At 63.3% G+C, this 113046-nt stretch carries 101 protein-coding genes; 67 read left to right on the top strand and 34 right to left on the bottom strand.

All coding sequences use genetic code 11. The annotated features are described in order from the left end of the window. Together NAO55_RS17030 and ccoN are read right to left on the bottom strand one after the other, a co-directional pair. Nucleotides 1-201: cbb3-type cytochrome c oxidase subunit II (locus tag NAO55_RS17030; protein ID WP_256070250.1), on the bottom strand; the 201-nt coding region annotated here is incomplete at its 3' end. Nucleotides 202-214: 13 nt separating this feature from the next. Continuing rightward, nucleotides 215-1639 carry a cytochrome-c oxidase, cbb3-type subunit I gene (gene ccoN, locus NAO55_RS17025; protein ID WP_102841305.1) on the bottom strand — a complete coding sequence of 475 codons (1425 nt, stop codon included), beginning with the start codon at nt 1637-1639 and terminating at the stop codon, nt 215-217. Between the two features lie 62 nt (nt 1640-1701). Here ccoN and NAO55_RS17020 point away from each other — a divergent pair, with 62 nt between their 5' ends. Continuing rightward, nucleotides 1702-2388 carry an alpha/beta family hydrolase gene (locus tag NAO55_RS17020; RefSeq protein WP_102841304.1) on the top strand — a complete coding sequence of 229 codons (687 nt, stop codon included), beginning with the start codon at nt 1702-1704 and terminating at the stop codon, nt 2386-2388. A gap of 50 nt (nt 2389-2438) precedes the next feature. Here the strand turns inward: NAO55_RS17020 and NAO55_RS17015 are convergent, their stop codons facing one another. Then, entirely contained in the window at nt 2439-4007 is a 1569-nt protein-coding gene (locus NAO55_RS17015; protein ID WP_063543393.1) for a methyl-accepting chemotaxis protein, read from the bottom strand. Nucleotides 4008-4365: 358 nt separating this feature from the next. Continuing rightward, entirely contained in the window at nt 4366-7041 is a 2676-nt protein-coding gene (gene acnA / locus NAO55_RS17010) for an aconitate hydratase AcnA (protein WP_102841303.1), read from the bottom strand. 174 nt (nt 7042-7215) lie between these two features. On the opposite strand from acnA, the gene rlmM reads away from it, so the two are divergent. Both rlmM and tusA read left to right on the top strand, forming a co-directional pair. Continuing rightward, a complete protein-coding gene (rlmM, locus tag NAO55_RS17005) occupies nt 7216-8265 on the top strand; it encodes a 23S rRNA (cytidine(2498)-2'-O)-methyltransferase RlmM (RefSeq protein WP_102841302.1) in 1050 nt (349 codons plus the stop codon). Between the two features lie 72 nt (nt 8266-8337). After that, nucleotides 8338-8589, top strand: coding sequence for a sulfurtransferase TusA (gene tusA, locus NAO55_RS17000; protein WP_063543387.1), 252 nt, complete (start codon nt 8338-8340; stop codon nt 8587-8589). 29 nt (nt 8590-8618) lie between these two features. Here the strand turns inward: tusA and NAO55_RS16995 are convergent, their stop codons facing one another. Genes NAO55_RS16995 through coxB form a run of 4 tightly spaced genes read right to left on the bottom strand, consistent with a single transcriptional unit; the run spans nt 8619 to nt 13238 of the window. Next, nucleotides 8619-9473, bottom strand: a complete 855-nt coding sequence (locus NAO55_RS16995) for a cytochrome c oxidase assembly protein (RefSeq protein ID WP_102841301.1) — start codon at nt 9471-9473, stop codon at nt 8619-8621. Then, nucleotides 9464-9823, bottom strand: a complete 360-nt coding sequence (locus NAO55_RS16990) for a hypothetical protein (RefSeq protein ID WP_102841300.1) — start codon at nt 9821-9823, stop codon at nt 9464-9466. Before NAO55_RS16990 ends, NAO55_RS16995 begins: the two co-directional genes overlap by 10 nt. Further along, nucleotides 9823-12351: a cytochrome c oxidase subunit I gene (ctaD, locus tag NAO55_RS16985; protein WP_102841299.1), complete on the bottom strand. Its 2529-nt coding sequence runs from the start codon at nt 12349-12351 to the stop codon at nt 9823-9825. Before ctaD ends, NAO55_RS16990 begins: the two co-directional genes overlap by 1 nt. Then, on the bottom strand, nt 12348-13238 hold the full coding sequence (gene coxB / locus NAO55_RS16980) for a cytochrome c oxidase subunit II (RefSeq protein WP_102841298.1): 891 nt from the start codon (nt 13236-13238) through the stop codon (nt 12348-12350). The genes ctaD and coxB overlap by 4 nt, the downstream gene beginning before the upstream one ends. Before the next feature lie 147 nt (nt 13239-13385). Here coxB and NAO55_RS16975 point away from each other — a divergent pair, with 147 nt between their 5' ends. Then, nucleotides 13386-13865, top strand: a complete 480-nt coding sequence (locus NAO55_RS16975; protein ID WP_095460030.1) for a DUF2231 domain-containing protein — start codon at nt 13386-13388, stop codon at nt 13863-13865. Nucleotides 13866-13967: 102 nt separating this feature from the next. Here the strand turns inward: NAO55_RS16975 and NAO55_RS16970 are convergent, their stop codons facing one another. Continuing rightward, nucleotides 13968-14381: a CopD family protein gene (locus NAO55_RS16970; RefSeq protein ID WP_102841297.1), complete on the bottom strand. Its 414-nt coding sequence runs from the start codon at nt 14379-14381 to the stop codon at nt 13968-13970. Between the two features lie 118 nt (nt 14382-14499). After that, nucleotides 14500-15351: an ion transporter gene (locus NAO55_RS16965; RefSeq protein ID WP_102841296.1), complete on the bottom strand. Its 852-nt coding sequence runs from the start codon at nt 15349-15351 to the stop codon at nt 14500-14502. Between the two features lie 189 nt (nt 15352-15540). Here NAO55_RS16965 and moaA point away from each other — a divergent pair, with 189 nt between their 5' ends. The 9 genes from moaA (at nt 15541) to NAO55_RS16920 (ending at nt 28708) form a co-directional block, all read left to right on the top strand. Then, entirely contained in the window at nt 15541-16536 is a 996-nt protein-coding gene (gene moaA / locus NAO55_RS16960; RefSeq protein WP_102841295.1) for a GTP 3',8-cyclase MoaA, read from the top strand. A gap of 234 nt (nt 16537-16770) precedes the next feature. After that, a complete protein-coding gene (gene smc, locus NAO55_RS16955; protein ID WP_102841294.1) occupies nt 16771-20259 on the top strand; it encodes a chromosome segregation protein SMC in 3489 nt (1162 codons plus the stop codon). Between the two features lie 182 nt (nt 20260-20441). Further along, the gene (gene zipA / locus NAO55_RS16950; protein WP_102841293.1) at nt 20442-21275 is read left to right on the top strand and encodes a cell division protein ZipA; all 834 of its coding nucleotides are present in this window, start codon (nt 20442-20444) and stop codon (nt 21273-21275) included. A 290-nt stretch (nt 21276-21565) separates the two neighbouring features. Then, complete coding sequence (gene ligA, locus NAO55_RS16945) at nt 21566-23932, top strand: NAD-dependent DNA ligase LigA (protein ID WP_102841292.1); 2367 nt, start codon at nt 21566-21568, stop codon at nt 23930-23932. Between the two features lie 403 nt (nt 23933-24335). Further along, nucleotides 24336-25919, top strand: coding sequence for a flagellin (locus NAO55_RS16940; RefSeq protein ID WP_102841291.1), 1584 nt, complete (start codon nt 24336-24338; stop codon nt 25917-25919). A 115-nt stretch (nt 25920-26034) separates the two neighbouring features. Beyond that, nucleotides 26035-26334, top strand: a complete 300-nt coding sequence (locus tag NAO55_RS16935; RefSeq protein ID WP_102841290.1) for a flagellar protein FlaG — start codon at nt 26035-26037, stop codon at nt 26332-26334. A gap of 65 nt (nt 26335-26399) precedes the next feature. Then, on the top strand, nt 26400-27857 hold the full coding sequence (gene fliD, locus NAO55_RS16930) for a flagellar filament capping protein FliD (protein WP_102841289.1): 1458 nt from the start codon (nt 26400-26402) through the stop codon (nt 27855-27857). 124 nt (nt 27858-27981) lie between these two features. Then, nucleotides 27982-28368: a flagellar export chaperone FliS gene (gene fliS / locus NAO55_RS16925; protein WP_102841288.1), complete on the top strand. Its 387-nt coding sequence runs from the start codon at nt 27982-27984 to the stop codon at nt 28366-28368. A 46-nt stretch (nt 28369-28414) separates the two neighbouring features. Next, a complete protein-coding gene (locus tag NAO55_RS16920) occupies nt 28415-28708 on the top strand; it encodes a flagellar protein FliT (RefSeq protein ID WP_102841287.1) in 294 nt (97 codons plus the stop codon). Between the two features lie 126 nt (nt 28709-28834). On the opposite strand, the gene ppnP is transcribed toward NAO55_RS16920, so the two are convergent. Both ppnP and NAO55_RS16910 read right to left on the bottom strand, forming a co-directional pair. Then, on the bottom strand, nt 28835-29116 hold the full coding sequence (gene ppnP / locus NAO55_RS16915; protein WP_102841286.1) for a pyrimidine/purine nucleoside phosphorylase: 282 nt from the start codon (nt 29114-29116) through the stop codon (nt 28835-28837). A gap of 77 nt (nt 29117-29193) precedes the next feature. Next, nucleotides 29194-29535 carry a DMT family protein gene (locus NAO55_RS16910; RefSeq protein WP_102841285.1) on the bottom strand — a complete coding sequence of 114 codons (342 nt, stop codon included), beginning with the start codon at nt 29533-29535 and terminating at the stop codon, nt 29194-29196. A gap of 129 nt (nt 29536-29664) precedes the next feature. Here NAO55_RS16910 and NAO55_RS16905 point away from each other — a divergent pair, with 129 nt between their 5' ends. Beyond that, the gene (locus NAO55_RS16905; protein WP_088137583.1) at nt 29665-29916 is read left to right on the top strand and encodes a YkgJ family cysteine cluster protein; all 252 of its coding nucleotides are present in this window, start codon (nt 29665-29667) and stop codon (nt 29914-29916) included. A gap of 120 nt (nt 29917-30036) precedes the next feature. On the opposite strand, the gene gltA is transcribed toward NAO55_RS16905, so the two are convergent. Further along, on the bottom strand, nt 30037-31308 hold the full coding sequence (gene gltA / locus NAO55_RS16900; RefSeq protein WP_003302389.1) for a citrate synthase: 1272 nt from the start codon (nt 31306-31308) through the stop codon (nt 30037-30039). Nucleotides 31309-31668: 360 nt separating this feature from the next. Here gltA and sdhC point away from each other — a divergent pair, with 360 nt between their 5' ends. From sdhC to htpG, 15 genes are all read left to right on the top strand, one after another. Further along, a complete protein-coding gene (gene sdhC / locus NAO55_RS16895; protein ID WP_003302391.1) occupies nt 31669-32043 on the top strand; it encodes a succinate dehydrogenase, cytochrome b556 subunit in 375 nt (124 codons plus the stop codon). Next, nucleotides 32037-32405, top strand: coding sequence for a succinate dehydrogenase, hydrophobic membrane anchor protein (sdhD, locus tag NAO55_RS16890; protein ID WP_011913018.1), 369 nt, complete (start codon nt 32037-32039; stop codon nt 32403-32405). The genes sdhC and sdhD overlap by 7 nt, the downstream gene beginning before the upstream one ends. Before the next feature lie 3 nt (nt 32406-32408). Beyond that, nucleotides 32409-34181 carry a succinate dehydrogenase flavoprotein subunit gene (sdhA, locus tag NAO55_RS16885; protein WP_102841284.1) on the top strand — a complete coding sequence of 591 codons (1773 nt, stop codon included), beginning with the start codon at nt 32409-32411 and terminating at the stop codon, nt 34179-34181. A gap of 10 nt (nt 34182-34191) precedes the next feature. After that, nucleotides 34192-34896 carry a succinate dehydrogenase iron-sulfur subunit gene (locus NAO55_RS16880; protein WP_013982597.1) on the top strand — a complete coding sequence of 235 codons (705 nt, stop codon included), beginning with the start codon at nt 34192-34194 and terminating at the stop codon, nt 34894-34896. A 292-nt stretch (nt 34897-35188) separates the two neighbouring features. Next, entirely contained in the window at nt 35189-38020 is a 2832-nt protein-coding gene (locus tag NAO55_RS16875) for a 2-oxoglutarate dehydrogenase E1 component (RefSeq protein WP_102841283.1), read from the top strand. Between the two features lie 71 nt (nt 38021-38091). Continuing rightward, nucleotides 38092-39324 (top strand): 2-oxoglutarate dehydrogenase complex dihydrolipoyllysine-residue succinyltransferase, encoded by a 1233-nt coding sequence (gene odhB / locus NAO55_RS16870; protein ID WP_102841282.1) that lies wholly within the window; start codon nt 38092-38094, stop codon nt 39322-39324. Between the two features lie 94 nt (nt 39325-39418). Then, nucleotides 39419-40855: a dihydrolipoyl dehydrogenase gene (gene lpdA, locus NAO55_RS16865; protein ID WP_102841281.1), complete on the top strand. Its 1437-nt coding sequence runs from the start codon at nt 39419-39421 to the stop codon at nt 40853-40855. A 193-nt stretch (nt 40856-41048) separates the two neighbouring features. Beyond that, nucleotides 41049-42215, top strand: a complete 1167-nt coding sequence (sucC, locus tag NAO55_RS16860) for an ADP-forming succinate--CoA ligase subunit beta (RefSeq protein WP_003294782.1) — start codon at nt 41049-41051, stop codon at nt 42213-42215. Then, entirely contained in the window at nt 42215-43099 is an 885-nt protein-coding gene (sucD, locus tag NAO55_RS16855; RefSeq protein ID WP_102841280.1) for a succinate--CoA ligase subunit alpha, read from the top strand. Before sucC ends, sucD begins: the two co-directional genes overlap by 1 nt. Nucleotides 43100-43486: 387 nt before the next feature. After that, nucleotides 43487-44809 carry a branched-chain amino acid transport system II carrier protein gene (gene brnQ, locus NAO55_RS16850; protein ID WP_102841279.1) on the top strand — a complete coding sequence of 441 codons (1323 nt, stop codon included), beginning with the start codon at nt 43487-43489 and terminating at the stop codon, nt 44807-44809. A 98-nt stretch (nt 44810-44907) separates the two neighbouring features. Beyond that, complete coding sequence (locus NAO55_RS16845; RefSeq protein WP_063543347.1) at nt 44908-45633, top strand: DUF599 domain-containing protein; 726 nt, start codon at nt 44908-44910, stop codon at nt 45631-45633. Between the two features lie 56 nt (nt 45634-45689). Further along, nucleotides 45690-46151: a PaaI family thioesterase gene (locus tag NAO55_RS16840; protein WP_102841278.1), complete on the top strand. Its 462-nt coding sequence runs from the start codon at nt 45690-45692 to the stop codon at nt 46149-46151. After that, the gene (locus NAO55_RS16835; protein ID WP_102841277.1) at nt 46148-46591 is read left to right on the top strand and encodes a PaaI family thioesterase; all 444 of its coding nucleotides are present in this window, start codon (nt 46148-46150) and stop codon (nt 46589-46591) included. The genes NAO55_RS16840 and NAO55_RS16835 overlap by 4 nt, the downstream gene beginning before the upstream one ends. Before the next feature lie 68 nt (nt 46592-46659). Then, nucleotides 46660-47898, top strand: a complete 1239-nt coding sequence (locus NAO55_RS16830) for an MFS transporter (RefSeq protein ID WP_102841276.1) — start codon at nt 46660-46662, stop codon at nt 47896-47898. A gap of 119 nt (nt 47899-48017) precedes the next feature. Next, nucleotides 48018-49937, top strand: a complete 1920-nt coding sequence (gene htpG, locus NAO55_RS16825) for a molecular chaperone HtpG (RefSeq protein ID WP_102841275.1) — start codon at nt 48018-48020, stop codon at nt 49935-49937. A 59-nt stretch (nt 49938-49996) separates the two neighbouring features. Here the strand turns inward: htpG and NAO55_RS16820 are convergent, their stop codons facing one another. Then, nucleotides 49997-50431, bottom strand: coding sequence for an OsmC family protein (locus NAO55_RS16820; protein WP_063543339.1), 435 nt, complete (start codon nt 50429-50431; stop codon nt 49997-49999). 219 nt (nt 50432-50650) lie between these two features. Here NAO55_RS16820 and NAO55_RS16815 point away from each other — a divergent pair, with 219 nt between their 5' ends. From NAO55_RS16815 to sstT, 5 genes are all read left to right on the top strand, one after another. Further along, nucleotides 50651-51655 (top strand): amidohydrolase family protein, encoded by a 1005-nt coding sequence (locus tag NAO55_RS16815; protein WP_102841447.1) that lies wholly within the window; start codon nt 50651-50653, stop codon nt 51653-51655. A 66-nt stretch (nt 51656-51721) separates the two neighbouring features. Further along, on the top strand, nt 51722-52195 hold the full coding sequence (locus NAO55_RS16810; RefSeq protein WP_102841274.1) for a DUF3859 domain-containing protein: 474 nt from the start codon (nt 51722-51724) through the stop codon (nt 52193-52195). 140 nt (nt 52196-52335) lie between these two features. Then, nucleotides 52336-52494 carry a hypothetical protein gene (locus tag NAO55_RS16805; protein WP_180981660.1) on the top strand — a complete coding sequence of 53 codons (159 nt, stop codon included), beginning with the start codon at nt 52336-52338 and terminating at the stop codon, nt 52492-52494. A gap of 176 nt (nt 52495-52670) precedes the next feature. After that, nucleotides 52671-54278 carry a methyl-accepting chemotaxis protein gene (locus tag NAO55_RS16800; protein ID WP_102841446.1) on the top strand — a complete coding sequence of 536 codons (1608 nt, stop codon included), beginning with the start codon at nt 52671-52673 and terminating at the stop codon, nt 54276-54278. Between the two features lie 177 nt (nt 54279-54455). After that, a complete protein-coding gene (gene sstT, locus NAO55_RS16795; protein ID WP_102841273.1) occupies nt 54456-55694 on the top strand; it encodes a serine/threonine transporter SstT in 1239 nt (412 codons plus the stop codon). A 67-nt stretch (nt 55695-55761) separates the two neighbouring features. Here the strand turns inward: sstT and fabB are convergent, their stop codons facing one another. After that, nucleotides 55762-56979, bottom strand: a complete 1218-nt coding sequence (gene fabB / locus NAO55_RS16790; RefSeq protein WP_011913036.1) for a beta-ketoacyl-ACP synthase I — start codon at nt 56977-56979, stop codon at nt 55762-55764. A gap of 11 nt (nt 56980-56990) precedes the next feature. Beyond that, nucleotides 56991-57506, bottom strand: a complete 516-nt coding sequence (gene fabA, locus NAO55_RS16785) for a 3-hydroxyacyl-[acyl-carrier-protein] dehydratase FabA (protein ID WP_003285418.1) — start codon at nt 57504-57506, stop codon at nt 56991-56993. Nucleotides 57507-57916: 410 nt separating this feature from the next. Between fabA and NAO55_RS16780 the strand changes: the two genes are divergently transcribed. The 8 genes from NAO55_RS16780 to NAO55_RS16745 all read left to right on the top strand — a co-directional run bounded on the left by NAO55_RS16780 (nt 57917) and on the right by NAO55_RS16745 (nt 64244). Then, nucleotides 57917-58939 (top strand): NAD(P)H-dependent glycerol-3-phosphate dehydrogenase, encoded by a 1023-nt coding sequence (locus NAO55_RS16780; protein ID WP_102841272.1) that lies wholly within the window; start codon nt 57917-57919, stop codon nt 58937-58939. Nucleotides 58940-58959: 20 nt separating this feature from the next. Further along, nucleotides 58960-59307, top strand: a complete 348-nt coding sequence (locus NAO55_RS16775) for a DUF4389 domain-containing protein (protein ID WP_102841271.1) — start codon at nt 58960-58962, stop codon at nt 59305-59307. Beyond that, on the top strand, nt 59304-59762 hold the full coding sequence (gene sixA, locus NAO55_RS16770; RefSeq protein ID WP_102841270.1) for a phosphohistidine phosphatase SixA: 459 nt from the start codon (nt 59304-59306) through the stop codon (nt 59760-59762). The genes NAO55_RS16775 and sixA overlap by 4 nt, the downstream gene beginning before the upstream one ends. A 70-nt stretch (nt 59763-59832) precedes the next feature. After that, on the top strand, nt 59833-60264 hold the full coding sequence (locus tag NAO55_RS16765) for a hotdog fold thioesterase (RefSeq protein WP_049339648.1): 432 nt from the start codon (nt 59833-59835) through the stop codon (nt 60262-60264). 131 nt (nt 60265-60395) lie between these two features. Further along, entirely contained in the window at nt 60396-61208 is an 813-nt protein-coding gene (locus NAO55_RS16760; RefSeq protein ID WP_063543681.1) for an alpha/beta fold hydrolase, read from the top strand. Continuing rightward, complete coding sequence (locus NAO55_RS16755) at nt 61205-62062, top strand: alpha/beta hydrolase (protein ID WP_102841269.1); 858 nt, start codon at nt 61205-61207, stop codon at nt 62060-62062. Before NAO55_RS16760 ends, NAO55_RS16755 begins: the two co-directional genes overlap by 4 nt. A gap of 196 nt (nt 62063-62258) precedes the next feature. After that, on the top strand, nt 62259-63062 hold the full coding sequence (locus tag NAO55_RS16750; protein WP_102841268.1) for a DUF4892 domain-containing protein: 804 nt from the start codon (nt 62259-62261) through the stop codon (nt 63060-63062). An 87-nt stretch (nt 63063-63149) separates the two neighbouring features. Further along, nucleotides 63150-64244: an AI-2E family transporter gene (locus NAO55_RS16745; protein WP_102841267.1), complete on the top strand. Its 1095-nt coding sequence runs from the start codon at nt 63150-63152 to the stop codon at nt 64242-64244. Nucleotides 64245-64257: 13 nt separating this feature from the next. Here the strand turns inward: NAO55_RS16745 and NAO55_RS16740 are convergent, their stop codons facing one another. Next, the gene (locus NAO55_RS16740) at nt 64258-65244 is read right to left on the bottom strand and encodes a patatin-like phospholipase family protein (protein ID WP_102841266.1); all 987 of its coding nucleotides are present in this window, start codon (nt 65242-65244) and stop codon (nt 64258-64260) included. A 121-nt stretch (nt 65245-65365) separates the two neighbouring features. Here NAO55_RS16740 and selD point away from each other — a divergent pair, with 121 nt between their 5' ends. The 7 genes from selD (at nt 65366) to NAO55_RS16705 (ending at nt 72916) form a co-directional block, all read left to right on the top strand. Then, nucleotides 65366-66400 carry a selenide, water dikinase SelD gene (gene selD / locus NAO55_RS16735; protein WP_102841265.1) on the top strand — a complete coding sequence of 345 codons (1035 nt, stop codon included), beginning with the start codon at nt 65366-65368 and terminating at the stop codon, nt 66398-66400. Further along, nucleotides 66400-67506 carry a tRNA 2-selenouridine(34) synthase MnmH gene (mnmH, locus tag NAO55_RS16730; protein WP_102841264.1) on the top strand — a complete coding sequence of 369 codons (1107 nt, stop codon included), beginning with the start codon at nt 66400-66402 and terminating at the stop codon, nt 67504-67506. Before selD ends, mnmH begins: the two co-directional genes overlap by 1 nt. 27 nt (nt 67507-67533) lie before the next feature. Continuing rightward, on the top strand, nt 67534-67812 hold the full coding sequence (locus tag NAO55_RS16725) for a hypothetical protein (RefSeq protein WP_011913049.1): 279 nt from the start codon (nt 67534-67536) through the stop codon (nt 67810-67812). A 271-nt stretch (nt 67813-68083) separates the two neighbouring features. Beyond that, nucleotides 68084-69001: an AAA family ATPase gene (locus NAO55_RS16720; protein ID WP_102841263.1), complete on the top strand. Its 918-nt coding sequence runs from the start codon at nt 68084-68086 to the stop codon at nt 68999-69001. Nucleotides 69002-69035: 34 nt separating this feature from the next. After that, the gene (locus tag NAO55_RS16715; RefSeq protein WP_102841262.1) at nt 69036-69998 is read left to right on the top strand and encodes a DUF58 domain-containing protein; all 963 of its coding nucleotides are present in this window, start codon (nt 69036-69038) and stop codon (nt 69996-69998) included. Further along, nucleotides 69995-71995, top strand: coding sequence for a transglutaminase TgpA family protein (locus NAO55_RS16710; protein WP_102841261.1), 2001 nt, complete (start codon nt 69995-69997; stop codon nt 71993-71995). The genes NAO55_RS16715 and NAO55_RS16710 overlap by 4 nt, the downstream gene beginning before the upstream one ends. Before the next feature lie 123 nt (nt 71996-72118). After that, on the top strand, nt 72119-72916 hold the full coding sequence (locus NAO55_RS16705) for an acyl-CoA thioesterase (protein ID WP_102841260.1): 798 nt from the start codon (nt 72119-72121) through the stop codon (nt 72914-72916). 60 nt (nt 72917-72976) lie between these two features. Here NAO55_RS16705 and NAO55_RS16700 read toward each other — a convergent pair whose 3' ends face one another. Both NAO55_RS16700 and NAO55_RS16695 read right to left on the bottom strand, forming a co-directional pair. Further along, a complete protein-coding gene (locus NAO55_RS16700; protein ID WP_232244547.1) occupies nt 72977-73114 on the bottom strand; it encodes a hypothetical protein in 138 nt (45 codons plus the stop codon). Then, nucleotides 73114-74169 carry a glutaredoxin family protein gene (locus NAO55_RS16695; protein ID WP_232244548.1) on the bottom strand — a complete coding sequence of 352 codons (1056 nt, stop codon included), beginning with the start codon at nt 74167-74169 and terminating at the stop codon, nt 73114-73116. Before NAO55_RS16695 ends, NAO55_RS16700 begins: the two co-directional genes overlap by 1 nt. A 162-nt stretch (nt 74170-74331) precedes the next feature. Between NAO55_RS16695 and NAO55_RS16690 the strand changes: the two genes are divergently transcribed. From NAO55_RS16690 to NAO55_RS16650, 9 genes are all read left to right on the top strand, one after another. Next, a complete protein-coding gene (locus tag NAO55_RS16690; RefSeq protein WP_102841259.1) occupies nt 74332-74787 on the top strand; it encodes a hypothetical protein in 456 nt (151 codons plus the stop codon). Between the two features lie 60 nt (nt 74788-74847). Beyond that, nucleotides 74848-75285 (top strand): YqaA family protein, encoded by a 438-nt coding sequence (locus tag NAO55_RS16685; RefSeq protein WP_102841258.1) that lies wholly within the window; start codon nt 74848-74850, stop codon nt 75283-75285. Between the two features lie 67 nt (nt 75286-75352). Then, on the top strand, nt 75353-76411 hold the full coding sequence (locus NAO55_RS16680; RefSeq protein WP_102841257.1) for an AraC family transcriptional regulator: 1059 nt from the start codon (nt 75353-75355) through the stop codon (nt 76409-76411). 242 nt (nt 76412-76653) lie between these two features. Continuing rightward, nucleotides 76654-77421, top strand: coding sequence for an SDR family NAD(P)-dependent oxidoreductase (locus NAO55_RS16675; RefSeq protein ID WP_102841256.1), 768 nt, complete (start codon nt 76654-76656; stop codon nt 77419-77421). 11 nt (nt 77422-77432) lie between these two features. Further along, a complete protein-coding gene (locus NAO55_RS16670; protein WP_102841255.1) occupies nt 77433-78617 on the top strand; it encodes an acetyl-CoA C-acyltransferase in 1185 nt (394 codons plus the stop codon). 10 nt (nt 78618-78627) lie between these two features. Continuing rightward, nucleotides 78628-79767 carry an acyl-CoA dehydrogenase gene (locus NAO55_RS16665; RefSeq protein ID WP_102841254.1) on the top strand — a complete coding sequence of 380 codons (1140 nt, stop codon included), beginning with the start codon at nt 78628-78630 and terminating at the stop codon, nt 79765-79767. A 127-nt stretch (nt 79768-79894) separates the two neighbouring features. Continuing rightward, entirely contained in the window at nt 79895-81514 is a 1620-nt protein-coding gene (locus tag NAO55_RS16660) for a long-chain fatty acid--CoA ligase (RefSeq protein WP_102841253.1), read from the top strand. A gap of 75 nt (nt 81515-81589) precedes the next feature. After that, a complete protein-coding gene (locus tag NAO55_RS16655; protein ID WP_102841252.1) occupies nt 81590-82672 on the top strand; it encodes a CaiB/BaiF CoA transferase family protein in 1083 nt (360 codons plus the stop codon). A gap of 345 nt (nt 82673-83017) precedes the next feature. After that, on the top strand, nt 83018-83236 hold the full coding sequence (locus NAO55_RS16650) for a hypothetical protein (RefSeq protein ID WP_019407593.1): 219 nt from the start codon (nt 83018-83020) through the stop codon (nt 83234-83236). Between the two features lie 867 nt (nt 83237-84103). On the opposite strand, the gene NAO55_RS16645 is transcribed toward NAO55_RS16650, so the two are convergent. The 5 genes from NAO55_RS16645 to NAO55_RS16625 are packed head-to-tail and all read right to left on the bottom strand — an operon-like array spanning nt 84104 to nt 89649. Next, the gene (locus NAO55_RS16645; protein ID WP_102841251.1) at nt 84104-85255 is read right to left on the bottom strand and encodes an acyl-CoA dehydrogenase family protein; all 1152 of its coding nucleotides are present in this window, start codon (nt 85253-85255) and stop codon (nt 84104-84106) included. A 37-nt stretch (nt 85256-85292) separates the two neighbouring features. Next, complete coding sequence (locus NAO55_RS16640) at nt 85293-86387, bottom strand: enoyl-CoA hydratase/isomerase family protein (RefSeq protein ID WP_102841250.1); 1095 nt, start codon at nt 86385-86387, stop codon at nt 85293-85295. A gap of 2 nt (nt 86388-86389) precedes the next feature. Next, a complete protein-coding gene (mmsB, locus tag NAO55_RS16635; protein ID WP_020306202.1) occupies nt 86390-87280 on the bottom strand; it encodes a 3-hydroxyisobutyrate dehydrogenase in 891 nt (296 codons plus the stop codon). 36 nt (nt 87281-87316) lie between these two features. Further along, on the bottom strand, nt 87317-88090 hold the full coding sequence (locus NAO55_RS16630) for an enoyl-CoA hydratase (RefSeq protein WP_102841249.1): 774 nt from the start codon (nt 88088-88090) through the stop codon (nt 87317-87319). Between the two features lie 47 nt (nt 88091-88137). Further along, nucleotides 88138-89649 carry a CoA-acylating methylmalonate-semialdehyde dehydrogenase gene (locus tag NAO55_RS16625; RefSeq protein WP_102841248.1) on the bottom strand — a complete coding sequence of 504 codons (1512 nt, stop codon included), beginning with the start codon at nt 89647-89649 and terminating at the stop codon, nt 88138-88140. Nucleotides 89650-89805: 156 nt separating this feature from the next. On the opposite strand from NAO55_RS16625, the gene NAO55_RS16620 reads away from it, so the two are divergent. After that, a complete protein-coding gene (locus tag NAO55_RS16620) occupies nt 89806-90696 on the top strand; it encodes a LysR family transcriptional regulator (protein ID WP_102841247.1) in 891 nt (296 codons plus the stop codon). Between the two features lie 121 nt (nt 90697-90817). Here NAO55_RS16620 and NAO55_RS16615 read toward each other — a convergent pair whose 3' ends face one another. From NAO55_RS16615 to NAO55_RS16600, 4 genes are all read right to left on the bottom strand, one after another. Then, nucleotides 90818-91171 (bottom strand): YgaP family membrane protein, encoded by a 354-nt coding sequence (locus tag NAO55_RS16615; RefSeq protein WP_102841246.1) that lies wholly within the window; start codon nt 91169-91171, stop codon nt 90818-90820. Nucleotides 91172-91237: 66 nt separating this feature from the next. After that, the gene (glgP, locus tag NAO55_RS16610; RefSeq protein ID WP_102841245.1) at nt 91238-93748 is read right to left on the bottom strand and encodes an alpha-glucan family phosphorylase; all 2511 of its coding nucleotides are present in this window, start codon (nt 93746-93748) and stop codon (nt 91238-91240) included. A gap of 70 nt (nt 93749-93818) precedes the next feature. Then, on the bottom strand, nt 93819-94916 hold the full coding sequence (locus NAO55_RS16605) for an endonuclease/exonuclease/phosphatase family protein (RefSeq protein WP_102841445.1): 1098 nt from the start codon (nt 94914-94916) through the stop codon (nt 93819-93821). 179 nt (nt 94917-95095) lie between these two features. Further along, nucleotides 95096-98215, bottom strand: a complete 3120-nt coding sequence (locus NAO55_RS16600) for a transglycosylase domain-containing protein (protein ID WP_232244549.1) — start codon at nt 98213-98215, stop codon at nt 95096-95098. Between the two features lie 193 nt (nt 98216-98408). Between NAO55_RS16600 and NAO55_RS16595 the strand changes: the two genes are divergently transcribed. The 3 genes from NAO55_RS16595 (at nt 98409) to NAO55_RS16585 (ending at nt 100330) form a co-directional block, all read left to right on the top strand. Further along, on the top strand, nt 98409-99209 hold the full coding sequence (locus NAO55_RS16595; RefSeq protein ID WP_102841244.1) for an AraC family transcriptional regulator: 801 nt from the start codon (nt 98409-98411) through the stop codon (nt 99207-99209). Between the two features lie 195 nt (nt 99210-99404). Continuing rightward, nucleotides 99405-100022 carry an AzlC family ABC transporter permease gene (locus tag NAO55_RS16590; protein WP_232244596.1) on the top strand — a complete coding sequence of 206 codons (618 nt, stop codon included), beginning with the start codon at nt 99405-99407 and terminating at the stop codon, nt 100020-100022. Beyond that, nucleotides 100019-100330 (top strand): hypothetical protein, encoded by a 312-nt coding sequence (locus tag NAO55_RS16585; protein ID WP_102841242.1) that lies wholly within the window; start codon nt 100019-100021, stop codon nt 100328-100330. Before NAO55_RS16590 ends, NAO55_RS16585 begins: the two co-directional genes overlap by 4 nt. A 5-nt stretch (nt 100331-100335) precedes the next feature. Here the strand turns inward: NAO55_RS16585 and NAO55_RS16580 are convergent, their stop codons facing one another. Continuing rightward, nucleotides 100336-101010: a TIGR04211 family SH3 domain-containing protein gene (locus tag NAO55_RS16580; RefSeq protein WP_102841241.1), complete on the bottom strand. Its 675-nt coding sequence runs from the start codon at nt 101008-101010 to the stop codon at nt 100336-100338. A 451-nt stretch (nt 101011-101461) separates the two neighbouring features. Here NAO55_RS16580 and NAO55_RS16575 point away from each other — a divergent pair, with 451 nt between their 5' ends. The 4 genes from NAO55_RS16575 to NAO55_RS16560 all read left to right on the top strand — a co-directional run bounded on the left by NAO55_RS16575 (nt 101462) and on the right by NAO55_RS16560 (nt 106529). Further along, the gene (locus NAO55_RS16575) at nt 101462-103867 is read left to right on the top strand and encodes a PAS domain-containing protein (protein WP_102841443.1); all 2406 of its coding nucleotides are present in this window, start codon (nt 101462-101464) and stop codon (nt 103865-103867) included. Nucleotides 103868-103998: 131 nt separating this feature from the next. Further along, the gene (locus tag NAO55_RS16570) at nt 103999-105327 is read left to right on the top strand and encodes a TrkH family potassium uptake protein (RefSeq protein ID WP_102841240.1); all 1329 of its coding nucleotides are present in this window, start codon (nt 103999-104001) and stop codon (nt 105325-105327) included. Continuing rightward, nucleotides 105317-106021, top strand: a complete 705-nt coding sequence (locus tag NAO55_RS16565; RefSeq protein WP_102841239.1) for a potassium channel family protein — start codon at nt 105317-105319, stop codon at nt 106019-106021. The genes NAO55_RS16570 and NAO55_RS16565 overlap by 11 nt, the downstream gene beginning before the upstream one ends. 118 nt (nt 106022-106139) lie before the next feature. Then, nucleotides 106140-106529 (top strand): GFA family protein, encoded by a 390-nt coding sequence (locus NAO55_RS16560; protein WP_102841238.1) that lies wholly within the window; start codon nt 106140-106142, stop codon nt 106527-106529. Nucleotides 106530-106532: 3 nt separating this feature from the next. Here the strand turns inward: NAO55_RS16560 and NAO55_RS16555 are convergent, their stop codons facing one another. The 5 genes from NAO55_RS16555 to NAO55_RS16535 form a co-directional block, all read right to left on the bottom strand. Then, on the bottom strand, nt 106533-108881 hold the full coding sequence (locus tag NAO55_RS16555) for an FdhF/YdeP family oxidoreductase (protein ID WP_102841237.1): 2349 nt from the start codon (nt 108879-108881) through the stop codon (nt 106533-106535). Then, nucleotides 108878-109681, bottom strand: coding sequence for a formate dehydrogenase accessory sulfurtransferase FdhD (gene fdhD, locus NAO55_RS16550; RefSeq protein WP_102841236.1), 804 nt, complete (start codon nt 109679-109681; stop codon nt 108878-108880). The genes NAO55_RS16555 and fdhD overlap by 4 nt, the downstream gene beginning before the upstream one ends. A gap of 101 nt (nt 109682-109782) precedes the next feature. Next, nucleotides 109783-110685, bottom strand: a complete 903-nt coding sequence (locus NAO55_RS16545; RefSeq protein WP_102841235.1) for a LysR family transcriptional regulator — start codon at nt 110683-110685, stop codon at nt 109783-109785. 45 nt (nt 110686-110730) lie between these two features. Continuing rightward, nucleotides 110731-111768 carry an AraC family transcriptional regulator gene (locus tag NAO55_RS16540; RefSeq protein ID WP_102841234.1) on the bottom strand — a complete coding sequence of 346 codons (1038 nt, stop codon included), beginning with the start codon at nt 111766-111768 and terminating at the stop codon, nt 110731-110733. A 7-nt stretch (nt 111769-111775) separates the two neighbouring features. Continuing rightward, nucleotides 111776-112690: a GGDEF domain-containing protein gene (locus NAO55_RS16535; RefSeq protein ID WP_102841233.1), complete on the bottom strand. Its 915-nt coding sequence runs from the start codon at nt 112688-112690 to the stop codon at nt 111776-111778. A gap of 28 nt (nt 112691-112718) precedes the next feature. On the opposite strand from NAO55_RS16535, the gene NAO55_RS16530 reads away from it, so the two are divergent. Beyond that, on the top strand, nt 112719-113046 hold a 328-nt coding region (locus NAO55_RS16530), incomplete at its 3' end, for a hypothetical protein (protein WP_256070246.1).

Genomic DNA, 113046 nt, shown 5'->3' with positions numbered 1-113046 from the left:
ACCGACGCAGCCTTCCTTGATGTAAATGTCACGGCCTTCCAGCTGCAGCGCGGTGTAGGGCTTCATGCCTTCGACCGGCTCGTTGACGGCGTCCTGGAAGAACAGCGGGACGATCTGGGTCAGGCCACCGATGCTCACCGCCAGGATCATGAACAGGGCCAGCAGGCCGACGTTCTTTTCTAGTTTCTCGTGCGATTTCATTTACCTAGGCTCCTCAGGCGATCTGCGCGGCAGCGTCGTACTCGGCGGGCTTGGCAGCCTGCACGGTGCGCCAGGTGTTGTAGGCCATCACCAGCATGCCGGCGAAGAAGATCGCACCACCGATCATCCGTACCACGAAACCGGGGTGACTGGCTTCCAGTGCTTCGACGAAGGAGTAGGTCAGCGTGCCGTCGTCGTTGATCGCGCGCCACATCAGGCCCTGGGCGATACCGTTGACCCACATCGAAGCGATGTAGAGCACGGTGCCGATGGTGGCCAACCAGAAGTGGGTGTTGATCAGGCCGACGCTGTGCATCTGGGCGCGACCGAACACTTTCGGGATCAGGTGGTACAGCGCGCCGATGGACACCATGGCAACCCAGCCGAGGGCGCCGGCGTGTACGTGGCCGATGGTCCAGTCGGTGTAGTGGGACAGGGCGTTGACGGTCTTGATCGCCATCATCGGGCCTTCGAAAGTGGACATGCCGTAGAAGGCCAACGAGACCACCAGAAAGCGCAGGATCGGGTCGCTACGCAGTTTGTGCCAGGCGCCCGACAGGGTCATCATGCCGTTGATCATGCCCCCCCAGCTCGGGGCGAGCAGGATCAGCGACATCACCATGCCCAGGCTCTGCGCCCAGTCCGGCAGGGCGGTGTAGTGCAGGTGGTGCGGGCCGGCCCAGATGTAGACGGTGATCAGTGCCCAGAAGTGGACGATCGACAGGCGATAGGAATAGACCGGACGTTCGGCCTGCTTCGGCACGAAGTAGTACATGATCCCGAGGAAGCCGGCGGTGAGGAAGAAGCCCACGGCGTTGTGGCCGTACCACCACTGCACCATCGCGTCGGTGGCGCCGGAGTACAGCGAGTACGACTTCATCGCGGTGACCGGGATTTCCAGGTTGTTGACGATGTGCAGGATCGCCACGGTCAGGATGAAGGCGCCGAAGAACCAGTTACCGACATAGATATGCTTGACCTTGCGCGTCGCCAGCGTGCCGAAGAAGACGATCGCATAGGCCACCCAGACGATGGTGATCAGGATGTCGATCGGCCACTCCAGTTCCGCGTACTCCTTGGAGCTGGTGAAGCCCAGCGGCAGGGAGATCGCGGCGAGCAGGATGACCAGCTGCCAGCCCCAGAAGGTGAACGCGGCCAGTTTCGGCGCGAACAGGGTGGTCTGGCAGGTGCGCTGGACCGAATAATAGGACGTCGCGAACAATGCACAGCCACCGAAGGCGAAGATCACCGCGTTGGTGTGCAATGGGCGCAGACGACCGAAACTGGTCCATGGGAGGTCGAAGTTCAGGAAAGGCCAGGCCAATTGTGCTGCGATGAAAACGCCGAGCCCCATCCCGACGATTCCCCACACCACCGTCATGATGGCGAATTGGCGGACCACCTTGTAGCTGTAGGCGGTACTGGTTGCTGTGTTCATGTATGGGCTTCCATCCACGGGTAATGAGCAGTTTTTTCTTTCTAATAGAAAGCGGGGCAAGGATGGGGAAAGGGCAATCTGCCGGTATTGACGCGGGTCAATACACACAAAGTGACAAAGGGTATCTCGTCAGGTGGAACCGGCCGCAGGATGACGCCTGGGCGAGCCTGATCCTGGCGCATGGCGCCGGGGCACCGATGGACAGTCCGTTCATGGAGGAAGTAGCCGTACGCCTTGCCGCACGCGGGGTTGCGGTATGCCGCTTCGAATTCGCCTATATGGCCGCGCGGCGCCTGGGTGCGAGCAAAAGACCACCCAGCCCGCAGGCGCAGCTGCTGGCTCAGTGGCGGGAGGTCCATGCCGAGGTGCGACAGCAGGCCACAGGACTGCTGGCCATCGGTGGCAAGTCCATGGGCGGGCGAATGGCCAGCCTGCTGGCCGACGAGCTGGGTGTCGACGGTCTGGTGTGTCTGGGCTATCCGTTTCACCCGGCCGGAAAGCCGGAGAAAACGCGCACCGCCCATCTGGAGAAATTGCTCACGCCTACGCTGATCGTACAGGGCGAGCGTGATGCGCTGGGTAACCGCGCGACAGTCGAGCAGTACCCGCTGTCAGCTGCCATCAGCTTGCACTGGCTGGCCGCCGCCGACCACGATCTCAAGCCGCTGAAGCGTTCCGGTCTGACGCATGATCAGCACATGAACGCCGCGGTCACGGCAGTGGCGACGTTTCTGCGAGCCTTGGCCTAGGCTTCAGGCCCGGTCGGCCGCCCAACTGGCTGACCGGGCGGGTTACCCGATCAGCGGTTGAAGCGCTCGACCAGCGAATACTGGCCCTCGGCCGTTGCGGTCAGCGCTTCGCTGAGCAATGCCGAGCTGCGCGCGTCGCCGGACGTCTGATCGGCCAGGCGGGCGATGGTGCTGACGTTCTGGCTGATCTCCTCGGCCACTGCGCTCTGCTCTTCGGTGGCGGAGGCGATCTGGGTGGTCATGTCGATGATGTTGCCCATCGCCTCGTTGATTCCACTCAGGGCCTGGTCTGCCTGGATCATCTGCTCGACGCCACGGGCCGCGTGCACACGGCCTTGCTCGGTCGTGGACACCGCATGCTGAGCTTGCGATTGCAGCTTCTCGATCAGCTGGTGGATTTCGCCGGTGGCTGCCGCGGTACGTTGCGCCAGCTGACGCACCTCATCGGCGACCACCGCGAAGCCGCGGCCGCTGTCACCGGCTCGTGCGGCCTCGATTGCAGCGTTGAGCGCCAGCAGGTTGGTCTGGTCGGCGATGCTCTTGATCACATCGACCACGCTGCCGATGGCCTCGCTGTCGCTTGCCAGCTGGTTGACCGACTCGCCGGCTTTGCTGACCGATTCCGATAGCTGCTGAATCGCCTTGCGGGTGTCGGCGGTGACTTCGCGCCCGTGAACGGTCAGCCGGCTGGCTTCACGCGTGGCGTCGGCTGCCAGCGCGACGTTGCTGGCCACTTCCTGCGTCGTTGCGGCCATCTCATTGATCGCCGTGGCCACCTGCTCGGTTTCCTGATGTTGCTGGGCCAAGCCGTTGGCGCAATTCTGCGCCAGGGTATCGGCCTGTTTGGCCTGTCCCTGCAGCTGCACCGCTGTGTCCTGCAGGCGGGTCAGGCAGGTCTTCAGGTGCGCCTGCTGGCTGAGCATCGCCATTTCCAGCTGGGCCTCGACGCCTCGGCTATCGGTGTACATGCAGGCGATAAGCGGGTCGCTGGTGGTCTCTTGGGCAAGCTGCATCAGGCGCCGCAGACCGCGCTGTTGCCAATGCAGCCCGGCAAGCCCGAGCGGAACGGACAGCAGCGCGGCCGCGACGAATCCCATCGCGTGATCGAAGGAAGCACCTACCAAAAAGCCGACCTGGCTGACGAGGATGAATGGCAGCCATTTCTTCAATACCGGAAGCCAACTATCGCGGCGGGGCACACCGCTCTTGCCCGCGTTCAGTCGGGCATATAGCGCTTCGGCCCGTTGGACCTGCTCGCGGCTCGGCTTGGTTCGCACCGATTCGTAGCCGGTTACCTGGCGTTGCTGATCCAGGATCGGCGTGACGTAGGCGTTGACCCAGTAGTGATCACCGGTCTTGCGCCGGTTTTTCACGATACCCATCCAAGGCTTGCCCTGCTTGAGGGTCACCCACATGTGTTCGAACACCGCGGGCGGCACATCGGGATGGCGCACCAGATTGTGTGGCGCTCGAATCAGCTCGTCGCGGCTGAAACCGCTGACTTCGGCGAAGATGTCATTGCAGTAGGTGATCTGGCCTTTCAGGTCGGTGGTCGAGATGAGGCGCTGCTGATCGGGGAAGGCATACTCACGCTGGGTTACGGGCTGGTTGTTACGCATCGACTTTCACGCCTGGCATAGAAGTGTTCTCGGAATGGCGCACCTGACCTTTATAGTTTTAATTCGGTCTCAGGCTGACCAATGGGTCGGCCGTAGCGTGGCGATCTTGAGGGAAAAAGCTGATTCGAGGATCAGCTTTGTCGATACAGGCGACTGACGGACGTCGGGGCTTAATCTTTCTGCAATGCTTTTCCGGCAATGTCGGTGCATGTCCGGACGCTGCGCTCGAGAAGGCAGCGGCGACCAGTTCAGGGAGCCGGACCCGTGCATGGAGGCCCAGGCGGCTGGAGATTCGATGCCAAGGGAGTGGCTGACGCCGGTGCGAAAGGACTTCGCACCGGCGTTTTTCTTTCTGCGCTCAGCTCCCGATCAGCTGGCGCAATACGTAGTGCAGGATGCCGCCGGCCTTGAAGTACTGGACCTCATTCAGCGTGTCGATGCGGCTCAGCACCTGGAACGAATCGCGCGAGCCGTCCTGCCGTTCCACGTCGACGGTGAGCAGCTGGCGTGGCTTGATGTCCGCGCCGAGCCCTCGGATCGACAACTTCTCCGTGCCGTTCAGACCCAGCGACTGACGCGTCTGCTCGCCGACGAACTGCAGCGCCAGCACGCCCATGCCGATGAGGTTGGACCGGTGGATGCGCTCGAAGCTCTCGGCGATGACCGCCTTCACGCCCAGCAGGTTGGTGCCCTTGGCGGCCCAGTCACGGCTGGAGCCGGTGCCATACTCCTTGCCGGCAATCACCACCAGCGGCACGCCTTCGGCCTGATAGCGCATGGCGGCGTCGTAGATCGACAGCTTTTCACCACTCGGCTGGTAGAGCGTGTTGCCGCCTTCCTCGCCGCCGAGCATCTCGTTCTTGATGCGGATGTTGGCAAAGGTGCCGCGCATCATGACTTCGTGGTTGCCGCGGCGCGAGCCGTAGGAGTTGAAGTCTTCCGGCGCCACCCCCAGCGATTGCAGGTACAGGCCGGCCGGCGAACTCGCCTTGATGTTGCCGGCGGGCGAGATGTGGTCGGTGGTGATGGAGTCGCCGAACACCGCCAGAACCCGGGCATTCTCGACGTCCGCCGGCGGCGCTGGTGGCTGGCCGATATCTTCGAAGTAGGGCGGGTTCTGCACGTAGCTGGAGCTGGCATTCCACTGATAAGTGTCGCCGGCGCTGACCGGAATCTTCTGCCAGTGCTCGTCACCGCTGAATACGTCGGCATAGCGGCTGCGGAACATCTCGCCGTCGATACGCGCCACGGCTTCGGCGATTTCGGCGCTGCTCGGCCAGATATCCTTCAGGTACACCGGCTGATTCTGGTCGTCGTAGCCCAGCGGCTCGCGATCCATGTTGATGCGCGTGGTGCCGGCCAGGGCGAAGGCGACCACCAGCGGTGGCGAGGCCAGCCAGTTGGCCTTGACCAGCGGGTGCACGCGGCCCTCGAAGTTGCGGTTGCCGGACAGCACCGACGATACGATCAGGTCGTTGTCGGTAATCGCCTGGCCGATGGCATCCGGCAACGGCCCGGAGTTGCCGATACAGGTGGTGCAGCCATAGCCCACCAGGTTGAAGCCGAGCTGGTCCAGATAGCGGGTCAGCCCGGCCCGCTCGAGGTAGTCGGTGACCACCTTGGAGCCTGGCGCTAGCGAGGACTTGACCCAGGGCTGACGCTTGAGCCCGCGCTCAACCGCCTTCTTGGCGACGAGGCCGGCGGCCATCAGTACATTGGGGTTAGAGGTATTGGTGCAGGAGGTGATTGCCGCGATGACCACCGCGCCGTGCTTGAGGTGGAAGTTCTCGCCCTTGACCTCCACCGAGGTGTCGGCCTGCTGCTTGCGTCCGCCGGTTTCCAGTAGCAGGTCGAAGTTGGCGCCGATATCGCCGAGCGTGACCCGGTCCTGCGGGCGCTTGGGCCCGGCTACGGACGGCTGCACCTGGGCCAGGTCCAGCTCCAGGGTAGCGGTGAACACAGGGTCCGGCGAATCGCTGTCACGCCACATGCCCTGAGCCTTGCTGTAGGCCTCGACCAGGGCAATGCGCTCCTCGTTGCGACCGGTCAGGCGCAGGTAGTCGATGGTGATCTGGTCGACCGGGAAGAAGCCGCAGGTGGCGCCGTACTCGGGCGCCATGTTGCCGATGGTGGCACGGTCGGCCAGCGGCAGGTGATCCAGCCCCGGGCCGTAGAACTCGACGAATTTGCCGACCACGCCGTGCTTGCGCAGCATCTGCGTCACGGTCAGCACCAGGTCGGTGGCGGTGACGCCCTCGTTGAGCTTGCCGCTGAGGCGGAAACCGATCACCTCAGGAATCAGCATCGACACCGGTTGGCCAAGCATCGCCGCTTCGGCCTCGATGCCACCCACGCCCCAGCCCAGCACGCCGAGGCCATTGATCATGGTGGTGTGCGAATCGGTGCCGACCAGGGTGTCGGGGTAGGCGACGGTCTCGCCGTTCTCTTCGCGGGTCCAGACCACCTGGCCGAGGTACTCCAGGTTGACCTGGTGGCAGATGCCGGTACCCGGCGGCACCACGCTGAAATTGTCGAAGGCCTGCTGGCCCCAGCGCAGGAACTCGTAGCGTTCGCCGTTGCGCTGCATCTCGATCTCGACGTTCTGTTCGAAGGCCTGGTCGCTGCCGAAGCGGTCGACCATCACCGAGTGGTCGATCACCAGGTCCACCGGCGACAGCGGGTTGATCTTCTGCGGATCGCCCCCAGCCTTGGCCACGGCATCGCGCATGGCGGCGAGGTCGACCACGGCCGGTACGCCGGTGAAGTCCTGCATCAGTACACGGGCGGGGCGGTACTGGATCTCCTGCTCGGAGCTCTGCGTCTGCAGCCATCGCGCCAGCGACTGGAGGTCCTCACCGCGTACCGTCTCGCCGTCTTCCCAGCGCAGCAGGTTTTCCAGCAGCACTTTCAGCGAGGTTGGCAGGCGGCTGATGTCGCCCAGCTGGGCGGCCGCTTCGGGGAGGCTGTAGTAGTGGTAGGTCTTGCCGGCAACCTCGAGGCTGCGGCGACATTTCAGGCTATCCAGGGAAGGCATTCCTCATCTCCTTGTGCCCACACGGTGAGGGGCTGGCTGATGAACGAGCTTTGAAACTAGCCCTTGGGCAGGTGTTTCGCTACTGCACTGGACCGGGCGATGCGGGCGAGGGTTCCCGCGGTCGGCTATGATGCGCGGCTTTGGTCCAGGCCATACCGCTGACAGGATTCGAACATGAACACATTGTTGCTGCATTGCCGTCCCGGTTTCGAGGGCGAGGTGTGTGCGGAAATCAGTGAGCACGCCGCCATCCTCGAAGTCGCAGGCTATGCCAAGGCGCGGCCCGACAGCGCCTGCGCCGAGTTCATCTGCAGCGAAGCCGGCGGTGCCGAGAAGCTGATGCGCCGGCTACGCTTCGCCGAGCTGATCTTTCCGCGGCAGTGGGCGCGTGGCGAGTACGTGCAACTGCCGGAAACCGACCGGATCAGCGTGCTGCTGGCGCATCTGGCGAGCTATCCGGTATGCAGCAGCCTATGGCTTGAAGTGCTGGATACCAACGATGGCAAGGAGCTCTCCAACTTCTGTCGCAAGTTCGAGGCGCCGCTGCGCAAGGCGCTGATCAAGGCCGGTCGCCTCGACGAGCAGGGCAAGGGGCCGCGCCTGCTGCTTACGTTCAAGAGCGGACGCGAGGTGTTCGCCGGCATCGCCGAGGCAAACAACAGCGCGCTGTGGCCGATGGGCATCCCGCGCCTGAAGTTTCCGCGCCAGGCACCCAGCCGCTCGACGCTCAAGCTGGAGGAGGCCTGGCACCATTTCATCCCGCGCGAGCAATGGGATACGCGGCTGGCGGCGGGCATGACGGGGGTCGATCTGGGCGCGGCGCCGGGCGGCTGGACCTGGCAGCTGGTCAACCGGCATATCAAGGTCAGCGCGGTGGACAACGGGCCGATGAACGCCGACCTGATGGATTCCGGGCTGGTGGAGCACTTTCGCGCTGATGGCTTCACCTTCCGCCCGAAAAGGCCGGTGGACTGGATGGTCTGCGACATCGTCGAGAAGCCGGCGCGCAATGCTGCGCTGCTGGAAACCTGGATCGGCGAGGGCCTGTGCCGCGAGGCGGTGGTGAACCTCAAGCTGCCGATGAAGCAGCGCTACGCCGAGGTCAAGCGCCTGCTCGAACGTATCGCCGTTGGATTGGCCGAACGTGGCGTCAAGGCCAGCATCGGCTGCAAGCAGCTGTATCACGACCGGGAAGAGGTGACCTGTCACCTGCGCCGCCTCTGATCGTCGATCACCTGCGGATGACCTGTCCGCGCGCTTGCGCCACAATGCACGCCTGTTTTCCGGAGCCCACTGATGAGCCAATCAGCTGAAATGACTGTCGACGCCGTTCTCGACGCCACCGGCCTGAACTGCCCTGAGCCGGTGATGATGCTGCATAACAAGGTGCGCGACCTGGCTGGCGGGGCGATGCTCAAGGTCATCGCCACCGATCCCTCGACCCAGCGCGACATTCCCAAGTTCTGCGTGTTCCTCGGCCATGATCTGGTCGAACAGCAGCAAGACGCAGGCACCTATCTCTACTGGATTCGCAAGAAAGTCGACTGACGTCGGCAGACGTGATGCCTGGCTGAGCCTTAGGTATCCGGGGCAGCGGCTCGCGTGTTCTGCCGCCGCCACATGCGGGTCAGCCAGCGCCAGGCGATCCAGCCGCCGCCGATCAGATAGATCAGCCCGCCCGGCACCCACATGATCAGACCGGCCAGCTGCTGATCTTCCACTGAGCGGCCTTCACCGTAGAACGACACGCTACCGAAGGTGAGCAGGGCGCCCAGCAGACCGGTGTGCATAAGCGTCAGCAGCACCGCCATCAGCGCCTGTGGCACCTGCTTCGGATTCGCGCGCAGCGCCGACCACCAGAACAGCCAGCCGGTGAACAGGAAGCATGCATGCTCGAAGGCGTGCCACCAGAGGTCGTCCAGCGCCAGCACATAGAGCTTCGGCGTGTGCCAGATCCAGATCACCGCGCCATGCAGCAGCGCCAGCAATGTGGGGTAGCGCCCGGCACGCAGGATGCCGGTCCACAGTGGCTGGGCGAAGCGCCCGGTGACCCCGCGCCACTGCGGCAACGGCCGCGCCAGCGCCCACAACGGGGCGATCACGATGATGAATAGCATGTGCTGGGTCATGTGCCAGGCGGTGCTGGTTTCCGCCCAGTCGTCGATGGGGCCGAACACCGAGAACACCACCAGCAGCATTGCCGCGTGAAAGCAGAGGGCTTCATGGCGCCGCGGCGGTACCTTGCGCCCACCGAGCAGGTACAGCAGCCAGGCCGCAGCCACCAGCAGGGCGGTCAGCAGCAGCGGCGCGCGGTCGAGCAGATGGGCGTCGAACAGGCCGTGGGCGAAAGCCGGCGTCGATACACTCAGGGCTGCCGGCAGCGCTAGCAGTCCCGGTGGTATCCGCCGTTTGGTTCGGGAGATCACAGGCATGGCGGTATCTGCAACAGCGGAATGCCGACGAACAGCGTGGCCTGGGCCGCGATGAAGTGAATCCCCGCAGCGATCTTGGTGACGAACTGCTGCCGTTCGTTCTGTTCCTCCGGTGCCCGCGACAGACGCCAGAAATAGCGCGCCATCCACAGCAGCAACGCAAGGGTCAGCAGGGTCAGGGCACCCAGGCTGCCGTTCAGCCAGTTCCATACGCCCTGGGCCGGGTCGGGCGGGCTGAGCTTGCAGATCACCGCCTGGCCGCCATACATGGCGACGAACCACAGGCTCCAGATGATCAGGCCGATCGGAATCTGGATCGGATGGTAGGGCGACGTCCGCGCATACCTCATCACGCACCTCCCCAGGTGGCCGGAAACAGCACGATGGCCGCATAGCTGACCCAGAGCACACCCAGGTTGTAGTACCAGAGCTGCTCGACCACGACGGGCTCGTATGGCGCCTTGTCGCCCACGTAACCGAGGGCTACGCGCCACGCCTGCAGACCGGTGAGCACCGCTGCCAGTGTGCAATGGATCAGGCTGTACGCGAGCATCACGAACACTACGGCATCATGCGCGGTTTCGGTCGGCGCCAGCCCGGCGCTCAACATCAGCCACAGCAGCATCGCCGACTGCGTCAATGCCAGCAGCCCCAGCCATGCCAGCTGCGACATCAAACTGCTGTGCGGGCCGGCCCGCAGGCGCTTGATCAGGCGGTGTAGCCAGAGCGTGCCGGCGCTCAGCAGCAGCGTGCTGGCCAGCATTAGCCAGCCGTTGAGCTGGCTCTCCGGCACCTGCCATTGTGGCGAAACGGTCCACAGGTAGAACCAGCCGAACAGCAGCGACAGATACAGCGCGCCGTTGGCCAGCAGGGTTACGCCCATGCCCCACAGGCCCGGCCCATCGAACGTGCGTGAATGCAGCGGCGGTTCGCCGGGCTGGGTATGGGCATCCGGCGCGGCCGCTGGATGCGCGCCGTTCTCCCAGGACCAGCGAAAGAGCACGACCAGCGTCGCCACGGTCGCACCCAGCGCGACCCAGTAGAACTTGTTCAGCAGGCTCAGGCAGAGCACCGCGAGGAACACCGATGCGATGAACGGCAGCCAGCTGTTGCCCGGCAGGTGGATGATCTCACGCACCTTGCCGGTCAGCGGGTCGCTGCCCCAGGTTTCCCGTCGGCCATGGTCAATCACGGTCAGTGCGTGCTCACCGCGGGCAACGCTGTCGGGCAGGTCCGGGTCTTTCCACAACGGATGGCGGTCGGTCACGTCCGGCAGGCTGACGAAGTTGTAGGCGCTCGGCGGCAGGCTGGTGGCCCACTCCAGGGTATCCGCGTTCCACGGGTTCTTCGGCGCCGGAACTCCGAAACGAAAGTGCAGGACGATATCCAGCAGGATGGTTGCCACGCCCACCGCCATGATGAAGCTGCCGACCGAGGACACCAGGTTGGGCATGTCCCAGCCGAGGCCGGTGTCATAGGTATAGACCCGTCTCGGCATGCCGATCAGGCCGGTCCAGTGCATGATCATGAAGGTGACGTTGAAGCCGATGAAGAACAGCCAGAAGCCCCAGCGGCCGAGCTTGGCCGAGGGCATGCGGCCGGAGAAGTGCGGCAGCCAGTAATACAGCCCGGCCATCAGCGGGAAGACCATGCCGCCCACCAGCACGTAGTGCATGTGCGCAACCACGAAATGGGTGTCGTGCACCTGCCAGTCGAACGGCACCAGTGCCAGCATCACGCCGGTCAGCCCGCCGGCGACGAAGACGATGAGAAAGCCCACCAGCCAGAGCATTGGCACCTTGTATACCGGCTTGCCGAGCCAGAGCGTCGCCAGCCAGGCGAAGATCTGCACGCCGGTGGGGATCGCCACCAGCATGCTCGCCGCCGAGAAGAACGCTGTGGCCAGCTGCGGAATGCCGACCGTGAACATGTGGTGCACCCACAGCCCGAAACTGATGAAGCCGGTGGTCAGCACGCCCAGCACCACCCAGCGGTAGCCCACCAGCGGACGCTGGCAGAACACCGGGATCAGCGTCGAGACGATTCCCGCGCCCGGCAGGAAGATGATGTACACCTCGGGGTGGCCGAACAGCCAGAACAGGTGCTGCCAGAGCACCGGGTCACCGCCCCGGGCGACATCGAAGAATGGCATACCGGCCGCGCGCTCCAGCTCCAGCAGGATCGAGCCGAGGATCAATGGCGGGAAGCCCACCACGATCATCATCGCCATCACCAGGATGTACCAGGCGTAGATCGGCATCTTGTGCAGCGCCATGCCGCTGGCCCGGGTGCGCAGGATCGACACCACCAGTTCGACCCCGGCGGAGACCGCGGAGATTTCGACGAAGGTGATACCCAGCAGCCAGAAATCCGAATTCACCCCCGGCGTGTGCGCCGAGCTGGACAGCGGCGTGTACATGAACCAGCCGGCCTTCGGCGCGATGTCGAGGAAGATGCTCGACAGCAGGATCAGCCCGCCGAACAGGTAGCAGTAATAGCCCAGCGCGGACAGCCGCGGGAATACCAGGTCGCGGGCGCCGATCATCTTCGGGATCAGGTAGACCGCCAGCCCTTCCATCATCGGCACGGCGAAGAGGAACATCATCACCGTGCCATGCATGGTGAAGACCTGGTTGTAGACGTCCGGCTCCATCAGCTCGTAGCCGGGCAGGGCGAGCTGGGTGCGGATCAGCATCGCCAGCAGGCCTCCGACGAGGAAGAAGAACGCTCCGGTGACCAGGAAGCGCAGTCCGATGCTGGTGTGGTTGACGATGGTCAGCGCACGCCAGCCGCGCGGGTTGCCCCAGACCTCGTTGAACTGGTCGTGCAGCTGGTCGGGGTCGGTGGCGGGGGCGCCAGTGTTACGGGTCGGGGTCATGGAGCGAGCGTCTCCAGCCAGTCGGCAAGCTGGCCGAGGGTTTCTTCGGGAATGTCGTCGTGGCGGGGCATGGCAATGCCGTGCTTGATGCTCTGATGATCGCTGAGCCAGCGGCGCAGGCCTTCGGCGTCGTTTGCAATCACCCCGGCACCCAGCGTCGGGCGGGTCGCCAGGTCGCTCAGATCCGGGGCGCGATTGCCGTCACTGACACCGGCGACGCGGTGGCACTGGCCGCAGCGCTCGTCGAACACCTGGCCGGCGGCGCCGCCCGGAGGCTGGTGCTCACGCCCGGTGCGGGCCTCGATCCAGCTGGCGAACGCATCGGCTTCCAGCGCTTCGACATGCAGGATCATGTGCGCGTGCTGGCTGCCGCAGAATTCAGAACACTGCCCGCGGAAGACGCCAGTCTGCGCCGCCTGCAGGCGCAAGGTGTTGGTTCGCCCGGGGACCATGTCCAGCTTGCCCCCCAGGCGCGGCACCCAGAATGAGTGGATCACGTCGGCGCTGGTGACCTCGACGTCGACGGGGCGGTCCACCGGCAGGATGAACTGGTTGGCCGTCACCACGCCGCTTTCCGGATAACGCACCTCCCACCACCACTGATGGCCGATCACCTGAACCCGCAGCGGCTGTTCGCCCTCGACCGGCAGCGGCAACATGCTGCGCCCGGTGGGAATGCCGAAGGCCAGCAGGGCGATGATGCTGACGGTGGGCAGAACGATACCGCCGCCGATGACCCAGCGCCGATTGATGCGCTTGGCCTCTTCGGCACTGTGGGTTTGCGGGCGGCGCAGCATGGCGTAGATCCACAGCACGCTTACGGCCAGCAGCACCACGACGGAGAAACCGAACATCGCCCACCAGACGTTCGCTACGTCGCGCGCCATCGGCCCGGCCGGTGAAAGCGCCGATTGCGGTCCGTCGCAAGCAGCGAGCAAAGGAACTGCCAGCGCCAGTGTGGTCCATTTGAAAGGGTTGCCGTCTCGCCTCGTCGCACGTACGGCTCGTTTCACTTCAATGCCTGGGAGGGCTGGATGGCCATAGAACGCGAGTCCATCAATAGCAACGCCGCCATTGGTGGCCATCCGCTGCACCCGATGATGATCCACTTTCCGGTCGCCGCGCTGATCGGGCTGGTGCCGGCCGACCTGGCCTACTTGTGGACACTCGACGAGTTCTGGTGGCGTGCAGGGTTGTGGCTGTCGGGCGTCGGCGCGATCGGCGGCTGGATCGCCAGCATTGCCGGCATCATCGACCTGGTTTCGGTCCAGCAGATCCGCCGCAAGGTCACCGCCTGGTGCCATGCGATCCTGGCGGTGATGATGCTCTCGTTGGCTTCGCTGAACTGGCTGCTGCGCTACCAGGGCATGGACCGCGGCGACGGCGACGCGATGTGGGGGCTGTATCTCTCGCTGCTCACGGCCGTGCTGATTTCCCTGGCCGCCTTCCTTGGCGGGCGGCTGGTCTACGAGCACGCGGTCGGTGTGGATCTGGATGGCGAGCAGGCGCCCTGAGCCGTCGCAACGACGTGCCGGAGACGGCCAGCTCGGGCAGGCGGGATGGGAATGGTCGAGGCGGGCCGGGCGATCGGTCATGCGAGGTGGTCATTCCTTGAGTCAGAAGGGTTTGGCCAGTACCAGCCACAGGGTCAGGGCAATCAGAACCGGCACCAGTACTCCCAGCGCCATGCATTGGTATGTGACGCCACGCTCCGGCTGGCGTTCGATACGCAGCACCAACACGCCGCACAGTGCGTGACAGAGCGCCATCCCCGTTACCGTCGTGAGTTTCAGGATCAGCCAGCCGGCCAGGGTGCCGTCGCGCAGGAACAGCGCCGTGCCGGAGCCGATGGCCAGCAGTGCGGCGGGGGTGCTGATGAGGGTAAAGACCATGCGGGTAAGATGGGCATGGTCGCGATAGAAGAGCTGGTCGCTGCGTTTGGTACCGGCGGCGATCAGAGCCGGCAGATACAGCAGCGAGCCGCACCAGCAGAGCAGAGCGGCGAAGTGCAGCAGTTTGAGCAAGGGCATGCCGGTCTCCATCCTGCCTGATGCGAATCTGAGGATGTGACAGCCCTGCTGGTGGGCAGTTCGGGTGTGATTAGCGAGGTGGCCGCCGCGCGCACGGGTGGGCGCGGGGTCGCTGCGCTCAGTCTGCCGTGTCCTGCTGCTTCGGCTCGAACAGTTGACTGCCGCAGCGGCTGCAGAACGCCGCATTGGGCTCGTGGGTGAGCTTGTCGCAGGTAGGGCAATTGTGGCGCAGGCTGTCCTGGCGCATGGCATTGGCCAGCTCGGCGGTGAAGATACCGGTCGGTACCGCGATGATCGAATAACCGGTGATCATCACCATCGTCGCCAGCGCCTTGCCCAACGGGGTATGCGGAACGATATCGCCGAAGCCGACAGTGGTCAGGGTGACCACAGCCCAGTAGATGCTTATCGGAATGCTGGTGAAGCCATTGCTTGGCCCTTCGATCACATACATCAGCGTGCCGTAGACGATGATCAGCGTGGTCACGCTGACGAGGAAAACGATGATCTTCTGCCGGCTGCCCTGCAGCGCCACGAGCAGAAAGTTGGCCTGGCTGAGGTAGGGGGTGAGCTTGAGCACGCGGAAGATCCGCAGCATGCGTATGACGCGAACTACCAGCAAATACTGGGCGTCGGGCAACAGCAGCGCAATGAAGGCCGGCAGCACCGAGAACAGGTCCACCATGCCGTAGAAGCTGAGGATGTACTTGCGGGGTTCGGGGTGAGTGTAGATGCGCAGCACGTACTCAACGGCGAAGATCGCCGTGAAGCCCCATTCCAAATTGGTCAGCAACTGGCCGTGCCGCTCGTTGAACGAGGCGATGCTGTCGAGCATCACTACCACCAGGCTGGCGAAGATGATCACCAGCAGCCAGGTGTCGAAGCGCTTGCCGGCCGGGGTGTTGGTGAAAAAGATGATGGTGTAAAGGCGCTCACGCCAGCTCATCGCTTTCAGGGAGTCGTTGTCCATTGGCCGTGGTCTCTCGCATGGGTGGCAGATTTCGCGGTCGCCTGCCAAAGCGGTCCATTAAAGCATTGCGTTGCGGCGACTGCATGTCGCGCGGTGGCGTTGCAGCTGCGCCATTGGTAACGTCGCTTTGCCTGAATCGTACTTAGCGCATAGTCTGACTACAGGCGCATCCAGCAGTTGGAGAGTTCCATGCCCGATTCCCAGTTGGTCGACCCATTCGGCCGGCGCATTACCTACCTGAGGTTGTCGGTAACCGACCGCTGCGATTTTCGCTGCACCTATTGCATGAGCGAGGACATGGTCTTCGCGCCCCGTGCGCAGATTCTCACGTTGGAAGAACTCTATGCGGTGGCCGACGCCTTTATCAGCCTGGGCGTCAAGCGCATTCGCGTGACCGGTGGCGAGCCGCTGGTGCGTAAGGGGCTGACCAGCTTGCTGGCGCGCCTGGGCGAGCGCAGCGAGCTGGAGGATCTGGCCATCACCACCAACGGCTCGCAGTTGCCAAGCCTGGCTGCATCGCTGCACGAAGCCGGCGTCAAGCGGCTCAATATCAGCCTCGATTCGCTCAAGCGCGAGCGTTTTGCCGAGCTGACCCGCCGTGACCGGCTCGATCAGGTGCTCGAAGGCATCGAGGCCGCGCGTAGCGCCGGCTTCAAGCGCATCAAGCTCAACAGCGTCGTGCAGAAGGGGCGCAACGACGACGAGATTCTCGATCTGGTGGAGTTCGCCATCGAGCGCGGGCTGGATATCAGCTTCATCGAGGAAATGCCACTGGGCAGTGTGTCCAGTCATCAGCGGCAGATCACCTTCTGCTCCAGCGACGAGGTGCGTGAACGCATCGAGGCGCGCCATACGCTGGTGCGCAGCAGCCATGCCACGGGTGGCCCCTCGCGTTACTGGCAGGTGGCCGGCAGCGAGACGCAGGTCGGCTTCATCTCCCCGCACAGCAACAACTTCTGCGGCAGCTGTAACCGCGTGCGCGTGACAGCCGAGGGCAAGCTCGTGCTGTGCCTTGGCCACGAGGGCGCGCTGGATCTGAAGAGCCTGATGCGCCGCTATCCGGGTGACAGCGAGCGCTTGCGCAATGCGCTGGTGGATGCCCTGCAGCTCAAGCCGGAAAAGCACCACTTCCGCACCGACGAGCAAGTCCAGGTGGTGCGTTTCATGAGCATGACCGGCGGCTGAGACCGTTTCGTCGTCCATTCACCGAATGGCGCTTCATTCCTGTGTTCCTCCTGTCGCCATAGAGCTCGGCGAGGTGCGCGGCTGTGTTTCTGTGCGCCGACGCGCTGCGAGACAGCCGGGGCGCCGTGATAAGCTTCGCGGCTTCTTGCCAGTAGCCCAATCGATGCCAGGAATCCCGATGCTCATGGCGACTCCGCTTGTTCGTTTTCCCGCTGATCGCCACGGATAGGCCGCATGCGACTGAAAAGCATCAAACTCGCCGGCTTCAAGTCCTTCGTCGATCCCACCACGGTCAGCTTCCCCAGCAACATGGCGGCGGTGGTCGGCCCGAACGGCTGCGGCAAATCCAACATCATCGACGCCGTGCGCTGGGTCATGGGCGAAAGCTCGGCGAAGAACCTGCGCGGCGAGTCGATGACCGACGTCATCTTCAATGGCTCCAACACCCGCAAGCCGGTGACCCAGGCGAGCATCGAGCTGATCTTCGACAATTCCGATGGCACGCTTACCGGCGAGTACGCCGCCTTTGCCGAAATCTCCATCCGCCGTCGCGTCACCCGTGACTCGCAGAACACCTACTTTCTCAACGGGGTGAAGTGTCGGCGCCGCGACATCACCGACATCTTCCTCGGCACCGGGCTCGGACCGCGCAGCTATTCGATCATCGAGCAGGGCATGATCTCCAAGCTGATCGAGGCCAAGCCGGAGGATCTGCGCAACTTCATCGAAGAGGCGGCCGGCATCTCCAAGTACAAGGAGCGCCGGCGCGAAACCGAGAATCGCATCCGCCGCACTCACGAGAACCTGGCGCGCCTGACCGACCTGCGCGAAGAGCTGGAACGCCAGCTCGAACGCCTGCACCGTCAGGCGCAGTCGGCGGAGAAGTATCAGGAATACAAGGCCGAAGAGCGCCAGCTCAAGGCGCAGCTGTCGGCACTTCGTTGGCAGGCCTTGAACGAGCAGGTGGGCCAGCGCGAGCAGGTCATCGGTGATCAGGAGGTCGCCTTCGAAGCGCTGGTGGCCGAACAGCGCAGCGCTGATGCGAGCATCGAGCGCCTGCGGGACGGTCACCATGAGCTGTCCGAACGGTTCAATCAGGTGCAGGGTCGCTTCTATTCGGTCGGCGGCGACATCGCGCGCGTCGAGCAGAGCATCCAGCATGGGCAGCAGCGCCTGCGACAGTTGCAGGACGATCTGCGTGAGGCGGAACAGGCGCGCCTTGAGACCGAGTCGCACCTAGGCCACGACCGCACGCTGCTGGCCACGCTCGGCGAGGAGCTGGCGATGCTCGAGCCGGAACAGGAGCTGTCCGGCGCCGCTGCCGAAGAGTCCGCCGCCCAGCTGGAAGAAGCCGAAGCCGCCATGCAGGCCTGGCAGGAACAGTGGGAGCGCTTCAACCAGCACAGCGCCGAGCCGCGCCGCGCCGCGGAAGTGCAGCAATCGCGCATCCAGCAGCTGGAGCAGAGCCTGGAACGCCTGGCCGAGCGTCAACGCCGTCTGGATGACGAGCGTGCGTTGCTGGCGGCCGACCCGGAAGATGTCGCGATCCTTGAATTGGATGAGCAGCTTGCGGCCAGTGAGCTCGAGCTCGAAGCATTCGCCGCGGCGGGCGAAGCGCTCAATGAACGTCTTGAACAGCTTCGTGAAGAGTTGCAGCTGGCGACCCGAACCCAGCAGCAGGCGCAAGGTGAACTGCAGCGCCTGAATGGGCGAATCGCGTCGCTGGAGGCGTTGCAGCAGGCGGCGATGGAGCCGGGCAAGGGCGTCGCTGAATGGTTGCGCGAACAGGGGCTGGAGCAGCGCCCACGCCTGGCCGATGGGCTGCGGGTCGAGCCAGGCTGGGAACTGGCCGTGGAAACCGTGTTGGGCGCGGATCTGCAGGCGGTGCTGCTGGATGATTTCGCCGAGGTCGAGCTTGCGGGCTTCCAGCAGGGCGAGCTAAATCTGGCCAACGCGTCGCGTGGCGGCGTCCGCTGCCCTGGCAGTCTGCTGGAACGGGTCGAATCGGCGCAGGATCTTTCGCCATGGCTGGGCCGCGTGCGGCCGGTCGAATCGCTGGAGCAGGCACTGGCCGCGCGCGCGTCGCTGGCGGAGGGCGAGAGTGTGGTCAGCCGCGATGGCTATTGGGTCGGCCGGCATTTTCTGCGTGTGCGTCGCGCGAGCGAGGCGGAGTCCGGCGTACTGGCGCGCGGTCAGGAGCTGCAGCGCTTGCTGGCCGAGCGTGACGAGCGCGAAGCGAGCCTGGCGACGATGGAGGACCGCATCGCCGTGCTGGGCGGCGAGCAGTCCCGTCTGGAAGGCGAGCGCGAACAGCAGCGTCGTCAGCAACAGGAAGAAGCACGCAAGCATGGCGACCTCAAGGCCAAGCTGTCGGCCGGCCAGGCACGCCTGGAACAGCTGGCGCTGCGCCGTCGTCGGCTGGACGAGGAGCTGGCCGAGCAGCAGGAGCAGCGCGAGATCGAGACCGAACAGCTGGGCGAAGCGCGCCTGCAGCTGCAGGAAGCGCTGGAAGCGATGGCGCAGGATACCGAGCAGCGCGAGACGCTGCTGGCCAGCCGCGACGGCATCCGTGAGCGGCTCGATCGTATTCGCCAGGAGGCGCGGCAGCATAAGGATCATGCCCATCAGCTGGCGTTGCGGGTCGGTTCGCTCAGGGCGCAGCACGAGTCGACTCGCCAGGCTCTGGAGCGGTTGGAACAGCAGTTCGAGCGCGCCATCGAGCGCCGCGAGCAGCTGACGCTGAACCTGGAGGAGGGTGAGGCACCGCTGGAAGAGCTGCGCATGAAGCTCGAAGAGCTGCTGGAGCGGCGCATGGGCGTCGAGGACGAGCTCAAGGATGCGCGTCTGGCGCTGGAAGACGCCGATCGCGAACTGCGCGATGCGGAGAAACGCCGTACCCAGGCCGAACAACAGGCGCAGCTGCTTCGGGGGCAACTGGAGCAACAGCGCCTGGGCTGGCAAGAACTGAGCGTCCGGCGCAAGGCGCTGCAGGATCAGCTGCACGAGGACGGCTACGACCTGCATGGCGTGCTCGCCACGCTTCCCGGCGAAGCCAGCGAGCAGGCCTGGGAAGCGGAGTTGGAGCGATTGGCTCAGCGTATCCAGCGTCTGGGGCCGATCAACCTGGCGGCGATCGACGAATACCAGCAGCAGTCCGAACGCAAGCGCTATCTCGATGCGCAGAACGACGACCTCGTCGAAGCGCTGGACACGCTGGAAAACGTCATCCGCAAGATCGACCGTGAAACCCGCAACCGCTTCAAGGAAACCTTCGACCAGATCAACAGTGGCCTGCAGGCGCTCTTTCCGAAAGTGTTCGGCGGCGGCAATGCTTATCTGGAACTTACCGGAGAAGATTTACTCGATACCGGGGTGGCGATCATGGCGCGTCCGCCCGGAAAGAAGAACAGCACCATTCACCTGCTTTCCGGTGGCGAAAAGGCATTGACTGCGCTGGCGCTGGTATTTGCGATCTTCCAGCTAAACCCGGCGCCGTTCTGCATGCTGGATGAAGTCGATGCGCCACTGGACGACGCCAACGTCGGCCGTTATGCACGACTGGTCAAGGAAATGTCGGAGAAAGTGCAGTTCATCTACATCACCCACAACAAGATCGCCATGGAAATGGCCGATCAGCTCATGGGTGTGACGATGCATGAAGCGGGTTGTTCACGGTTGGTAGCAGTCGATGTCGAACAGGCTGTGGCACTGGCCGAAGCATGAGGATTAAGCCGCGCATTTGAGCGTTTTTGATACTGAAGAGCCCATAAAAAGAGAACTACCGCACGGTGCAAATCTACCGTTCGTCGTGCTAGCTTAGGGCACAATTTTCACGATGCGCTGAGAGCAGTCCCAGGTGACCGCTTGTTGCGTCTTTATCATCGAATTCAGAGGTTAATGCATTAATGGATATCGGTCTGCGCGAGTGGCTGATCGTCATCGGCATCATCGTCATTGCCGGCATTTTGTTCGACGGCTGGCGTCGCATGCGCGGTGGCAAGGGCAAGCTGAAATTCAAGCTGGACCGCAGCCTTTCCAACCTTCCTGATGTCGATGATTCCACCGAGCTGTTAGGGCCGGCTCGCGTGGTGGATCGTGAGCATGAGCCTTCGCTGGACGAAGCCGACATGCCGCCGGTGAGCGCCCGCCAGTCTGGTCGCGACGCGGGCAAGAAGCGCCGGCATAGCGAGCCTTACCAGGGCGATCTGCAACTGAGCACTGACGAGCCTGTGCCGACCCTGCTGGATCCGGTCGTCGGCGACGCGGACGATGCCGAGGCGCAGCCGGCGAAAGAGCAGGCACCGGTGGAAGAAGTGCTGGTCATCAACGTCATTTGCCGCGATCCGCACGGCTTCCGTGGCCCGGCATTGCTGCAGAACATCCTGGAAAGCGGTCTGCGCTTCGGTGAGATGGACATCTTCCACCGCCACGAAAGCATGGCCGGGAATGGTGAGGTGCTGTTCTCCATGGCCAATGCGGTCAAGCCCGGTACCTTCGATCTGGACGATATCGATCACTTCACCACGCCGGCCGTGAGCTTCTTCCTTGGTCTGCCGGGGCCGCGTCATCCCAAGCAGGCCTTCGATGTCATGGTCGCCGCGGCGCGCAAGCTGTCCCAGGAGCTCAACGGCGAGCTGAAGGACGACCAGCGCAGCGTGCTGACCGCCCAGACCATCGAACACTACCGCCAGCGCATCGTCGAGTTCGAACGCCGACAGATGACCATCAAGCAACGCTGATAATTCACCGCGCCGGGCCCTCGCGCCCGGTGCTGCGTTTGATTGGGCAGGCTCGCTTTCACTGGCCTGCCGCTTCGCTCTGCAGACTGTCGTAGGGTGGGCTTCAGCCCACCGGCACTTCGCTTCAGCGCATCGTCACGCAACGCTGCCTGCCCAGTCCGACCCCAGCCAACAGAACCCGCAGACCTGCCTTCGGACTCGCATTCGGCTAGAATCCGACGCCTTCCATATCAACCAAGGCGCGCTGATGCGGTCTGAATCAGCACAGCCCCAGTCACGGCTCCGTCCCTATGCCTTCCGCCCAAACCGCCGCCGAGCGCATCGCCGAACTGCGCAGCGAAATTGACGCCCACAACTACCGCTACTACGTGCTCGACGAACCCAGCGTTCCCGATGCCGAGTACGACCGTCTGTTCAATGAGCTCAAGGCGCTCGAGGCGGAGCACCCGGAGCTGGTGACACCCGAGTCGCCAACCCAGAGGGTCGGTGGCGCGGCGCTGGCGGCGTTCGGTCAGGTGCGCCACGAAGTGCCGATGCTGAGTCTGGGCAATGCCTTCGAGGAGCAGGATCTGCTCGATTTCGACCGCCGCGTGCGCGAAGGGCTGGATCTGCCGGCGGGCGACCTGTTCGGCGATGACGCTGTGGTCGAGTACAGCTGCGAACCCAAACTGGATGGTCTGGCGGTCAGCCTGCTTTATGAGAACGGTCATCTGGTGCGCGGCGCCACCCGGGGCGATGGCAGCACGGGTGAGGACATCAGCGCCAACGTGCGCACCGTACGCAACATTCCATTGAAGCTGCATGGCAGTGGCTGGCCTGCGGTACTCGAGGTGCGCGGCGAGATCTACATGCCGAAGGCCGGCTTCGAAGCGCTCAACGCGCGACAGCTGGAAAGCGGCGGCAAACCCTTCGCCAATCCTCGCAACGCCGCTGCTGGAAGCCTGCGTCAGTTGGATTCGAAGATCACTGCCAGCCGTCCGCTCGAACTGTGTGCCTACGGCGTCGGCCGCAGCGACGGCGAACTGCCTGACACGCACATCGGTATTCTCCAGGCCTTGAAAGGTTGGGGTCTGCCCATCAGCCGTGAGCTGAAACTGGCCAAGGGCGTTGCCGAGTGCCGCGCCTATTACGACGCCATCGGTGAAAAGCGCGACGCGCTGCCTTACGAAATCGACGGTGTGGTGTTCAAGGTCAACGCAGTCGCGCAGCAGCGTGAGCTGGGCTTCCGTGCGCGCGAGCCGCGCTGGGCCATCGCCCACAAATTTCCCGCGCGGGAGGAAATCACCGAACTGCTCGATGTGGAATTCCAGGTCGGCCGTACCGGCGCGATCACCCCGGTCGCCCGGTTGAAGCCGGTGCAGGTGGCGGGCGTTACGGTTTCCAACGCGACGCTGCACAACATGGACGAAGTGGCGCGCCTGGGCGTGATGATCGGCGATACGGTGATCGTGCGCCGCGCCGGTGATGTCATTCCGCAGATTCTCGGCGTAATCGCCGAGCGTCGCCCGACCGATGCCCGCGCCGTGCATGTGCCGGAGCAGTGCCCGGTGTGCGGCTCTGCCGTGGAGCGTACCCAGCTGATCAAGCGCAGCAAGGGCCGTGAATCGGTGAGCGAAGGCTCGATCTACCGTTGCGTCGGTCGTCTGGCCTGCCAGGCGCAGCTTAAGCAGGCGATCATCCATTTCGTATCGCGCCGAGCGATGGATATCGACGGCCTGGGTGACAAGATCGTCGAGCAGCTGGTCGACAGGGGGTTGGTCAAATCGCCGGCGGATCTCTACTGCCTGACCCATGATCAGGTCATCGACCTGGAAGGTTTCGCCGAAATATCCACGCGTAACCTGATCAACGCAATCGATGCCAGCCGCAAACCGAGTCTCGCAAGGTTCGTCTACGCCCTCGGCATCCCAGACGTCGGTGAGGAAACCGCCAAGTTGCTTGCGCGGGCGCTGGGCTCTCTGGATCGAATCGGCCGCGCGCTGCCCGACGTGCTCGTCTACCTGCCCGACGTTGGGCTGGAAGTCGCTCATGAAATCCATAGCTTCTTCGAGGACGAACATAACCGCACGGTCATCGCGCTGCTGCGCGAACGCGGCGTGGAACCACAGGGGGAGGGCGACGTACATCCCGAATTCGCCGCATGCGCGACGCTGGCTGACCTGCTCGACCGGCTCAACATCCCCTATATCGCCCGCACCGGTGCGCAGCGTCTGGCAGAGCGTTTCGGCAGCCTGGACGCGATCATCGCCGCCGACTGGCTCGATCTGCGCCAGGTTGAACGGCTTAACGAAAAGGCTGCGCGCTCACTGCGCGACTATTTCGACAAACCTGGTAACGCCGAGCGCGCCCGTGCTATCGAAGCCCAGCTGCGGGATTTCGGTATGCACTGGGAGAGCGAGCGGAAAGCCGCCGAAGGCCTGCCGCTGGCCGGGCAGACCTGGGTACTGACCGGCACGCTGGAAACCATGAGTCGTGATGAAGGCAAGGCGCGGCTGGAGGCTTTGGGGGCAAAGGTCGCCGGGTCCGTATCCGCCAAAACCAACTGCGTAGTAGCGGGCCCAGGCGCGGGCTCGAAGCTCACCAAAGCCAACGAGCTCGGCGTGACGGTGCTCGACGAAGCGCAATTCCTCGAACGTCTCGCACAGCTTGGTTCATAGCACGTCAGCAACGCCTCATCCCAGCGAGCTTCGCTGTCATACCCGCTCCCCAAATGTTTCCACCGAATCTGTGGGGGCGGCCTTGGCCGGGACGCGCCAGCAAAGCTCACCAGCAGTGAGTGAGCTCCCTTTGACTCCAGGTCAGGGAAACGGCCTCAGCCATCCCCTAAAGTTTTCCCCGCTTCACCCGAAAAGCTAGTCAAGCAAGTCCGCAGTATGGATGTGCTGGCGTAGCGTTGGAGCGGTACCGGGCTCAGAAAAAGTTCGAATCTGCCCTAAAGCCAACCCAAACGGCGCCGATAAGCTAATCGAATGCGAACTCAATGGGTGCCTGGGCACAAGCCGGCCCGGAGTCGCAAGCTCAGGCAAACCCTAAGTAACCCAGCGCCTTTGGAGGCACATCATGGCTCTTACCGTCAATACCAACATTGCTTCGCTGAACACCCAGCGCAACCTCAGCAATTCTTCCAGTGCGCTGCAAACGTCCATGCAGCGTCTGTCCACCGGTAGCCGTATCAACAGCGCCAAGGACGATGCTGCCGGCCTGCAGATTTCGAATCGCCTGACCAGCCAGATAAGCGGCTTGGGTGTAGCCGTCCGTAACGCGAATGACGGTATCTCTCTCGCCCAGACCGCCGAGGGAGCGCTGCAGCAGTCGACCAACATTCTTCAGCGTATGCGTGATTTGTCCCTCCAGTCAGCTAACGGGTCTAATGACCAGACGGATCGCCAGGCTTTGCAGAAGGAGGTGTCGCAGCTTCAGAGTGAACTGACGCGAATTTCCGAGACTACGGTTTTTGGTGGGCGAAAGTTGCTTGATGGAACCTTTTCAAACGTCGGCTTTCAAGTTGGTGCTAATTCATTTGAAGCGATCAGTTTTAGTATCGCGTCTGCCGATGCCTCCAAGCTGGGCAAAGAGGTAAAAACTGCAGACGCAACGTTCGCTAGCCTGGCCACCGATAACATGGCTGCTGCGAGTACATCTGCCGAATCCGCCGTCAAAGAGCAAACCTTGACTGTCACGGCTGATGGCAAATCTTATGACGCAAAGGTCGCCAAAGGAGCGTCTGCAGAAAGCATTGCCGAATCGTTGACCGACGTTACTTTTGGTAAGCTCCAAGCTACTGCCCAGACAGCGGTACAAGTCGGCAGCGCAGGCGTTAATGATGTTGGTGACTCGATGTCTGTTTCGATTAACGGATACTCGTTAGGTGCCATTACAGGTGCGGCCGATGGCACCGAATTCGCCGCGGCGCTAGTTGCTAAAATTAACCAGGCGGTCACTGACGGGAACCTCCCATCTACTATGACCGCTGTAGTCGATGGTACCGACGACACTAAGGTCAACCTGGTAGACACAGCCGGCGGAAACATCGCAATCAAGTTTGAGTCTAGCGCAGACGCTGGAACGGCAGCTGCTCTGTCTCTTGAGGTTGATAACTTTACTGGTAAGGTGGACGCCGATAATTTGGCTACGGCCGATGCCTCGCTCCTTGGTGGTACGGTCACCCTGGATTCAGCCAACGAAGGCACTGTTGTTACCGGGGTGCTGGATTTCAAAACCACCGCTGAATCAGTGTCGCTGCACTCTTCAGATACTACTGGCGGAATTACTACCGCTTCGAAAGCAACGGACGACGTAGCGACTAGATCGAATATTGCTAATGAGTTTAAGACGGTGTTGGCAATCGATGTAACTACGGCTGCAGGGGCGCAGCAGGCGATTGATGTGCTTGATGCATCCATCGCATCGATTGACTCCCAGCGTTCGGATTTGGGCGCGGTGCAGAATCGCTTCGACAACACGATCGCCAACCTGCAAAACATCTCCGAGAACGTTTCCGCCGCTCGCGGCCGTATCCAGGACACCGACTTCGCCGCCGAAACCGCGAATCTGAGCAAGAACCAGATTCTGCAACAGGCCGGCACCGCGATCCTGGCCCAGGCCAAGCAGTTGCCGCAGGCTGTTCTCAGCCTGCTGCAGTAAGCGGGGCTCACCGATGGGGTGGTTAATTCCACCCCATCGATTCATTGAGAGGTGAATCATGGACGTCGCAAGAGCAGCGAGTGCCACGCTTGCGTCATCCTCGTCGAGCAATGCGATGCCCAGCTTTCGTCAGGAAGCTGGGCTTTCGTCGTTGCAGGGCGAAGGTGGCTCTGGCAAGGCGCCACAGAAAGTAAAAGTAGATGTAAACGAAGCAGTAGAGCGAATTCGCACGCAGGTGCAGACTTTGCAGCGCGATTTGAACTTCAGCGTGGATGATTCCACCGGTCAGGTTGTAGTGCAGGTGCTGGACGGCGACTCGGGCAAAGTGGTACGGCAGATTCCATCCGAGGATATTCTCCGTCTGGCAGAGCGTTTGGATGAGATGCGTAGCCTATTGTTCGAGGCTAAGGCTTAGCGGCACGTTTCTTGTTTAATGTTTGATCGAATACGGTCGTGTGGTTTATTTGACGAGGTGCAACTATGGCAGGCGTATCAGGCATCGGTTCCGGCATCGACATCGATAGTATCGTTGCGAGTATGGTTGCCGCTGAGCGTGCTCCGAAGGAAAGCCAGCTTGCAACCCTCGAGAAAAAGACCACTACGCAAATCACAGCGGTTGGCGCCCTTAAGGGCGCAATAAGTGATTTCCAGACCGCGCTGGGCGCTTTGAACAAGCCGGACCTGTTCCAGGCGCGCTCGTCCACCTCCAGCAAGTCCGACCTCGTGGGCGTTACGGCGGCAACCACCGCAGGAGCAGGCAGCTACCAGTTGGAAGTCAAGTCACTGGCGAGCAGCAGCAAAGTGGCGTTGCAACCGTTCACCAATACGGCCGAGACACCCGCTACCTTTGGCGGCGGCACGCTGACTTTCAAGATCGGCGACAAGAACCTTTCGGTTGTTGTTGATGAGGCCAACAACACGCTGGCGGGTATTCGCGATGCGATCAATGTGGGTGGCAAGGATATCGGGCTGACTGCCACTATTGTCACTGATGATGCGGGGGCGCGACTGGTACTTAGCAGTGCCAGTACCGGGGCAGGTGAAGATATAACTGTCGAGGGCAAAACAACGAATGCCGGGCTGGGAAGTCGTTTATTGGAAGCGCTGAGTTTTGATGGGTCCATCGCCGAGCCGGATCCAAGCGATGAGGCTGCAATGGCCTTGTACCGAGAAGGCCCCATGACCCTTTCCAAGGCGCAAAGCGCGCAGATTTCTGTTGATGGTCTGTTGATTACCAGTAAGACCAATAAGGTCGAAGGCGCCATCGAGGGTGTCACGCTCGATCTCAAGGCCAAGACCATTGCCAACGAGCCGCTGACCGTGACCGTTGCTGAAGATAAGGCGGGGGTCAAAAAACAGATCCAGTCCTTTGTCGACAGCTACAACAAACTGATCGGTGTGATTAACGCACAGACCAAGGTCACGTCTGTAGGCGAGGGCAAAGCGCCCGTAACAGGCGCATTGGTGGGCGATGCCACGGCGCGCACCTTGCTCAACACGATTCGCAACGAGCTGGTTAACGTGCAGGGTGATGGTGCACTGCGTGCGCTGACCGATATTGGTATCACCACACAGAAGGATGGCACGCTCGCCATTGACAGCGCCAAGCTGGACAAGGCGATGGCCAGTAACTTCGGCGAATTGTCGGGCCTGTTCACGGGTGACAAGGGATTGGCTTCCAGGCTCGACGCGAAGCTGAAGCCATACACCGAGACCGGCGGAATACTCGAGCAGCGCAACAAGGCAATGACCGAGACGATCGCCAAGATAGATGATCAGAAGGAGACGCTCACCCGTCGCATCACCTCGCTTCAGGAGCGACTGTACAAGCAGTTCAATGCCATGGATCTGCTGGTGGGGCAGTTGTCCAATACGTCGTCGAGTTTGTTGGCTTCGCTGGAAAATCTGCCGTGGGCCGCAAGCAACTCGAAGAAGTAAGCCAAATTGCTTTTATTAAAAAACCGCCGTTAGGCGGTTTTTTGTTTTCCGTACGTACTCAAGTCCTGCGCTACATGACCGATAAACAGGTATGTGAAATCGATGTGGCAAGGGGCTCATCCAGATGAATGCTATGGCAGCAATGCGGCAATACCAGCAGGTTGGCGTAAAAACCCAGGTTACCGAGGCCGACCCGCATCGCCTGATTCAGATGCTGATGCAAGGCGGTTTGGATCGTATCGCTCAGGCCAAAGGTGCAATGGAGCGTGAGGCTTTCGCTGAGAAGGGTGTGCTGATCGGCAAGGCCATCAATATCATCGGTGGGCTGCGTGATGCGCTGGATCAGGATGTTGGTGGCGAGCTGGCGGCCAACCTTGATCGCCTGTACGAGTACATGACGATGCGCTTGTTCGAAGCGAGTCGGCACAACGATGTCGACAAGCTGAACGAAGTCGGCAAGCTATTGGGTGAGATAAAGCTGGCATGGGATCAGATAGCGCCCAAGGGTTGATTTATCTTCCGCTGATGCGGTTGCTTACAGTGTTGCCGAGAAAATTATGCCGTTAAAGAAGCAAGCCTTTGCCAGTTTGGCGCAAAAGCTCCGCAGTGCGCTGGATGCGGGTGAGTGGGAAACGGTCCGCTCGCTAGACGAAGAGTGCGGCACGCTGGTGGCATCATTGTCCGACGAAGACGCAACTGATGCTGGGCTGCGCGCGGAAATCGATGCGATGGCGACTCTGTATGAAGAGCTTCAGCTGACGGGGCGCGCTGAGCGTGAGCGGCTGGCCGCGGAGCTGACCAAGCTGAATCAGGCCAAGCAGGTTAGCCGTGCCTACAAGCCGTTAGGCTAGGCGCCCGTCACGCTGGATGCTCCGCGCGGCGCAGAGCTGGGCGGTACCGAGGGTGCGTGGAGTAGGGTGGATGACGCTTCGCTCATCCACCGCGAACCCACCGTCTCAGGGAGTGCTCGCTACGTCTCAGCGGTACTCGCACAGATACGCGGTGTCTACCTTGACCTTCAACTGAAATTTGCTGTTCGCCGGTACGGTGAACTGGCTGCCGCTGGCAAAGGTTTCCCAGGCATCGCTACCCGGCAGTTTCACGTCCAGGCTGCCAGCAACTACGTGCATGACTTCCAGTTGCGCAGTGCCGAATTCGTATTCACCTGGCGCCATGACGCCGATCGTGGCAGGGCCTTCAGCCATGTCGAACGCGATGGATTTGACGGTGCCGTCGAAGTACTCGTTTACCTTGAACATTTTGGGTGCCTTTGCAGGATTGGAAAAGGGGCGCCAGTATGCCCAAGCGCCCGGGCTGGCGTCACCTGGCATGCATGCTAGCTGCGGAATATGAAGTACACGGCGCCGATCAGGCAAAGCCCTGCCCATAGATAATCCAGCTTCAATGGCTGCTGCATGTACAGCACGCTGAACGGAACGAACACCATCAGGGTGATTACCTCCTGCATGATCTTCAGCTGGCCAACCGACAGCTCGGTATAGCCAATGCGGTTTGCTGGCACCATCAGCATGTACTCGAAGAAGGCGATGCCCCAGCTGATCAATGCGGTGATAAGCCAGGGTTTACCGTTCAGGCTTTTCAGGTGGCCGTACCAGGCGAAGGTCATGAACAGGTTGGAGCAGCAGAGCAGGGCGGCGGTTTGCAACCAGACGGGCATGATGGTTGTGGGCTCGAAATGATGACGCGCTAGGGTATTTCCAAGCGTTTTCGGCTGCAATGATGCATCTGGTGCGTAAGCTTCAGCCGGATTATTATCGCGCCCGTTTTTTCACTGAGTGGCAGTTTTATGGATTGTCGCCCCGGTTGTGGCGCCTGCTGCATCGCGCCTTCCATCAGTTCTCCTATACCCGGCATGCCGTACGGTAAGCGCGCGGGGGAGCGGTGCGTGCAGTTGACCGCTGATTTTCTTTGTTCGCTGTTTGGAGACCCGCGGCGGCCAGTTGTCTGTTCTGCGTTCTCGGCCGATCCTGCTTGCTGCGGCAATGACGGGGAGGAGGCGATTCGTCTGTTGGGCTGGCTTGAGCAGGCAACAGCGTAGCGGTACGCCAGTTACGGCTTTCGTTGCTTGTGGCGGCTCTCGTTCGCGCCTACACGTCTGGCGGGGGTGATAAACAAAAAAGGCTGCCCAAGGGCAGCCTTTTTTGCGCGAGCTTGTCGCTTAACGCGGCAGATCGCGCTTGGCGTGGCCGGTGTACAGCTGACGCGGACGACCAATCTTCTGGCCGGATGCGATCATTTCTTTCCAGTGAGAGATCCAGCCGACGGTACGCGCCAGGGCGAAGATGACAGTGAACATGCTGGTCGGAATGCCGATGGCCTTGAGGATGATGCCCGAGTAGAAGTCCACGTTCGGGTACAGATTGCGCTCGGCGAAGTACGGATCGTTGAGGGCGATCTCTTCCAGCTTCATGGCCAGATCCAGTTGCGGATCGTTGATGCCCAGCTCGCCCAGAACCTCGTCGCAGGTCTGCTTCATGACCTTGGCGCGCGGGTCGAAGTTCTTGTAGACGCGATGTCCGAAGCCCATCAGCTTGAACGGATCGTTCTTGTCCTTGGCCTTGGCCAGGAACTTCTCGACGTTCGATACGTCACCAATCTCGTCCAGCATGGTCAGTACGGCTTCGTTCGCGCCGCCGTGAGCCGGTCCCCACAGGGCGGCGATGCCGGCCGCGATGCAGGCAAATGGGTTGGCGCCGGTGGAGCCTGCCAGACGCACGGTGGAGGTGGAGGCGTTCTGCTCATGGTCGGCGTGCAGGATGAAGATGCGATCCATTGCCTTGGCCAACACCGGGCTGATCGGTTTGATCTCGCACGGGGTGTTGAACATCATGTGCAGGAAGTTTTCCGAGTAGCTCAGGTCGTTACGCGGATACATCAGCGGCTGACCGATCGAGTACTTGTAGACCATTGCGGCGATGGTCGGCATCTTGGCGACCAGGCGCACGGCGGAAATTTCGCGGTGGTGCGGATCGTTGATGTCCAGGGAGTCGTGGTAGAACGCCGAAAGGGCGCCGACAACGCCACACATGATGGCCATGGGGTGGGCGTCACGACGGAAACCATTGAGGAAAGACTTCAGCTGCTCGTGAACCATGGTGTGGTTCTTCACGGTGCTGACGAACTGTGCCTTCTGCTCGGCGGTAGGCAGTTCGCCGTTCAGCAGCAGGTAGCAGGTTTCCAGGTAGTCGGATTTTTCCGCCAGCTGCTCGATCGGGTAGCCGCGATGCAGCAGGATGCCCTTGTCGCCATCGATGTAGGTGATCTTGGACTCGCAAGAGGCGGTCGACATGAAGCCGGGATCGAAGGTGAAGTGACCCGTGGAGGTCAGGCTTCGTACGTCAATTACATCAGGCCCTACGGTACCGGTTAAAACGGGCAGTTCGACGGGGGCAGCGCCCTCGATGATCAACTGCGCTTTCTTGTCAGCCATGTATGGCCTCCTGTTTTGTGCTTGGAATCATCATGGCCCCCCACGCAGGGCCCGCATCACTATAGTGTGATAAACCGCAAAGTCAATTTGCGCGAACCCATGCCGTAGAGGGCTCTGCAGGGGGATGCGTACAGCTTGGGTGCACTGTTTACGGCATTTATATAGGGGGTGCTATCAGCCTTTAGTGGCACTTCACCACATTGTCATTAGTGACCTAACTGTTTATACTCGGACACCGACCGGCAGGGGCCTTACAGGCAGTATTCTGTAGGTTGTCACTCGTGGGTAGCGGGTACTGCTGCGTACTCTTCCCAACAACTTTGCCCTGCGCTCTGGGGCTCTCAAGTGTGAAAAAAAGCCGTGAAAAGCCAACGACCTGTAAACCTAGATCTTAGGACAATAAAACTCCCCATCACTGCTTACACGTCGATTCTCCACCGTGTATCCGGTGTCATCCTGTTCGTCGGTATCGCCTTGCTGCTGCTCGCGCTCGATACCTCGCTGTCTTCTCCGGAAGGCTTCGAGGAGGTTCGTGCGTACCTGGGTAGCCCTCTGGCAAAGCTGGTGAGTTGGGCGTTGCTGTCCGCACTGCTGTACCACCTTGTGGCGGGTGTTCGTCACCTGATCATGGATTCTGGCCATGGTGAGACGCTGGAAGGCGGCAAGCTGGGCTCGAAAATCGTAATCGCCGTATCGGCGGTGCTGATCGTTCTGGCGGGAGTGTGGATATGGTAACCAATGTCACCAACTTTTCGCGCTCGGGTCTGTACGACTGGATGGCGCAGCGCGTTTCTGCAGTGGTTCTTGCGGCTTATTTTCTGTTCCTGCTTGGGTACCTGATTGCGAACCCGGGACTGGAGTACACCCAGTGGCACGCGCTTTTCTCGGCCAACTGGATGCGAATCTTCAGCCTGCTGGCTCTGGTCGCCCTGAGTGTGCACGCGTGGGTAGGTATGTGGACGATCTCTACTGACTACCTGACCAACATGGCGATCGGTAAGTGGGCTACCGGCGTTCGTTTCCTGTTCCAGGCGGTGTGTGGCATTGCCATGTTCACCTTCTTCGTCTGGGGCGTGCAGATTCTTTGGGGTATCTGATTCATGGCTAATATTCGTACGCTTTCCTTCGACGCCATCATCGTTGGTGGCGGTGGCGCCGGTATGCGCGCGGCGCTGCAACTGTCCCAGTCCGGTCACAAGACTGCTGTGGTCACCAAGGTTTTCCCGACTCGTTCGCACACCGTTTCCGCGCAGGGTGGCATCACCTGCGCCATCGCTTCGGCCGACCCGAACGATGACTGGCGCTGGCACATGTACGATACCGTCAAGGGTTCCGACTACATCGGTGACCAGGACGCTATCGAGTACATGTGTTCCGTAGGCCCTGAGGCGGTGTTCGAGCTCGAGCACATGGGGCTGCCGTTCTCCCGTACCGAGCAGGGTCGCATCTATCAGCGTCCGTTCGGTGGGCAGTCCAAGGACTTCGGTAAGGGTGGTCAGGCCGCTCGTACCTGTGCCGCTGCAGACCGTACCGGTCACGCACTGCTGCACACTCTTTATCAGAGCAATCTGAAGAACGACACCGTGTTCCTCAACGAGTGGTACGCGGTCGACCTGGTGAAGAACCAGGACGGCGCAGTCGTTGGTGTCATCGCCATCTGCATCGAGACCGGCGAAACCGTCTACATCCGCTCCAAGGCTACCGTGCTCGCTACTGGCGGCGCTGGTCGCATCTACGCATCGACCACCAACGCCCTGATCAACACCGGTGACGGTGTCGGCATGGCGCTGCGCGCTGGTGTGCCGGTGCAGGACATCGAGATGTGGCAGTTCCACCCGACCGGTATCGCTGGTGCCGGTGTACTGGTAACCGAGGGTTGCCGCGGTGAAGGTGGCTACCTGATCAACAAGCATGGCGAGCGCTTCATGGAGCGTTACGCGCCGAACGCGAAGGACCTGGCTGGTCGTGACGTCGTTGCACGTTCGATGGTCAAGGAAATCCTGGCGGGCAACGGTTGTGGTCCGGATGGCGACCATGTGATGTTGAAGCTGGATCACCTGGGCGAAGAAGTGCTGCACAGCCGTTTGCCTGGTATCTGCGAGCTGTCGAAGACCTTCGCTCACGTCGATCCGGTCGTCGCACCGGTGCCGGTTGTTCCCACCTGCCACTACATGATGGGTGGCATCGCCACCAACATCCATGGTCAGGCGATTACTCAAGACGCCAACGGCAACGACAAGATCATCGACGGTCTGTTCGCTGTGGGCGAAGTGGCCTGCGTATCCGTGCATGGCGCCAACCGTCTGGGCGGCAACTCGCTGCTCGACCTCGTCGTGTTCGGCCGCGCTGCCGGTCTGCACCTGGAGAAGGCGCTGAAGGAAGGTATCGAGCACCGCGGTGCCAGCGAAACCGATCTGGATGTTGCGCTTGGGCGTCTGGCTGGTATCAACGAGCGCAGTACTGGTGAAGACGTTGCTCCGCTGCGTAAGGAGCTGCAGAGCTGCATGCAGAACTACTTCGGTGTATTCCGTACTGGCGAATACATGCAGAAGGGTATCGCTCAGCTGGTCGATCTGCGTCAGCGTATCGCCAACGTCAAGATCTCGGACAAGAGCCAGGCGTTCAACACTGCGCGCATCGAGGCGCTTGAGTTGCAGAACCTTCTGGAAGTCGCCGAGGCTACTGCAATTGCCGCGGAGCACCGCAAGGAATCCCGTGGCGCCCATGCTCGCGAAGATTTCGAAGAGCGTGATGACGAGAACTGGCTGTGCCACACCCTGTACTTCCCGGGTGACAAGCGCGTTGCCAAGCGTGCCGTGAACTTCGCTCCGAAGACCGTTCCGGCATTCGAGCCCAAGGTTCGGACTTATTGAGGTCGCCGATATGTTGCAAGTGAGTGTTTATCGCTACAACCCCGATCAGGACGAAAAGCCGTTCATGCAGGACTTCCAGGTCAATACCGAAGGTAAAGACCTGATGGTTCTGGACGTCTTGGCTCTGATCAAGGAACAGGACCAGGGTTTCTCCTATCGTCGCTCCTGCCGCGAAGGCGTGTGCGGTTCCGACGGGATGAATATCAATGGCAAGAACGGTCTGGCTTGCATCACCCCGCTGTCCTCCGTGGTCAAGGGCAACAAGCTGGTCATCCGTCCGCTGCCAGGTCTGCCGGTCATTCGTGACTTGGTCGTCGATATGAGCATCTTCTACAAGCAGTACGAGAAAGTGCGTCCGTATCTGATGAACGATACGCCGCCGCCGGCTATCGAACGACTGCAAAGTCCGGAAGATCGCGAGAAGCTGGACGGTCTGTACGAGTGCATTCTGTGCGCTTGCTGCTCGACCAGCTGCCCGTCGTTCTGGTGGAACCCTGACAAGTTCCTCGGTCCCGCTGCGTCGCTGCAGGCCTACCGTTTTCTGGCCGACAGTCGCGACACCGAAACCGAGAACCGTCTGGCCGGTCTGGACGATCCGTTCAGCGTGTTCCGCTGCCGCGGTATCATGAACTGCGTTGACGTTTGTCCGAAGGGATTGAACCCTACCAAGGCAATCGGTCACATACGCAACATGCTGCTGCAGAGCGGTACTTGATGACACCCCGGTCGGGAAAGGTTATGCGCTAGCCTGGAACGGCCGGATTGCTTTACCCGTGACACCTGCGGCGCCGAAGTCGAAGCTCGGCGCCGTAGTTTTAGTAGGAATCCCAGCTCACAAAGCCGGGATTTCACTCTGAAAATTTGATGACCAGCAGGAGCATCCGGGTTGTGCCCGGGAACTATCTGCGCGGTCCGTAGTGGCTTTACCTGAGTCGCTGCTTCAGAACTTGGGAAGTCATGCTGCGGTTTCCACGCTGGTGGTGTCTCCTTATCGAAGGTGACCAGACATGCAAGAAAGCGTAATGCAGCGCATGTGGGACAGTGCCCACCTATCCGGTGGTAACGCTGCCTATGTGGAAGAGCTTTATGAGCTCTACCTGCACGATCCCAACGCTGTGCCCGAAGAGTGGCGCACTTACTTCCAGAAGTTGCCCTCCGGTGGCAGCGCTTCAGCCGATGTATCGCATTCGACGATCCGCGACCACTTCGTTCTGCTGGCCAAGAACCAGCGCCGTGCTCAGCCTGTCTCCGCAGGTGCTGTCAGCAGCGAGCATGAGAAGAAGCAGATCGAAGTCCTGCGCCTGATCCAGGCCTACCGAGTGCGCGGCCATCAGGCAGCACAGCTCGATCCGCTTGGCCTGCAGCAGCGCACCGCCCCCGCTGACCTGGCGATCAACAACTACGGTCTGACCGACGCCGATCTTGATACCGTATTCCGCACCGGCGACCTGGCCATGGTCAACGGCCAGGCCACTCTGCGCGAAATCGTCAAGGCTCTGCAAGAAACCTATTGCCGCACCATTGGCGCGGAATACATGCACATCGTCGATTCCGAGCAGCGCAGCTGGTTCGTCCAGCGCTTGGAAAGCGTGCGTGGCCGTCCGGAGTTTTCGCCGGAGATCAAGAGCCACCTGCTCGAGCGCCTCACCGCTGCCGAAGGTCTGGAAAAGTATCTGGGTACCAAATATCCGGGCACCAAGCGCTTCGGTCTGGAAGGTGGCGAGAGCCTGATCCCGCTGCTCGACGAGATCATTCAGCGCTCCGGCTCCTACGGCACCAAGGAAATCGTCATCGGCATGGCCCACCGTGGTCGTCTGAACGTACTGGTCAACACCTTCGGCAAGAATCCGCGCGACCTGTTCGACGAGTTCGAAGGCAAGAAGGTCGAAGGCCTGAGCTCCGGTGACGTCAAGTATCACCAGGGCTTCTCGTCCAACGTGATGACCCCGGGCGGTGAGATCCACCTCGCCATGGCGTTCAACCCGTCGCACCTGGAGATCGTCTCTCCGGTGGTCGAGGGTTCGGTACGCGCTCGCCAGGACCGCCGCAACGACCCGGTTGGCGACAAGGTTCTGCCGGTCACCATCCACGGTGACGCCGCCGTCGCCGGCCAGGGTGTGGTGATGGAAACCTTCCAGATGTCGCAGACCCGTGCCTACCGCACCGGTGGCACCATCCGCATCGTGGTCAACAACCAGGTCGGCTTCACCACCAACAAGCAGGAAGATGCTCGTTCCACCGAGTATGCGACTGACGTGGCGAAGATGATCCAGGCGCCGATCTTCCACGTGAACGCAGACGATCCCGAGGCAGTGCTGTTCGTCACCCAGCTTGCCGTCGACTATCGCATGCAGTTCAAGCGTGACATCGTCATCGACCTGATCTGCTACCGTCGTCGTGGTCACAACGAAGCGGACGAACCAAGCGGTACCCAGCCGCTGATGTACCAGAAGATCGCCAAGCAGCGCACCACCCGTGAGCTGTACGCCGACTCGCTGATTCAGACCAAGGTGCTCGACGATGAGCGCGTCCAGGCAAAAGTCGACGAGTATCGGACTGCGCTGGACAACGGTCTGCATGTGGTCAAGAGCCTGGTCAAGGAGCCGAACAAGGAGCTGTTCGTCGACTGGCGCCCGTATCTGGGGCATGCCTGGACTGCGCGTCACGACACCAGCTTCGACCTGAAGACCCTGCAGGATCTGTCCAACAAGCTGCTGCAGACGCCGGAAGGCTTCGTGGTGCAGCGCCAGGTTTCGAAGATCCTCGAAGATCGCCAGAAGATGGGCGCCGGCGCGCTGGCCATTAACTGGGGCTATGCCGAGACCATGGCTTACGCGACGCTGCTGTTCGAAGGCCATCCGGTGCGTATCTCCGGTCAGGACGTCGGTCGCGGTACCTTCTCGCATCGTCATGCTGCGCTGCACAACCAGAAGGATGGCAGCACCTATATCCCGCTGCAGCACCTGTACGAAGGTCAGCCACGTTTCGATCTGTACGACTCCTTCCTTTCCGAGGAAGCGGTTCTCGCGTTCGAATACGGCTATGCCACCACTACGCCGAATGCGCTGGTGGTCTGGGAAGCGCAGTTCGGTGATTTCGCCAACGGCGCCCAGGTCGTGATCGACCAGTTCATCACCAGCGGGGAGCACAAGTGGGGCCGTCTGTGCGGTCTGACCATGTTGCTGCCGCACGGCTATGAAGGGCAGGGGCCTGAACACTCCTCCGCGCGTCTGGAGCGCTACCTACAGCTGTGCGCCGAGCACAACATCCAGGTCTGCGTACCGACGACTCCGGCGCAGGTCTACCACATGCTGCGTCGCCAGGCGATTCGTCCGCTGCGCAAGCCGCTGGTAGCACTGACGCCCAAGTCGCTGCTGCGCCACAAGCAGGCCATATCGACTCTGGAGGAGCTGACTCAGGGCTCGTTCCAGACCGTGATTCCGGAGATCGATCCGGTCGATCCGGCCAAGGTCGAGCGCGTCATCATGTGTAGCGGCAAGGTCTACTATGACCTGCTGGACAAGCGTCGTGCCGAAGGTCGTGACGATATCGCCATCGTCCGTATCGAGCAGCTTTATCCGTTCCCAGAGGAAGACCTCGCCGAGGCGCTCGCGCCGTATCAGAACGTCAAGCACATCATCTGGTGTCAGGAAGAGCCGATGAACCAGGGCGCCTGGTACTGCAGCCAGCACCACATGCGCCGTGTTGCGACCGCACACAAGAAGGAACTGTTCCTTCAGTACGCGGGTCGTGATGCTTCTGCGGCGCCTGCGGTCGGGTACGCCTCGATGCATGCCGAGCAGCAGGAAAAACTGCTGCAGGACGCCTTCACCGTTTAACCCATTCGTGCGAGAGGCCGCGAACGTTCGCGGCCTCGATGTAGAAACCGAATCAATAGGACCCCTGAATAATGGCTATCGAGATCAAAGCCCCTACATTCCCGGAATCGGTCGCCGACGGCACCGTTGCCACCTGGCACAAGCAGCCGGGCGACGCGGTTAAGCGTGATGAACTGATCGTTGACATCGAAACCGACAAGGTGGTCATGGAAGTACTGGCCGAAGCTGACGGCGTGCTGACCGAGATCGTCAAGAACGAAGGCGACACCGTGCTGAGCGGCGAGCTGCTCGGCAAGCTGGAAGCAGGCGCTGCTGCCGCCGCTGCACCCGCTCAAGCTGCCGCCCCGGCCCCGGCCCCGGCCGCTGCTGCTCCGGCAGCCGCTGCCAGCGCGGGTGGCGAAGAGCCGATCCTGGCCCCGGCGGCCCGCAAGCTGGCGGAAGAGAACGGTATTGACCCGAACAGCATCCGCGGTACCGGCAAGGACGGTCGCGTGACCAAGGAAGACGTCGTCGCTGCCGTCGAGGCCAAGAAGTCCGCTCCGGCTGCTGCTGCCAAGCCTGCTGCTCCGGCTGCTGCCGCGCCGATCTTCGCCGAGGGTGATCGTGTCGAGAAGCGCGTGCCGATGACCCGCCTGCGGGCCAAGGTCGCCGAGCGCCTGGTCGAAGCCCAGTCCTCCATGGCCATGCTGACGACGTTCAACGAAGTCAACATGAAGCCGATCATGGAGCTGCGCGCCAAGTACAAGGACCTCTTCGAGAAGACCCACAACGGCGTGCGTCTGGGCTTCATGTCCTTCTTCGTCAAGGCCGCAGTCGAAGCACTCAAGCGCCAGCCCGGCGTCAATGCCTCCATCGACGGTAACGACATTGTCTACCACGGTTATCAGGACATCGGCGTCGCCGTCTCCAGCGACCGCGGTCTGGTGGTTCCGGTGCTGCGCAACGCCGAGCACATGAGCCTGGCCGAGATCGAGGGCGGCATCAACAACTTCGGCAAGAAGGCCAAGGCCGGCAAACTGACCATCGAAGAGATGACCGGCGGCACCTTCACCATCTCCAACGGTGGTGTGTTCGGTTCGCTGCTGTCGACGCCGATCGTCAACCCGCCGCAGACCGCTATTCTTGGCATGCACAAGATCCAGGAACGTCCGATGGCCGTTAATGGTCAAGTGGTCATCCTGCCGATGATGTACCTGGCGCTGTCCTATGACCACCGCTTGATCGACGGCAAGGAAGCAGTGACCTTCCTGGTTACCATGAAGGACCTGCTGGAAGACCCGGCCCGTCTGCTGCTGGATATCTGATAGAAACGCCCCAGGCTGCAGTTGGCGGGTCTGGCGAAAGCCGTCCCTGCTGCCTGCAGCCTTTGGCTTTTAGCTGCTTTTAAGAGGATTCGTAATGAGCCAGAAATTCGACGTCGTCGTCATCGGTGCCGGCCCTGGCGGCTATGTGGCCGCCATTCGTGCAGCCCAGCTGGGTCTGAAGACCGCGTGTATCGAAAAATATCAGGGCAAGGACGGCAAGACCGCGCTGGGCGGTACCTGCCTGAACGTAGGTTGCATTCCTTCCAAGGCTCTGCTGGACAGCTCCTACAAGTTCCATGAAGCCCATGAGAGCTTCAAGGTTCACGGCATCAGCACCGGCGAAGTGGCTATGGACGTGCCGACCATGGTTGCGCGCAAGGACCAGATCGTTAAGAACCTCACCGGCGGTGTCTCGTCCCTGATGAAAGCCAACGGTGTGACCGTGTTCGAAGGGCATGGCAAGCTGCTGGCCGGCAAGCAGGTCGAAGTCACCGGCCTGGACGGCAATGTCCAGACGCTCGCCGCCGAGAATGTCATCCTGGCTTCCGGTTCCACTCCGGTGAACATCCCGCCGGCGCCGGTTGATCAGAAAGTCATCGTCGATTCTACCGGCGCACTGGACTTCCAGAGCGTGCCGGGCAAGCTGGGCGTCATCGGTGCCGGTGTGATCGGTCTGGAGCTGGGTTCGGTCTGGGCCCGTCTCGGCGCCGAAGTCACCGTCATCGAGGCCATGGAAAAGTTCCTGCCGGCCGCGGACGAGCAGATTTCCAAGGAAGCTTTCAAGGTCCTGTCCAAGCAGGGTCTGAAGATCCTGCTGGGCGCGCGCCTGACCGGTTCGGAAGTGAAGGGCGATCAGGTGACCGTCAACTTCACCAGCGCCGAAGGCGAGCAGCAGATGACCTTCGACAAGCTGATCGTTGCAGTCGGCCGTCGTCCTGTCACCACTGACCTGCTGGCTGCCGATGCCGGCGTCGACATGGATGAGCGTGGCTTCATCTTCGTCGACGACCAGTGCGCTACCAGCGTTCCGGGCGTATACGCCATCGGTGACGTGGTTCGCGGCGCCATGCTGGCCCACAAGGCTTCGGAAGAGGGCGTGATGGTTGCCGAGCGTATCGCTGGCCACAAGACCCAGATGAACTATGACCTGATTCCGTCGGTCATCTACACTCACCCGGAAATCGCATGGGTCGGCAAGTCCGAGCAGGCACTGAAGGCCGAAGGCGTTGAAGTCAACGTCGGTACCTTCCCGTTCGCCGCTAGTGGCCGTGCCATGGCTGCCAACGACACTGCCGGCCTGGTCAAGGTCATCGCCGATGCCAAGACCGACCGCGTGTTGGGCGTGCATGTGATGGGCCCAAGCGCCGCCGAGCTGGTTCAGCAGGGCGCGATCGGCATGGAATTCGGTACCAGTGCCGAAGACCTGGGTATGATGGTCTTCTCCCATCCGACGATGTCCGAAGCGCTGCATGAAGCGGCCCTGGCAGTGAATGGCCACGCCATCCACATCGCCAATCGCAAGAAGCGCTAATCGGTTTCGTGCTGTACCCGGGCCCGACGTATCTGCAGATACGCCGGGCCTTTTGCAAACTGCAGATTCGAAAAGGATTGCAGGTCGCTGAGAGGTATCGTGAATTCGCAGATAGTTTTCAGCGACTTGTGAGGGAGGCACGGCGGTTCGTCGTGCCGTAAATGCGCCAATACCAAAACAGACGGTAGAAAGCATGAATCTTCACGAGTACCAAGGTAAACAACTGTTCGCTGAATACGGTCTGCCCGTGTCCAAAGGCTACGCAGTCGATAGCCCGAAGGAAGCAGCGGAAGCCTGCGACAAGATCGGCGGCACACAATGGGTGGTCAAGGCCCAAGTGCATGCCGGTGGACGTGGCAAGGCGGGTGGCGTAAAGCTGGTTCGCAGCAAGGATGAGGCCCGGGCGTTCGCCCAGCAGTGGCTCGACAAGCGTCTGGTGACCTACCAGACCGATGCCAATGGTCAGCCGGTCAGCAAGATTCTGGTCGAGGCGTGCACCGATATCGACAAGGAGCTCTACCTGGGCGCCGTGGTCGATCGCGCCAGTCGCCGGATCGTCTTCATGGCGTCGACCGAAGGTGGCGTGGACATCGAAAAAGTCGCTCACGACACGCCCGAGAAAATCCTCAAGGCCACCATCGATCCGCTGGTAGGCGCGCAGCCCTTCCAGGCGCGCGAACTGGCGTTCCAGTTGGGCCTCAAGGGTGACCAGGTCAAGCAGTTCGTGCACATCTTCGTCGGTCTTGCCCAGTTGTTCCAGGACTACGACCTGGCACTGCTCGAAGTGAATCCGCTGGTGATCAAGAAGGACGGCAACCTGCACTGCCTGGACGCCAAGATCAACATCGACAGCAACGCCATCTATCGCCAGCCGAAGCTGCGCGACATGGCCGATCCATCGCAGGACGATCCGCGCGAGGCGCATGCCGCCAAGTGGGAACTGAACTACGTGGCGCTCGACGGCAACATCGGTTGCATGGTCAACGGTGCCGGCCTGGCGATGGGCACCATGGACATCGTCAACCTGCATGGCGGTGCACCGGCGAACTTCCTCGACGTGGGCGGTGGCGCCACCGAGGAGCGGGTGACCGAAGCGTTCAAGATCATTCTCTCCGACAGCAATGTCGCTGCCGTTCTGGTGAACATCTTCGGCGGCATCGTACGTTGCGACATGATCGCCGAGGGCATCATCGGTGCCGTGCGTGAGGTGGGCGTCAAGGTGCCTGTTGTGGTTCGTCTGGAAGGCAACAACGCCGACTTGGGCGCCAAGATGCTAAGCGAGAGCGGTCTGAACATCATCGGCGCGAGCAGCCTGACCGATGCGGCCATTCAGGTTGTCAAAGCCGCGGAGGGCAAGTAATGAGCGTATTGATCAACAAGGACACCAAGGTCATCTGCCAGGGCTTCACCGGATCGCAGGGCACATTCCACTCCGAGCAGGCGATTGCTTACGGCACCAAGATGGTCGGTGGCGTCACGCCCGGCAAGGGTGGCACGATGCACTTGGGGCTGCCGGTGTTCAACACCGTCAAGGAGGCCGTGGAGGCCACCGGCGCCGATGCATCTGTGATTTACGTACCGGCCCCGTTCTGCAAGGACTCCATCCTCGAAGCGGCATTCGGTGGCATCAAGCTGATCGTCTGCATCACCGAAGGCATCCCGACGCTGGACATGCTCGAAGTGAAGATCAAGTGCGACGAGCTTGGCGTGCGACTGATCGGGCCGAACTGCCCCGGCGTGATCACTCCGGGTGAGTGCAAGATCGGCATTCAGCCGGGGCACATCCATCAGCCAGGCAAGGTGGGCATCGTCTCGCGCTCCGGCACGCTGACCTACGAAGCCGTGAAGCAGACCACCGATGCCGGTTTCGGCCAGTCGACCTGCGTCGGCATCGGCGGCGACCCGATCCCAGGGTCGACCTTCATCGATATCCTCAAGCTGTTCCAGGATGATCCGCAGACCGAAGCCATCGTCATGATCGGCGAGATCGGCGGTTCGGCCGAAGAGGAGGCTGCCGCCTTCATCAAGGCCAACGTGACCAAGCCGGTAGTGTCCTACATCGCCGGTGTCACCGCTCCGGCTGGCAAGCGCATGGGGCATGCGGGGGCGATCATCTCTGGCGGTAAGGGTACTGCGGAAGAGAAGTTCGCTGCCCTCCAGGACGCTGGCGTGAAGACCGTACGCTCTCTGGCCGACATTGGCAAAGCACTGGCAGATGTGACCGGTTGGGCGATGAAAGCCTGACCGGACTCCAAGCGCCCGGGCAATCGCCGGGCGCTTGGATTCGAGACGTACCTCGTTGCGCCGCCGCGGCGCAACGAGTTCCATCTGTTCGCGCGATTGGCTTTCCTTCGCGCAGGCCGAGCGACAATGTTTCGCGGCCGATGCTGACGTTCCGGTCAGCATTCATCGGCGCATCGTGGCATCATTGCCACTCATTCATACGTTTGTTCGCTTCACAAGAGCGACAGCGTGCAAGAAGAATCCGGCCCAAACGGCTGGATGATGTTTCCTTATCCCTGAAGGAAACCCGCACTCCATCATTCAGGCCGATATGAATCGTCGTTCCGTCGCGCTCGTGAGCTGCGCCGCGTTCATTGGTTGCCGTCATCTTCTGGTAGTTTTTCCCGCATGAATCGTTTGAAAGGTTTTGACCTGCTGGCACTTGGCTTTATGACGTTTGCGCTGTTCCTGGGCGCCGGCAATATCATCTTCCCCCCCAGCGCCGGCATGGCTGCAGGTGCATTCATCTGGCAGGCGGCGCTTGGTTTCCTGCTGACCGGGGTCGGCCTGCCGCTATTGACGGTTGTCGCGCTGGCCCGCGTCGGCGGTGGAATGGACCGCCTGACCGCTCCGCTCGGCAATGTCGCAGGCACCGTTCTCGCAGTGGCGGTCTATTTGGCAATCGGACCGCTGTTCGCCACACCGCGTACGGCTGTCGTTTCGTTCGAGATGGGTATCGCGCCGTTCAGCGGTAACTCGGGCATGCCGCTGTTTCTCTATACGCTGGTCTTCTTCGCGGCGATGCTGTTCCTGGTGCTGAACCCGGGGCAGCTGGTCAATCGCATCGGCAAATTCATCACCCCCGTATTGCTGTCGGCATTGCTGGTGCTGGGCGGTGCTGCGATCTTCGCTCCAGCGGGTGAGGTGGGCGCCGCGACCGAGGGGTATCGGGCGTCACCGCTTATCAAAGGGTTCCTCGAGGGCTATCTGACCATGGATACGCTCGGTGCGCTGGTGTTCGGCATCGTGATCGCCACCGCCATCCGAGACCGCGGCGTGACCGAGCCGGCCCTGGTGACCCGTTATTCGATGATCGCCGGCGTGATTGCAGCCATCGGCCTTTCGCTGGTGTATCTGGCGCTGTTCTACCTTGGTGCGACGAGCCAGGGGATCGCCGCCGGCGCCGAAAATGGCGTACAGATTCTCACCACCTACGTGCAACACACCTTCGGCACTCCGGGCAGTCTGCTGCTTGCGGTCGTCATCACATTGGCCTGTCTGACCACTGCGGTAGGCCTGACCACGGCCTGTGGCGAGTTCTTCAGTGCCTTGCTGCCGGTGTCCTATCGCGCCGTGGTGATCGTCTTCGCACTCTTCAGCCTGTTGGTGGCCAACCAAGGCCTGACTCAGTTGATTAGTGTGTCGGTCCCGGTGCTGGTTGGACTTTATCCGCTCGCCATCGTGCTGGTGGCGTTGAGTCTGCTTGATCGCTTCTGGCTGTCGGCACCGCGGGTCTTCGTGCCGGTGATGGCAGTAACGCTGGTCTTCGGTGTGGTCGATGGCCTCGCCGCGGCCGGGCTGGGCGGCTGGGTCCCGCCTCTGTTCAGCCAGTTGCCGTTGGCCGATCAGAGCATGGGCTGGTTGGTTCCGGTCTTGCTGATGCTGGTGCTGGCAGTTGTTACCGACCGGCTGCTGGGTCGTGCCGAGCGTGTGCAGTCGGGCATGAAGTAAGCGTTGCGCTGCAACGCCGCTGGCGATCAGGCGGCACTGCAGCGCTATCGTCGGGAGCGCTGCTGGCTATAATCACGCAACGTTTCCGAGGGTGTGCCATGAGCTTGTCCGATCCAAACCTGCCTCATCTGATCGCTGTGCTGTGGTTCATCCTGTGCTGGGTCGGTTATACCCGTTATGCCAGCTGGCGGGCGCGGGACACAGCCTGTCTGGCAAGCGTGCTGCATCTGTACCGGGAGGACTGGATGCAGCGGCTGCTGATGCGTGACAACCGCATTGCCGATGCCAATGTCATCGGCAATCTCGAGCGCAACGCCTCCTTCTTTGCGTCCAGTACGCTGATCATTCTCGCTGGCATTCTGACTGCATTGGGTGCGTCGGATCGCGCGGTCTCGCTGCTCGCCGATCTGCCGTTTGCGCAACCGGTCAGCCGCGGGCTGTCCGAGATCAAGCTGCTGTGTCTTGCAGTGGTCTTCGTCTACGCGTTCTTCACGTTCAGCTGGTGCATGCGCCAGTACAACTTCGCCGCCGTGCTGGTTGCCTCCGCGCCGATGGTGGGGGAGCGCAACGTCAGTGATCAGGAGCGAAGAGCTTTCGCTGATCGGGCGGCACAGGTCATTTCCATGGCCGCCAACCAGTTCAACTTCGGCTTGCGTGCCTACTACTTCGGCATGGCGACGCTCGCCTGGTTCGTTCATCCCTGGTTCTTCATGCTCGTCACGGCCGGCGTGGTCCTCATTCTCTATCGCCGGGAATTCCACTCCGACGTGCTCGAAGTCATGGTGTTCACGCCAACTTCGCCAGCCGAAGCGCCTAGGGAATAGGGCACAGCGCGGGCGAGCGGTATCATTCGCGGCTGATTCAACCGTCGAGAATTCGAATGAGCGATAGCCAGATACTCGAGCGCACCCAGCGCTTTCTGTCAGTCCTGCGGCACTGCCAGGTTCTGGGCCTGCGTGTCGAGCATGCCGACAGCCGCGGACTCACCTTGCGCCTGCCTTACAGCGAAAAGATCATCGGCAACCCGGAGACCGGAGTCGTTCATGGCGGCGCGATCACTACGCTGATGGACACCACCTGCGGGATTTCCACCGCCTGCGCACTGCCGGAACTTGAGGTCTGCCCAACGCTCGATTTGCGCATCGATTACATGCATCCGGCTGAGCCGGGGCACGACATCTTCGGTTTCGCCGAATGCTACCGCGTTACGCCGACGGTAATCTTCACTCGGGGCATCGCGTACCAACGCGATATCAATGAGCCCATTGCCCACGCGGTGGGAACCTTCATGCGTATGGGCAAGGGCGCCCAGGGTGTGTTTGGCTCGGAGGGGAAGGCATGAGCGATTTCAACCTCGGTGAGCTGGTTCAGAAAGCGCACGCGACCAATGACTACAACTCGCTGATCCAGTTGGTGCCCTATGCTCGCCTGATCGGCATCGAGTGTCTGCGTCTGGGCGACGAGATGGTTTTTCGACTGCCGCAGAACGAGAGCAACATCGGCAACCCGCTACCGGCCATCCATGGCGGCGTCATCGCAGGCTTCATGGAGCATGCAGCGATGCTGCACCTATTGATGTTCATGGGGGCGCCACATTTGCCCAAAATCATCGACTTCTCGATAGATTATCTGCGTGCCGGTCACTATCGTGACACCTTCGCCGCCTGCCAGGTCTGGCGCCAAGGCCGCAGGGTCGCCAATGTCGCGATCACCGCCTGGCAGACCCGTCAGGCCGAGCCCATCGCCACCGCCCGCTGCCATTTCAAGATCGACGAGCCCTGACGCATTCGTCAGGGTGGCGGCGTTGCGGTGCGCGGCGTCACCTAGTGCGATTGCGTGAAGGAACTCGAATGGAAGCACTGTTGATTCTCGGCGGCCTATTGCTGGTGTTCGCCGGTTTCGTCTGGCTGATCAGCCAGGCATTCGCGACGAGCCTGTTGTGGGGGATTGGCAGCTTGCTGCCGCCACTGACGCTGGCGTTCGTGTTCAGTCATTGGCGTGCTGCACGTAGGGCCGTGGTGCTTTCCTGTCTCGGGGTGATCCCGTTGGTGGTCGGGTTGTCGTTGCTGGCCAGTCGCGATGCTGACCGCCTGGCAGCGATCTTCAGCCTGCGCTGGCTGCCGACGCAGGTTCAGCCCGAGCTGAGCATGAACATCAAAGGACAACTCAATGGTCGGGCATTTGCGCCGCAACAGGGCGAATTCATCAATGGTGTGCTGACACTGCGCGAAGGGCGGGGCTTTTTCGCCCGGCAGGAAGTCATCGTACGGCTGCGCGAGCCGGTTGACGGCGCCCTGCGCGTCGATGTGCTGCCCGACGACGCCGGACCATTACCCGAAGTCGAGATAGCCTGGCTCAGCCGCGACCGGGAATTGCCCGAAAGTCGCCGTCTCGACCGTGGCTATACCCTGCATCTCGATCTGGAACCCGTCGCACCGAACAAGCTGAGTGGCGATTTTCACCTGGTCCTGCCCCCGCATTATCAGACCAGCCTCAACGGCAACGTCGAACTGTTTACCAATCGGCTGCGCTACCGCAACGGCGAGGTCGATCGTCGGCACGATTCACAGGATACGCTGGCCTTTGTCATCGAGGATTACCTGCAGCGTCGCCACGCCAGTCGCGATGTCTCGATACAACCGCTGCCGACGTTGGCGCTGCCAGCCGATGAGCTTGAGGTAAGTGTTCAGGCTACGGTCAAGGGCGAGGCGCAGGGCTTTACTCTACATCTGGTCAAGGATGCGCAGGGCTGGCAGGTCAGGGGCGACGATTATCCTGCCCTGACTGCCGACGTGATCGCGCCGGCCGCTGCCCGCGATGAAAGCCCCGCCGCCGTGAAGGCCATCCCTGTCACCGCCAAGGATCGTCATCCGGGGTTTTCGCTGGAACGGTTGTTGCGCGATCCGGCTCGCTACCAACAGATGCTGGTCCGCGCGCATACCGAACGTGGCGGGGTTGCCGAGGGTCGCTTCCTGGGGCTGGACAGCGAAGGCAAGCTGATCATTCGGCGGGTCATCCGCGGGCCCGGCGAGGCCAGCTACAACCTGGCACCGGGTGAAATCGTACTACTCGAACTGGTCGAGCCATGACCCAGGGGCGGTGCAAGACACGCGCCGCCCGCCCTTGAAATCCATCGTCGTGCCCCCATCTGCCTGACATCGCCGCAGCCGCGGTCCGAGCCATTGAGATGATGTGGAGTTCGTAGACGATGAGTGTGGAGACTCAAAAAGAAACCCTGGGCTTCCAGACCGAAGTGAAGCAGCTGCTTCATCTGATGATCCATTCGCTGTACTCGAACAAGGAAATCTTCCTTCGCGAACTGATTTCCAATGCTTCCGACGCTGCTGACAAGCTGCGCTTCGAAGCACTGGCCAAGCCGGAGCTGCTCGAAGGTGGCGCCGAGCTGAAGATCCGGCTTTCCTTCGATAAGGAGGCCAAGACCGTCACCCTCGAAGACAACGGCATTGGCATGAGCCGCGAGGACGTGATCGCGCATCTGGGCACCATCGCCAAATCCGGCACTGCGGATTTTCTGAAGAATCTCTCCGGCGACCAGAAGAAGGACTCGCACCTGATCGGCCAGTTCGGTGTGGGCTTCTATTCGGCATTCATCGTCGCCGACAAGGTCGACGTTTACAGCCGCCGCGCCGGTACTCCGGCGAGCGAAGGTGTGCACTGGTCTTCGAAGGGCGAGGGCGAGTTCGAAGTCGCCACCGTCGATAAGCCCGAGCGCGGCACCCGCATCGTCCTTCACCTGAAGAAGGGTGAAGAAGAGTTCGCCGATGGCTGGCGCCTGCGCAATATCGTCAAGAAGTATTCCGACCATATCGCCTTGCCCATCGAGTTGCCGAAGGAGCCCCTTTCTTCTCTGGAGAGCGACGAAGAGAAGGACAAGCCGGCGGAAATCGAATGGGAAACGGTCAACCGTGCCAGTGCCCTCTGGACCCGTCCGCGCAGCGAAGTGAAGGACGAGGAATATCAGGAGTTCTACAAGCACGTCGCTCACGACTTCGACAACCCGCTGTCCTGGAGCCACAACAAGGTCGAGGGCAAGCTGGAGTACACCTCGCTGCTCTACGTGCCGGGTCGCGCGCCGTTCGATCTGTACCATCGCGAAGCGCCCAAGGGCCTCAAGCTCTACGTTCAGCGCGTGTTCATCATGGATCAGGCCGACGAGTTCCTGCCGCTGTACCTGCGTTTCATCAAGGGTGTGGTGGACTCCAATGACCTGTCGCTCAACGTTTCGCGCGAGATCCTGCAAAAGGATCCGGTAATCGACTCGATGAAGTCGGCGCTGACCAAGCGCGTGCTGGACATGCTGGAAAAGCTGGCGAAGGACAAGCCGGAGGACTACAAGAAGTTCTGGTCGCAGTTCGGCCAGGTGCTGAAGGAAGGCCCTGCGGAAGATTTCGCCAACAAGGAGAAGATCGCCGGCCTGCTGCGCTTCGCCTCCACCAGCGATGCGTCCGGCGAGCAGTCGGTATCGCTGGCCGATTATCTGGGTCGGGTGAAGGAAGGCCAGGACAAGATCTACTACCTGACCGGCGAGAGCCATGCACAGGTCAAGAACAGCCCGCACCTGGAGGTCTTCCGCAAGAAGGGCATCGAAGTCCTGCTGCTCACCGACCGCATCGATGAGTGGCTGATGAGCTATCTCACCGAATTCGATGGCAAGCAGTTCGTTGACGTGGCGCGAGGCGATCTGGATCTGGGCAAGCTGGACTCGGAAGAGGACAAGAAGGCCCAGGAAGAGATTGCCAAGGCCAAGGAAGGGCTGATCGAGCGTCTCAAGGGCGCGCTGGGCGACGAGGTCGCCGAGGTGCGAGTCTCGCATCGCCTGACCGACTCGCCAGCCATTCTTGCCATCGGTGAGCAGGATCTCGGCTTGCAGATGCGTCAGATCCTTGAGGCGAGCGGGCAGAAGGTGCCGGAGTCCAAGCCGATCTTCGAGATCAACCCGCAGCATCCGCTGATCGAGAAGCTGGACGCCGAGCCGGACGAAGATCGCTTCGCCGATCTTTCACACATCCTCTTCGATCAGGCCGCACTCGCGGCGGGAGACAGCCTCAAGGACCCGGCTGCCTATGTGCAGCGTCTGAACAAGCTGCTGGTCGAGCTTTCGGCCTGAGCCGCTGCTGCAAGATGAAAACGGCCCGTCAACGACGGGCCGTTTTCATTTCCTTCCATTCAGACCAATACGCTGACCAGGCGAGTGCCATGGGTGAGGTTGTCGGCGACCGGACAACGCTTTTCGATCTGCTCCAGCAGCGCCTGTTTGCCCTCCCGGTCCAGATCGGCATCGATCTCGACCTTGACGCGCAGTTCCTGGAAGCCAGGGCGGACGTCCGGATCGCGGCCGAGCAGGCCGGCGGGGTCGTAGTCCGCTTCGATCTCGAAGCGCATGCCGCGTAGTTCGATCTTCTGCTGATGAGCGATGAACCGGCCGATGGTGCCGAAACAGCCCGCCACTGCAGCCATGATGGCTTCCAGTGGAGTGGGGCCGAGGTCCTGACCAGCCGCGTTCTTCGGCTGATCCATGATCAGGCGGTGGTTGCCGCACTCGACCTCGATTGCCATACCTGCATTCAATTGTCCGCGTGCGCTGATGGTCTTCAGAGCCATGGAAACGTGCCTCGCTCAGTTAGGTGATCAATCAAACGCGGCAGAGTGGCCCGCGTTTCTGTTCCAGGCATGCTAGGGCGCTTTGCCCTGGCCGGCCTTGATGTTTGTCAAATACGGTAGGGGGTATTGGTGCTGTGTCACGGATGAACGGTCGAGCCTGGCGGCGGTCTATTCGCTGCCTGTCCGGAGGACCACGCTTTGCCAAAAAAACGACCCGCCCTGTTGCTCGCTCTCTTTCTTTGTTTGCCGCTGGCTTGTGCTCAAGCGCGAGATTACCGCTACAGCGACGCACATCTGCATTACGTGGATTTCTTCCAGGAGACCGACGGCATGCAAAAGCTGCTCAAGGCGATGGACGCCGGCGGCATCGATCACGTCATGATCAGCGGTATTCCGGTAGCGAAGAAGTGGCACGAGAACGAGCCCAAGCGTCCGCGTTACTACGCTGGGGACGATGCGCCGGTGTACTGGTACAGCGCGACCGACGTGCTGGTCGCCGCAGCGCTGGAAGATCTGGATGAGGAGCAGCGCAAGCGCTTCCATCCGTTTCTTTCCGGTTTCAACCCTAACGACAAAAACGCCGACGCGCATATCCGCCGCATGCTGGAGCTGAACCCGGGCCTCTGGCAGGGTCTGGGGGAGGTATTCACCCGACACGATGACGTGACCGCGTTGACCGAGGGCGACACCCCGCGGGCCAACAACGAGGCGCTGACGAGGGTCTACCATCTGGCGGCCGAGTTCGATCTGCCGGTGATGCTGCATTCCAACATCACCTCCAAGCGAGAGCGCAATCCGCTCTACCTGGTCGAGCTGGAGGAGCCGCTGCGCAATCATCCGCATACGCGCTTTATCTGGGCTCATGCTGGCACCAGCATGGAGCTTCATCGGCATCAGGAGAAGTTGGAGTTTCTGTACGATACGGTTAGCCGACTGCTCGGCGACTATTCCAATCTTTACATCGACCTATCCTGGACGATGCTGCGTCCTTACCTGCTGGACGAGCAGGGCAATCCGGACCCCAAATGGGTGGCGCTGGTCGAGCAATATCCGGATCGCTTCGTGATCGGTTCGGACGTAGTAGGACGTTTCGACAGCTTGGCCTCGGGTATGCAGGCATTCGAGCCGTTCCTCGATGCACTCCCTGAATCGGTGGCGCAGGGCGTCGCTCGAGACAACTTCCTTGCGCTGTTGCCACGCAAGCGGCAGCAGCAACTGCGCTGATCGTCACGCTGCTGTCATCGTTGCGTCATAACCTGCCGGCTCCGTAATCCATCAAGGAGCAGGTACATGTCGTTAGTCCGTTTGGCGTTGGCCGTGGCCGTGCTGGGAATAAGTGCGCCGCTTGCGCAAGCCGACGTGCAGGTGGTGGGACCAGTGGAATATGGTCTGTTCGAAACAACGAAAGAGGATTTCCAGCCCGGGGAGCGCGTTTTGACACGACGCGATCAGTCGATCCGCCAGACCACCGAGATTCCCGCGAAACTCGGCAGCAAATTCGGCCTGCGTTATCGCCTGGTGGGCAAGCAGGCTGCTGATACGCCGTTGACGTTGCTCTACCTGACGCCAGGCGTGCAGACGCCCGACGGCAAACGGCACGACAAGTTCGAAGTGGTCCAGGCGCTGGTCCCTGACGTGGAGCAGGATGTCATGGCATTCGAATTCACCGAGCCCCACGAAGTAGTGCCTGGCGAGTGGCGGATGATGGTGTTCCAGGGAGATCGCAAGCTGGCCGAGCAACGCTTCACGGTACGCGAGCAGTAGTGGCTAATCGCAGTCGGACCGTTAGTCGATCAGAACCCTCGGGGCGGTCCATCGGCGGCAGGATTCAGGTGAGCGGTTTTGCCTTTCGATGATGCAGCATGCCACGCGCTCGGTGTTGCTTCATTTCATGGAGAAGGTACATGTCCATCCGCTCGCTCACTATTGGTAAGCGCCCAACACTGGGTTTCGGCTTGATTGGTCTGCTCGTTCTTTTCCTCGGCCTGTTCGCACTGAACCAGATGGCCAACATGCGCGAAGCAGCAGGGCGAATCAGACCAGCGCGGCAAGCTGGGAGCTGACGCGGTTGGCAACAGGGCTGAACGAAGTGGTGCAGAAGTTCCAGATTTGATTTGCGCTAAAGGAGAAGGATTCGTATCTCCAAAACATATTTATCTGGAAGGGTCAAGTTACCAGTGACCTCATCCGATATACGGTGATTACAGTAGTCGTATGAGGTCGCGTTATGTTCAGACAGATGAATATTGCCCTAAGGGCTGGCTTGGGGTTCGGCATCGTGGCGTTGCTGGTCTTTGCGCTCGGCGTTTTCGCGCTGACGCGCATCTCGGCAATGGAGGATGAGGCGGAGGAAATCGGGCAGCATCTGTTACCGACGATTCAGTTGTTGGGTCAAGCAAACCAGGAGTTCCTACGTATCCGTGCCGGAACCTTGCGGCTGCTTATTGGTGACCAGCAAGAGCAGCGCAGCGGTGTAGACGGCTTGGAGACGCTCCGCAGAACGCTAGCGCAAGAGCGCCAGGATTTGGATCGCCTGGTTCAGGACGCCCAGGGCAAAGCGCTGCTGGCGACATTCGATCAATCCCTGGCCCGCTACGAGTCCTTTCAGCGGCAGATGATAGATCTCGCGTTGCAGGGACGTACGGATGAGGCGATCGCGATCACACGAGGCGAGCTCAACGAGCATGCGCGCGTCACTTCGGAGACCTTGCGCGACCTTATCGACATCAAGCGTAAAGCCGCCGATGCGGCTAGCGCCAACTCTATGGCAGTCGCGGCTAGCGCTTTCCAGGGTGTAGTGGTCGCCATGGTGCTGGCGGTCTTCGCGACCATCATCCTGGCACTGTTGCTGACCCGCAGTATCGTTCAACCGCTGGCCGAGGCCGTCGGCGTCGCCGAAGTCATCGCGGGCGGCGATCTGACCCGTAGCATTCAGGTGGTCGGCAACGACGAGCCGGCACGCCTCTTGGTTGCGCTTCAGGCCATGCAGCGAAGTCTTCGCGATACCATCCAGGGTATTTCCCACTCATCCAACCAGTTGGCCTCGGCGGCGGAAGAGCTCAACGTCGTGACCGAAGACTCTACCCGTGGCTTGCATCAGCAAAACCACGAGATCGAGCAGGCCGCCACCGCCGTCAACGAAATGACCACCGCGGTGGATGAGGTAGCGCGCAATGCCGTCGCGACCTCCGAAGCCTCGCGCGAGTCCGACGAGACTGCGCAGCATGGCCGCCAGCAGGTCATCCGCACGGTCGAGTCGATCGACCTGCTGGCGGGCGACGTAACCCAGACGGCCACCGAGGTCGAGCGGTTGGCAGGCCAGGTGCGCGATATCAGCAAGGTGCTGGATGTGATTCGCTCCATCGCGGAGCAGACCAACCTGCTGGCCCTCAACGCGGCTATCGAAGCGGCGCGCGCCGGTGATGCTGGACGGGGGTTCGCCGTGGTTGCCGATGAGGTGAGGGCGCTCGCGCACCGCACACAGCAGTCGACTGCGGAAATCGAGCAGATGATCGGCGATGTACATCAGGGCACCGACAAGGCGGTGCATGCCATGCAGGCGAGCAATGAGCGCGCCAGGACCACGCTGGAGCTGGCGCGGGCAGCCGGTGAGGCGCTCGATGGCATCGCCAGCGCGATCAGCCAGATCAGCGAGCGCAACCTAGTGATCGCCAGTGCGTCGGAGGAGCAGGCTCAGGTCGCCCGTGAGGTTGATCGCAATCTGGTCAACATTCGCGATCTGTCGCTGCAATCTTCAGCGGGTGCGAACCAGACCAGTGCAGCCAGTCAGGAGCTGGCACGCCTGGCGATCGACCTGAACAATCTCGTGGCACGCTTCCAGGTCTGATCCCGAGGGCGCTCGCCAGGGCGCCCTTTGTTCTTCAAGCGCTTCGAGCCGACTACTTCGTCCACCCGTGACAGCTCAATGCTGGGCATGGGCGGTCCAGCGGCGTACCATCCCGCGTTTTTCCATGGCAGGAACGGTCCGTTCGGGGCCGCTCTTTCCCAGCTGCGAGATGCGCCTATGTCCGATATGCCTCGAATCGTCCGCTTCATCAGTCGCACCAGTCTGGTACTCCAGATCGTCATCGGACTGGTCGTCGGAGCGTTACTGGCGCTCTTCCTGCCGGCTGCCGCCAAATCGGCCGCGCTGCTGGGCGACCTGTTCGTTCAGGCGCTCAAGGCCGTAGCGCCGGTTCTGGTATTCGTGTTGGTGACTTCGTCACTGGCCAACCACAAGCGCGGCCAGCCCACCCACATACGGCCCATCATCATGCTCTACGCGCTGGGTACGCTGAGCGCGGCGGCGGTTGCGGTGCTGGCGAGCTTCCTGTTTCCGACCTCGCTGACGCTGGTAAGCGAAGCAACTGACGTGACACCGCCGTCCGGGGTGGGAGCGGTCCTCAACACGCTGCTGTTCAATATCGTCGACAACCCGGTGCGTGCGCTGCTCAATGGCAACTTTATCGGCATCCTGGCGTGGGCAATCGGTCTCGGCTTCGCCTTTCGCCATGCACAGGACAGCACGCGGCGGCTGATTGGCGACCTGTCCGATGGCGTCACGCTGATCGTCAAGGTGGTGATCCGCTTCGCGCCGCTCGGTGTGTTCGGCCTGGTCGCCGGTACGCTGGCCGATTCGGGCTTCGATGTGCTGCTGGGCTATGTCCGGCTGCTGCTCGTGCTGGTGGGCGCCATGCTGTTCATGGCGCTGGTGATGAACCCGCTGATCGTGTTCTGGCAGATTCGCCGCAATCCCTATCCGCTGGTACTCACCTGCCTTCGTGAGAGTGGCATCACGGCCTTCTTCACGCGCAGTTCGGCTGCCAATATCCCGGTGAACATGCAGTTGTGCCAGCGTCTCGGGCTGCACAAGGACACCTACTCGGTGTCCATCCCGCTGGGTGCGACCATCAACATGGGTGGGGCGGCGATCACCATCACGGTGCTTACGCTGGCTGCGGTCAATACTCTCGGCATTCAGGTGGATATCGCCACGGCGGTGCTGCTGAGTCTGTTGGCGGCGGTCTGCGCCTGCGGGGCCTCGGGTGTCGCCGGCGGCTCGCTGCTGCTCATTCCGCTGGCCTGCAGCCTGTTCGGGATCTCCAATGACCTGGCGATGCAGGTCGTGGCGGTCGGCTTCATCATCGGCGTGGTGCAGGACTCGGCAGAAACCGCGCTGAACTCGTCGACTGACGTGCTGTTCACTGCGGCCTCCTGTATCGCCCATGGCGATATCGACGAGGGTGCCGAGCGGCGCGTCTGAATCAACTGATCGCGGAAACAAGAACGGCGCCCTAGGGCGCCGTTCTCATGTGTCGCTTGCTGCTGGCTCAGGCCTTGTAGCGGCGCAGTACCAGCGTGGCATTGGTGCCGCCGAAGCCGAAGCTGTTGCTCATGATCGTGTCGATCTGAGCGTTCTCGCGGGTTTCGCGAAGGATCGGCATGTCGGCGACTTCCGGGTCCAGCTCGTCGATGTTGGCCGAGCCGGCGATGAAGTTGCCTTCCATCATCAGCATCGAGTAGATCGCTTCGTGAACGCCGGCGGCGCCTAGCGAGTGACCGGACAGGCTCTTGGTCGAGCTGATGGTCGGGACCTTGTCGCCGAACATGTTGCGCACGGCCTTGATCTCGGCCACGTCGCCCACCGGGGTGGAGGTGCCGTGGGTGTTGAGGTAGTCGATCGAGCCCTCGACGGTGGACATCGCCTGCTGCATGCAGCGCAGGGCGCCTTCACCGCTCGGTGCGACCATGTCGTAGCCGTCGGAAGTGGCGCCGTAGCCGACGATCTCGGCGTAAATCTTGGCGCCGCGCTTGAGGGCATGCTCCAGCTCTTCGACCACCACCATGCCGCCGCCGCCGGCGATGACGAAACCGTCACGCTTGGCGTCGTAGGCGCGCGAGGCCTTTTCCGGGGTTTCGTTGTACTGGCTGGACAGGGCGCCCATGGCGTCGAACAGGCAGCTCTGGCTCCAGTGCTCCTCTTCACCGCCACCGGCGAAGACGACGTCCTGCTTGCCCATCTGGATCTGCTCCATGGCATGGCCGATGCAATGCGCGCTGGTGGCGCAGGCCGAAGCGATGGAGTAGTTGATGCCTTTGATGCGGAACGGGGTGGCGAGACAGGCCGAGACGGTGCTGCTCATGGTGCGCGGCACGCGGTATGGGCCGATGCGCTTGACGCCCTTGTCGCGCAGGATGTCGATGGCTTCCATCTGGTTGATGGTGGAGGCGCCACCCGAGCCGGCCACCAGACCGATGCGCGGATTGGAAATGTCATCCAGGCTGAAGCCGGCGTCCTTCACGGCCTGCTCCATCGCCAGGTAGGCGTAGGCGGCAGCGTCCCCCATGAAGCGCAGGACCTTGCGGTCGATCAGCTCTTCGAGGTTCAGGTTGACGGAGCCGGAAACCTGACTGCGCAGCCCCATGTCCGCGTAGGACTGGTTGAAGCGAATGCCGGGGCGGCCGGCGCGCAGGTTGCCGGAGACGGTCTCTTTGTCATTGCCCAGGCAGGAAACGATACCCAGGCCAGTGATCACGACGCGACGCATGCGGATGTCCTTCAAAAGCTGTCGGTAGAGGTGAACAGGCCGACGCGCAAGCCTTCGGCACTGTAGATCTCGCGGCCATCAACGCTAACGGTGCCGTCGGCGATACCGAGAATCAGCGAGCGGTTGATGGTGCGCTTGATGTGGATGTTGTAGGTGACCTTCTTCGCGGTCGGCAGCACCTGACCGAAGAACTTCACTTCGCCCGAGCCGAGGGCGCGGCCGCGGCCAGGGTTGCCCTGCCAGCCGAGGTAGAAGCCGACCAGCTGCCACATGGCATCGAGGCCCAGGCAGCCGGGCATGACCGGATCGCCTTCGAAGTGGCAGGCGAAGAACCAGAGATCAGGGTTGATATCCAGTTCGGCGACCAGCTCGCCCTTGCCATACTTGCCGCCCACTTCGCTGATGTGAACGATACGGTCGACCATCAGCATGTTCGGCGCAGGCAGTTGCGCATTACCGGGACCGAAGAGTTCGCCGCGGCTGCAACGAAGCAGGTCTTCCCGAGTAAAGGCGTGTTGTTTGGTCATGCGTATTCCTCAATGGGCCCCGTACAGAGGGCTTTGCTGCTTACATACCGGGCCCAGAATTCGAAGGCCTGATCATCAAGACTAGTCATAGACTGCCGTGTTGTGGCTAAAGTCACAGCCTGGCAACAGCGACGCCATTCATGCCATATCTGTGGCCGAAGGGCGCAAAGACAGAATTGGGCGGCTACTTTAACACTCCTGAGCTGCTAACGAGGACCTTGCGACAGCGTGTCCTCTATAGACAATCGTTGCAGTGACGGTTGCCTATTGCTTGAAAACACGTATTTCAGCGGTGCAGACGCGGCGCTAAGTCGATGATTTGTCGGGGTTTGGCTTTGCGCTGGTGACCGCCAGCATGAAACGTATAATGCCCGTCACTGCCATCGCGAATGGCTCATAACGGAAACCACATGACACAACAGCAATCCATCGCGGTACTCGGCGGCGGCAGTTTCGGTACCGCGATCGCCAACCTGCTGGCCGAGAACGGGCATCACGTCCTGCTCTGGATGCGCGATGCACAGCAGGCCGAGTGCATACGTACGCAGCGGCAGAACCCGCGATATCTGAAGGGCGTCGAGGTTCTGCCGCAGGTGGAGCCGACCACGGATCTGGCGTCGACTCTCGAGGCTTGCGAGCTGGTTTTCGTCGCGCTGCCCTCCAGCGCCCTGCGCCAGGCGTTGCAGCCGTTCGCCGCGCAGCTGGGCGGCAAGATGCTGATCAGCACCACCAAGGGCATCGAGGCGGACGGTTTTACGCTGATGAGCCAGATTCTCGAGCAGATTGCGCCGCAGGCTCGTATCGGCGTGCTGTCTGGACCGAACTTGGCTCGTGAAGTGGCCGAACACGCGCTGACCGCTACCGTCGTGGCGAGTCAGGACGAGGCGTTGTGCCGCAGCGTACAGCAGGTCCTGCATGGTCGTACCTTCCGCGTCTACGCCAGTTCCGATCGCTTCGGTGTCGAGTTGGGCGGGGCGCTGAAGAACGTCTACGCGATCATGGCCGGCATGGCAGCCGCGCTGGGCATGGGCGAGAACACGCGCAGCATGCTGATCACCCGGGCCCTGGCGGAAATGACACGCTTCGCGGTGAAGCTGGGGGCGAACCCCATGACCTTTCTCGGCCTGGCCGGTGTCGGCGACCTGATCGTCACCTGTACTTCACCCAAGAGCCGCAACTTCCAGGTGGGCTATGCCCTTGGCGAAGGATTAAGTCTCGACGAGGCGGTTTCCCGCCTGGGCGAGGTCGCCGAAGGCGTGAACACCATCAAGGTGCTCAAATGCAAGGCCGAGGAACTGCAGGTCTACATGCCGCTGGTCGCGGGGTTGCACGCCATTCTGTTCGAGGGTCGTACGCTCGATCAGATCATCGCCATGCTGATGCGCGGTGAGCCCAAGACCGACGTGGATTTCATCTCAACCGACGGATTCTGAACCGAGCTCCAGGAGACTCCATGAACCAATCCAATCAGGCGACGGACCGGGAATCCTTGATTCTACGAGCCGTCTGGATGCTGATCTTCTTCTTCGTCTGGCAACTGGCCGAACTGGTGCTGCTGGTCGTGGTGGTCCTGCAGCTGGTGCTGCGTCTGGTCAAGGGGCACCCGGACGCCAGTCTGCAGGCCTTCGGTGACAGCCTCAGTCAGTACGTTGCGCAGATCGGACGCTTCGCTACTTTCAATACCGAGCAAAAGCCCTGGCCGCTGTCCGACTGGCCGGCGCCGAGACCGGCTGACGTCGAGCTGACACCGCCGGCACCTCCCGCCGCGCCGGAGCAGCCGAAGGAGGGGCCGGCACCATGAGGCTGTGGTTGTTGCGTCATGGTCACGCCGAGCCGAACGCGCGCACCGATGCCGAGCGCAATCTGACCGAGGGAGGGCGTCGAGATGTCCGGCGCAGCGCCACCTTTCTGCGAGGCAAACCACTGCAGACGATCCTTGTGAGCCCGTACCGGCGCGCGCAGCAGACTGCGGACGAGGTCTGCGCGGCGCTGGGCTTCAGCGGCCGGCGCGAAACCGTGGACTGGGCCACGCCCGAGTCGGATCTCGAAGAGGCCCTGCGAGCGCTCGATCTGCGCGGCGAGAGCGATCTGCTCCTGGTCACGCACCAGCCCTTCGTCGGCAACCTGGCCGGTTGGCTGGTCAACGGCCACTATGGCGATCCGCTGCCGATGGCGACTGCTTCGCTGGCGGAGCTCGAAGGCGAGGCGATCGCCGGCGGGCTGATGCGACTGGTATCGCTGCACGACGTTGGTTAGGGTTGCTGCTGCTCACCTCGCCGCTCCGTGTGAGGTGAGCCAACGACAATAATCATCAGGAGCACGTCCCTTGAGCATCTGGCACCGTCAGCCCGACCTGGAAGCACTGCATAGCACGCGCAAGAACACCATCAGCGAATTGCTGGATATCCGCTTCGAATCGTTCGACGAGTCATCGATCACGGCAAGCATGCCGGTCGATGCCCGCACCCATCAGCCTTACGGCCTTTTGCATGGTGGTGCTTCGGTCGTCCTGGCCGAGACCCTCGGTTCCATGGCCAGTTATCACTGCATCGATACCAGCAAGTTCTACTGCGTCGGGCTCGAGGTGAACGCCAACCATCTGCGCGGCTTGCGCAGCGGTCGCGTCACAGGTGTGTGCCGACCGGTGCATCTGGGGCGCTCCACTCACGTCTGGGACATCCGCCTGAGTGGTGAGGACGGCAAGCCCAGCTGCATTTCCCGGCTGACCGTCGCAATCGTGCCGCTGGAAAGGAACTGAGTGCGCGGCGGGTCGCCATTGCGGCCTGCTGATTGGCCTGAATGCCCTTCATTCGGCAGGACTATGGCGATTGCTGCCTGCCGGGGCCTGCCGGACAATGGCGATCCAGTCCGTCCGGCAACACTTTCTTCATGACGCAACGCATTTTCTTCGCCCACGCCAACGGCTTTCCTTCGGCGACCTATCGCAAGCTGTTCGAGGCGCTCGCGCCGGAATATCAGGTCACGCACATGGATCGTCACGGTCACGATCCGCGCTTTCCGGTGGATGACAACTGGAACAACCTGCTCGAGGAACTGTTCGAGCAGCTCGAACGTCTGCGCGAGCCGGTCTGGGGCGTGGGCCATTCCTTTGGCGGCATGCTGCACTACCGCGCGGCATTGTTGCGGCCCGACCTCTATCACGGGGTGGTCATGCTCGATTCACCGTTGCCGACTTGGTTCGACCAGACCGTCATCTGGGCCGCCAAGCGCCTGGGTTTCATCGACCGACTGACCCCGGCTGGCCGTACGCTTGGACGTCGCGAGCAGTTTTCCAGCGCCGAGGAAGCGCGTGCCTACTTCGCCGGCAAGGCTTTGTTCAGCAGCTTCGACCCGGAATGTCTGGAAGCCTATATCGAACATGGGCTGGAGCCGACAGGGCAGGGAATGCGCCTGCGCTTCGATCCGCAGACCGAAATCAGCATCTACCGCAGCGTGCCGCATCTCACGCCGGGCTGGCCGCCGGCACTGAAGATTCCACTGGCCATGGTGCGTGGCCGCGAAAGCCGCGTGGTGCTGCCGCATCACGGCTACCTGCTGCGGCTGATGGCGCGTGGCGAAGCGCATACGCTACCCGGTGGGCACATGTTCCCCTTCGAGCGGCCGCAGCAGACCGCCGAGAAATTGCGCGAGCTGCTCGGGCGCTGGGGTGCGCAGCTGGAGCTATCCAAGGGGGCGGCATGAGTGTCCTGTTCGAAGAGGTCCGACTGAGCCTGCCTCACCTCGAGGTGGCGGCCCACCTGTACGGGCCTGAAGACGGTCAGCCAGTGATTGCCTTGCACGGCTGGCTGGACAACGCGGCGACCTTCACCCGGCTTGCGCCGCGCTTGCAGGGGCTGCGCATCGTTGCGCTCGATTTGCCAGGTCACGGCCATTCCGACCATCGTCCGGTCGGGGCCAGTTACAACATCTGGGACTATGCCCACGACGTGCTGCAAGTCGCCGAGCAGTTCGGCTGGAAGCGTTTCTCCCTGCTCGGACATTCCATGGGGGCGATCGTCTCGGTCCTGCTGGCCGGTGCGTTGCCCGAGCGGATCGAGCGACTGGCCTTGATCGATGGCGTGATTCCCTACACCGGCGAAGCGGACGAAGCACCGCAGAAGCTGGGTGCGGCGATCGAGGCGCTGCTGGCGGTCGATGACAAACGCAAGCCGGTTTATGCCACCTTTGATCAGGCCGTTGCTGCGCGTATGAAAGGCGTTGGTGCGGTCAGTCACGAGGCCGCGCAGCTATTGGCTCAGCGCGGGTTGATGCCGGTGCCGGGAGGTTACACCTGGCGCACCGATGCGCGCCTCATGTTGCCTTCGGCGATGCGCCTGACACGCGCCCACGCCCTGGCGTTCGTCGAGCGGGTGGCGTGTCCAGCCAGCCTGGTGCTGGCAGAGGGCGGGTTGATGACCCAGCCAGAGCTGCGCTCGCTGGTCCAGGGGCTACCGTTCGCAGTTCGCGAACTGCCCGGCGGGCATCATCTGCATCTGGACGACGAAGCCGGCGCCGATGCGGTCGCCTCGCTATTCAACACGTTCTTTCAGGCGTAGCCGCTGCACGCCTCTGCAATACTCTCTCGTAAAGCCTCGCTTGACTTGTTTTTGGCAAGTGGTGAGGCTGGCAACGGCGCTGGCTGGCCAGCGCGTTCATGCGGGCTGTGAGCTGATCGGTCCTCGGCCGGCGTCGTTGTTCCAGGCTGGCTATTCATCGATGTCAGTCTCGTGCCCATGTCCATTGAGGAGTGTTATGCGAAGTGCATGGATAGTGGCATTGTTACTGTTCGCTGGTGCAGCGGGGGCCGCCGACACACCCGGCAGTGCCGATCTGGAGGCGCTTTCCCGTTTTGCTCAGGCTCAGATCGTCGATTATCGGCAGGAACAGGTGCAGGAGCGCGTCTATCCGCAGGATTCGATCCGGCGCATCAGCGGCAAACTGCGTATGGCTGCCCAAGTCCCCGTTTCTGGCGAGCTTACGGCCATCACTTACCTGCTGCCGGCTACGCACACCGGTATCGAAGCGTTCACCCAGGCCCGGGGTGAACTGTTGCGCCAGGGTGCTGAGCTGCTTTTCTGGTGCGAAGGGCGCGAATGTGGTTCCAGCAGCCTCTGGGCCAACGCCATCTTCGGCAAATCCATGCTTTACGGGCCAGAGGGCCAGCAGGCCTACCTGTTGGCGCGTTTGCCGGAGGTCGATGGCAGCCTGGTGGCGCTCTACGGTATTACGCGTGGCAATGGCCGACCTTACCTGCATGTGGAGCAGCTTCGGCCGGAACAACCGCTGGGTGAGGTATTACCTACCGCGGCGACCCTGTTGCGGCAATTGCGCAGCACCGGTGAGCTGCAATTGCTTCGTCTTGCCGATGAGCCGACGGCAGAGTGGGGCGGCATCCTGGCCAGCATGTTGCGCCTGGACAGCACCATGCGCATCAGCCTCGCCGGACGCGGTGCGGTAGCCTGGCGCGAGGCGCTGATCGTCGAACGTATTCGCCCTGGACGGCTCGAGGTGGATGATTCCGAGCAGGCCGGCCTGCTCATCAGGCTATTGCGCTGATCGGTCATTGCGGCTGCAATAGCCGACTTTACCGACGCATCCGCAAACGAGAGGACGCGTCGGCTCTAATCTCTAGAGTAACTTCCCATGCTCAACAATGATCGCCTGCTTGTGCAGATCCTGCTGGTCGGCTTGCTGGCGGCCTGCCTCTGGGTGCTGGCTCCATTTGCTTCCGCCTTGTTCTGGGCCGCCGTGCTGGCATTCGCCAGCTGGCCGGTGATGCGCCTGCTGACCCGCTGGCTGAACGGCAACGCCACGCTCGCGGCGGGGCTGCTCACCTTCAGCTGGATGGTGCTGGTGGCCGTGCCACTGGTATGGCTGGGGTTCAACATCGCCGATCAGATTCGTGATGCCAACGCGCTGTTGCATGACCTGCAGGTTGAGGGACTGCCGCCAGCGCCAGACTGGCTCGGTGAGTTGCCGTTGATCGGCGATTCGCTGGTGAGCTTCTGGGACACGGTAGACGAGCAGGGAACTGCGCTGATCGCCAGCATTCGCCCCTACATCGGCCAGGTCGCCAACTGGCTGCTGGTGCGCAGTGCGCGGATAGGCGGCGGCATGCTCGAATTGGCACTGAGCCTGGTGCTGGTGTTCTTCTTCTATCGTGACGGGCCACGGCTGTCGGCCTTCGTGCACAGTCTGCTGCACCGGCTCATCGGTGATCGAGCCGACCATTACCTCGAACTCGTGGCCGGAACGGTGCAGCGAGTGGTCAACGGGGTGATCGGGACGGCCGCGGCACAGGCGATTCTGGCCTACATCGGTTTCCTCATCGCCGGTATTCCGGGCGCGCTGGTGCTGGGTCTACTGACCTTCGCCTGCAGTTTCATCATGGTACCCCCGCTGATCTGGGGGCCGGCAGTCGCCTGGCTGGCCTGGCAGGGCGACTACGGCATGGCGGTGTTCCTCGGCATCTGGGGCATGTTCGTCATCAGCGGCGTGGACAACGTGCTCAAGCCCTATCTCATCAGCCGGGGCGGCAACCTGCCGCTGGTGGTGGTGCTGCTCGGGGTATTCGGCGGCATCCTAGCCTTCGGCTTCATGGGACTGTTCCTCGGTCCGACGCTACTCGCGGTCGCCTACAGTCTGCTCGGCGACTGGCTGATCAAGGAGGTGCCGCAGATGCCGACCCATGAGTCGACACAGCTTCCAGGCGAGTCGCGCGAGTCGGTCGGCCCGTAGCGTCAGGCTGCGCTCACTGCTCCTCTTCGTAACGCACCAGCGCGTCATGAGCGACGATGCGTCCGAGCTCGATCAGCTCGAGCGCCTTGTAGAACTCGTAGAAGCGGCAGGCCCGCTTGGGGATGTTGACCAGCACGTTGGGCGGGTAGCCGGCGATCTTGTACTGCGCCAGGGATGACTGCATGACATCGAAACTCTGGTTGATCAGCTCCAGCAGCGACGCCGGCCCGGTCACGTCGACCACGGTCGCGCCTTCTGCGGATTTCGGAGCGCTGCGGCTGGTCGGCGCCGCGGGAGGCTGATCGCCGCGCAGCAACTCGCCGGTGCGGATGTCGTCGAGCTCGGCCAGGGCGGTCTCCTCCTTGCGCCAGAAGGGCAGGTGCGAACTAATCGAGTTCATGAGCGAATCGAAGCGTCCGGGGCGCTCGATTTCCGGCAGCGGATACTGCTTGTGATTGTTGGCGTTGAGGTTGACCGCGATGATCATGTCGCAGTGCGCCGACACCACCGGGACTATTGGCAACGGATTGAGCAGGCCGCCGTCGACCAACATCCGGTTACCCTGCATCACCGGGGTGAACAGGCTGGGAATGGCGGCGGAGGCGCGCATCGCCAGCTCCAGGCTGCCTTCCTGGAACCAGATTTCCTGCTGATTGGTCAGGTCGGTGGCAACGGCGGTGAAGGGGATCGGCAGGTCCTCGATGCAGACCTTGCCGACCATGTCGCGGATGCGCCCGAAGACCTTTTCGCCGCGGATCGCCCCGAGGCTGAAACTGGGGTCGACCAGGCGCAGCAGATCCAGGTAATCCAGGCTTTCGATCCAGCTCTTGTACTCGTCGAGCTTGCCGGCCGCGTAGATGCCGCCGACCACAGCGCCCATGGAACAGCCGGCGATGCAGGCGATCTCGTAGCCACGTGCTTCCAGCTCCTCGATCACGCCGATGTGCGCATAGCCACGCGCACCGCCGGATCCCAATACCAGTGCAACCTTCTTGCTCATGTGGATCTCCCTGTGGCACTGGCGATAGCTTCATGCCTGGCCGCCGAGGCTGCAAGGGCGAATGCACGGCGGCCTTTGCTACAATCGCTGCCCGTTTGTGCATGTGCCACGAGAGAGCCCGATGAGCGAACCGATCCGCCTCACCCAGTACAGTCACGGCGCCGGCTGCGGCTGCAAGATATCGCCCAAGGTGCTGGACGTGATTCTTGCCGGCAGCGGTGCGCAGAACCTCGATCCGCGTCTGTGGGTCGGTAACGCCTCGCGTGATGATGCGGCGGTGTACGGCATCGACGAGGAGCGCGGTGTGGTATCGACCACCGACTTCTTCATGCCCATCGTCGATGATCCCTTCGACTTCGGCCGCATCGCCGCCACCAATGCCATCAGCGACATCTATGCCATGGGCGGCGACCCGCTGATGGCCATCGCGATCCTCGGTTGGCCGGTCAACGTGCTGCCGCCGGAAGTCGCCCGAGAAGTGATCGCCGGGGGCCGTTCGGTCTGCGACGCCGCCGGCATTCCGCTGGCCGGCGGGCACTCGATCGATGCGCCCGAGCCGATCTTCGGGCTGGCCGTCACGGGCTTGGTGAACAAGCACCAGATGAAGCGTAACGACACCGCTACCGCCGGCTGCAAGCTGTACCTGACCAAGCCGCTGGGCATCGGCATCCTCACCACCGCCGAGAAGAAGGCCAAGCTGCGCGCCGAGGACGTTGGATTGGCCCGCGATTGGATGTGTACGCTGAACACCGCCGGCAGCCGTTTCGGCAAGCTCGACGGCGTACGCGCCATGACCGACGTCACCGGCTTCGGTCTGCTCGGTCATCTGGTGGAGATGGCCGATGGCAGCGGCCTGACCGCCGAGATCGAATACGACCGCGTACCGCGCCTGCCTGGCATCGAATACTACCTGGAGCAGGCCTGCGTGCCCGGTGGCACCCAGCGCAATTTCGACAGCTACGGGGAGCGCATCGCCGCGCTCGACGAACGTTACAAACCACTGCTCTGCGATCCGCAGACCAGTGGTGGTTTGCTGGTTGCCGTGGCGCCGGAGGGCGAGGCGGAGTTCCTCGCGGCCTGTGCCGAGCTCGGCCTGGCGCTGGAGCCGATCGGCCAGCTGGTCGCCGCACGTAGCCACGCGGTCGAGGTACGTTGATGCGCGGCGACACGGAGAATTATCGCGAGCTGTTCCTCAACGACGTCCCCATGATGGATGCCCGTGCGCCGGTGGAGTTCGGCAAGGGTGCCTTTCCCGGTGTGGTCAACCTGCCGCTGATGAATGATGTGGAGCGGCAGAAGGTCGGCACCTGCTACAAGCAGCACGGCCAGAAAGCCGCCATCGAGCTGGGCCATCAGCTGGTCTCCGGCAAGACCAAGGCCGAGCGGCTGCAGGCCTGGGCCGATTTCGCCCGCGCCCACCCGGATGGTTACCTGTACTGCTTCCGAGGTGGTTTGCGTTCGAAGATCGTCCAGCAATGGTTGAAGGACGAGATGGGCATCGACTATCCGCGCGTGGTTGGCGGTTACAAGGCGATGCGTCACTTCCTGCTCGACACCATCGAGCAAGCTGTGGAGCAGTGCGAGTTCGTGCTGGTGGGCGGCATGACCGGGACCGGCAAGACCGAGGTGCTGGCCCAGCTTGGCAACAGCCTGGATCTCGAAGGGTTGGCCAACCACCGTGGCTCCAGCTTCGGCAAGCGCGCCACGCCGCAGCCCTCGCAGATCGATTTCGAGAACGCGCTGGCGATCCGCCTGCTGAAGATGCGCGCGGCAGGGATCGAAAGCTTCGTGCTCGAGGACGAGGCGCGCCTGGTCGGGCGCTGCTCCATCCCGCTGCCGCTGTTCCAGGGCATGCAGCAGTTTCCGTTGATCTGGCTGGAGGACAGTCTGCAAGGCCGGGTCGAGCGCATCCTCAAGGACTACGTGATCGACCTGTGCGCCGAGTTCATCAGCGAACAGGGTGAGAACGGTTTCGCTGCATTCGCTGAGCGTCTTCAGCAAAGTCTGGTCAATATCAACAAGCGGCTCGGCGGCGAGCGTTACCAGCGCCTGGCTCTGCTGATGGATCAGGCCCTGGCGGAGCAGGCGCGCAGCGGTGCGGTCGATCTGCATCGCGCCTGGATCGAAGCGTTGTTGGGCGAATATTACGACCCGATGTACGCCTACCAACGCGAGAGCAAGGCCGAGCGGATCGAGTTCGCCGGCGACCAGCCGTCCGTGGTCGAGTATCTGCGTAACCGTAAGGCGCGCAGCGCGCCGTAACCTGAATGGCACATGAGGGATGATGCGATGAAAACCTGGCTGACTTTGCCTTTGCTGGTTGTGCTGCTGGCCGGCTGTGCCGGCAAGACCGCGTACCGTGACAGCTGTGCCGCGGAGCTGGATGCCGCATGGAAGGAGCAGAGCCTGGCGGAAGCCGAGGGCTTTGCCGGTACCGTGAGCTATTCCAAGGCCATGGCGTTGCTGACCGGCGCCAAGACCCAGCAGCAGTTCGAAGCCTTCCGCGGTTGCACGCAGAAGGCGCAGAAGGCGCGCTTCTATCTGCGCGAATCCCGCGCCGGACGCTGAGCTCCAACATAGGCCGGCCCGCTCGGGCCGGCTATGCTTGCGCAAGCAGGCCCGGCCGTTCCAGACCTGCAACTGGCTGAAGCAGTGGCCACTGCTCTGTTCATGACTCTCCCACCCCCCAGCGTTCCTTCGGCATCGCTTGCCGTAGTGCTGAGCACACAGCTGCACACCTTCCGGCTGCATATCACAAAGTCGTCACCGGGCGTTTCCAGCGCTTTGCCTGGCTGCTTGCGGCAAGTAGCATCGCTGGAAGACGAACCAAGGAGAGTCTATGCGCACCCGATTGGACGCCTGCCTGCAAGCAGTCAATGAAGTGTTGCTCGGCAAGGAGGCGCAGGTCCGGCTGGCCATGGCCTGCCTGCTGGCCCGCGGTCACCTGCTGGTGGAGGACATGCCCGGGATGGGCAAGACCACCCTGAGTCATGCCCTGGCCAAGGTGCTGGGCCTGGAATTCCAGCGCATCCAGTTCACCTCCGACCTGCTGCCTGGCGACATTCTCGGCACCTCGGTGTTCGACAAGGACAGCGGACAGTTCGTGTTCCACCCCGGGCCGATCTTCGCTGAACTGGTGCTCGCCGACGAGATCAATCGCGCCACGCCGAAAAGCCAGAGCGCGCTGCTCGAAGCCATGGAGGAGGGCCAGGTCACCATCGAAGGGGCGACGCGACCCTTGCCCGAGCCGTTCTTCGTCATCGCCACGCAGAACCCGGTGAGCTCTGGCGGCACCTTTGCGTTGCCGGAGTCGCAACTGGACCGCTTTCTTATGCGCGTCTCCCTGGGCTACCCCGCCAAGGCGGCGGAAAAATCGCTGTTGCTGGGTGAATCCCGGCGCGATCTGCTCACCCGACTCGAGCCGTTGCTGCAGCACGACGAACTGCGGGCAATCCAGGATGCGGTCGGCCATGTGCGGGTCAGCGATGCCCTTGTCGATTACGTGCTGCGTCTGGTGGAGGCCACGCGCACTCAGCCGCAGTTCGCCTGGGGGCTGTCGCCGCGCGGCAGCCTGGCGTTGCTGGCGGCCGCCCGCGCTTGGGCATTCCTCGACGGGCGCGACTACGTGATTCCGGAGGATGTGCAGGCGGTGTTGCCCACCGTGGTCGGCCACCGCCTGCGCGAGCGCGCGGATGCCACCGGTCACGGCGGTGGTGCGCTGGTGCAATGGCTGCTGCGCGAGGTGCCGGCGCTGTGAGGCAGCTGTCCGCCCCGTACTGCGGGCGTCCGGCGTGAGGTTGCTGCCGCGCTTTCGCGACCGCTGGTTGCTACGACGCATACCGCCGGCTTCCAGCGTGCGGCTGAACCAGCGGCGAATCTTCATCATGCCCACGGCGGTGGGGCTGACGTTCATGGCTGCGCTGCTGCTAATGCTGCTCACCGCGATCAACTACCAGAACAGCCTGGCCTATGGGCTGACATTCCTGCTCGGCTCCCTCTATCTGGTCACCATCCTGCACACCTGGCGCAACCTTGCCGGGCTGGTATTGCAGGCCGGCGGCACCACGGCGGCATTCGTCGGCGAGCAGGCCTTGCTGCGCGTCCGTCTGGAAAGCCAGGGGCGCGCCTATCAGGCCGTTGCGTTGGGCTGGCCGGCGAGCGGATTGCGCCTGGTCGACGTTCCGGCTGGCGGCACCGTCGAGGTCGAGCTGAGCCTGCCGACCCGCCACCGCGGTTGGTTGCGACCGGGCCGGGTGCGGGTGGAGAGCCGTTTTCCGCTGGGGCTGCTGGTGGCCTGGAGCTGGATCGACCTGGAGCTGGCCGCACTGGTCTATCCGCAGCCGTCGGCAGCCGAGCGTCCCCAGGGCGGCAGCGCGCCGGAGAGCGAGGATGAAGGCGTGCTGACGCGGGGCTCGGGCGTCGACGACTATCAGGGCCTGCGCGCCTGGCAGCCGGGCGATCCGCGTCGACGCCTGCACTGGAAGGCCTATTCGCGCGGCCAGGGCCTGCTGGTCAAGGATTTCGCCAGCCTGCTCGGCAACGATCCGCTGCTGGATTTCGACGCGCTTACCGGCGATACCGAGCAACGACTGTCGGTGCTCTGCCACTGGGTCATCGACCTCAGCGAAAAGCAGCAGCCGTTCGCGCTGCGGCTGCCGGCCGGCTTGTTCGGCCCGGACAGCGGCCAGGCGCATCGAGATGCCTGCCTGCGTGCGCTGGCGCTGCACGGCCTGGCTGATGGGGGCGATGCATGAGTGCGAAGCCGGGTATTCCGCGCAACAGCCTGATCTGGCTGCTGGTGGCGCAGGTGCTGGTGATCCTGCCGCATCTCACCCATCTGCCACTGTGGATCATCGGCCTGTGGCTGGGCTGCGCGGGCTGGCGAATCCAGATCTTCCGCATGCGCGCTCGTTACCCGCGCAGCTGGACCAAGGCGCTGCTGATGATCGGGGCGGGATTCGGGGTGTACTTTTCCCGCGGCAGCCTGGTCGGGCTCGAGGCTGGTGTGGTGCTGCTGATTGCCGCATTCATCCTCAAGCTGGTGGAAATGAGTACCCGCCGCGATGCGCTGGTGCTGATCTTTCTCGGCTTCTTCGCGGTGGTGACCAGCTACCTGTTCGAGGACAGCCTGCTCGCCGGGCTCTACAGCCTCCTTCCGGTCACTGCATTGCTCGCCGCGATGATCGGCCTGCAGCAGAGCAGCCTGGTGACGCGGCCGTGGCCGACCGTGCGGCTGGCCGGCGCGCTGCTGTTGCAGGCGGTACCACTGATGCTGGTGCTGTTTCTGTTCTTTCCCCGCCTGCCGCCGCTGTGGTCGCTGCCGCAGGCCGGCGACAGGGGTACGACCGGTCTGGCCGACCACATGGCGCCTGGCGATATCGCGCGGTTGGGGCGCTCGGCGGAGCTGGCGTTTCGTGTCAGCTTCGACGGCGAGATTCCCCCTCGCGACCAGCTCTACTGGCGCGCGGTGACCTTCGAGCGTTTCGATGGCCGGCGCTGGTCGCAGTCTTACGCATCCAACGTGCCCCAGGCACCGGAGTGGCAGGCGCTGGGCGAGCCGCTCAGCTACAGCGTGGTCATGCAGCCCAGCGGCCAGCCCTGGCTGTTCGCCCTGGACGTTGCTCAGGTTGCGTCGGGCGGGGCTCAACTGATGACCGATTTCCACCTGCAACGCCGCCAGCCGGTGACCAAGCCGCTGATGTACCGGGTGACATCCTGGCTGGACGCCCGACGCGAAGCCATCGGTGCGCCGGAAAGCCTTGCCCGGGCGCTGCAGTTGCCGGAGCAGGGCAACCCGCGCAGCCGCACCTGGGCTGCCGAGCTGCGGCGCAGCGCACAGGAGCCACAGGCAGTGGTGGATGCACTGCTGCGGCATTTCAACCGCGAGCCGTATCACTACACGTTGGAACCACCGCCGGTGGGTAGCGATATCGTCGACGACTTCCTGTTCCAGACCCGCAGCGGCTTCTGTGCCCACTACGCCGGCGCCATGACCTTCGTGCTGCGCGCGGCGGGCATTCCGGCGCGCGTGGTGGCCGGCTACCAGGGCGGCGAGGTCAATCCTGCGGGCAACTACCTTTCGGTGCATCAGTTCGATGCCCATGCCTGGGTCGAATACTGGGTCGCCGAGCGCGGCTGGGTCAGTGTCGACCCGACTTTCCAGGTCGCGCCCGAGCGCGTCGAGCAGGGGCTGGAACAAGCCTTGGCGCGGGAGCGGAGCTTTCTCGCCGACGAGCCGCTGTCGCTGCTGCGGTTCCGCGACGTCGGCTGGATGAACACGTTGCGGCTGCGCTGGGACAGCCTCAACTATGGCTGGCAGCGCTGGGTCCTCAATTATCAGGATGAGCAGCAGTCGCAGATGCTGCAGCGCTGGTTTGGCAAGCTCGACGGCCAGGCGCTCGGTCTGGGCCTGGTCGCCGTGCTCGGGCTGCTGACCGGAATACTGGCGCTCGTGCTGTTCAAACCCTGGCGGCGGGAAAAAGATGTTCAGCAGCGCCAGTTCGATCGCTTCGAGCGCTTGCTCGCGCGCCAGGGCGTTCGCCGGCTCAAAGGCGAGGGCGCGCGCAGCTTCGCCGAGCGGGCTGCCGCCGAGCTGCCCGAACAGGCGACAGCCATTCGCGCCTTCGTCAGGCTGTACGAGGCACAGCGCTATGCGCAGCAGCCTGGAGCGGGGGATGAACTGTCGCGTGCCCTGACCACTGCCCGACGTGCCATGCCCTGGCGTCTCGCTGCCCCGTCGCGGCGTTCCTGACAATTCGTTCATTGCCGGCATGGATGATTCGGCATTTCATCCGGCTGCTTCTGCCAGACAGGGTCGCGCGGCCCACCATGCGCCTTTAACATCGCCGGCATAACGAACGATAACGAGGTGCATATGGAGCTTTGCGAGCTGCTGCAAGCGGTGCGTGACAATCCCGAAAGCGTGGTCGTGCCGGCCAGCTGGGGGCAGGGGCGTGCGGGTTTCGGCGGCCTGGTCGCAGCGCTGGTATTCGAGAACATGCGCGCCAAGGTGCCTGAAGGACGCCCGCTGCGCTCGCTGGCGATCACCTTCGTTGGTCCGCTGGCGGTGGACAAGCCAGCCAGGTACGAGGCCGAAGTGCTGCGCGAAGGCAAGGCGGTGAGCCAGATGCTGGGCCGGGTGGTGCAGGATGGCCAGGTGGTCACCATCGTTCAGGGCAGTTTTGGCGCGCCGCGCAGTTCGGTGATCGATGTGCCGGCCGAGCCCGGTCCGTCCATGCCGCCAGTGGAAGCCTGCCAGGAGCTGCCCTACGTATCGGGCGTGACGCCGGAGTTCACCCGCTACCTGGCGATGCGCTGGGGTGTCGGCGGCCTGCCGTTCAGCGGCAACAGCTCCCGCCAGATGGGCGGCTGGGTGCGTCAGCGTGGCGATGTTCCTCGCGAGCCGATGACTGAAGCGCACCTGCTGGCGCTGGTCGATGCCTGGCCGCCCGCTGTGCTGCCGCACCTCAAGAGCTTCGCGCCGGGCAGCTCGCTGACCTGGACCATCGAGTTCATCCAGCCGATGCCCGTGCTCGACAGGCATGAATGGTGCATGTACCGCGCCGAGATCGAGCATGCCCGCGACGGTTACGGCCATTGCGCCGCCGCGCTGTGGTCGCCATCCGGCGAGCTGATCGCCCTGAGCCGGCAGACGGTGACGGTGTTCGGCTAAGGCCGCGGCTCGGGGCGGCGGTGTCTGGATCAAGCAGATGTGCCGCCCACTCGCAGGCTGCTAGCGCAACCATTCCGGTCGCAGCAGCATGACGACTCCCAGCACCAGCATTACCGCGCCGCTGACCAGCTTCAGCGTCGTGCCGGATCGTTGCGTGAGCTTGCGGCTGCTCAGTGCGAGCACCGCGACGGTCACCATCAGCGCGTCGTCGGCGATATAGCCAAGGATGTAGAGCCCGAGATAGGCATGATGGGCCAGCGCGCCCAGTTGCTGCTGCGCCAGTACGGCGGTGTAGATCGCTGGCAGCCCGGCGGTGCACAGCAACTCGACGAAATTGACCACCAAAGCCAGCGCCGCGACGCCGCCGAGTGCGGGGCATAGCGATTGGCTCTGCAGAATGCGACGCATCCGTGCATAGAGTCCGGGTTTGGCGGAGGCCGGTATCGACAGCGCGAAGCCGCCGGCAGGCCGCAGGCCGTCACGCAGATTGATGAGACCGATAAGCACCGCCAACAGTGCAGCCCGGCGAGCAACCAGGACGACAGGCCGACCAGCAGGAACAGGTTCAGCCAAGCTGCCATGAACAGGTAGTACACCGCGCCGCTGACCAGCACGAAGGTGCCGGCGATCAGCGCCATGCGGTGGCGATCGCGCAGGCGGACCAGCAGCGACAGCAGGAACAGCAGGACCCACATGGCGCACGGGTTGAATCCGTCCAGCAGGCCGAGGGCAAGGGTGAAAAGCGGCAGGCCCAGACGTTCCAGGCTGAGGTTGCCGAACAGCCTGCTCTCCAATGTGGTGGGTTGCGGCACCGATTGTTCGAGCAGCGCGATCAGCTGCGCGCCGCTGTGCTCGGCATCATCGAAGCCGACCAGCAGACGCTCGCCGATCACGAAGGTTGGAACTGCCGGTGGCCAGCTACCGGCTTCACGAGATAGTCGCAGCAAGTCGGCGCGGGCCGAGGGGTCACGGTCCACCTCGCGGAGGCGAATCTCCAGCTGCGGGTGCCTTTCGGCCAGTTCGACGAGAAAATCCTTGGCCGCGCTGCAGTGCGGACAGCCGTCGCGTACGAACACTTCCAGCACCGGCGGGTTGGCCAAGGCATAGGTCGGAGCCGCTGTGCCCAACAGGAATAACAGAAGGCTGCGCAGCAAGATCTGGAACATGAGCATGCATCCATGAATCCCGCCGCTGGTGGCGAGCGGGGCTGCTGATGAAGGCAAGATCGTCGGTCGTGCGGGTCCGCTCGGCAATGATCTGTAGCAAGGTTGGGCGCTGCTGCGGGTCGCGCCGAGACAGGCTGAGCTAATCTCTTAACCAGGGTCATGGCAGAGAGCCTGAGCCGTGGACAGACTCGAGCGACAGCAGGCCGACCGGCGCCGCGCTGTTTGCCGCCACACAGGGGAGACTTGGCGATGAAGATCGAGCGATTCGAAGACCTGATCGACTGGACACGCGATACCCATGCCATGCTCGCCCGCTGCATGGCTCGTTGTTCCGACAAGCACGAAGAGACCCGTGCCAAATGGCTGCTGGTCTATCTCGCCGATCACGAGCGAGCGCTGGCCGAAACGGTCGACAAGATCGAGAAGCACGCCGATCCGAAAGCACTGCACACCTGGATCTACGATTACCTGACGCGCAATCCGGTGCTGCGCAACCAGGCCTGCAAAGCCTACGACACCATGAGCGTGGAGGAGATATCGCTGGATATCTTCACCATCCACAACCAGGTCATCGACCTCTACCGCTCCCTCGCGCGTCGGGCCGAGATCGACGGTGCGCGCAACCTGGCCGAGGACCTGCTGCAGCTCGAGGAGCACGAGACGATGCGCCTGGCGCGCCAGGTCAGCCGCATCCACGAGATGTAAGCGCAGACCTGTTTCGAGCATACTGCCGCACCACTCAGAGACTGCTGCACGGGGCGGTGGATGTTCGAGCTTTCCGGCTATCTCGGCCTGTTCCTGGCAGCCTTCGGCGCTGCGACCCTGCTGCCCATGCAGTCCGAAGCCGTGCTGGCCGGGCTGCTGCTGACCGAACGCTATGCAGCATGGGAGCTGGTGGCGCTGGCGAGCCTGGGCAACGTTCTGGGCTCGCTGGTGAACTGGCTGCTCGGCCGTTATGTCGAGCACTTTCGTCACAAGCGCTGGTTTCCGGTCAATGAGCGTCAGCTCGCCAGGGCGCAAGCCAGCTATCACCGCTACGGCCGCTGGACCCTGTTGCTCAGTTGGGTGCCGGTCATCGGTGATCCGCTGACCCTGGTGGCCGGGGTGATGCGCGAGCCGCTGTGGAGCTTTCTGCTGATCGTCAGCCTGGCCAAGACCGGTCGTTATCTGATGGTAATGGCGCTCACGCTCGGCTGGATGTGAGGCGAGGGCTGACAGACGCGGCGGCCTGGCCGATCATGGCTGGCATCGATGGAGGAACCCGAGCCGCATGATCACCGAGGTGCAATTGAAGGCTGACAAGGCGGTCACCGCTAGCCGCGACAGTATCAGCGTGCGGCTGGTGGTCGAGGCACTGCGCGGCTTCTTGCAACCGGGGCTGACCGCCGAGCAGCTGCTGGAACAGATCGGTCTCGACCCCGGCTGTCTGCGAAACCCCGATGGGCGCATGGATGTGCGTGATTATTCGCAGCTCTGGCTGCGCCTGGCACGGCGGTTCGATGACGAGTTCTTCGGCATGGACCCGCGACGCCTGCGCTCGGGCAGCTTCGTCTTTCTCAGCCGCAGTTGCATGCAGCAGCCGACGCTGGAGAAGGCTCTGGTGCATGCGCTGGAATTTCTCGGCCTGGGTCTGGAAAACCTGCGCGGCAAGCTGATCCGTAGCCAGAGTCTTGCCGAAGTGGTGTTGCGCGAGCGCAACGCCGAGCCGGCCCGGGCGTTCTGCTACTTCACCTACTGGATGCTGCTGCACGGGCTGGCCTGTTGGCTGGTGGGACGGCGCATTCCCTTGCTGGCGGTGGAGTTGCGCTGCGCCGAGCCGGAGTACACCGACGACTATCGGGTCATGTTCTCCGACAACCTGCGCTTCGCGCGTCCCTCGACGCGCATCATCTTCGCTGCCGAGGTGCTCGATCTGCCGATCCGTCGCAGCGAGGCGGAACTGCGCAGTTTCCTTGCCGAGGCGCCGGCCAACATTCTGGTGCGCTACCGGGACCATTCCAGCCTGGCCAGTCGCATCAAGCAGCACCTGCGAAGCCTCCCCGCCGAGCGCTGGCCGGACAGCGAGACACTGGCGCAGGCACTGTGCATGTCGGCCTCGACGCTGCGGCGCCGTCTGGCAGAAGCGGGGCAGCCTTACCAGGCCATCAAGGACGGCCTGCGTCAGGAAATGGCCACCGAGTGGCTGGCCGACGCCAGCGTCAGCTATGGCGAGATTGCCGAGCGACTGGGGTTTGCCGATGTCAGCTCGTTCTACAAGGCCTTCCGCAAGTGGACCGGGATCAACCCCGGGCACTACCGCAATCTGATTCTCGCGCCGGCTCGCGGCTGACCATGCGTTTGGTGGCTGAAGCCCACCCTGCAAGCCCCGAGCGCCGCGCCCCGCACTTGTAGGGTGGGCTTCAGCCCACCAGCTCTTCTGCTCACAGTCCCCTGGGGCAGCGATGTGATCGCTTTTTGCCATTGGCCAAAACGGTCAGGCAGGTTGAATAGATCGACCATTGCCGCCCGCCCGTCGCTGTCCAAAGATGATCCCGGCTTCGAACCCCATAACAACAAGCACGGGAGAACGCCATGCGGATTCAGGACAACGTATTCCTTATCACCGGCGGCGCGTCCGGCCTCGGCGCCGCAGCGGCCCAGGCGCTGGTCGAGGCGGGCGGCAAGGTGGTTCTGGTCGATCTCGACGAAGCGGCCGCACAGGCCACTGCCGACGCACTGGGCGCGAACGCGTTCAGTGTGGTCGCCGACATCCGCGACGAGACGGCCGCCCGCCATGCCGTCAGCGCTGCTCGCGAACGCTTCGGTGCGCTGCACGGATTGGTCAACTGCGCCGGCGTCGCCGGCGGCGAAAAGGTCCTCGGCCGCAACGGGCCGCACAGTCTGGACAGCTTCAGCCGCATCGTCGGCATCAACCTGATCGGCAGCTTCAACATGCTGCGCCTGGCCGCCGAGGCCATGGCCGAGAACGCGCCGGACGAAGGCGGCGAGCGCGGCGCGATCATCAATACGGCCTCGATCGCCGCCTTCGACGGGCAGATCGGCCAGACCGCCTATGCCGCGTCCAAGGGCGGCGTGGTCAGCCTGACATTGCCGGCCGCCCGCGAGCTGGCGCGCTTCGGCATCCGGGTAATGACCATCGCCCCCGGCGTATTCGAGACGCCGATGATGGCCGGCATGACCCAGGAAATCCGCGACTCGCTGGCTGCCGACGTGCCATTCCCGCCACGTCTGGGGTACCCGGCCGAATACGCCGCGCTGGTGCGGCACATCTTCGAGAACAGCATGCTCAACGGCGAGGTGATCCGCCTCGACGGTGCCTTGCGCATGGCCGCCAAATGAAGGAAGCAGAGATGAAAGATGATCCGATCGTAATCGTCAGCAGCGCACGCACGCCCATGGGCGGCTTTCAGGGCGACCTGCAGGGCATGACCGCCTGGCAACTCGGCGCTGCCGCCATCCGCGCCACCGTGGAGCGCAGCGGGCTGCCGGCCGAGAACGTGCAGGACGTGCTGATGGGCTGTGTGCTACCTGCCGGCCAGGGGCAGGCACCGGCGCGCCAGGCGGCGTTGAGCGCCGGGCTAACCCGCGCCACGACTTGTACCACCGTGAACAAGATGTGCGGCTCGGGCATGCAGACTGTGATCATGGCCCACGATCAGCTGCTCGCCGGCAGCGCCGATATCGTTGTTGCTGGCGGCATGGAAAGCATGAGCAACGCACCGTACCTGCTCGACCGCGCCCGCGGGGGCTACCGCATGGGGCATGGGCGGGTGCTCGACCACATGTTCCTCGACGGTCTGGAAGACTCGTTCGACAAGGGCCGGCTGATGGGCACTTTCGCCGAAGAATGCGCCGACACGTTCGGCTTCAGCCGTGAAGCCCAGGACGCCTACGCGCTGGAGTCCCTGCGCCGCGCTCAGGTGGCGATCAACGAGGGGCGTTTCGCCGAGGAGATCGTCACGCTGGAGGTCACCCAAGGCAAACAGCAGCGGCAGATTCGCGAAGACGAGCAGCCGCCCAAGGCGATGCCGGAGAAGATTCCCAGCCTGAAACCGGCGTTCCGCGAGGGCGGCACGGTGACCGCGGCCAACTCCAGCTCGATTTCCGACGGCGCCGCTGCGCTGCTGCTGATGCGCCGCTCGGAGGCCGAGCGCTGGGGCCTGCAGCCGCAGGCGGTGATCCACGGTCACGCGGCATACGCCGATGCGCCGAATCTGTTCACCACCGCGCCGATCGGGGCGATCCGCAAGCTGATGGAGCGCACCGGTTGGGCCATCGATGAGGTCGATCTGTTCGAGATCAACGAGGCCTTCGCCGTGGTCGCCATGGCCAGCATGCGCGAGCTGGGCCTGGACCACGCAAAGGTCAACGTCAACGGTGGCGCCTGTGCACTTGGGCATCCCATCGGAGCTTCGGGCGCGCGAATCCTGGTGACGCTGCTTTCGGCTTTGCGCGCCCGTGGCCTGCGCCGCGGCGTGGCGGCGATCTGCATCGGCGGCGGCGAAGCCACGGCCATGGCCGTCGAACGGATCTGAGGAGGCGCCCATGCTGCCCAATGAAGATCAAAACGCGATCGCCGAGATGGCTCGCCAGTTCGCTCAGGAACGGCTGAAGCCGTTCGCCGAACAGTGGAGCCGCGAGCATCGCTATCCCGCCGAGGCAATCGGCGAGATGGCTGCGCTCGGCTTCTTCGGCATGCTGGTGCCGGAGCAGTGGGGCGGCAGCGACACGGGCTACCTGGCCTATGCCATGGCATTGGAAGAGATTGCCGCCGGTGACGGCGCCTGCTCGACCATCATGAGCGTGCACAACTCGGTGGGCTGCGTGCCCATCCTGCGTTTCGGCAACGACCAGCAGAAGCGCGATTTCCTCGGCCCGCTGGCACGCGGCGAGCAGATCGGCGCCTTCGCCCTCACCGAACCTCAGGCCGGCTCCGATGCCAGCAGCCTGCGCACCCGCGCCCGGCGCGACGGCGATGACTACGTGCTCAATGGTGCCAAGCAGTTCATCACGTCGGGCAAGCATGCCGGCACGGTGATCGTTTTCGCCGTCACCGATCCGGACGCCGGCAAGCGCGGTATCAGTGCCTTTATCGTGCCGACCGACAGCCCGGGTTATCAGGTGGTACGGGTCGAGGACAAGCTCGGCCAGCACGCCTCGGATACCTGCCAGATCGCCTTCGAGGATCTGCGCGTGCCGGTGGCCAACCGGCTGGGCGAGGAGGGTGAGGGCTACCGCATCGCCCTGGCCAACCTGGAGGGCGGCCGCATCGGCATCGCCGCCCAGGCGGTGGGCATGGCCCGCGCTGCCTTCGAAGCGGCGCGCGATTACGCCAGGGAGCGCGAAACCTTCGGCAAGCCGATCGTCGAGCACCAGGCGGTGGCCTTCCGCCTGGCCGACATGGCGACGCAGATCGCCGTGGCGCGGCAGATGGTCCATCACGCTGCGGCGTTGCGCGAGGCCGGTCGGCCGGCATTGGTGGAGGCCTCGATGGCCAAGCTGTTCGCCTCGGAGATGGCGGAAAAGGTTTGCTCGGCAGCGATCCAGACCCTGGGTGGCTACGGCTACCTGTCCGACTTCCCGGTGGAGCGCATCTACCGCGACGTACGGGTCTGCCAGATCTACGAAGGCACCAGCGACATCCAGCGCCTGGTCATCTCCCGCAACCTCGGAGGATCTGACTGAGCACCGCTGCGCCGCCCGCGTGCCTGAGGCGGCCAAACGAAGAACCATGCCGGTAGAACGCCGTTTCCTCGACCGGCACGTCGACAATAAAAACAAGATAGAGGTAGGAAACATGCAACCAGGTTTGATGCAGAACGCCCCCCTACTGATCAGCGGCATCCTCACCCACGCCGCCCGTGCCCACGGCGACCGCGAAATCGTCTCGCGGCTGGTCGATGAACCCCTCTGGCGCTACGACTACGCCGGCCTTGCGAACCGCGCCGCGCAGGCGGCAAGTATGCTGCGTGCGCTGGGCATCGGCCCCGGCGACTGCGTGTCGTCGCTGGCCTGGAACACCCATCGTCATTACGAACTGTTCTTCGCCGTACCCGGCATCGGCGCGGTGCTGCACACCGCCAATCCGCGGCTGTCGGATGAGCAGATCGTGTACACCATCAACCATGCCGGCAGCCAGGTGCTGTTGTTCGACAGCAGCTTCGCCGCCTGCGTCGCCCGTCTGCGGCCGCGGTTGAGCAATATCCGGCATTTCATCGAACTGGCCGCGCAGCCTTCGTCCGGCCTCGAAGGGGTGATGGGCTACGAGCAGCTGATCGCCGTCGAACAGCCGCTCGCCTGGCCGCAGTTCGACGAGAACGCTGGTGCGGTGCTCTGCTACACCTCCGGTACCACCGGCGATCCCAAGGGCGTGCTCTACAGCCACCGTTCGGTCGTGCTGCATGCGATGGCCGCCGGGTTGTCCGGCGCGTTCGGCCTGTCCGCCTTCGACTGCATCATGCCGTGCTCGTCGCTCTATCACGGCACCGCCTGGGGCATTCCATTTGCCGCGGCGATCAATGGCTGCAAGTTCGTCCTGCCGTGCGACAAGATGGACGGCGCCAGCCTGCAGGAGCTGATCAAGAGCGAGGGCGTGACCCTGTCCGGCGGCGTGCCGACCATCTGGACCATGTACCTCGCGCATCTCGAGCGCAGCGGCGAGGATTCGGGCAGCCTCGCGCGGCTGGTGATCGGCGGTTCCGCCGTGCCGCGGGCCATGGCCGAGACCTTCCAGACCAAATACGGCGTGGCGGTCTGCCAGCTGTGGGGCATGACCGAGACCAGCCCCTTGGGCGTGGTGGCGACGCCGACGCCCAAGCTGGCCGAACGCGGCCAGCAGGCCACCAACGACACCATCTGGACGCGCCAGGGGCGCCTGCAATTCGGTATCGAACTCAAGATCGTCGACGAGGAAGGACGTGAGCTACCGTGCGACGGCGTCAGCTCCGGCAGCCTCAAGGTGCGTGGCCCATGGACGGTAGAACGTTACTACCGCAGCGAGAAAAGCGCGCTGGATGCCGAAGGATGGTTCGACACCGGGGACATCGCCACGCTGGACGCCGATGGCTTCATGCGCATCACCGATCGCAGCAAGGATGTGATCAAGTCCGGTGGCGAATGGGTCAGCTCCATCGATATCGAGAACGTGGCCGCGGCCTGCCCGGGCGTGAAGGTGGCGGCAGTGGTAGGGGTGTTCCACCCGAAATGGGAGGAGCGGCCGCTATTGGTGGTCGAGCCGCACAGCGATGCCGAGATCACGGTGGAGCAGATCCTCGCCCACCTGGAGCCGAACATCGTCAAGTGGTGGATGCCTGACGCGGTGATCTTCGACGCGGTGCCGCTCACCGCCACCGGCAAGATCGACAAGAAGGTCCTGCGCGAGCGTTATCGCAATCATCTGGTGGAAAACCAGCCCAGCGTCGTCAACCAGTAACGCCTGTTAGCCCGACGCGCTCCGTGCTTCGGCGCGGGGCGCGTCCGCGTGCGTGTGCATCGAGGAGATCGACCCATGAACGAACATGACGATACCCGTAGCGGACCGCTGTGCGGGCTGCGCGTGCTGGAGTTCACCGGCATCGGCCCCGGTCCACATTGCGCCATGCTGTTGGCCGACATGGGCGCCGAGGTGCTGCGTATCGAGCGCGAAGGTGGCAATGGCTGGCCGAACCCGGTGGTCGATCGCGGGCGCAAGACGCTGACCCTCGACATCCGCAGCGTGGCGGGACGAGAGCGAAGCCTGGCGCTGGCCATGAACGCCGACGTGCTGATCGAAGGCTTCCGCCCCGGGGTGATGGAGCGGCTGGGGCTGGGGCCGGACGAGCTGCTGGAACGCAATCCGCGGCTGATCTACGGGCGCATGACCGGCTGGGGGCAGAGCGGCCCGTTGGCGAAGGCCGCTGGGCACGATATCAACTACATCGCGCTGACCGGCGCGCTGGCGGCGATCCGTGGCGATAGCGGGCCGGCCATCCCTCCGTTGAATCTGGTCGGTGATTTCGGTGGTGGCTCGCTCTACCTCGCCGTCGGCATTCTCGCCGCATTGTGGGAGCGCGAGCGCTCAGGGCAGGGGCAAGTGATCGATGCGGCCATCGTCGACGGGGTGTCGTCGCTGATGACGTTCTTCGCCGGCTTGCTGCCGAGTGGACGGATCGACCTGCAGCGTGATCGCAATCCGCTGGCTGGAGCGGCGCCGAACTACCGCTGCTACCGCTGCGCGGACGGTCGCGAAATCGCCATCGGCCCGCTGGAACCGCAGTTCTGGCGCGAGCTGCTGGAGCGCATGGACGCACCAGAAGCGCTGTGGGCGGGCTGCGCAGATCCGGCCGAGTGGCCTGCGCAGGGCGAGTTGCTGGAGCGGCTGTTCGCGACCCGCACTCAAGCCGAGTGGTGTGCCTTGCTGGAGGGCAGCGACGCCTGTTTCACGCCCGTGCTGGAACTGGCCGATGCGCCGCAGCATCCCCATCTGCGCCAGCGCGGGGTCTATCAGGAGCTCGATGGGATGGTGCAGGCGGCGCCGGCGCCGCGGTTTTCACGAACGCCAGGCAAGGGGCGGCGGACGCTCAGATGCGAGCCGGAAGCAGGGTGGGATTGACCGGATGGCCAGCGGCGAATCACTACCGATGGCTAAGCGCCAAGCAGCTGCATCGTGTAGGCGACCAAAAGGACAAGTTCTTTTTCTCCAGTCCGCGTTTCGTCTGATGATCAATGCGAGATCGGCGTTTATTGGACAGTTAGTCAAGAAAACGATTCCCACATATATAACGTTGATGTCGGTGCACAGTAAGAAGTAATGAACTGGATACGACCAAGGTCTCGACTGGGCGCTGGAACAGGCGTTGTAGACGTGCCGCACGTCGGTTGAAGTTGCACGGCTGGGTCAGCGGACTACTATCAAAACCGAGGCTGCTTATTACAACAAAAACGGGGAGTCAAACGTATGAATAACAATGCCGAACAACAAGTAGTTGCACTTGAATTGTGCCGTTTCCTTGCTCACTGTCTCGCCGCGATCGTTGTCGTGGGGATGCTTTTCGTGGGACTGGTGGAAACCTGGCACGCGGCCTTCAACATTGGTGTCGCTCCACTGCTGGCCATCGCACTCTGCGATTATCTGGCCAGATCCAAGGAAACTGCTGTTCTGACAGCAGACGCCTGATACGACCCAGGCGCTAACCAGCCGAAGAACCTACCTATGCCAATCGAGCGATCGACACCCTGACGGTGACTACTGTCGGGGTGTCCTGCATTGCGCGTTCGAAGCTGCCGCAGCTGTTACTGGAAACCCATCCAAAGGTGTTACTCCTTCCGTACGGTGTAACGGTTCGCTGAGGCGGGCGGTAACGAAAGGGCGTTTCGGCATCCTGCTACGATTGGCTAATTTCAGCTAACCTATTGAAAAATAAGCATATCGTAAAACTGGCACGGGGAATGCTTTCCTATGGGCACAACAAAAACAAGAAAGCACACCCCATAACAAGAACAACACGTAGCGACTCCGACACAATAAAAACAAGCAGGTGGGAGACGTAGCAAACTGATTCTTTTGGAGAGGAATTGCCCGACAGGTTTCCTGTCGACCGGACCGAGAACAACAAAACTGCCTTGAGGCAGCTCCAGAACCGGTTGAGCCCGCGAGGGTAGTGGCAACATCAGCGACCAAAATAATCCGTTTGTTCTTTGTGTCCCGAATGGGACTGCTACTCGGACAATGTCCGACCGGGCTGCCAACAAAAACAACAAGCCCGTCAGCAGAAGAAGAACAAAGCAACACGACCTGAAGGGGAGCCTAGCGGCTCCCCTTTTTATTGGCCGCAGTTAACGGTTGTTGCGAATTTACCGGCGGGGCGGAGGTGGGATTGGTGGGCTGAAGCCCACCCTACAAGTCCGTAGACGCTTAGGTGGGAACCCGGCGTTGCATTGTTGTATGCACCGTAGGGTGGGCTTCAGCCCACCAACAAACGCCGCAAGGAGTAAGCGCTCCTGATCCCAGCAGCTTCACGCCCCCAGCCTCGCGGCGTATCTACTAAAGCGCGTAGTTCGCCAGCTCCCGTGCGATCAGCAGGCGCTGAATCTCGCTCGAACCTTCGTAAATCTGCGTGATACGGGCATCGCGGTAGTAGCGCTCGACCGGGTAGTCCTCGAGGTAGCCGTAGCCACCGTGGATCTGCACCGCCTGCGAGCAGACCTTCTCGGCCATTTCCGAGGCAAACAGCTTGGCCTGGGAGGCTTCGGACAGGCAGGGCAGGCCGGCGCTCTTCAGCCGCGCGGCATGCAGAATCAAGAGACGCGCCGCATTCAGCTGGGTCTGCATGTCGGCGAGCATGTTGGCGATGCTCTGGTGTTCGGCGATCGGCTTGCCGAACTGCACGCGCTCGCGGGCGTAGAGCAGGGCGGCTTCGAAGGCCGCACGAGCGATACCCAGCGCCTGCGCGCCGATACCGATACGCCCGCCTTCGAGGTTCGACAGCGCAATCGCCAGACCCTTGCCGCGCTCGCCAAGCAGGCTCCTCTCGGGGATTCGGCAGTCGCTGAGCGAGACCGCGCAGGTGTCGGAGGCACGGATGCCCAACTTGTGTTCGCTGCGCTCCACCGCAAAGCCGGGCGTGTCGGTGGGCACCAGAAAGGCGGAAAGACCCTTCTTGCCGAGGTCCGGATCGGTCACCGCGAAGACGATGGCCAACTTCGCCCGCTTGGCATTGCTGCAGAACTGTTTGCTGCCGTTGAGCACCCACTGGCCGTCCACCCGTTCGGCGCGGGTGCGCAGGTTGTGCGCCTCGGAGCCGGCCTGCGGTTCGGTGAGGGCGAAGCAGCCGATGGCGCGACCGCTGGCCAGTTCAGCCAGCCACTCGTCCTTCTGCGCCTGCGAGCCGTAATTCAGCACCGGGCCGCAGCCCACCGAATTGTGGATGCTCATCAGCGCGCCGGTGGCGCCGTCGCCGGCGGAGATTTCCTCCACGGCCAGGGCGTAGGCGACGTAGTCGATATAGCTGCCGCCCCATTCTTCCGGGACGACCATGCCGAGCAGGCCAAGCTCTCCCATCTGGGCGACCAGGGCGTCGTCGATCCAGCCGGCCTTTTCCCAGGCCTGTGCATGGGGGGCGATCTCGCGGCGGGCGAAGTCGCGCGCCATGTCGCGGATCATGCGTTGGTCTTCGCTGAGTTCGAGGTCATGCATTGCGCGGTCTCTTCTTGTTGTTGTGCTGCAAAGAGGTTCAGGCCGTGGCGCTGCGGCGTGTCTTGCCGGTGGTGGCCTTGAAGCCGTCGAAGAACGCCTGGACGCGCTCCGGCGTGACCTCTGCCAGCGTCGGCGGATTCCAGCGCGGTGACTTGTCCTTGTCGATGATCAGCGCGCGCACGCCTTCCATGATGTCGCCCTTGGCGAACCATTGACGGTCCAGATGCAGCTCCAGGGCGAAGCAGTCGGCCAGCGGCAAATTGCGGCCGCGCCGCAGCATCTCCAGGGTGACGCACATCGCCAGGGGTGAGCGGCTGTCGAGCACCTTGAGGGTCTCGGCGGCCCAGTCGCTGAATTCGGGACGGTTCTCGGCTGCCAGCGAGGCACGAACCGATGCCACGTCCTGCTTGGCGAAATGCTCGTCGATGGCTTGGTGCAGCGCTTTGAGTTCGGAACCGGGCAGCCTGTTGGTGCCTAGTGTGGCCACCAAGGTGCGCAGCGCCTCCTGGGGATGGACCGACCAGCTCATGCGGTCCAGGCAGCGATCCAGCTCGGCAATCTGGTCGTGGCTGACGCACCAGTCCGCCAGGCCCACGTGTAGCGCATCGGCGGCGCGGATCTGCAGGCCGGTGACGCCCATGTAGGTGCCAAGCTCACCCGGCAGGCGCGAGAGGAAATAGCTGCCGCCGACATCCGGGAAATAGCCGATGCCGACTTCCGGCATGCCCATGCGCACGCGCTCGGTAACCACCCGCAGCGACGCGCCCTGGACCAGGCCCATGCCGCCGCCGAGGACGAAACCGTCCATCAGCGCCAGTAGTGGTTTCGGGTATGCATGGATGTACTGATCGAGGGCGTATTCCTCCTCGAAGAAGGTTTCGTGCTCGGTGTCGCCGCGCTGGAAGCTGTCGTACAGCGAACGGATGTCACCGCCGGCGCAGAAGGCTTTTTCGCCATTGGCGCGCAGTACCACGGCATGAATCTGCGGATCGGCAGCCCAGGCGCTGAGCTGCTGTTGCAGCAGGCGGACCATTTCCAGGGTCACCGCATTCAGCCCGGCCGGGCGGTTGAGGGTGAGGTGGCCGACGTGGTTGCGTACGGCGGCCAGCACGGGGCGTTCGGTTGCACTCATGGTCAGGTGTCCTTGCGGTACTGATTGATGATCGCCGAGAAATCCAGGCCACCGTGGCCCTGGGCGCTGAAGCTCTGGTAGAGCTGCTGGGCGAGGGCGCCGAGGATCACCGGCTGACGCACCTGCTTGGCGGCCTCGGTGGCCAGGCCCAGATCCTTGAGCATCAGGTCGCTGCCGAAGCCGCCGCTGTAGCCGCGGGAGGCCGGTACGTTGTCCAGCACGCCAGGGAAGGGGTTGTAGGTATCCGAGCTCCAGCAGCGGCCACTGGAGGTGTTGATCACGCCGGCCAGGGTCTTGGCATCCATGCCCAGAGCGACGCCCAATGCCATGGCCTCGGCGACGCCGATCATCGAGATACCCAAGAGCATGTTGTTGGCGACCTTGGCCACCTGGCCGTTGCCGGCTGCACCGCAGTGCACGATGTTCTTGCCCATGGCCGCGAGAATCGGTTGTGCACGATCGAAGTCCGCATCGCTGCCACCCACCATGAAAGTCAGGGTTCCGGCTGCTGCACCGCCGGTGCCGCCGGAAACCGGTGCGTCGAGCATCGGGTTGCCATGCTCGGCGGCAGCCTTGGCCACTTCGCGGGCACTGTGCGGATCGATGGTCGAACAATCGATCAGCATCACACCGGCACGGCTGCTGGCGATCAGGCCGTTCTCGCCCAGGTACACGCTCTTCACATGGGCGGCGGCCGGTAGCATGGTGATGATCAGCTCGGCATTGCCCTGGGCGATGGCGGTCGGGGAGTCGACCGGCAGCGCACCGGCGCCGACCAGATTTTCGACAGCTGCGGCGTTGAGGTCGAAAACGCTGAGCTGGTGGCCTGCCTTGAGCAGGTTGTGGGCCATGGGTGCGCCCATGTTGCCCAGGCCGATGAATCCGATATGCATGGCGTGTTTCCTCTTGTTGTTATGGCCAGATGCGGCTCAGCGATTGGTGAACTCAGGCTTGCGCTTCTCGCTGAACGCGGCCATGCCTTCCTTCTGGTCGGCGGTCGCGAACACCGCATGGAACACGCGACGTTCGAAGCGGATGCCTTCGGCCAGCGTGGTCTCGAAGGCGCGGTTGACGCTTTCCTTGATCATCATGGTGGCCGGCAGGGATTTCTCGGCGATCACCCGGGCGGCCTTGAGGGTTTCCTCCAGCAGGCTTTCGGCGGGGAATACGCGCGCGACGAGGCCGGCGCGCTCGGCTTCGGCGGCGTCCATCTGGCGACCGGTCAGGCACATGTCCATCGCCTTGGCCTTGCCCACTGCGCGGGTCAGGCGCTGGGTGCCGCCAATGCCCGGCAACACGCCTAGGTTGACTTCCGGCTGGCCGAAGCGCGCATTGTCGGCGGCGAAGATCATGTCGCAGAGCAAGGCGAGTTCGCAGCCACCACCCAGTGCGTAACCGGCGACGGCGGCAATCAGCGGCTTGCGGCGCGTGGCGATGCGGTCAGCTTCGGCAAAGAGGTCATCGAGATAGACCTGCGGGTAGGATAGCTCGGCCATTTCCTTGATGTCGGCGCCGGCGGCGAACGCCTTGGCCGAGCCGGTGAGCACGATGCAGGCGATCCGCGGATCGGCCTCGAGCTGGCCCAGGGCCTGGTTCAGCTCGCTGATCAGCTGCGCATTGAGCGCGTTGAGCGCCTGCGGCCGGTTGAGGGTGATCAGCGCGACGCGCTCCTGGATGTCGACGAGCAGGGTTTCGAATGTCATTTCAGCGTCCTTGAGGGCCGGCGCGTCCGCCGGCCCGGTGGGTGATGTCACTTCAGATTGATGGTGGTGTTGACCGGGCCGCCGACCTCGTTTTCGTCGAACCAGCGCTCGGTGATGGTCTTGGTCTGGGTGTAGAACTGCACCACCTGCTTGCCGTAGGGGCCGAGGTCGCCGAGCTTGGAAGCGCGTGAGCCGGTGAAGGAGAACATCGGCACCGGCACCGGGATCGGTACGTTGATGCCCACCTGGCCCACGTCGATCTCTTCCTGGAAGTGCCGCGCCGCCGCGCCGGAGCGGGTGAAGATGGCGGTGCCGTTGCCGTTCGGGTTGGCGTTGATCAGCTCGATGGCTTCGTCCATGGTCGCCGCCGCCATGACGCAGAGGACCGGGCCGAAGATTTCTTCCTGATAGATGCTCATCTCACGGGTAACCCCGGAGAAGATCGTCGGGCCGACGAAGTTGCCCTTCTCGTAGCCGCTGACGCTCGGGTTACGGCCATCCAGTTCGAGCCTGGCTCCTTCCTGCACACCACGTTCGATCAGCCCGCTGACGCGATCCAGCGCCGCGCAGGAAACCAGCGGGCCGACATCGGTGCCAGCCTCGACACCGGCGTTGACCTTGAGGGTCTGCGCCTTGGCTACCAGATCGGGAATCCAGGCCTGCGCCTCACCCACCAGCACCACCACCGACAGCGCCATGCAGCGCTGGCCGGCCGCGCCGAAGGCGGCACCGGCGATGGCGTTGAGGGTCTGCTCCTTGTGCGCATCGGGCAGCACGATGGCGTGGTTCTTCGCGCCCATCATGCACTGCACGCGCTTGCCGGCCTGGCTGGCACGGTTGTAGACGTGGGTACCGACCTTGGTCGAGCCAACGAAGGACACCGCCTTGATATCCGGATGGTCGCAGATCGCGTTCACCACGTCCGGCCCGCCGTGCACCACGTTGAGTACACCCGGCGGCACGCCGGCTTCCAGCGCCAGTTCGCAGAGGCGCATGGTGACCATCGGGTCCTGTTCGGACGGCTTGAGGACGAAGGTATTGCCGGTGGCGATGGCCATCGGGAACATCCACAGCGGGATCATCGCCGGGAAGTTGAACGGGGTGATGCCGGCGCAGACGCCCAGCGGCTGCAGCAGGGTATAGGTATCGACGCCGGCGGCGACGTTGTTAGCCAGCTCGCCGAGCTGCAGGTTGCCGATACCGGCGGCGTGCTCGACCACTTCCAGGCCGCGGAACACGTCGCCCTCGGCATCGGCCAGGGTCTTGCCCTGTTCGGCGGTGAGGATCGCCGCCAGCTCCTTCATGTTTTCGCGAATCAGCTGCTGGTACTTGAGGAAGATCCGCGCCCGCGCGCCGATCGGTGTCTTGCGCCAGGTCTTGAAGGCTTTCTGGCCGCTGGCGACGGCGCGGTCGATTTCCTCGGCGGTCGCAAACGGCACGCGCGCCAGGACTTCCTGGGTCGCCGGGTTGACGACATCGCGCCAGTCCTGGGTGGTCGATTCGATAAATTCACCGTCGATCAGCAATTTGACGGTAGGAATGGAGCTGGACGTTGTCATAAGGCTCTCCGCCTGAGAAGGCACTGTTGTTGTTATGGCTCGCGGACGGCTGCGACCAGTTGCACCGAATGTAGCAATGCAAAAAACCACATTACAATGCGATCGACTGCAGAGTCGTTCTGCATAAATGCACAGGGGCTGATGGAGGCTTCAACCATGGACTGGGACAATCTGCGCTATTTCCTCGAGGTCGCCCGAGCGGGGCGGCTGACGACCGCAGCGCGCCGGCTCGCGGTCGACCACACAACTGTGTCCCGTCGTTTGCAGGCGCTGGAAAAAAGCATGGGCCTGCAGCTTTTCCTGCGCGAGCCGGGTGGCTACAAGCTCACCGAAGCCGGGCGCAACCTGCTGCCGCGAGTGGAAGCGATGGAAAGCGCCAGCGTGGCCATCGAACATTCGCTGCCGAGCATGGCCGATGGCCTTTCCGGGCAGGTGCGCATCGGCGCGACGGAGGGTTACGGCACGGTGATGCTCGCCGGCCAGCTCACTGGGCTCAGCCGGCGCTATCCGCATCTGAACATCGACCTGCTGGCACTGCCGCGCGCGGTGCGCCTGTCGCGTCACGAGGCGGACATCGTCATCACCCTGGAACGCCCGGAGCGCGGGCCGTTCATCATCACCCGGCTCACCGACTACGTGCTGCGACTGTATGCGTCGCCGGCGTATCTGGACGAACACCTGCCGATCCGCAGCCGCGAGGATCTGGCAGAGCACCGCTTCGTCAGCTACGTGGATGACCTGCTGTTCAGCAAGGAGCTGCTGTTTCTCGATGGGATCGCCGATCCCCGCTCGGTCGGCCTGCGCAGCACCAGCCTGCTGGCGCAGCAGGAAGCCGTGGCGATGGGGGCGGGGATCGCGATCCTGCCGGCGTTTTCCGCCGATGCCGATCCGCGGTTGCGACTGCTGCTGCCCGAGGAGGTCAGCTTCACCCGCACCTTCTGGATGCTGATGCCCATCGAGTTCAAGGACCTGGCGCGTATGCGCACGACCTGGGATTACCTGAAGGAGATGGCGCAGCAGAACCAGCACCGACTGCTGGGCCAGTAGTCATCGCTGGCCGAGCTGTCCAGAGAACCAGGACGGCGCTGCGAGAGCGCCGGGAGTTTTGCGCGCCAGCCGTGTGACGGCTGTGCGCAGGCGGCACATCATCGAAGCGCCGCCCGGTGAATCAGACGCGTGGCGTGGTGCGGCTTTCGTTGCCCATCGGCGAGCTGTCCGGGAGCGTTACGCTATCGCCCTGAAAGTCCGGGCTATGTACTTCCGAATCCATCGGCATATGGCTGTAGCGCTGGCTCGGCAACGCCGGCTTGCTTTCCATCTCGGCGAGCATGCGCTTGGCCTCGCAGCGTCCGCTGATGCCGCGCGCCAGCGCCATGCCGCCCATGGCCAGCTCCGCCAAGCCGATCAGCCCGCCCCGACGCAGTCCTTTGCCCATCATTACCAGCCCACCGGCAAGCGAGGCGGCGCGTTCCCAGCCGTGGACGTTCTGTGGGGCGGATTTGTCGAACAGTTGCTTCATCATCTGCGGCATCCTCGAAAGGCAAGTGGTTAATAGAGGACTGCGCCGCTGCGCTGGCGTTCCGGGCGTTCATCGCTGCCAGTGAATCAATGCCAGCTCCAGCGGCACAGACAGCCCCAGTTGGCTGCCAGGGACGACCCGCGCGGTGTAATCCGTCGCCGAGCGGTCGGCAGGCAAGTGGCCGTGGTAGCTGGCGAAAGCACCGTCGTGTTCGACGAGGGTGAGCGGATGGACCTCGGCGGGAGCTTCGCCCCGGCCTTCGGCATAGAGCTGCACGGCAATCTGTCGCGGTTCCAGGTGGCCGAGATGCAGACGGACATCGACCTGAAGCTGGCCGTTCTCGCAGGTCCACTGCACACCGCTGAAGGCCAGTTCATGCCAGTAGCTGCGCAGACAGGTGAGCTGGTGCGCCAGCTCGCTGGCCAGCGCCGAGCCTTCGGCGCAGCGACGGCGAAAGGTCGTCGCCATGGGCAGGTAGTAGCGTTCGGTGTATTCGCGCACGGTTCGGTCGGCGGAAAAGCGCTCGACCAGCGCGCTCATGCTGCGCCGCATGCGTTGCACCCAGGCGGTGGGCAGGCCTTCCGTGTCGCGGGCGTAAAAGCTGGGGATCACCTGAGTTTCCAGCAGCGCGTAGAGCTGTTCGGCGTCGACTGCGTCGTGTTCGGCTGGGTGTTCGAGGCCGTCACCCACGGCCCAGCCGAGGTCGGCGGCGTAGGCCTCGGCCCACCAGCCGTCGAGCTGCGACAGGTTCAGGCCGCCGTTAGCCAGCACCTTCATGCCGCTGGTGCCGCTTGCTTCCCATGGCCGCCGTGGCGTGTTCAGCCAGACATCGACGCCTTGCACCATGTGCCGGGCGATGCGCATGTCGTAGTCCTCGAGAAAGACCACACGACCGGCGATGTCCGGTCGTGCGGCGAAGCGTTGCCAGTCGGAGAGCAATGCCTGCCCGGCGCGGTCGGCCGGGTGCGCCTTGCCGGCCACCAGCAGCTGCACCGGATAAGTCGGATGGCAGAGGATGCGCGCCAACCGCTCGGGGTCCTGCAGCAACAGGTTGGGGCGCTTGTAGCTGGCGAAGCGGCGGGCGAAGCCGAGGGTCAGATGCTCCGGATGCAGGCGCGAACCGGCTACCTCGATTTCTGCCGGTGAAGCGCCGTGCACGGCCAGGCTGCGGGCCAGATGGCTGCGCACAAAGCCGAGCAGTTCGTTGCGAGCATGCTGGCGGATCTGCCACAGCCAGCGGTCGTCGACCCGGGCCAGCAGTTCGTCCACCGAGGACGCGTCGGTGCCGCGCCAGGGAATCTCGTCGCCGTGCAATTCGTACCAGTGTGCTTCGGCATCCGGCGATACCCAGGTCGGCAGGTGGATGCCATTGGTGACGTGCCCGACCGGTACCGCCTCGAGCGGCCAGCGCGGATACAGCTCACGGAAGATGTAGCGGCTGGTATGGCCGTGCAGCTGGCTGACGGCGTTGACCGCGCCGGCACCGCGCGTCGCCAGGTAGGCCATATTGAACGGCTCGCGCGTGTCCTGCGGCTGCTTGCGGCCCATGGCCAGCAGCGTCTGCATGGAAATGCCCAGTTCGTACTCGGCATAGCGTTCCAGGTACTGGCTCACCAGTTCCGGCGGGAAGCGATCGAACCCGGCTTCCACTGGCGTATGGGTGGTGAACAGGTTGCCGGCGCGCGTCGCATTGAGGGCCACGGCGAAGGAGACCCGCTCCCGGGCCATATGGCTGCGCGCGCGCTCCAGCACGGCGAAAGCGGCGTGACCGTCGTTCAGGTGCAGCACATCGGGCTGCAGGCCGGCGGCTTCCAGCAGGCGCCAGCCGCCGATGCCCAGCACCAGTTCCTGACGCAGGCGCATTTCGTTGTCGCCGCCATAGAGTTCGCTGGCGATCAGCCGCGCCATGGGTGGATTGGCGGGGTCATTGGTATCGAGCAGCAGCAGGCGATTGAGGCCGACCCGGGCCTGCCAGCCGCGCAGCCAGATCTGCAGACCCGGCAGCTGTATGGCCAGCCTCAGAGGCGCGCCGCTGGCGTCATGCAGCGGCTCGATGGGCATCTGCCGGGTGTCGTTGACTGGGTACAGCGCCTGCTGTCGGCCGTCCGGGCCGATGCTCTGGCGGAAGTAGCCGTGCTGCCAGAGCATGCCCACCGCGGTGACCGGCACGCCGAGGTCGCTGGCGGCCTTGAGCTGGTCCCCGGCGACGTTGCCGAGGCCGCCGGAGTAGATCGGCAAGGCTTCGCTGAGCATGTATTCCATGGAAAAGTAGGCGACTCGCGCGAGGCGTTCGCCGTACTGCTGGCTGGCGAACCAGGTCGGCTGCTCCAGCCGTGCCTGGCGCGCCTTGACGATGCCGTCCACCAGGCGGTGGCAGTCGACGCGGCGCAGCAGCGCCTCCAGCTTCTGCTCCGGCACGGTACTGAGGATCAGGCTGGGATTGCGGGTCAGCGCCCAGAGGTCGTTGTCGATCAGCTGCCAGAGGTCATCGTTCTGGCTGGTCCAGCGAATCGACTGGTCGAAAGCCAGTTCGCGCAGGGTGTCGGGTGTGAGGGCGGGGCGATCGGATGCAGGTGCCAAAGTGACCTCTCTTCTGAACCGGTGAGCGCTGTCTCGTCCAGCATAGGCTTTGCGCGTAGCGGGGTAACCCTCAGCGGCGTGGCCCGGCCTCGGGTTGTGGCACATCCTGCGATGTTGCCGGTTCTTCGGCTATGGTCTCGGCGGCCTGCCGCTGGTCATCACGATCAGCCTCTAGCCCTTGCTGCTCTTCAGTGCGCTTCGGGTCGTACTGCAGCTCGATGAACACCGGGAAATGATCGGAGCCGATGTCCGGCAGGCGCAGCAGACGGACGAAACGGAAGTGCGCACTGTGAAAGAAGTGGTCCAGCGGCCAGCGCAGGAACCAGTGATGGGCATGGAAGGTGTTGTACATGCCGCGGCCCACGCGTGGGTCCAGCAGCCCGCTGATCTTGCGGAACAGCCGGGTGGTCGGCGACCAGGCCACATCGTTGAGGTCGCCGGTCACGATGATCGGATCATCGCTGTGCTGGATGCTTCTGGCCACCACCAGCAGTTCCACGTCGCGCTCGGTGGATTCGTCGTTCTCGGTGGGGCTGGGCGGTGCCGGATGCAGAAAATGCATGCGCACCGCGAGGTTGTCGCTGACACGAACCCGAGCATGCATGGAGGGGACGTCGTCTTCCACCAGAAAGCACAGTTCCGGCTCTTCCAGCGGTAAACGTGAAAAGACATGCATGCCGTAGAGGTTGTCCAGCGGACAGCGGATGCTGTGCGGATACTCCTCGGCCAGCTGCTCCAGCTGCGTTTCCCACCACTGGTCCGACTCAAGGGTCACCAGCACGTCGGGGCGATACTCGCGAACCAGTGCCAGCAGCCGATCAGACTGCCGGTTCGGCCCCAGCACATTGGATGACATCACCCGAATGCGCGGCCCTGTGGCGTCCGCCTTGGCCCGGCGCACCTCGTTGCGCCAGGGGCGTGTGTAGGGTACGACCCAGGCCAGCTGGTAGATCAGGCAGGCTACGGTCACGGCCGTCATCAGGCCATGCCAGGGTTGGCCATAGTCCAGCCACAGCACCTGCGCGAGCAGCAGCAGCGCCAGTAGGGCGCCCAGTTGCAGACGTGGAAACTCCCAGACCCGTATCCACCAGACGCGGTACCGACAGAGCGGCAGCAGCGTGACGAGTGCCAGGAGGCCTGTACTGGCCAGCAAGATTCCTTCGAGCATGGCGTTCTCTTGGTGATCGATCAGTTCGGCGAACCGGCTTTGCACTCCTATGGGAGTGCAAGCGCCATGGCGTTCGACAGGCTGACAGGCGAAGCGTGCGGACGAGCGCGGGTTTGCATGTGCATCGGCGCGCTACGAGCTGCCGAGGGCTGAGCTGGTCGCCGGCGTTCCCCTGTGCGTCAGTGCTCGGCTGAAAGCATGCCGCTGGTCAGCGCCGGCAGATGCTCGGGCTGGCACAGGCTGTTCGCGCCTTGCAGGTACGGCTGCAGGATCGGCGCCATGCCCTTGAGCGTCTGTACCGGCAACGCCGAGGTAAAGCGGAAACTGTCGGCGGCGCGCCCCGGCACGTAGGCTGTCAGCGTGCCGAAGTGACGTGGCCCCAGGTAGAACACGAAGGTCGCGGTGCGGTTCAGCGCCAGCGAGCTGATCAGCCGTCCGCCGGCGCCGACGCTCTGGATGCGGTTGTCGCCGGTGCCGGTCTTCCCGCCGAGGCGCAGGGGAGTGCCATCGTCGGTGACGAAGGTGCCTTGCAGACGCCTCGCCGTTCCGCCTTCGACCACATTGGCCAGTGCGTCCTGCAGCGCGCGCGCCACTTCCACCGGCATCACCCGCTGACCGTTGCCGGCGACGAACCCCAGGCGTGTCTCGTAGGGCGTGCCCTGCGCGAAGTGCAGGTTGTCGATACGCACGCTGGGCAGGCGGACGCCGTCGTTGAGGATGATGCCCATCAGCTCGGCCAGCGCTGCCGGCCGGTCTCCGGAGCTGCCAAGCGCGGTGGCCAGCGATGGCACCAGGTTGTCGAACGGATAGCCCAGGCGCTGCCAGCGGCGATGGATATCGGTGAAGGCTTCCACTTCCAGCATGATGCGGATGCGGCTATCGCGTGCGCTCTTGTGTCGGCTGCGGAACAGCCAGCCGTAGACTTCCTGGCGTTCGGCGCGGCTGTTGGTGACCACGTCGGACAGCGTCGCCTGCGGGTTGGCGATCAGGTAGCCGAGCAGCCACAGGTCGAGCGGGTGGGTGCGGGCGATATAGGCCTGATCGGGCAGGCTGTAGGCGCCTGGGCCATAGCGCGTGTAGAGCTCATCCAGCTTCTTGTCGCTGAGATCGGCATCCGGCAGGTGCTGCTTGAGGAAGTGATCGAATACTTCGCGCTCGGCGTCCGGCATCAGGTAGCGATGCACGGCGGCCAGGCGTACGGGCGTCGGGCGCATGCCCTGAAGGAAGGTTTCGATCCGCTCGTTGGTGCTCTTGTTGCGGTACTTCTTCCAGAAGCGCTGCAGGAACACCGAGCCCTCGCGGTCGGCGAAACGGGTCAGGTATTCCTGGCGGCGCGGGTCCTTGTCGTCTTTCAGCAGCTCGGCGCTGTTGATGGTCTCGTAAGTGCTGTAGCTGACTAGATCGCGCATCAGGCGCACGAACGGCAGATTGATCGACTCTCGCAGCGATTCGCGCACCGTGGGAATACGGCCGTCGTCCTCGCGGCGGAAGTTGCCGAAACGGTGCATGCCGGCGCCGGTGAAGAAGCGCTCGGCCGGGCTCGCCGAGTAGCGGCGCTCCAGCGCTGCATCGAGCATGCGGTCCAGGCTGCGATCACTGTTGGTTGCCAGGTAGTCGATGGCCCAGCGACTGAGATTGGCACGCGCATCGATCTTGCGCAGTTCGCTCGGGCTGAGCTCGGAATAGCGCTGGTGCAGCTCGGCGATGACTTCCAGGTAGGTAGTCAGTACCCGCAGCTTGGCGGTCGAGCCCAGCTCCAGCTTGCTGCCTTCGTTGATGTCGAACGGCTGGTGGGTGTTGTCGGTCTGCACGCGCACGCGGAACCCTTCATCGCCGCGCTCGAACAAGGTGAAGCTGTAGCGCACATCAGCGGTCTTTTCCGGCGAGAGCATGCGATCGCCAAACAGGCCGACCGATTCGGCGAAGGCAGGATCGGCCAGGCGCACCAGGTATTCGCTGATCTGCCGCTGCAGGTCGCCCTGCAGCGGCGTGCTCGCCGTGAGGTCCAGCCGGTCGAGGTCGTACAGCGGCAGACTGAGCAGGCCGGCCAGGCGCATGCGCGCAACGGTGATCCCCTTGGTCGCCTCGACAGGACGAATCGCCTCCTCACGGCTGGGGTTGTCGGCCACCACCCGCTGGGCAAGTGCCGCATCGCGCAGTGCCGGGTCGACGATGCCGCCATTGGCCAGCAGGCGGATGTGGCTGTCGGTCAAATCAGCCATCTCCTCGCGACCGGCACCCAGGTAATACGACGGCCGGCGTTGGGCGATCAGCAGCGAGAGCACCTGGCGCAGGGCGAGACCGCGGGCCTGCGGATCGACCACGCTGACGGCACGCGGATCGAGCAGGCGGTTGACCTCGCGGAAGTCGGCGCCGAACCACAGCCGCAGGCCGTCGGCGATGCCGTGCACCTCGCCGTGCCCCGGCGCGGCGGAAAGCGGCACGCTGTTGAGGTAGTCACGCACGATGCGCTGGCGGGTGGCGAGCGTCTGCGGCCCCTCCCGGTAGGTCCGGATGCTGGCCGAGATCATCTGCCGGATCTTTTCTTGCGGGTCACCGGTGCGCCCTTCGGGGGAGTGCCGGTACTTTTCCACCTGAGTGGCCAGGGTGCTGCCGCCCGCCGCCTGGCCGCCGAGGCCCAGGCGTTTTTCCAGCTGGCTGATGGCCGCCTTGGTGAAGCGCGGCCAGTCCACCGCCGGGTTGGCGTTCGGCCGGCTGGCGTCCAGCAGCCCGCGGTCCTCGATGAACAGCAGGCTCATCACCACCAGCGGCGGAATGTCTTCGAAGCGCTCGTAGTACTGGCGCGGATAGCTGTTGGTATAGAGCGGTACGCCACGACAGTCGTTGATCGTCAGTCCGGCCTGGGATTGCTCAGGGTAGGGCGGGAAAAAACCGCGGCTGGTGTAATCCAGCAGCGCGCGCGAGAAGCGGGCTTGCTCCTCGATGCGGAAATTGCGCTGCACCAGGCGCTCGATGAAGTGCGGCAGGTCGACGTAACCCAGCCGGCGATCGAAGGGGCCATCCGTCGGAAACTGGATACGGGCGCTGGGCCCGGGTCGCACGCTGTAATCCAGATCGGCTGCGTAGCGACTTAGCCAATGGGATTGCCAACGAGAGCTTTCCAGCTCCTGCCAGCCGAGATAGCCGCCGCCGGCCAGCAGAAAACCCCCGACAACCAGCGCCAGCCGCCGTGCTGTCTTGCGGCGGGATTTGGCTGAGTTACGGGATGAGGCCGGTGAGGGGGCGCGCTGATAACGCCCATCCTGGGATGTCTTGTCGGACCGCCATACTGCGCCCATGTGTGCCTGGCTTCCTAGCAGTGTCTGAGCAAAGCATAGTCGGCGCGTGGGGCTTAAGCGATGGCGGTTTGACGAACGGAGCGGCTCAAGAATGCGCCCCGGGCAGCTTGCGATTGCCTGCCGCCGCAATCGCTCGCTACCGTAGCGCGGTCAACAACGCGACCGATGGATACCGGACGATGGCGCAACGCACATGAGCGACAAGGACTGGGTCAGGCGCCCGCACGAACCGGGACGGTTTGAGCGGCTGGAAGCCTATTTCGCCGGTTATGGGTTCGCTCCTCACCGGCACGATACCTATGCCATCGGCTGTACGCTGGCGGGCGTACATCGCTTCAATTACCGCAACTGTTCGCGCTACAGCCTGCCGGGCGACACCATCGTGTTGCACCCCGATGAACTGCATGACGGCGAGGCCGGCAGCGAGGCCGGTTTCCGCTACCGCATCGTCTACATCGAGCCCGCGCTGCTGCAGGGCGCGCTGGGCGGCCAGGCTCTGCCGTTCATCAACGAAGGCGTGTCCCGCGATCCGCGCATGCAACGGGCCGTCCGCAGCCTGCTGCAGAGCTTCGACAGGCCACTCGACAGGCTGGAGGAGCAGGATGCGCTATATGACGTTGCTCAGGCCCTGGCAGCAGTCTCCGGTGCCAAAGGCCGGCGCCGCAGTGTGGATTACCGTGCGGCCGAACGAGCCCGGGATTACATCCACGAACTCCTGACCCAGCCCATCAGCCTCGATGAACTGGAACGGGTGTCGGGCCGCGGCCGCTGGAGCCTGTCGCGGGATTTCCGCGCGCTGTATGGCACCAGCCCCTACCGCTATCTGACGCTGCGGCGACTCGACCGCGTGCGCCATCTGCTGCTTGGCGGAAGTGTGCCCAGCGATGCTGCGCTGATCGCCGGGTTCTCCGATCAGAGCCATGTGACCCGTCAGTTCAAGCAGGCCTACGGCCTTTCGCCTGGGCATTGGCTACGGCTGATACGCCGCGCCTGAGCCGCTTGGCTGCACGATCGTGCAAGACGCCAGCGGGTGGCGGCGCCGAGACTGGGCGAAACAGGTGCTGAACAGTGGGGATTGCGGATGACAGAAGCAGCGGATGCATTCGACCGGCCTCAGGGCGGGCCTGCGGCTCGACTGCCGGCACTGAGACGGGCGCTACCGGTCGCGCTGTCGGTCATGCCGGTAAGCATGCTATTCGGCGTGCTGGCAGCGCGTTCCGATTGGTCGATGCTGGAGATACTGCTCGTCGGTCTGCTCGGTTTCACTGGCAGTGGCCAGTTCGCCGCATTGCCGCTTAGCGAGCATGGCGCGGATTTTCTCACGCTGTTGCTCGTCACGGCCTCTATCAATAGTCGCTATCTGCCCATGGCACTCAGCACCGTCGATCGCCTGCCGGACGGCGCATTCAAACGCGCCTGTTGCGCGCATATGCTCGGCGACGAGGCCTATGCCAGCGAGCGTGATGACGATTCGCCCGGCGTGGTGCTGCGCATTCGCCTGGTCATTTTTCTTGTCTGGGTGCTGGCGGGTGTACTTGGCGCTGCGCTCGGCGAGGTGCTGTCCGACAGCTGGCTCGGCGACGATCTGAACCTCGCGTTTCCGGCAAGTGCTGTGCTGCTGTATCTGGCCGCGTCACAGCTCAAGAACCGGATCGGCTCGTTGCAAGATGATTGGCGGGTGACGCTCATGCGAGTTGGGCTTGCTGCTGCTGGAGCGAGCGGATTGATCCTGCTGCTGGGGCCGGTGTATTTCTGGGGGGCGGGCGTTCTGCTGGCGACCTGGCTGCTGGGCAGGAGCCGCGGATGAACGATGCGGCTCTGGTCACCCTTGCGGCGCTGGCGGTCACCAGCATGCTGGTGCGCGTCGTGCCGGCATTCGTCCGCTTCCCGCTGAGCGCACGAGGGATACACCTGGTCGGGCAGGTGATGCCAATGGCTGTGTTCCTCAACCTCGCCGTGTACGTCGTGTATAGCGAGATCAGCCATTCGCCCATCGCAGGCGGGCCGGCATTGATGGCCGTCGCGGTGCTCGCCCTGCATGGTCGGGTTGGGCTAACAGGCAGCACGCTGCTCGCGGCTGCCCTCTACTACCTGCTTGGCACTTACCTGGCCTGACCCGCTCAGAACCAGCGGTCGTTGCGTTTGCGGCCGCGGGTCAGCGACGGCAGGATCAGCCCAACCAGCAACCCGGCACCGGCGATGCTGCCGCCATAGATCATGTACTGCATGAGCATCTGCTTGTTCTCGTCACCGAGACGGGCCTGGGTAGCGCGCAGTTCGGACTGGGTTTCGGTCAGAGACGCTTCGAGCGCGGCGCGGCGGGCTTCGAGCTCGTCGATCAGCGCCTTGCGCGAATCGAGGGTCTCCTGCATGCCCTGTACCCGCAGTTGCCAGCTGTCATCGATGGTCTTGAGCTCTTCGCTCAGCTCAGCCACTTGTTGCTCGAGCTGCGGTAGGCGTTCGGCCTGGCCCGGGACTTCCTGCAACTCGCTGCTGGGAATCCAGACGGTTGAGCCCGACTCCGAGCGGACCTGGCTGTAGTCGCCCTGGGTGCTGATCAGTTCGACCTTTTGCCCGGAGGTCAGCGTACCGACGATGCGGTAGCCATCGGTTGGACCGCTACGTACATAGGTGTTCAGGCTGTCGCTGACCCAGCGTGTGTTGTCGGTGGGCTCTTGGGAATGGGCCGGCCCGGCGACCAGCATGGCGCCGAATAGGCCGGCGCCGATCCACTTGCACGACCGGGAGGAGGTAAGGCGGGAAAGCAGGGCAGAAGGATGAAGAGATATGGGCATGAAGGATTCGCGATATTGAAATAAGAGTAAGTCCCGGGGCGGGGCACTGAGGTTGGCTGCACCTGGCCCTTTGGGGCGCTGTCGATACCGGACGACAGGCACGTTGGACACAGCCGGCGGGGCGGCGACCCTAGTCGGGAGCCCGAGACACAAGGCGCGGAAATCGAGCGCGCAGTCGCCGCTCCGTATGGCGCATCAGCTGAATGACAGCCGTTGCGGCGAAAAGTTCGCGCGCGCTGCGCCAGTCGATGAGCGGCTTTCGGCGATATCGGATGTGCAAAACCTGGCCTTTTTTGCTTTGATTGCCGCCACATTATGGGTAGCGGTTCGCCCTTGATCATGGATATCGACGAGGGGAACACTTCTGGAAAATCTTACCCGCGAGGAGCTCGTAGCTGAGGTGGTGCGCTTGCGCGCCAAGCTGAATGACAGCACCACCGATGATTCCGAAATGCGCTATCGCCTGGCAGCCAAGGCCACCCGTGATGCCGTCTGGGATTGGGATCTCGAGTCGGATCATGTGCTCTGGAATGAGGCGCTGGAACAGGCCTATGGGTATCCGCTGGCGTTTGTCGACACGTCCGGCCAATGGTGGCTGGAGCAGATCCACCCGGCGGATCGTGAGCGGATCAGGCGATCGATCCACGCGATCATCGACGGCGGTGGCACGACCTGGACCGACGAGTATCGTTTTCAGCGCCTGGATGGGACATACGCGGAGATCCTCGATCGCGGCCATGTGATTCGTACGGCACAGGGCCGGGCGGTGCGCATGATTGGCGCAATGCTCGATCTGACCCGCGTACGTGCCGCCGAAGCGGCGTTGCGCCAGAGCGAAGAGCGTTTCAGCGCGATACTGCAGACCATCGAAGCGGCCTTTGCCATCGTTCAGGTCAAGTTCGACGCCGATGACCGCCCCGTGGACTACCGCTTCGTCGAGGTCAACCCGGCTTTCGAACGCCAGACAGGCGTCGATCTGCGCGGCAAATGGGTCACCGAGATCGCGCCGGAGCTGGAGCAGTTCTGGTTCGAAGCCTATGGCCATGTCGCCAAGACCGGTGAGCCGGCCAACTTCGAAAGCTACGCGCGAGCGTTCGAGCGCTGGTTCGACGTGCGGGCAGTCCGGGTCGGCGATCCCAGCGAGCGCCGGATCGCCATCCTTTTCAACGACGTTACCGAGCGGCGGGATGCCGAGAATCGTCTGCGCATCAGCGAAGCGCTGGCACGCGAGAATGTCCAGCGCGTCCAGCTGGCGTTGGCGGCTGGGGCGATCATTGGCACCTGGAACTGGGACCTGCAGACGGACCAGTTCACCGTCGATGACGGTTTTGCTCGCGCCTTCGGCCTCGATCCTAGGCTTGGCCGCGAAGGGCTCGGCCTGGAACAGATCATCACGACGGTCCATCCGGAAGACAGAGCGGGGCTGCTCGCCGCAATCGACGAGGCTATTGCCCGCGGTGGGGCCTACGCACACCAATACCGAGTACGTCGCGCCGATGGTCGTTACTACTGGATCGAGGCCAATGGCCGTGTCGATCATGGCCCGGACGGCACTGCGCTGAGCTTTCCGGGCGTGCTCATCGATGTCGAGGACCGACGCTCCATCGAGGCCGAGCGTGACCGTGCCACTGCAGCACTGCGAGCGCTGAACGACACCCTTGAGCAGCGCGTCGCCGAACGGACGGCCGAGTTGATCCACGCCGAGGAAAAGCTGCGCCAGTCGCAGAAGATGGAGGCGGTGGGGCAGCTGACTGGCGGTCTGGCGCATGACTTCAACAACCTGCTGGCCGGCATCAGCGGCGCGTTGGAGCTGATGAGCATGCGGATCGCCCAGGGCCGGCTGAACGATATCGACAAGTACATGCTGGCGGCTCAGGGCGCGGCCAAGCGTGCCGCGGCGCTGACCCACCGGCTGCTGGCGTTCTCCCGGCGGCAGACTCTGGATCCGCGGCCGCTTGACGTGAGTGTCCTGGTGGATGGCATGACCGAGCTGATCCAGCGCACGGTGGGCCCGAGCATCCTCGTCGAGACCATCAGCGCTCCCTTTCTCTGGCCCGTGTCGGTGGATGCCAGCCAGCTGGAGAACGCCATTCTCAATCTCTGCATCAACTCGCGTGACGCCATGCCAGACGGCGGACGCATCACCATCGAGACGGCCAATCGCTGGCTCGGGCCGGACGCTGCGCAGGCGCAAGAGCTGCCCGCCGGGCAATACCTCTCGCTGTCGGTGAGCGATACCGGCACGGGAATGACGCCGGGTGTGATGGCCAAGGCGTTCGATCCGTTCTTTACCACCAAGCCGATCGGTGAAGGCACGGGGCTCGGGCTTTCGATGATCTACGGTTTCGCCAAACAGTCGGGGGGGCAGGTACGTGTCAGCTCGGAAGTGGGCCAAGGCACCTCGATGACCATCTACCTGCCGCGCTATCACGGTCAGGCAGGCGCCGCTGCCGCTACCCCGGACCGCAGCGGCGCGACCCTGGCCGGAGCCTGTGCGACCATCCTGATCGTCGACGACGAACCGACTGTACGCCTGCTGCTGACCGATGTGCTTGGCGATCTCGGCTACACATTGATCGAGGCGGCGGACAGCCTTGCTGGGCTGAAGCTGCTGCAGTCGGATGTTGCGATCGATCTGCTGATCACCGATGTCGGGTTGCCGGGCGGAATGAACGGGCGGCAGATGGCCGACGCTGGAAGGCAGGTCCGGCCAGGTCTCAAGACGCTGTTCATCACCGGCTATGCGGAAAGCGCAGCCCTGGGCAACAGCTCGCTTGGAGAGGGCATGCAGGTACTGACCAAGCCGTTCGCGATAGAGATCCTCGCCGCTCGTGTACTGGAACTGCTCAGCAGCTAAGGCCGGGGCGGCCCAGGATGATTTCTCGGCGGTGTTGAATATCCACGGCAATGCGCCTAGCCACTCGCCCTGCTTTCCAGGGCCGCCGATTCCGATGGCTCTAACCTCTCGGTTCCGTCGGTGTGGATCGAATGAAATCACTGTTGCATCCGGGGCGGGCTGTCGCGCTCGTATTCCTGTTCGCCATCCTCTGTGGTACCGCCCTCCTGTCCCTGCCGGCCGCTCACGTGCAGAGCGAGCCGGTACCCTGGGTTACTGCATTGTTCACTGCTGTCTCGGCGGTCTGCGTGACCGGCCTGGTGGTGGTCGACACCGGCACCTACTGGTCGACCTTCGGCCAGGTGGTGATCATGGTGCTGTTCCAGCTCGGTGGTTTCGGCATGATGACCCTGGCGACCTTGCTGGGCTTGCTGGTCAACCGTTCGTTCCGCTTGCGGGCCAAGCTGATCGCGCAGGCCGAGTCCCATGTACTGGGTCTGGGCGACATCAGCAGCGTGGCGAAACTGGTGCTGGTCGTCACGCTGCTGATGGAGCTGGCGGTCATGCTGCTGCTGACCCTGCGGCTGCATCTGTCGTACGGGCTTGGCTGGGGCGAGGCCGCCTGGAGCGGCCTGTTCCATGCCGTATCGGCGTTCAATAACGCGGGATTCTCCATTCATGGCGATGGCCTTGTGCGCTACGCCACCGATGAATTCATTCTGCTGACGATCATGTGCGCCATCGTCATCGGCGGCATCGGCTTTCCGGTTCTCAACGATCTGCGCCGCAGGTGGTCGGACCCGCGTCACTGGTCGCTGCACACCAAGCTGACGCTGTCCGGGACGGCGGTGCTGCTGGTGGGCGGCTTCATGGCGGTGCTGCTGTTCGAGTGGTCCAACCCGGGTACGCTCGGGCCCATGGCCTGGGCCGACAAGCTTCTTTCGGCAGCCTTCGTTTCGGTCTCGGCGCGTGCGGCCGGTTTCAATGCGCTCGATATCGGCGCGCTGACCCATGAGAGCTGGGCGCTGCACTATTTCCTGATGTTCATCGGTGGCGGCAGTGCCGGTACTGCCGGTGGGGTGAAGGTCGGAACCGTGGCCATCCTGGCGCTGCTGGTGATCGCCGAGATCCGCGGCAGGGCCGACACCGAAGCGTTCGGCCGCCGGGTCGGCAGTTCGGCCCAGCGCCAGGCGATCACCGTGCTGGTGCTGGGGAGCGCCATGGTCGTGCTCGGTACGCTGGTCATCCTGCGTGACACCGACATTCCCACCGATCAGGTGATCTTCGAAGTCATTTCCGCATTCGGCACCGTCGGCCTGTCCACCGGTATCACCGCCGATCTGCCGGAGACCAGCCAGCTGATGCCGACGCTGCTCATGTACGTCGGCCGGGTCGGCACCATCACCCTGGCCGCCTCGCTCGCGCTGGGCGAGCACCGCATGCCTTACCGCTATCCGGAGGAGCACCCAATTGTTGGCTAAATTGTTGTTTTCAGAGCAATTTTCGTTCTCCAAAGGCGACAGTGTGGTGGTCATCGGGTTGGGGCGATTCGGCAGCTCGGTGGCGCGCTCACTGACGCGCCTGGGGCACGACGTGATGGGCATCGATCAGGCCGCCGAGCCCGTGCATGCCTGGGCCGATCTGCTGACCCATGCGGTGCAGGCCGATTCCGCCAATGTCATGGCGCTGCGGCAGCTCGGCGTCGCCGATTTCCCCCACGCCATCGTCGGTATCGGCTCGGACATGGCGGCGAGCCTGATGACCATCATGGCGTTGACCGAACTGGGCATCAAAGACATCTGGGTCAAGGCGCTGACCACCGAGCATGGACAGATCGCGACGCGGATCGGTGCGCATCATGTGGTCTATCCCGAGGCGGACATGGGCGAGCGGGTTGCCCATCTGATCTCCGGGCGGATGATGGATTTCATCGAGTTTGACGACGGCTTCGCCATCGCCAAGATCCATGCGCCCGAGCGCATCCACAACAGCACCCTGGCTGCGGCTGGGGTGCGCGAAAAATTCGGCGTGACTGTCGTCGGCCTCAAGCGGGCCAACCAGGACTTCCAGCACGCGACGCCCAGCACCCAGGTGCTGCCGGGCGATCTGCTGATCGTCTCGGGGCCGACCCATGACATCCAGCGTTTCGCTGGCCAGGGGCGCAAGGGAAGCTGAAGCTAGTCTCCGTTAGTGCGGTGGTCCGGAGGCGACTACGCTTCTTGGGCGGCCGAGCCTCGACCGTGCGCGCGCTGCCCCTGAGCGGCGCTTTCGGTACTGACGGAGGAGACAGAAGGTGAACTCATTAACTGGGGGCTGCCTGTGCGGCAACGTGCGCATCGTGACGGCGGGGCAGCCCTATCGAGTCGGCATCTGTCATTGCCTGGACTGCCGTAAGCATCATGGCGCGCTGTTCTACGCCGCTGCGGTGTTCCCGCAGGATGCGGTGACCGTCGAGGGTGAGACGGCCGAATACGCCGGACGGTACTTCTGCCCCCGCTGTGGCTCATCGGTTTTTTCCCGCTTCGCCGATGAGATCGAGGTACACCTAGGCGCACTGGATGCGCCCGACCAGCTGACGCCAACGTACGAATGCTGGACCGTGCGCCGCGAAGGCTGGCTGCCGGCGTTTCCCCTCAACCGGCGCTACCCGCACGATCGCGACGACTCCAGCCGCTTCGAATGAGCGTCATTGCCCGCTGGCGATCAGCGGCTGCTCGGTCTTCTGCGTGTTCGGCAGCACGCGAATCGCGATGAATTTCGAAGTCGGCGTGTGGCTGCGCTCGCCAAAGCTCTCCAGCGGCACCAGCGGATTGGTTTCCGGGTAGTAGGCGGCGGCCTGGCCGAGCGGAGTGTCGTACGCGAGCAGGGTGAAACCGCGCACGCGGCGCTCGATGCCGTCGTCCCAGAGCGAGAGCAGATCGACCTGCTGGCCGGCTTCCAGGCCCAGCCGCTGGATGTCGACTGGATTGACGAACACCACATCGCGCATGCCTTTCACCCCACGATAGCGATCATCCAGACCATAGAGCGTGGTGTTGTACTGATCGTGGGAGCGCAGCGTCTGCAGGATCAGGTCGGCCTCCACGCCGTCATGGCGGGCCTGTTCGGGCAGCAGATCGGCCGGCAACGGGTGCGCCTTGAACTCGGCGCGACCGCTGGCGGTGTTCCATTCGCGCCGGGCAGCGGCATTGCCCAGGTAAAAGCCGCCAGGGCGATGCAGGCGGTGGTCGAAGCCGGTGAAACCGGGAATGGTGGCGGCGATCAGCTCGCGAATACGGCTGTAGTCCTCCACCAGCCAGAGCCAGTCCACCGGGTGTTTGCCCAACGTGGCGGCGGCGATGCCGGCGACGATGGCCGGCTCCGAACGCATTTCGGCGGACGCGGGCTCGAGCTGGCCGCGCGAGGCGTGGATCATGCTGAACGAGTCTTCCACGGTGACCGCCTGCGGGCCGCAGGCCTGGCGGTCGATGTCGGTGCGACCGAGGCAAGGCAGGATCAGCGCGTCACGGCCCATGGTCAGGTGGCTGCGGTTGAGCTTGGTGCTGATCTGTACGGTCAGCGCGCAGTTGCGCAGCGCCTGCTGCGTACGCGGGGTGTCCGGCGTGGCCTGGGCGAAGTTGCCGCCCAGACCGATGAATACCTTGACCTGCCCGGCGAGCATGGCCTGGATGCATTCCACGGTGTTGTAGCCGGGCTGGCGTGGCATCGGCAGGTCGAACTGGCGCTGCAGTGCATCGAGCAGCGCAAGCGGCGGCCGCTCGTTGATGCCCATGGTGCGGTCGCCCTGCACGTTGCTGTGGCCGCGCACCGGGCAGGCGCCAGCGCCGGGCTTGCCGATGTTGCCGCGTAGGAGCAGCAGGTTGGCGATTTCCTGGATGGTCGCCACCGAGTGACGGTGCTGGGTAATGCCCATCGCCCAGCAGACGATGGCCCTGTCGGCGTTGCGGTAGATCGCGGCGGCGTGGCGAATGGTCTCGCGGTCGAGCCCCGACTGCTGCTCGATCAGCGCCCAGGGCGTGGCTTCGATCTCGGCCAGATAGGCGTCCAGCCCGCGGCTGTGCTCAGCCAGAAACGCGTGATCGAACACCGCCGGCGCGCCGCTGGCCTGGGCTTCCTGCTCCCATTGCAGCAGGTACTTGGCGATACCGCGCAGCACCGCCAGATCGCCGCCGAGATTGGGTCGCAGGTAGGCGCTGTGAGTCGGCGCGTCCTGGTTGGCGAGCATCTCGATGGGCTTCTGCGGGTGCTGGAAGCGTTCCAGGCCGCGCTCGCGCAATGGATTGAAGCAGACCACCTGAGCGCCGCGCTCCACAGCCTGACGCAATGGTTCGAGCATGCGCGGGTGATTGGTGCCGGGGTTCTGCCCGAGAACGAAGATCGCATCGGCGTGAGCGAAATCCTCCAGCGTCACCGTGCCCTTGCCGACGCCGATGGATTCGCTCAGGGCGACGCCGCTGGCCTCGTGGCACATGTTCGAGCAGTCGGGAAAGTTGTTGGTGCCGAAGCTGCGACCGAACAGCTGGTAGAGATAGGCCGCTTCGTTGCTGGCCCGGCCGGACGTGTAGAAAGCTGCCTGGTGCGGGCTGTCCAGGCCGTTCAAGTGTCGTGCGATCAGCGCAAAGGCATCGTCCCAGCTGATCGGCTGATAGCGGTCGCTGGCGGCGTCGTAACGGACCGGTTCACTCAGGCGGCCCTGGTATTCGAGCCAGTAATCGCTCTGCTGGCGTAACTGGCTGACGCTGTGGCGGGCGAAGAAGGCGGCGTCCACGCGACGCCGAGTCGCTTCCCAGTTCACTGCCTTGGCGCCGTTCTCGCAGAACTTCACCGCGCCGGCTTCCGGCGAGTCACCCCAGGCACAGCCAGGGCAATCGAAGCCGCCGTTCTGGTTGGTGCGCAGCATGGCGCGGATGTTCTTCAGCGCGTTGCCACTGCCGAGCCAGGCGCTGGCCACGCTGCGCAGCGCGCCCCAGCCGCCTGCCGGGCCGGCGTAGGGCTGGAAACGGGTGGCGGGATGGAAGCGGGACGTGCGGCTCATGGGTGGCATCCGTTCTGTTCGGGCAGCGCGGGCGCCGGGCTGTAGACCCGCGGCGCGCTGTGGTGGGGCAAGTGAATGAGGTTTAGGTGGTGCCGACGCGCCCACTCGACGGTCAGATGGGTCGGCGCGGACAGACTGACCAGGGTGCCGATACCGGCACGCACGGCCTTGTGGATCAGCTCCAGGCTGCAGCGGCTGGTGACCACGACGAAGCCTTCGCTTGGCGTACGGCGCTGCAGCATCAGCGCACCGATCAGCTTGTCCAGGGCGTTGTGCCGGCCGATGTCCTCGCGGCACAGGGCGATCTCTCCGTTGCCGTCGATATACAGTGCCGCGTGCAGTGCGCCGCTATCGCGGGCCAGCAGCTGGGCGTCGGCGATGCGCTGGCGTAGATCGTGGAAATGCCCTTCGGGCGGCAGCTCGATTGGCGAAAGTGGTGCGAGCTGCGGCAATGCCTGCTCCAGCGCCTGCACACCGCACAGGCCACAACCGCTGTGGCCGGCCAATTGCCGCCGTTGTTGCTTGATGTGCCAGAACGCCCGCGGGCTTACCTGTACTTCGGCATGCTGCGCGCTGCCATCGCCCCGCAAACGCAGATCGCGTAGATCATCGATGCGCTCGATCAAGCCGGCGCTCAGGCTGAAGCCGATAACGAAGTCTTCCAGGTCCAGCGGCGTCACCATCATCACGGCCTGATTGAGGCCGTTGTAGCTGATGGCCAGGGCGCATTCGTCAGCCAAGGGGGCCGCGCCGAGATCCGGAGCATTGGCGCTTGGGGCGTTGAGGGTGGCGTATTGCATGGCGATGGCCTGCGACAGGTCGACGCAGGGAGCCTAGGAGCGCAGGGATGGATCGTCCAATCGCTATGTTCGATAGGGTGATCGAGCGTATCGATCGCCCGTCAGGAGATGGCAGGTCTTTGCCGCTGTAACAGCTCGCGCGCTTCGTTGAAACAGGCTTCGCCCAGCGCGGATCGCGGTGAGCCGCGACGCAGGATCAGCCCCAGCGGCGCGAGGGTACTGGCGTTCTCGATGGGCGTCAGGGTCAGTCGGCTGTCCAGTGCTTCGAGGCCGCTATCCAGCGGCATGATTGCGCAACACAGTCCGGCCTCTACGGCCTGCAGCAGATGGTGCACAGCATCGGTCTGCAGCCGCGGTGCCAGGCTCAGGCCACGGCTACGCAGCGCATGGTCGATGGACTGGCGAAAGTGCATGCCGCCGGTCAAAAGACCGAGCGGAAGATCGGCCAGGGCATCCCAGCGCAGCGATGGCGCGTCGAAGCGAAAATGGCGCTCGTCATGCAACAGCCCCATGCGGGTTTCGCCGAGCGGCAGGCTGGTGAAGTGCGCGTCATCCAGCCGCTCCAGATAGGACAGGCCCAGGTCCAGCAGATTGCGATTGAGCCGTTCGAGAATCTGATCGCTGCTCAACGCGAACAGCTCGAAGCGCAGGTTCGGGTGGCGCTCGCCGAAGGCCTGCACCAGTTGCATCGGGTCGAAACCGGCCAGCGGCACCACGCCCAGGCGCAAGGTGCCGACCAGCTGACCACGGCAGGAGGCGGCTTCTGCCAGCAGGCCGTCCTGTGCGGCGAGCAGGCTGCGCGCCCAGGCCAGGATGCGTTCGCCTTCGGCGGTGAAGCCTTCGAAGCGCTGGCTGCGGATCACCAGTTGCAGGCCGAGCTCTTCTTCGAGACCGCGCAGGCGCATCGACAGCGTCGGCTGGGTGACATGGCAGCGCGCCGCGGCCTGACCGAAATGACGCGTTTCATCCAGCGCCACGAGAAACTTCAGCTGCTTGATATCCATGCCCGCTCGCCTCGAAGGTAGTGCGGGCGGCACCTTAGCACGCCGTCAGGGGGCGTCGAACAGCGGCTGCAGCCCGCTGGGCACCACGCCGGTCCAGCGCTTGAAGGCGCGGCGGAAGTTGGTGGTGTCGTTGAAGCCGAGGTGCCGCGCCACGGCCTCGTTGCCGAGGCCGCGGGCCTGATAGAGGTAGAGCGCGACGTGCGTGCGCACCAGATCGAGCTGTTCCTGGAAGTGCGTGCCGTGCTTGGCCAGCTTGCGCTTGAGCGTCGCCGGACTCATGGCGAACGCCAGCGCGACGCGCTCCAGGTTCAGCGGCTCGCGGATGTTGTCATGCAGATACTGGTAGAACGCATCGAGAAACGCACAGGGGCCTTCCAGCGCATCGATCTGCTGCTGGCTGGCCTGCTGCGCGACCTGGCCTACCGTGGCCGAAGCATCCGGCCAGGGCTGATGCAGGTACTCGCGAGGCAGGCTGAGCAGGGTCAGGTGGCGGTCGAACTGCAGCGCGTCACCCAGGTGCACCCAGTACTGCTCGACATGGCGCGGTTGCGGGTAGGCAAACTGGAAGCGCCAGGGCAGGCGCAGGCCGCTGCCGCGCTTGCACAGCGCGACGATGGCGGTCAGGTGCGCTTCGATGAGAAACCGTTGGTGGCGGCCGGCGCTGCCATTGTCCAGCCAATAGATGTGCAGCTGCTGCTCGTCCAGCAGCAGCCTTGGCGCCAGCAGCGGGCAGAGCAGGGCGCGGAACTGGCTAAGCCGCTCCAGCGCCTGTTCGAGGTTGCCGGCGTTGGCCAAGGCAAGGCTGACATCGCCGTAATGCCCGGGCAGCAAGCGCTGGCCGAACAGAAAGCTGCTGTCCGCAGCACCCAACAAGCGTTCGGTGTTGCCGATGAGCGTCAGCAGCTGCTCCGGGCTGACGCGGGCACGACCGCTGGCGACGTCCTCGTAGAACAGCCCGCTGCCGCGCAGCAGCGCATGGCTGTCGATACCGCGCGAGAGCGCCAGGTCGAGCAACACCGCCGGCTGGTGGTGCGCGGCGATGAAGCGGGTGTCCCATTCATACCAGCGTGACGGGCTTTCCATGGTCGCCTCAGGCGCAGCGTGGCAGTGACTGCTTGGCCTTGGCCAAACCGAGGTTGAGGCGTTTGAGCAACTGCTCGGCATCGTCGTCGAAGGCCATCACCACCGCGGTGCTGGCACGCAGATGCAGGCGCTCGCCGTGCTGGCGGGTCTTGTGCGCGAGGCTGGCCACGGCGGTCTGCAACTCCTCGGCGAGCTGCCGCGCCTGTTGCTCGGCGGTATCGGGCAGCAGCACGACGAAGCGATCCCCGGCGAGGCGGCAGAGCAGGTCCTGATGGCGCAGGTTGAGCACCAGTAACTGCGCCACGGCCTGCAGCACCAGGTCACCCTCGGCCTGGCCGTAACGCTGGTTGACCCGACTGAACTCGTCGAGGTCCACCGCCAGCAGCGACAGCGGCCTTTGCTCGTCGGCAGCCTGGCGCAGTGCCTGATCCAGCTGCCGCCGCAGGTATTCGGCGGTGCCGAGCGGGGTCAGGTTGTCGAACAGCCGATGCTCGCGGAAGAGCCGCTCGCGTTTGTGCATCTGCGCGTTGATGGCGCGCTGTTCCTGGTTCAGGTGGTAGATGCCGAAGGTCAGCAGCAACAGACCCACCGGCATGGGCGCGGTTTCCAGCCAGTTATCCCAGGCGATGCCGGCGGGGATCTGGATGAACTCGTCGAGCAGGTCCATCCACCAGGAAAAGCAGATGCAGGCCAGCCCCAGCGCCAGCAGCCGCGTCACCCGGCCGGCCGGGCGGCTGTGCAGCAGCATGATCAGCCAGGCGAGGGCGAGGGCTGCGCAACCACCTTCGCCGACGACGTCCATCCAGTCGATCTCGCCCCAGGATTTGACCGTGCCGACGGCGAGCAGCAGCTGCAGACCGACGTTGGCGGCCAGGGCGAGGCCGAGGAGGGTGAGGGTGTGGAGTTTGAGCAGGGATTTCATCGGGTCTCCGTGGCGAGGGATCGCGCCAATGCGTGAGGGCACGGAAACAGATGGATGTGACGGTTGGATGAATGGGGTGGGGGTTGAATTGGCTCAGGGTTTTTTTGGTTTGGTTGATTTGCTGGGTGAGATTAGGGATGTGGTTTGCCCTGCTGGATTTGGATCAGTTCTGGACGAGGGGCTTGCTGGCATCGAGTCGATGCCGATTGCCGAGTTGCCTGGCGATTCAGGTTTCGCCCTGCTGGGCGAGTTCCTTTTGGCAGTCGCCCGGATGGCCGGCCCCCCAAAAGGAACCAAAAGGTCTTGCCCCACCATCCGGGTCTCGCTGCGCTCGACTCCCCTCGTTCCATCGCTGC

This window comes from Stutzerimonas frequens (genome assembly GCF_024448335.1).
Taxonomy (GTDB): Bacteria; Pseudomonadota; Gammaproteobacteria; order Pseudomonadales; family Pseudomonadaceae; genus Stutzerimonas; species Stutzerimonas frequens.
The sequence above is the reverse complement of the archived record's forward strand: the minus strand, read 5'-3'. Positions and strand labels throughout refer to the sequence as shown.

Coding starts and splice junctions, on each gene's coding strand:
- ccoN (WP_102841305.1), bottom strand. CDS start 1,639: ATGAACACAGCAACCAGTACCGCCTACAGCTACAAGGTGGTCCGCCAA.
- NAO55_RS17020 (WP_102841304.1), top strand. CDS start 1,702: ATGGGGAAAGGGCAATCTGCCGGTATTGACGCGGGTCAATACACACAA.
- NAO55_RS17015 (WP_063543393.1), bottom strand. CDS start 4,007: ATGCGTAACAACCAGCCCGTAACCCAGCGTGAGTATGCCTTCCCCGAT.
- acnA (WP_102841303.1), bottom strand. CDS start 7,041: ATGCCTTCCCTGGATAGCCTGAAATGTCGCCGCAGCCTCGAGGTTGCC.
- rlmM (WP_102841302.1), top strand. CDS start 7,216: ATGAACACATTGTTGCTGCATTGCCGTCCCGGTTTCGAGGGCGAGGTG.
- tusA (WP_063543387.1), top strand. CDS start 8,338: ATGAGCCAATCAGCTGAAATGACTGTCGACGCCGTTCTCGACGCCACC.
- NAO55_RS16995 (WP_102841301.1), bottom strand. CDS start 9,473: ATGCCTGTGATCTCCCGAACCAAACGGCGGATACCACCGGGACTGCTA.
- NAO55_RS16990 (WP_102841300.1), bottom strand. CDS start 9,823: ATGAGGTATGCGCGGACGTCGCCCTACCATCCGATCCAGATTCCGATC.
- ctaD (WP_102841299.1), bottom strand. CDS start 12,351: ATGACCCCGACCCGTAACACTGGCGCCCCCGCCACCGACCCCGACCAG.
- coxB (WP_102841298.1), bottom strand. CDS start 13,238: ATGGCGCGCGACGTAGCGAACGTCTGGTGGGCGATGTTCGGTTTCTCC.
- NAO55_RS16975 (WP_095460030.1), top strand. CDS start 13,386: ATGGCCATAGAACGCGAGTCCATCAATAGCAACGCCGCCATTGGTGGC.
- NAO55_RS16970 (WP_102841297.1), bottom strand. CDS start 14,381: ATGCCCTTGCTCAAACTGCTGCACTTCGCCGCTCTGCTCTGCTGGTGC.
- NAO55_RS16965 (WP_102841296.1), bottom strand. CDS start 15,351: ATGGACAACGACTCCCTGAAAGCGATGAGCTGGCGTGAGCGCCTTTAC.
- moaA (WP_102841295.1), top strand. CDS start 15,541: ATGCCCGATTCCCAGTTGGTCGACCCATTCGGCCGGCGCATTACCTAC.
- smc (WP_102841294.1), top strand. CDS start 16,771: ATGCGACTGAAAAGCATCAAACTCGCCGGCTTCAAGTCCTTCGTCGAT.
- zipA (WP_102841293.1), top strand. CDS start 20,442: ATGGATATCGGTCTGCGCGAGTGGCTGATCGTCATCGGCATCATCGTC.
- ligA (WP_102841292.1), top strand. CDS start 21,566: ATGCCTTCCGCCCAAACCGCCGCCGAGCGCATCGCCGAACTGCGCAGC.
- NAO55_RS16940 (WP_102841291.1), top strand. CDS start 24,336: ATGGCTCTTACCGTCAATACCAACATTGCTTCGCTGAACACCCAGCGC.
- NAO55_RS16935 (WP_102841290.1), top strand. CDS start 26,035: ATGCCCAGCTTTCGTCAGGAAGCTGGGCTTTCGTCGTTGCAGGGCGAA.
- fliD (WP_102841289.1), top strand. CDS start 26,400: ATGGCAGGCGTATCAGGCATCGGTTCCGGCATCGACATCGATAGTATC.
- fliS (WP_102841288.1), top strand. CDS start 27,982: ATGAATGCTATGGCAGCAATGCGGCAATACCAGCAGGTTGGCGTAAAA.
- NAO55_RS16920 (WP_102841287.1), top strand. CDS start 28,415: ATGCCGTTAAAGAAGCAAGCCTTTGCCAGTTTGGCGCAAAAGCTCCGC.
- ppnP (WP_102841286.1), bottom strand. CDS start 29,116: ATGTTCAAGGTAAACGAGTACTTCGACGGCACCGTCAAATCCATCGCG.
- NAO55_RS16910 (WP_102841285.1), bottom strand. CDS start 29,535: ATGCCCGTCTGGTTGCAAACCGCCGCCCTGCTCTGCTGCTCCAACCTG.
- NAO55_RS16905 (WP_088137583.1), top strand. CDS start 29,665: ATGGATTGTCGCCCCGGTTGTGGCGCCTGCTGCATCGCGCCTTCCATC.
- gltA (WP_003302389.1), bottom strand. CDS start 31,308: ATGGCTGACAAGAAAGCGCAGTTGATCATCGAGGGCGCTGCCCCCGTC.
- sdhD (WP_011913018.1), top strand. CDS start 32,037: ATGGTAACCAATGTCACCAACTTTTCGCGCTCGGGTCTGTACGACTGG.
- sdhA (WP_102841284.1), top strand. CDS start 32,409: ATGGCTAATATTCGTACGCTTTCCTTCGACGCCATCATCGTTGGTGGC.
- NAO55_RS16880 (WP_013982597.1), top strand. CDS start 34,192: ATGTTGCAAGTGAGTGTTTATCGCTACAACCCCGATCAGGACGAAAAG.
- NAO55_RS16875 (WP_102841283.1), top strand. CDS start 35,189: ATGCAAGAAAGCGTAATGCAGCGCATGTGGGACAGTGCCCACCTATCC.
- odhB (WP_102841282.1), top strand. CDS start 38,092: ATGGCTATCGAGATCAAAGCCCCTACATTCCCGGAATCGGTCGCCGAC.
- lpdA (WP_102841281.1), top strand. CDS start 39,419: ATGAGCCAGAAATTCGACGTCGTCGTCATCGGTGCCGGCCCTGGCGGC.
- sucC (WP_003294782.1), top strand. CDS start 41,049: ATGAATCTTCACGAGTACCAAGGTAAACAACTGTTCGCTGAATACGGT.
- sucD (WP_102841280.1), top strand. CDS start 42,215: ATGAGCGTATTGATCAACAAGGACACCAAGGTCATCTGCCAGGGCTTC.
- brnQ (WP_102841279.1), top strand. CDS start 43,487: ATGAATCGTTTGAAAGGTTTTGACCTGCTGGCACTTGGCTTTATGACG.
- NAO55_RS16845 (WP_063543347.1), top strand. CDS start 44,908: ATGAGCTTGTCCGATCCAAACCTGCCTCATCTGATCGCTGTGCTGTGG.
- NAO55_RS16840 (WP_102841278.1), top strand. CDS start 45,690: ATGAGCGATAGCCAGATACTCGAGCGCACCCAGCGCTTTCTGTCAGTC.
- NAO55_RS16835 (WP_102841277.1), top strand. CDS start 46,148: ATGAGCGATTTCAACCTCGGTGAGCTGGTTCAGAAAGCGCACGCGACC.
- NAO55_RS16830 (WP_102841276.1), top strand. CDS start 46,660: ATGGAAGCACTGTTGATTCTCGGCGGCCTATTGCTGGTGTTCGCCGGT.
- htpG (WP_102841275.1), top strand. CDS start 48,018: ATGAGTGTGGAGACTCAAAAAGAAACCCTGGGCTTCCAGACCGAAGTG.
- NAO55_RS16820 (WP_063543339.1), bottom strand. CDS start 50,431: ATGGCTCTGAAGACCATCAGCGCACGCGGACAATTGAATGCAGGTATG.
- NAO55_RS16810 (WP_102841274.1), top strand. CDS start 51,722: ATGTCGTTAGTCCGTTTGGCGTTGGCCGTGGCCGTGCTGGGAATAAGT.
- NAO55_RS16805 (WP_180981660.1), top strand. CDS start 52,336: ATGTCCATCCGCTCGCTCACTATTGGTAAGCGCCCAACACTGGGTTTC.
- NAO55_RS16800 (WP_102841446.1), top strand. CDS start 52,671: ATGAATATTGCCCTAAGGGCTGGCTTGGGGTTCGGCATCGTGGCGTTG.
- sstT (WP_102841273.1), top strand. CDS start 54,456: ATGTCCGATATGCCTCGAATCGTCCGCTTCATCAGTCGCACCAGTCTG.
- fabB (WP_011913036.1), bottom strand. CDS start 56,979: ATGCGTCGCGTCGTGATCACTGGCCTGGGTATCGTTTCCTGCCTGGGC.
- fabA (WP_003285418.1), bottom strand. CDS start 57,506: ATGACCAAACAACACGCCTTTACTCGGGAAGACCTGCTTCGTTGCAGC.
- NAO55_RS16780 (WP_102841272.1), top strand. CDS start 57,917: ATGACACAACAGCAATCCATCGCGGTACTCGGCGGCGGCAGTTTCGGT.
- NAO55_RS16775 (WP_102841271.1), top strand. CDS start 58,960: ATGAACCAATCCAATCAGGCGACGGACCGGGAATCCTTGATTCTACGA.
- sixA (WP_102841270.1), top strand. CDS start 59,304: ATGAGGCTGTGGTTGTTGCGTCATGGTCACGCCGAGCCGAACGCGCGC.
- NAO55_RS16760 (WP_063543681.1), top strand. CDS start 60,396: ATGACGCAACGCATTTTCTTCGCCCACGCCAACGGCTTTCCTTCGGCG.
- NAO55_RS16755 (WP_102841269.1), top strand. CDS start 61,205: ATGAGTGTCCTGTTCGAAGAGGTCCGACTGAGCCTGCCTCACCTCGAG.
- NAO55_RS16750 (WP_102841268.1), top strand. CDS start 62,259: ATGCGAAGTGCATGGATAGTGGCATTGTTACTGTTCGCTGGTGCAGCG.
- NAO55_RS16745 (WP_102841267.1), top strand. CDS start 63,150: ATGCTCAACAATGATCGCCTGCTTGTGCAGATCCTGCTGGTCGGCTTG.
- NAO55_RS16740 (WP_102841266.1), bottom strand. CDS start 65,244: ATGAGCAAGAAGGTTGCACTGGTATTGGGATCCGGCGGTGCGCGTGGC.
- selD (WP_102841265.1), top strand. CDS start 65,366: ATGAGCGAACCGATCCGCCTCACCCAGTACAGTCACGGCGCCGGCTGC.
- mnmH (WP_102841264.1), top strand. CDS start 66,400: ATGCGCGGCGACACGGAGAATTATCGCGAGCTGTTCCTCAACGACGTC.
- NAO55_RS16725 (WP_011913049.1), top strand. CDS start 67,534: ATGAAAACCTGGCTGACTTTGCCTTTGCTGGTTGTGCTGCTGGCCGGC.
- NAO55_RS16720 (WP_102841263.1), top strand. CDS start 68,084: ATGCGCACCCGATTGGACGCCTGCCTGCAAGCAGTCAATGAAGTGTTG.
- NAO55_RS16710 (WP_102841261.1), top strand. CDS start 69,995: ATGAGTGCGAAGCCGGGTATTCCGCGCAACAGCCTGATCTGGCTGCTG.
- NAO55_RS16705 (WP_102841260.1), top strand. CDS start 72,119: ATGGAGCTTTGCGAGCTGCTGCAAGCGGTGCGTGACAATCCCGAAAGC.
- NAO55_RS16700 (WP_232244547.1), bottom strand. CDS start 73,114: ATGGTGACCGTCGCGGTGCTCGCACTGAGCAGCCGCAAGCTCACGCAA.
- NAO55_RS16690 (WP_102841259.1), top strand. CDS start 74,332: ATGAAGATCGAGCGATTCGAAGACCTGATCGACTGGACACGCGATACC.
- NAO55_RS16685 (WP_102841258.1), top strand. CDS start 74,848: ATGTTCGAGCTTTCCGGCTATCTCGGCCTGTTCCTGGCAGCCTTCGGC.
- NAO55_RS16680 (WP_102841257.1), top strand. CDS start 75,353: ATGATCACCGAGGTGCAATTGAAGGCTGACAAGGCGGTCACCGCTAGC.
- NAO55_RS16675 (WP_102841256.1), top strand. CDS start 76,654: ATGCGGATTCAGGACAACGTATTCCTTATCACCGGCGGCGCGTCCGGC.
- NAO55_RS16670 (WP_102841255.1), top strand. CDS start 77,433: ATGAAAGATGATCCGATCGTAATCGTCAGCAGCGCACGCACGCCCATG.
- NAO55_RS16665 (WP_102841254.1), top strand. CDS start 78,628: ATGCTGCCCAATGAAGATCAAAACGCGATCGCCGAGATGGCTCGCCAG.
- NAO55_RS16660 (WP_102841253.1), top strand. CDS start 79,895: ATGCAGAACGCCCCCCTACTGATCAGCGGCATCCTCACCCACGCCGCC.
- NAO55_RS16655 (WP_102841252.1), top strand. CDS start 81,590: ATGAACGAACATGACGATACCCGTAGCGGACCGCTGTGCGGGCTGCGC.
- NAO55_RS16650 (WP_019407593.1), top strand. CDS start 83,018: ATGAATAACAATGCCGAACAACAAGTAGTTGCACTTGAATTGTGCCGT.
- NAO55_RS16645 (WP_102841251.1), bottom strand. CDS start 85,255: ATGCATGACCTCGAACTCAGCGAAGACCAACGCATGATCCGCGACATG.
- NAO55_RS16640 (WP_102841250.1), bottom strand. CDS start 86,387: ATGAGTGCAACCGAACGCCCCGTGCTGGCCGCCGTACGCAACCACGTC.
- mmsB (WP_020306202.1), bottom strand. CDS start 87,280: ATGCATATCGGATTCATCGGCCTGGGCAACATGGGCGCACCCATGGCC.
- NAO55_RS16630 (WP_102841249.1), bottom strand. CDS start 88,090: ATGACATTCGAAACCCTGCTCGTCGACATCCAGGAGCGCGTCGCGCTG.
- NAO55_RS16625 (WP_102841248.1), bottom strand. CDS start 89,649: ATGACAACGTCCAGCTCCATTCCTACCGTCAAATTGCTGATCGACGGT.
- NAO55_RS16620 (WP_102841247.1), top strand. CDS start 89,806: ATGGACTGGGACAATCTGCGCTATTTCCTCGAGGTCGCCCGAGCGGGG.
- NAO55_RS16615 (WP_102841246.1), bottom strand. CDS start 91,171: ATGATGAAGCAACTGTTCGACAAATCCGCCCCACAGAACGTCCACGGC.
- NAO55_RS16605 (WP_102841445.1), bottom strand. CDS start 94,916: ATGCTCGAAGGAATCTTGCTGGCCAGTACAGGCCTCCTGGCACTCGTC.
- NAO55_RS16600 (WP_232244549.1), bottom strand. CDS start 98,215: ATGGGCGCAGTATGGCGGTCCGACAAGACATCCCAGGATGGGCGTTAT.
- NAO55_RS16595 (WP_102841244.1), top strand. CDS start 98,409: ATGAGCGACAAGGACTGGGTCAGGCGCCCGCACGAACCGGGACGGTTT.
- NAO55_RS16590 (WP_232244596.1), top strand. CDS start 99,405: ATGCTATTCGGCGTGCTGGCAGCGCGTTCCGATTGGTCGATGCTGGAG.
- NAO55_RS16585 (WP_102841242.1), top strand. CDS start 100,019: ATGAACGATGCGGCTCTGGTCACCCTTGCGGCGCTGGCGGTCACCAGC.
- NAO55_RS16580 (WP_102841241.1), bottom strand. CDS start 101,010: ATGCCCATATCTCTTCATCCTTCTGCCCTGCTTTCCCGCCTTACCTCC.
- NAO55_RS16575 (WP_102841443.1), top strand. CDS start 101,462: ATGCGCTATCGCCTGGCAGCCAAGGCCACCCGTGATGCCGTCTGGGAT.
- NAO55_RS16570 (WP_102841240.1), top strand. CDS start 103,999: ATGAAATCACTGTTGCATCCGGGGCGGGCTGTCGCGCTCGTATTCCTG.
- NAO55_RS16555 (WP_102841237.1), bottom strand. CDS start 108,881: ATGAGCCGCACGTCCCGCTTCCATCCCGCCACCCGTTTCCAGCCCTAC.
- fdhD (WP_102841236.1), bottom strand. CDS start 109,681: ATGCAATACGCCACCCTCAACGCCCCAAGCGCCAATGCTCCGGATCTC.
- NAO55_RS16545 (WP_102841235.1), bottom strand. CDS start 110,685: ATGGATATCAAGCAGCTGAAGTTTCTCGTGGCGCTGGATGAAACGCGT.
- NAO55_RS16540 (WP_102841234.1), bottom strand. CDS start 111,768: ATGGAAAGCCCGTCACGCTGGTATGAATGGGACACCCGCTTCATCGCC.
- NAO55_RS16535 (WP_102841233.1), bottom strand. CDS start 112,690: ATGAAATCCCTGCTCAAACTCCACACCCTCACCCTCCTCGGCCTCGCC.